Annotated in this window: 103 protein-coding genes and 1 pseudogene (2 of these 104 cut by a window edge); 53 read left to right on the plus strand and 51 right to left on the minus strand. The window is 73.3% G+C overall.

Going from position 1 to position 111,911, the window contains the following annotated elements; genetic code table 11:
- On the minus strand, positions 1-500 hold the 5' portion of the coding sequence (locus tag ABZ861_RS03835; protein WP_361623130.1) for an RNA-binding S4 domain-containing protein. Its footprint begins 55 nt before the window's first position; the window shows 500 of its 555 coding nt (coding positions 1-500); its start codon is at positions 498-500; its stop codon lies off the left edge, out of view.
- Positions 501-600: 100 nt separating this feature from the next.
- On the opposite strand from ABZ861_RS03835, the gene ABZ861_RS03840 reads away from it, so the two are divergent.
- Both ABZ861_RS03840 and ABZ861_RS03845 read left to right on the plus strand, forming a co-directional pair.
- A complete protein-coding gene (locus ABZ861_RS03840) occupies positions 601-1,308 on the plus strand; it encodes a uracil-DNA glycosylase (RefSeq protein WP_361623133.1) in 708 nt (235 codons plus the stop codon).
- Between the two features lie 201 nt (positions 1,309-1,509).
- A complete protein-coding gene (locus tag ABZ861_RS03845) occupies positions 1,510-1,695 on the plus strand; it encodes a hypothetical protein (protein ID WP_361623136.1) in 186 nt (61 codons plus the stop codon).
- Positions 1,696-1,804: 109 nt separating this feature from the next.
- On the opposite strand, the gene ABZ861_RS03850 is transcribed toward ABZ861_RS03845, so the two are convergent.
- Positions 1,805-2,308 carry a hypothetical protein gene (locus ABZ861_RS03850; RefSeq protein ID WP_361623139.1) on the minus strand — a complete coding sequence of 168 codons (504 nt, stop codon included), beginning with the start codon at positions 2,306-2,308 and terminating at the stop codon, positions 1,805-1,807.
- On the minus strand, positions 2,299-3,141 hold the full coding sequence (locus tag ABZ861_RS03855; RefSeq protein WP_361623142.1) for an ATP-binding protein: 843 nt from the start codon (positions 3,139-3,141) through the stop codon (positions 2,299-2,301). The genes ABZ861_RS03850 and ABZ861_RS03855 overlap by 10 nt, the downstream gene beginning before the upstream one ends.
- Before the next feature lie 269 nt (positions 3,142-3,410).
- Here ABZ861_RS03855 and ABZ861_RS03860 point away from each other — a divergent pair, with 269 nt between their 5' ends.
- Both ABZ861_RS03860 and ABZ861_RS03865 read left to right on the plus strand, forming a co-directional pair.
- Positions 3,411-4,271, plus strand: a complete 861-nt coding sequence (locus ABZ861_RS03860) for a helix-turn-helix transcriptional regulator (RefSeq protein WP_361623145.1) — start codon at positions 3,411-3,413, stop codon at positions 4,269-4,271.
- Entirely contained in the window at positions 4,272-4,562 is a 291-nt protein-coding gene (locus ABZ861_RS03865; protein WP_361623148.1) for a DUF397 domain-containing protein, read from the plus strand. It abuts the gene before it with no gap.
- Between the two features lie 233 nt (positions 4,563-4,795).
- Here ABZ861_RS03865 and ABZ861_RS03870 read toward each other — a convergent pair whose 3' ends face one another.
- Positions 4,796-6,283, minus strand: coding sequence for a glutamate synthase subunit beta (locus tag ABZ861_RS03870; protein ID WP_361623151.1), 1,488 nt, complete (start codon positions 6,281-6,283; stop codon positions 4,796-4,798).
- A 203-nt stretch (positions 6,284-6,486) separates the two neighbouring features.
- Here ABZ861_RS03870 and ABZ861_RS03875 point away from each other — a divergent pair, with 203 nt between their 5' ends.
- Positions 6,487-7,119 (plus strand): uridine kinase, encoded by a 633-nt coding sequence (locus ABZ861_RS03875; protein ID WP_361623154.1) that lies wholly within the window; start codon positions 6,487-6,489, stop codon positions 7,117-7,119.
- A 99-nt stretch (positions 7,120-7,218) separates the two neighbouring features.
- Here the strand turns inward: ABZ861_RS03875 and ABZ861_RS03880 are convergent, their stop codons facing one another.
- On the minus strand, positions 7,219-8,346 hold the full coding sequence (locus tag ABZ861_RS03880) for a magnesium and cobalt transport protein CorA (RefSeq protein ID WP_361623157.1): 1,128 nt from the start codon (positions 8,344-8,346) through the stop codon (positions 7,219-7,221).
- 205 nt (positions 8,347-8,551) lie between these two features.
- Between ABZ861_RS03880 and ABZ861_RS03885 the strand changes: the two genes are divergently transcribed.
- Positions 8,552-9,346 (plus strand): methyltransferase domain-containing protein, encoded by a 795-nt coding sequence (locus tag ABZ861_RS03885; RefSeq protein WP_361623160.1) that lies wholly within the window; start codon positions 8,552-8,554, stop codon positions 9,344-9,346.
- A 79-nt stretch (positions 9,347-9,425) separates the two neighbouring features.
- Here the strand turns inward: ABZ861_RS03885 and ABZ861_RS03890 are convergent, their stop codons facing one another.
- Together ABZ861_RS03890 and ABZ861_RS03895 are read right to left on the minus strand one after the other, a co-directional pair.
- A complete protein-coding gene (locus ABZ861_RS03890; RefSeq protein ID WP_361623163.1) occupies positions 9,426-10,343 on the minus strand; it encodes a sugar kinase in 918 nt (305 codons plus the stop codon).
- 185 nt (positions 10,344-10,528) lie between these two features.
- Complete coding sequence (locus ABZ861_RS03895) at positions 10,529-11,434, minus strand: pseudouridine-5'-phosphate glycosidase (RefSeq protein ID WP_361623166.1); 906 nt, start codon at positions 11,432-11,434, stop codon at positions 10,529-10,531.
- A gap of 100 nt (positions 11,435-11,534) precedes the next feature.
- On the opposite strand from ABZ861_RS03895, the gene ABZ861_RS03900 reads away from it, so the two are divergent.
- Positions 11,535-11,963 (plus strand): VOC family protein, encoded by a 429-nt coding sequence (locus ABZ861_RS03900; protein WP_361623169.1) that lies wholly within the window; start codon positions 11,535-11,537, stop codon positions 11,961-11,963.
- Between the two features lie 54 nt (positions 11,964-12,017).
- On the opposite strand, the gene ABZ861_RS03905 is transcribed toward ABZ861_RS03900, so the two are convergent.
- Positions 12,018-12,590 carry a methylated-DNA--[protein]-cysteine S-methyltransferase gene (locus ABZ861_RS03905; RefSeq protein WP_361623172.1) on the minus strand — a complete coding sequence of 191 codons (573 nt, stop codon included), beginning with the start codon at positions 12,588-12,590 and terminating at the stop codon, positions 12,018-12,020.
- A 78-nt stretch (positions 12,591-12,668) separates the two neighbouring features.
- Positions 12,669-13,541 (minus strand): glycerophosphodiester phosphodiesterase family protein, encoded by an 873-nt coding sequence (locus ABZ861_RS03910; RefSeq protein ID WP_361623175.1) that lies wholly within the window; start codon positions 13,539-13,541, stop codon positions 12,669-12,671.
- Positions 13,542-13,816: 275 nt separating this feature from the next.
- Between ABZ861_RS03910 and ABZ861_RS03915 the strand changes: the two genes are divergently transcribed.
- From ABZ861_RS03915 to aroQ, 7 genes are all read left to right on the plus strand, one after another.
- The gene (locus ABZ861_RS03915; RefSeq protein WP_361623178.1) at positions 13,817-14,680 is read left to right on the plus strand and encodes an MHYT domain-containing protein; all 864 of its coding nucleotides are present in this window, start codon (positions 13,817-13,819) and stop codon (positions 14,678-14,680) included.
- 40 nt (positions 14,681-14,720) lie between these two features.
- A complete protein-coding gene (gene uvrB, locus ABZ861_RS03920; protein WP_361623181.1) occupies positions 14,721-16,856 on the plus strand; it encodes an excinuclease ABC subunit UvrB in 2,136 nt (711 codons plus the stop codon).
- Positions 16,857-17,030: 174 nt separating this feature from the next.
- The gene (locus ABZ861_RS03925) at positions 17,031-17,609 is read left to right on the plus strand and encodes a TerD family protein (protein ID WP_361623184.1); all 579 of its coding nucleotides are present in this window, start codon (positions 17,031-17,033) and stop codon (positions 17,607-17,609) included.
- Between the two features lie 69 nt (positions 17,610-17,678).
- Positions 17,679-19,754, plus strand: coding sequence for a TerD family protein (locus ABZ861_RS03930; RefSeq protein ID WP_361623187.1), 2,076 nt, complete (start codon positions 17,679-17,681; stop codon positions 19,752-19,754).
- 264 nt (positions 19,755-20,018) lie between these two features.
- Positions 20,019-21,038 carry a TerC family protein gene (locus ABZ861_RS03935; protein WP_361623190.1) on the plus strand — a complete coding sequence of 340 codons (1,020 nt, stop codon included), beginning with the start codon at positions 20,019-20,021 and terminating at the stop codon, positions 21,036-21,038.
- Positions 21,039-21,188: 150 nt separating this feature from the next.
- The gene (locus ABZ861_RS03940) at positions 21,189-22,289 is read left to right on the plus strand and encodes an ionic transporter y4hA (protein WP_361623193.1); all 1,101 of its coding nucleotides are present in this window, start codon (positions 21,189-21,191) and stop codon (positions 22,287-22,289) included.
- Positions 22,290-22,445: 156 nt separating this feature from the next.
- Positions 22,446-22,919: a type II 3-dehydroquinate dehydratase gene (aroQ, locus tag ABZ861_RS03945; protein ID WP_361623195.1), complete on the plus strand. Its 474-nt coding sequence runs from the start codon at positions 22,446-22,448 to the stop codon at positions 22,917-22,919.
- Positions 22,920-23,163: 244 nt separating this feature from the next.
- Here aroQ and ABZ861_RS03950 read toward each other — a convergent pair whose 3' ends face one another.
- Both ABZ861_RS03950 and ABZ861_RS03955 read right to left on the minus strand, forming a co-directional pair.
- Positions 23,164-23,820 (minus strand): MBL fold metallo-hydrolase, encoded by a 657-nt coding sequence (locus ABZ861_RS03950; protein WP_361623198.1) that lies wholly within the window; start codon positions 23,818-23,820, stop codon positions 23,164-23,166.
- A 46-nt stretch (positions 23,821-23,866) separates the two neighbouring features.
- The gene (locus ABZ861_RS03955) at positions 23,867-24,553 is read right to left on the minus strand and encodes a maleylpyruvate isomerase family mycothiol-dependent enzyme (protein WP_361623201.1); all 687 of its coding nucleotides are present in this window, start codon (positions 24,551-24,553) and stop codon (positions 23,867-23,869) included.
- A 235-nt stretch (positions 24,554-24,788) separates the two neighbouring features.
- Here ABZ861_RS03955 and uvrA point away from each other — a divergent pair, with 235 nt between their 5' ends.
- On the plus strand, positions 24,789-27,809 hold the full coding sequence (gene uvrA / locus ABZ861_RS03960) for an excinuclease ABC subunit UvrA (protein ID WP_361623204.1): 3,021 nt from the start codon (positions 24,789-24,791) through the stop codon (positions 27,807-27,809).
- Between the two features lie 74 nt (positions 27,810-27,883).
- Here the strand turns inward: uvrA and ABZ861_RS03965 are convergent, their stop codons facing one another.
- Positions 27,884-28,795, minus strand: a complete 912-nt coding sequence (locus tag ABZ861_RS03965) for a carbohydrate kinase (protein WP_361623207.1) — start codon at positions 28,793-28,795, stop codon at positions 27,884-27,886.
- On the minus strand, positions 28,792-29,916 hold the full coding sequence (locus ABZ861_RS03970) for a LacI family DNA-binding transcriptional regulator (protein ID WP_361623210.1): 1,125 nt from the start codon (positions 29,914-29,916) through the stop codon (positions 28,792-28,794). The genes ABZ861_RS03965 and ABZ861_RS03970 overlap by 4 nt, the downstream gene beginning before the upstream one ends.
- A gap of 208 nt (positions 29,917-30,124) precedes the next feature.
- Between ABZ861_RS03970 and ABZ861_RS03975 the strand changes: the two genes are divergently transcribed.
- A complete protein-coding gene (locus tag ABZ861_RS03975) occupies positions 30,125-30,553 on the plus strand; it encodes a Rieske (2Fe-2S) protein (protein ID WP_361623213.1) in 429 nt (142 codons plus the stop codon).
- 78 nt (positions 30,554-30,631) lie between these two features.
- Here the strand turns inward: ABZ861_RS03975 and ABZ861_RS03980 are convergent, their stop codons facing one another.
- Positions 30,632-31,651: a hypothetical protein gene (locus ABZ861_RS03980; protein ID WP_361623216.1), complete on the minus strand. Its 1,020-nt coding sequence runs from the start codon at positions 31,649-31,651 to the stop codon at positions 30,632-30,634.
- A gap of 266 nt (positions 31,652-31,917) precedes the next feature.
- Here ABZ861_RS03980 and uvrC point away from each other — a divergent pair, with 266 nt between their 5' ends.
- The 10 genes from uvrC (at position 31,918) to ABZ861_RS04030 (ending at position 43,277) form a co-directional block, all read left to right on the plus strand.
- A complete protein-coding gene (gene uvrC, locus ABZ861_RS03985; RefSeq protein ID WP_361623219.1) occupies positions 31,918-34,143 on the plus strand; it encodes an excinuclease ABC subunit UvrC in 2,226 nt (741 codons plus the stop codon).
- Positions 34,140-35,159 (plus strand): RNase adapter RapZ, encoded by a 1,020-nt coding sequence (gene rapZ / locus ABZ861_RS03990; protein WP_361623222.1) that lies wholly within the window; start codon positions 34,140-34,142, stop codon positions 35,157-35,159. The genes uvrC and rapZ overlap by 4 nt, the downstream gene beginning before the upstream one ends.
- The gene (gene yvcK, locus ABZ861_RS03995) at positions 35,156-36,247 is read left to right on the plus strand and encodes a uridine diphosphate-N-acetylglucosamine-binding protein YvcK (RefSeq protein WP_361623225.1); all 1,092 of its coding nucleotides are present in this window, start codon (positions 35,156-35,158) and stop codon (positions 36,245-36,247) included. Before rapZ ends, yvcK begins: the two co-directional genes overlap by 4 nt.
- On the plus strand, positions 36,238-37,227 hold the full coding sequence (whiA, locus tag ABZ861_RS04000; RefSeq protein WP_361623228.1) for a DNA-binding protein WhiA: 990 nt from the start codon (positions 36,238-36,240) through the stop codon (positions 37,225-37,227). Before yvcK ends, whiA begins: the two co-directional genes overlap by 10 nt.
- 523 nt (positions 37,228-37,750) lie before the next feature.
- The gene (gene gap / locus ABZ861_RS04005) at positions 37,751-38,758 is read left to right on the plus strand and encodes a type I glyceraldehyde-3-phosphate dehydrogenase (RefSeq protein ID WP_361623231.1); all 1,008 of its coding nucleotides are present in this window, start codon (positions 37,751-37,753) and stop codon (positions 38,756-38,758) included.
- A gap of 185 nt (positions 38,759-38,943) precedes the next feature.
- Positions 38,944-40,155, plus strand: coding sequence for a phosphoglycerate kinase (locus ABZ861_RS04010; protein WP_361623234.1), 1,212 nt, complete (start codon positions 38,944-38,946; stop codon positions 40,153-40,155).
- 6 nt (positions 40,156-40,161) lie between these two features.
- Complete coding sequence (tpiA, locus tag ABZ861_RS04015) at positions 40,162-40,938, plus strand: triose-phosphate isomerase (protein WP_361623237.1); 777 nt, start codon at positions 40,162-40,164, stop codon at positions 40,936-40,938.
- Between the two features lie 108 nt (positions 40,939-41,046).
- Entirely contained in the window at positions 41,047-41,283 is a 237-nt protein-coding gene (gene secG / locus ABZ861_RS04020; protein ID WP_361623240.1) for a preprotein translocase subunit SecG, read from the plus strand.
- Positions 41,284-41,500: 217 nt separating this feature from the next.
- On the plus strand, positions 41,501-41,836 hold the full coding sequence (locus ABZ861_RS04025; RefSeq protein WP_003957010.1) for an RNA polymerase-binding protein RbpA: 336 nt from the start codon (positions 41,501-41,503) through the stop codon (positions 41,834-41,836).
- 166 nt (positions 41,837-42,002) lie between these two features.
- The gene (locus ABZ861_RS04030) at positions 42,003-43,277 is read left to right on the plus strand and encodes an MFS transporter (protein ID WP_361623628.1); all 1,275 of its coding nucleotides are present in this window, start codon (positions 42,003-42,005) and stop codon (positions 43,275-43,277) included.
- A gap of 233 nt (positions 43,278-43,510) precedes the next feature.
- Here ABZ861_RS04030 and pgl read toward each other — a convergent pair whose 3' ends face one another.
- Genes pgl through tkt form a run of 5 tightly spaced genes read right to left on the minus strand, consistent with a single transcriptional unit; the run spans position 43,511 to position 50,140 of the window.
- Entirely contained in the window at positions 43,511-44,293 is a 783-nt protein-coding gene (gene pgl, locus ABZ861_RS04035; RefSeq protein WP_361623243.1) for a 6-phosphogluconolactonase, read from the minus strand.
- Positions 44,290-45,345: a glucose-6-phosphate dehydrogenase assembly protein OpcA gene (opcA, locus tag ABZ861_RS04040; protein ID WP_361623246.1), complete on the minus strand. Its 1,056-nt coding sequence runs from the start codon at positions 45,343-45,345 to the stop codon at positions 44,290-44,292. Before opcA ends, pgl begins: the two co-directional genes overlap by 4 nt.
- Complete coding sequence (gene zwf, locus ABZ861_RS04045; RefSeq protein WP_361623249.1) at positions 45,342-46,880, minus strand: glucose-6-phosphate dehydrogenase; 1,539 nt, start codon at positions 46,878-46,880, stop codon at positions 45,342-45,344. Before zwf ends, opcA begins: the two co-directional genes overlap by 4 nt.
- 4 nt (positions 46,881-46,884) lie before the next feature.
- Entirely contained in the window at positions 46,885-48,003 is a 1,119-nt protein-coding gene (tal, locus tag ABZ861_RS04050) for a transaldolase (protein WP_361623252.1), read from the minus strand.
- Positions 48,004-48,037: 34 nt separating this feature from the next.
- Complete coding sequence (gene tkt / locus ABZ861_RS04055; protein WP_361623255.1) at positions 48,038-50,140, minus strand: transketolase; 2,103 nt, start codon at positions 50,138-50,140, stop codon at positions 48,038-48,040.
- 506 nt (positions 50,141-50,646) lie between these two features.
- Here tkt and ABZ861_RS04060 point away from each other — a divergent pair.
- Together ABZ861_RS04060 and ABZ861_RS04065 are read left to right on the plus strand one after the other, a co-directional pair.
- On the plus strand, positions 50,647-51,615 hold the full coding sequence (locus ABZ861_RS04060; RefSeq protein ID WP_361623258.1) for a heme o synthase: 969 nt from the start codon (positions 50,647-50,649) through the stop codon (positions 51,613-51,615).
- 105 nt (positions 51,616-51,720) lie between these two features.
- Positions 51,721-52,053 (plus strand): hypothetical protein, encoded by a 333-nt coding sequence (locus ABZ861_RS04065; RefSeq protein WP_361623261.1) that lies wholly within the window; start codon positions 51,721-51,723, stop codon positions 52,051-52,053.
- Between the two features lie 264 nt (positions 52,054-52,317).
- On the opposite strand, the gene ABZ861_RS04070 is transcribed toward ABZ861_RS04065, so the two are convergent.
- The 4 genes from ABZ861_RS04070 to ABZ861_RS04085 are packed head-to-tail and all read right to left on the minus strand — an operon-like array spanning position 52,318 to position 55,392.
- The gene (locus ABZ861_RS04070; protein ID WP_361623264.1) at positions 52,318-53,331 is read right to left on the minus strand and encodes a COX15/CtaA family protein; all 1,014 of its coding nucleotides are present in this window, start codon (positions 53,329-53,331) and stop codon (positions 52,318-52,320) included.
- Positions 53,332-53,387: 56 nt separating this feature from the next.
- Positions 53,388-54,173, minus strand: coding sequence for an ABC transporter permease (locus tag ABZ861_RS04075; RefSeq protein WP_361623267.1), 786 nt, complete (start codon positions 54,171-54,173; stop codon positions 53,388-53,390).
- Entirely contained in the window at positions 54,170-54,472 is a 303-nt protein-coding gene (locus ABZ861_RS04080) for a hypothetical protein (RefSeq protein ID WP_361623270.1), read from the minus strand. The genes ABZ861_RS04075 and ABZ861_RS04080 overlap by 4 nt, the downstream gene beginning before the upstream one ends.
- Entirely contained in the window at positions 54,469-55,392 is a 924-nt protein-coding gene (locus tag ABZ861_RS04085) for an ABC transporter ATP-binding protein (protein ID WP_361623273.1), read from the minus strand. The genes ABZ861_RS04080 and ABZ861_RS04085 overlap by 4 nt, the downstream gene beginning before the upstream one ends.
- Before the next feature lie 421 nt (positions 55,393-55,813).
- Between ABZ861_RS04085 and ABZ861_RS04090 the strand changes: the two genes are divergently transcribed.
- From ABZ861_RS04090 to dapD, 10 genes are all read left to right on the plus strand, one after another.
- Positions 55,814-56,566 carry an ArsR family transcriptional regulator gene (locus ABZ861_RS04090; protein ID WP_361623276.1) on the plus strand — a complete coding sequence of 251 codons (753 nt, stop codon included), beginning with the start codon at positions 55,814-55,816 and terminating at the stop codon, positions 56,564-56,566.
- A complete protein-coding gene (gene sufB, locus ABZ861_RS04095; RefSeq protein WP_361623279.1) occupies positions 56,563-57,984 on the plus strand; it encodes a Fe-S cluster assembly protein SufB in 1,422 nt (473 codons plus the stop codon). Before ABZ861_RS04090 ends, sufB begins: the two co-directional genes overlap by 4 nt.
- A gap of 59 nt (positions 57,985-58,043) precedes the next feature.
- A complete protein-coding gene (gene sufD / locus ABZ861_RS04100) occupies positions 58,044-59,267 on the plus strand; it encodes a Fe-S cluster assembly protein SufD (protein ID WP_361623282.1) in 1,224 nt (407 codons plus the stop codon).
- Positions 59,264-59,587 (plus strand): non-heme iron oxygenase ferredoxin subunit, encoded by a 324-nt coding sequence (locus tag ABZ861_RS04105; RefSeq protein ID WP_361623285.1) that lies wholly within the window; start codon positions 59,264-59,266, stop codon positions 59,585-59,587. Before sufD ends, ABZ861_RS04105 begins: the two co-directional genes overlap by 4 nt.
- Before the next feature lie 7 nt (positions 59,588-59,594).
- Positions 59,595-60,359 (plus strand): Fe-S cluster assembly ATPase SufC, encoded by a 765-nt coding sequence (gene sufC, locus ABZ861_RS04110; protein ID WP_361623288.1) that lies wholly within the window; start codon positions 59,595-59,597, stop codon positions 60,357-60,359.
- Positions 60,356-61,612: a cysteine desulfurase gene (locus tag ABZ861_RS04115; RefSeq protein ID WP_361623291.1), complete on the plus strand. Its 1,257-nt coding sequence runs from the start codon at positions 60,356-60,358 to the stop codon at positions 61,610-61,612. Before sufC ends, ABZ861_RS04115 begins: the two co-directional genes overlap by 4 nt.
- A 22-nt stretch (positions 61,613-61,634) precedes the next feature.
- Entirely contained in the window at positions 61,635-62,102 is a 468-nt protein-coding gene (gene sufU, locus ABZ861_RS04120; RefSeq protein ID WP_361623294.1) for a Fe-S cluster assembly sulfur transfer protein SufU, read from the plus strand.
- Positions 62,099-62,431 (plus strand): metal-sulfur cluster assembly factor, encoded by a 333-nt coding sequence (locus ABZ861_RS04125; protein WP_361623297.1) that lies wholly within the window; start codon positions 62,099-62,101, stop codon positions 62,429-62,431. The genes sufU and ABZ861_RS04125 overlap by 4 nt, the downstream gene beginning before the upstream one ends.
- A gap of 112 nt (positions 62,432-62,543) precedes the next feature.
- Complete coding sequence (locus ABZ861_RS04130) at positions 62,544-62,864, plus strand: multidrug efflux SMR transporter (RefSeq protein ID WP_361623300.1); 321 nt, start codon at positions 62,544-62,546, stop codon at positions 62,862-62,864.
- Positions 62,865-62,974: 110 nt separating this feature from the next.
- Positions 62,975-63,964 (plus strand): 2,3,4,5-tetrahydropyridine-2,6-dicarboxylate N-succinyltransferase, encoded by a 990-nt coding sequence (dapD, locus tag ABZ861_RS04135; RefSeq protein ID WP_361623303.1) that lies wholly within the window; start codon positions 62,975-62,977, stop codon positions 63,962-63,964.
- A gap of 34 nt (positions 63,965-63,998) precedes the next feature.
- On the opposite strand, the gene ABZ861_RS04140 is transcribed toward dapD, so the two are convergent.
- Entirely contained in the window at positions 63,999-64,502 is a 504-nt protein-coding gene (locus ABZ861_RS04140; RefSeq protein ID WP_361623306.1) for a hypothetical protein, read from the minus strand.
- Positions 64,503-64,911: 409 nt separating this feature from the next.
- Between ABZ861_RS04140 and ABZ861_RS04145 the strand changes: the two genes are divergently transcribed.
- The 4 genes from ABZ861_RS04145 to ABZ861_RS04160 are packed head-to-tail and all read left to right on the plus strand — an operon-like array spanning position 64,912 to position 66,923.
- Positions 64,912-65,061: a hypothetical protein gene (locus tag ABZ861_RS04145; RefSeq protein ID WP_361623309.1), complete on the plus strand. Its 150-nt coding sequence runs from the start codon at positions 64,912-64,914 to the stop codon at positions 65,059-65,061.
- The gene (locus ABZ861_RS04150) at positions 65,058-65,780 is read left to right on the plus strand and encodes a hypothetical protein (protein WP_361623311.1); all 723 of its coding nucleotides are present in this window, start codon (positions 65,058-65,060) and stop codon (positions 65,778-65,780) included. Before ABZ861_RS04145 ends, ABZ861_RS04150 begins: the two co-directional genes overlap by 4 nt.
- Positions 65,781-65,832: 52 nt before the next feature.
- Complete coding sequence (locus ABZ861_RS04155; protein ID WP_361623314.1) at positions 65,833-66,270, plus strand: phage holin family protein; 438 nt, start codon at positions 65,833-65,835, stop codon at positions 66,268-66,270.
- Positions 66,267-66,923 (plus strand): DUF3618 domain-containing protein, encoded by a 657-nt coding sequence (locus ABZ861_RS04160; protein ID WP_361623317.1) that lies wholly within the window; start codon positions 66,267-66,269, stop codon positions 66,921-66,923. Before ABZ861_RS04155 ends, ABZ861_RS04160 begins: the two co-directional genes overlap by 4 nt.
- Positions 66,924-67,473: 550 nt before the next feature.
- On the opposite strand, the gene ABZ861_RS04165 is transcribed toward ABZ861_RS04160, so the two are convergent.
- The gene (locus tag ABZ861_RS04165) at positions 67,474-69,303 is read right to left on the minus strand and encodes an endonuclease/exonuclease/phosphatase family protein (RefSeq protein WP_361623320.1); all 1,830 of its coding nucleotides are present in this window, start codon (positions 69,301-69,303) and stop codon (positions 67,474-67,476) included.
- Between the two features lie 304 nt (positions 69,304-69,607).
- Between ABZ861_RS04165 and ABZ861_RS04170 the strand changes: the two genes are divergently transcribed.
- Both ABZ861_RS04170 and ABZ861_RS04175 read left to right on the plus strand, forming a co-directional pair.
- Positions 69,608-71,098, plus strand: coding sequence for a hypothetical protein (locus ABZ861_RS04170; protein ID WP_361623323.1), 1,491 nt, complete (start codon positions 69,608-69,610; stop codon positions 71,096-71,098).
- A 160-nt stretch (positions 71,099-71,258) separates the two neighbouring features.
- Positions 71,259-71,825: a helix-turn-helix domain-containing protein gene (locus tag ABZ861_RS04175; RefSeq protein WP_361623326.1), complete on the plus strand. Its 567-nt coding sequence runs from the start codon at positions 71,259-71,261 to the stop codon at positions 71,823-71,825.
- 117 nt (positions 71,826-71,942) lie between these two features.
- On the opposite strand, the gene ABZ861_RS04180 is transcribed toward ABZ861_RS04175, so the two are convergent.
- The 7 genes from ABZ861_RS04180 to ABZ861_RS04210 all read right to left on the minus strand — a co-directional run bounded on the left by ABZ861_RS04180 (position 71,943) and on the right by ABZ861_RS04210 (position 79,536).
- Positions 71,943-73,169: a TerD family protein gene (locus tag ABZ861_RS04180; protein ID WP_361623329.1), complete on the minus strand. Its 1,227-nt coding sequence runs from the start codon at positions 73,167-73,169 to the stop codon at positions 71,943-71,945.
- A gap of 190 nt (positions 73,170-73,359) precedes the next feature.
- Positions 73,360-74,349 carry a zinc-dependent alcohol dehydrogenase family protein gene (locus ABZ861_RS04185; protein WP_361623332.1) on the minus strand — a complete coding sequence of 330 codons (990 nt, stop codon included), beginning with the start codon at positions 74,347-74,349 and terminating at the stop codon, positions 73,360-73,362.
- A complete protein-coding gene (locus ABZ861_RS04190; RefSeq protein ID WP_361623335.1) occupies positions 74,346-75,209 on the minus strand; it encodes a carbohydrate ABC transporter permease in 864 nt (287 codons plus the stop codon). The genes ABZ861_RS04185 and ABZ861_RS04190 overlap by 4 nt, the downstream gene beginning before the upstream one ends.
- The gene (locus ABZ861_RS04195) at positions 75,206-76,144 is read right to left on the minus strand and encodes a sugar ABC transporter permease (protein ID WP_361623338.1); all 939 of its coding nucleotides are present in this window, start codon (positions 76,142-76,144) and stop codon (positions 75,206-75,208) included. Before ABZ861_RS04195 ends, ABZ861_RS04190 begins: the two co-directional genes overlap by 4 nt.
- The gene (locus tag ABZ861_RS04200) at positions 76,141-77,514 is read right to left on the minus strand and encodes a sugar ABC transporter substrate-binding protein (RefSeq protein ID WP_361623341.1); all 1,374 of its coding nucleotides are present in this window, start codon (positions 77,512-77,514) and stop codon (positions 76,141-76,143) included. The genes ABZ861_RS04195 and ABZ861_RS04200 overlap by 4 nt, the downstream gene beginning before the upstream one ends.
- 188 nt (positions 77,515-77,702) lie before the next feature.
- Entirely contained in the window at positions 77,703-78,473 is a 771-nt protein-coding gene (locus ABZ861_RS04205; protein WP_361623344.1) for a DeoR/GlpR family DNA-binding transcription regulator, read from the minus strand.
- 253 nt (positions 78,474-78,726) lie between these two features.
- Positions 78,727-79,536, minus strand: coding sequence for an NAD(P)-dependent oxidoreductase (locus ABZ861_RS04210; protein ID WP_361623347.1), 810 nt, complete (start codon positions 79,534-79,536; stop codon positions 78,727-78,729).
- Positions 79,537-79,811: 275 nt separating this feature from the next.
- Between ABZ861_RS04210 and ABZ861_RS04215 the strand changes: the two genes are divergently transcribed.
- Both ABZ861_RS04215 and ABZ861_RS04220 read left to right on the plus strand, forming a co-directional pair.
- The gene (locus ABZ861_RS04215) at positions 79,812-80,762 is read left to right on the plus strand and encodes a 5-dehydro-4-deoxyglucarate dehydratase (RefSeq protein ID WP_361623350.1); all 951 of its coding nucleotides are present in this window, start codon (positions 79,812-79,814) and stop codon (positions 80,760-80,762) included.
- Complete coding sequence (locus tag ABZ861_RS04220) at positions 80,759-81,922, plus strand: hypothetical protein (RefSeq protein WP_361623353.1); 1,164 nt, start codon at positions 80,759-80,761, stop codon at positions 81,920-81,922. Before ABZ861_RS04215 ends, ABZ861_RS04220 begins: the two co-directional genes overlap by 4 nt.
- 127 nt (positions 81,923-82,049) lie before the next feature.
- Here the strand turns inward: ABZ861_RS04220 and ABZ861_RS04225 are convergent, their stop codons facing one another.
- Positions 82,050-82,907, minus strand: a complete 858-nt coding sequence (locus ABZ861_RS04225; protein ID WP_361623356.1) for an alpha/beta hydrolase — start codon at positions 82,905-82,907, stop codon at positions 82,050-82,052.
- Between the two features lie 272 nt (positions 82,908-83,179).
- Here ABZ861_RS04225 and ABZ861_RS04230 point away from each other — a divergent pair, with 272 nt between their 5' ends.
- Positions 83,180-83,983 carry an HAD family acid phosphatase gene (locus ABZ861_RS04230; RefSeq protein WP_361623359.1) on the plus strand — a complete coding sequence of 268 codons (804 nt, stop codon included), beginning with the start codon at positions 83,180-83,182 and terminating at the stop codon, positions 83,981-83,983.
- A 121-nt stretch (positions 83,984-84,104) separates the two neighbouring features.
- Here ABZ861_RS04230 and ABZ861_RS04235 read toward each other — a convergent pair whose 3' ends face one another.
- Entirely contained in the window at positions 84,105-84,578 is a 474-nt protein-coding gene (locus ABZ861_RS04235) for a GNAT family N-acetyltransferase (RefSeq protein WP_361623362.1), read from the minus strand.
- 1 nt (position 84,579) lies between these two features.
- Entirely contained in the window at positions 84,580-85,353 is a 774-nt protein-coding gene (locus ABZ861_RS04240; RefSeq protein WP_361623365.1) for an IclR family transcriptional regulator, read from the minus strand.
- Positions 85,354-85,559: 206 nt separating this feature from the next.
- Between ABZ861_RS04240 and ABZ861_RS04245 the strand changes: the two genes are divergently transcribed.
- Complete coding sequence (locus tag ABZ861_RS04245; protein ID WP_361623368.1) at positions 85,560-87,089, plus strand: aldehyde dehydrogenase (NADP(+)); 1,530 nt, start codon at positions 85,560-85,562, stop codon at positions 87,087-87,089.
- Positions 87,090-87,267: 178 nt separating this feature from the next.
- Here the strand turns inward: ABZ861_RS04245 and ABZ861_RS04250 are convergent, their stop codons facing one another.
- Complete coding sequence (locus tag ABZ861_RS04250) at positions 87,268-88,671, minus strand: MFS transporter (RefSeq protein ID WP_361623371.1); 1,404 nt, start codon at positions 88,669-88,671, stop codon at positions 87,268-87,270.
- A gap of 70 nt (positions 88,672-88,741) precedes the next feature.
- On the opposite strand from ABZ861_RS04250, the gene ABZ861_RS04255 reads away from it, so the two are divergent.
- The 3 genes from ABZ861_RS04255 (at position 88,742) to ABZ861_RS04265 (ending at position 91,942) form a co-directional block, all read left to right on the plus strand.
- Positions 88,742-89,731, plus strand: a complete 990-nt coding sequence (locus ABZ861_RS04255; RefSeq protein WP_361623374.1) for a helix-turn-helix domain-containing protein — start codon at positions 88,742-88,744, stop codon at positions 89,729-89,731.
- Positions 89,732-89,998: 267 nt separating this feature from the next.
- Entirely contained in the window at positions 89,999-90,718 is a 720-nt protein-coding gene (locus ABZ861_RS04260; protein ID WP_361623377.1) for a DsbA family oxidoreductase, read from the plus strand.
- 174 nt (positions 90,719-90,892) lie between these two features.
- Positions 90,893-91,942: an aminotransferase class V-fold PLP-dependent enzyme gene (locus tag ABZ861_RS04265; RefSeq protein WP_361623380.1), complete on the plus strand. Its 1,050-nt coding sequence runs from the start codon at positions 90,893-90,895 to the stop codon at positions 91,940-91,942.
- Between the two features lie 96 nt (positions 91,943-92,038).
- On the opposite strand, the pseudogene ABZ861_RS04270 reads toward ABZ861_RS04265, so the two are convergent.
- The 4 genes and pseudogenes from ABZ861_RS04270 to ectA form a co-directional block, all read right to left on the minus strand.
- Positions 92,039-92,170 (minus strand): annotated as a pseudogene (locus ABZ861_RS04270) (ectoine hydroxylase); the annotation flags it as partial.
- A 7-nt stretch (positions 92,171-92,177) separates the two neighbouring features.
- The gene (locus tag ABZ861_RS04275) at positions 92,178-92,582 is read right to left on the minus strand and encodes an ectoine synthase (protein ID WP_361623383.1); all 405 of its coding nucleotides are present in this window, start codon (positions 92,580-92,582) and stop codon (positions 92,178-92,180) included.
- A gap of 53 nt (positions 92,583-92,635) precedes the next feature.
- Positions 92,636-93,907, minus strand: coding sequence for a diaminobutyrate--2-oxoglutarate transaminase (gene ectB / locus ABZ861_RS04280; RefSeq protein WP_361623386.1), 1,272 nt, complete (start codon positions 93,905-93,907; stop codon positions 92,636-92,638).
- A gap of 101 nt (positions 93,908-94,008) precedes the next feature.
- On the minus strand, positions 94,009-94,548 hold the full coding sequence (gene ectA, locus ABZ861_RS04285) for a diaminobutyrate acetyltransferase (protein ID WP_361623389.1): 540 nt from the start codon (positions 94,546-94,548) through the stop codon (positions 94,009-94,011).
- A 438-nt stretch (positions 94,549-94,986) separates the two neighbouring features.
- On the opposite strand from ectA, the gene ABZ861_RS04290 reads away from it, so the two are divergent.
- The gene (locus ABZ861_RS04290) at positions 94,987-96,084 is read left to right on the plus strand and encodes an amidohydrolase family protein (protein ID WP_361623392.1); all 1,098 of its coding nucleotides are present in this window, start codon (positions 94,987-94,989) and stop codon (positions 96,082-96,084) included.
- 53 nt (positions 96,085-96,137) lie between these two features.
- Here ABZ861_RS04290 and cobC read toward each other — a convergent pair whose 3' ends face one another.
- From cobC to cobM, 6 genes are read right to left on the minus strand one after another with little or no spacing between them, the layout of a single operon-like run.
- The gene (cobC, locus tag ABZ861_RS04295; protein WP_361623395.1) at positions 96,138-97,256 is read right to left on the minus strand and encodes an Rv2231c family pyridoxal phosphate-dependent protein CobC; all 1,119 of its coding nucleotides are present in this window, start codon (positions 97,254-97,256) and stop codon (positions 96,138-96,140) included.
- The gene (locus ABZ861_RS04300; protein ID WP_361623398.1) at positions 97,246-98,184 is read right to left on the minus strand and encodes a sirohydrochlorin chelatase; all 939 of its coding nucleotides are present in this window, start codon (positions 98,182-98,184) and stop codon (positions 97,246-97,248) included. The genes cobC and ABZ861_RS04300 overlap by 11 nt, the downstream gene beginning before the upstream one ends.
- The gene (locus ABZ861_RS04305; RefSeq protein ID WP_361623401.1) at positions 98,181-98,768 is read right to left on the minus strand and encodes a precorrin-8X methylmutase; all 588 of its coding nucleotides are present in this window, start codon (positions 98,766-98,768) and stop codon (positions 98,181-98,183) included. Before ABZ861_RS04305 ends, ABZ861_RS04300 begins: the two co-directional genes overlap by 4 nt.
- On the minus strand, positions 98,765-100,666 hold the full coding sequence (gene cobJ / locus ABZ861_RS04310; protein WP_361623404.1) for a precorrin-3B C(17)-methyltransferase: 1,902 nt from the start codon (positions 100,664-100,666) through the stop codon (positions 98,765-98,767). The genes ABZ861_RS04305 and cobJ overlap by 4 nt, the downstream gene beginning before the upstream one ends.
- Entirely contained in the window at positions 100,663-101,928 is a 1,266-nt protein-coding gene (cbiE, locus tag ABZ861_RS04315) for a precorrin-6y C5,15-methyltransferase (decarboxylating) subunit CbiE (protein ID WP_361623407.1), read from the minus strand. The genes cobJ and cbiE overlap by 4 nt, the downstream gene beginning before the upstream one ends.
- Positions 101,925-102,743: a precorrin-4 C(11)-methyltransferase gene (gene cobM, locus ABZ861_RS04320; RefSeq protein WP_361623410.1), complete on the minus strand. Its 819-nt coding sequence runs from the start codon at positions 102,741-102,743 to the stop codon at positions 101,925-101,927. The genes cbiE and cobM overlap by 4 nt, the downstream gene beginning before the upstream one ends.
- Before the next feature lie 95 nt (positions 102,744-102,838).
- Here cobM and ABZ861_RS04325 point away from each other — a divergent pair, with 95 nt between their 5' ends.
- Positions 102,839-103,570, plus strand: a complete 732-nt coding sequence (locus ABZ861_RS04325) for a ZIP family metal transporter (protein ID WP_361623413.1) — start codon at positions 102,839-102,841, stop codon at positions 103,568-103,570.
- Between the two features lie 179 nt (positions 103,571-103,749).
- On the opposite strand, the gene cobI is transcribed toward ABZ861_RS04325, so the two are convergent.
- The 5 genes from cobI to cobN form a co-directional block, all read right to left on the minus strand.
- Positions 103,750-104,481: a precorrin-2 C(20)-methyltransferase gene (gene cobI, locus ABZ861_RS04330; RefSeq protein WP_361623416.1), complete on the minus strand. Its 732-nt coding sequence runs from the start codon at positions 104,479-104,481 to the stop codon at positions 103,750-103,752.
- A complete protein-coding gene (locus ABZ861_RS04335) occupies positions 104,478-105,944 on the minus strand; it encodes a cobyrinate a,c-diamide synthase (RefSeq protein WP_361623418.1) in 1,467 nt (488 codons plus the stop codon). The genes cobI and ABZ861_RS04335 overlap by 4 nt, the downstream gene beginning before the upstream one ends.
- Positions 105,938-106,537, minus strand: a complete 600-nt coding sequence (cobO, locus tag ABZ861_RS04340) for a cob(I)yrinic acid a,c-diamide adenosyltransferase (RefSeq protein WP_361623420.1) — start codon at positions 106,535-106,537, stop codon at positions 105,938-105,940. The genes ABZ861_RS04335 and cobO overlap by 7 nt, the downstream gene beginning before the upstream one ends.
- A complete protein-coding gene (locus tag ABZ861_RS04345) occupies positions 106,537-108,570 on the minus strand; it encodes a putative cobaltochelatase (protein WP_361623422.1) in 2,034 nt (677 codons plus the stop codon). The genes cobO and ABZ861_RS04345 overlap by 1 nt, the downstream gene beginning before the upstream one ends.
- A gap of 88 nt (positions 108,571-108,658) precedes the next feature.
- A protein-coding gene (cobN, locus tag ABZ861_RS04350; RefSeq protein ID WP_361623425.1) for a cobaltochelatase subunit CobN crosses the window boundary here: on the minus strand, positions 108,659-111,911 show its 3' portion. Its footprint extends 413 nt past the window's final position; only the last 3,253 of its 3,666 coding nucleotides appear in the window; its start codon lies off the right edge, out of view; its stop codon occupies positions 108,659-108,661.

Raw genomic sequence — 111,911 nt, forward strand, 5'->3', positions numbered from 1 at the left:
TCGCGCAGCCGTTCCAGCTCGCGGCGGTCGCGCTTGGTCGGACGGCCGGCGCCCCGGTCACGGAGGCCGATGGGCGCGACCGCCTCGCGGGGCGGGGGCGGCGGCGAATTGTCGACATAGCACTGGACCGCCACCGGAGGGCCGACGCGCTTGCGGATCAGCCGCTTGACGACGACGACCCGCTCGCGGCCCTCGTGCCGTAGGCGCACCTCGTCGCCGACGCGGACGGAGTGGGCGGGCTTCACCCGCTCGCCGTTCACCCGGACATGGCCGCCCTTGCAGGCGGCGGCGCCCACCGAGCGGGTCTTCACCAGCCGCACCGCCCATATCCAGCTATCGGCCCGCACGGTCTCACCGCTCGCCGGACCGGCCGCCTCGGCGGCGGCGACGGCCGCAGCGACCTGGGGATCCACGCCGACCGCGGGCGGCCGCGCGCCGTTGCCCGCGCCGCCGCCCTCGGCAGCGTCCCGGTCGCGGCCCAACTCGTCCTCGGAAGCCATGGACCCGACCCTAGCCCCTCGCACTGACAGCCCACGACGGAAAACCGACCGCGGTGGCACGCGTGGGCGGCGACCGCGCCGGCCCGCCTACCGTAGGCGCATGGACACCAGCGGCCTCGCCGCCCTCGACGAGCGGATCGCGGACTGCCGGGCCTGCCCCCGGCTGGTGGCCTGGCGGGAGGAGACGGCGCGTGCGAAGCGGCCCGCCTTCGCCGACCAGGCCTACTGGGGCCGGCCGGTGCCGGGCTTCGGACCGCCGGACGCACGGCTGCTCATCGTGGGACTCGCCCCGGCCGCGCACGGCGCCAACCGCACCGGCCGCATGTTCACCGGAGACCGCAGCGGCGACGTGCTCTACGAGGCGCTGTACGACCTGGGACTCGCCTCGCAGCCCACCGCCGTCCACGCGGACGACGGCCTGGAGCTGTACGGGGTGCGCATCACCGCGCCCGTGCACTGCGCGCCGCCCGCCAACAAGCCCACCCCGGGGGAGCGGGACGCCTGCCGCCCATGGCTGGTGCGGGAACTGGAACTGCTCCGGCCGACCCTGCGGGCCGCGGTCGCGCTCGGCGCCTTCGGCTGGCAGGCCGCGCTCCCGGCGTTCGGCCAGGCCGGCTGGACGACGCCCCGCCCGCGGCCCGCCTTCGCGCACGGCGCCCGGGTCCTGCTGGGCGACCTCGACCTCTTCGGCTGCTTCCATCCCAGCCAGCGCAACACGTTCACCGGCAGGCTCACCCCCGCGATGCTCCGCGACGTCCTGCGCACGGCGGCCCGGACGGCGGGACTGCCGACTCCCGCTCCTGGCTGACCACCCTCGAACGGTGGACACGAGGTGTACGCGGATTGACGCGGAAGCGGAAGGTGAGCGACGGGTCCGAAAGCGTGAGGTGAAACCTCTGTTCGGCGACGAACTCGTGTCGCGTACGTCTCACTGTCGCCAATAGGCGGCGCCTTCACCCCATGCTTGGCGTTTAGCTCGTACGAGTACAGCACTACAGGGAGGTGGAGGGTGAACGGGCGAACGGTGCTCGAGCGCTTTCCGGCCGGTGGGCCGCGCGGTTCGTGGCCTGCGGAGGAGTTCGCACAGGCGCGGCGCAAGGAGGGCCTGCCCGCCGAGGTCGTGATGGACCTCGCGACGGACATGTTCCTGGTGATCGTCCGCGGTGGCGAGATCAGCGGGGGCGCAGCGGCCTGAGCCGAAGCCGCCCCTCCCTTTCAGAATGACGTGCACACGACTTAAGGGTGACGTGCACACGACGTAGTGCGAGGTGCGGGCTCCCTCCGGAGCGCGCACCTCGAAACTCCTACGCCCTGACCGTAGGGGACCAGGCCGGCGTCGTCCCGGTGACCCGGCACAGCACCAGGTACAAAGGAATCGGCGGAGTATACGGAATCGTACCGTCCGGTCGGTGGAGGAGCGCAGGAGGCGCGGAATCGGGCATGCCGGTGAGCACCGCGCCGGTCGCGTAGTGCGCGGGGGAGGGCCACCGCAGGGCGTAGTCGGAGTCCGACGGCACGATCCACCACCAGTGCGTCTCGTCGGCGTAGACGCAGCCCACACGCGGCAGCCGGGGCATCACCAGGGGGCCGAGCCGCGCGGGGGCGGCCACCGCGTCGAAGCCCAACGGGACCGTCATGCCCTCGGGAAGGGGCAGTCGGCGCGGTGCGTGCGCCGAAGCGGGACCGCCCAGCGCGTCGCCTTCGTCGCGCCGTCTGGATGCGCCGGGCGTGCGCGGCGCGCGCCGCAGGCGTACGAGTGTGTTCAAGCTGAGCACCCGGCCGGAGCCGGAGGCGCCGCTCAGAGCCATACAGTCCCCGTTCCGTGCGGTCCGTGCGCTTCGTCGGCGTCCTGCGGCCCGTGCGGCTCTCGCTGCCCGTGCGGAGGGTGTGCGCGGGGAGGCTCGTGCGGGGCGCGGGCGGCGTGAAGCCGGGGGGCGTCGCGGACGGCTCCGTGTTCGGCGGCGTCCGGATGCTCCGTGCCCCCCGGCCGCGGTTGCGGGATCGGAGCCGTGTGCGGCTTGGGGCGGGCGCCCCAGCCCAGGTCGCCCGACGCCTGACGGTCCGCGCGCGACGCGTCGCCGGCGAACGGGCTCGGCCGCTCGCCGAGGCCGGTCGCGGGCAGGTCGTCGTGCCCCGCTTCCGGACCGGCCTGGTGCGGAACGCCCGCGGTTCGCGGCAGCTCCGCCCACACCACCAGCCCCGGGCCGTCCTGCTGCGCACCCCAGGCGCGGCACATGGCCTCGACGAGGAGCAGGCCCCTGCCGTGCTCCTCCTCGGGGCGCTGCGGCGACGGGTGCGGCTCACCCGGCGCGCAGCCCTCGTCGCGCACGGCTATGCGCACCGAGTCCGCTCCGTCGTGCAGCTCGCACACGATCTGACTGCTCGCGGTGTGCACGACGGCGTTGGTGACCAGCTCCGAGACGACGAGGTCAGCCGTGTCGCAGATGTCCTCGCACACCGACCACGCGCTGAGCCGAGTCCGCGTCAGACGTCTCGCCTGGGCGGGGGAACCCGGATGCGCGGCCAGTTCGAAGCGGAACCGGCGCCCGGCGGCGGTCCCGCCGGGACCCGCTCCCGTGGGGGCGCCGGGGGCGAGGCGATCCACGGTGGCTTCTGTTCCTAAGGGCGGAGGCGGAATCACGCTTGCCACTATCTCCTCGCCGTGAACACTTGGCAAGTAGCACTCTGCAAAATGCAGAGTGCAGTGTGACGCGAAGAAATGCCGTGGCACACTGCTCGCAACAGCACCTCGCGCGGCGCCACTTGGGATCGGTGAGGACCCGTCGGGTCCGCCACCAGGTCTTCGAATGGCGCCGCAGGGCTGTCAGGATTCCTTGGAACCGCGGGGGGTTCCTCGGGTTCGTCGGGACTCCCTGCGCGGAGTCGGGAATTCTCTGGTGGAGGTAGGGCATGAGCGAACCGCGGTCCGCGCCGACCGTCGGGCAGGTCGTGCTCGGTCGGCGCCTGCTCGACCTGCGGGAACGCGCCGGACTCAAGCGCGAGGAAGCCGCCCGCGTCCTCCGTGTCGCACCGGCCACGATCCGCCGCATGGAGATGGCCGAGGTCGCCCTCAAAATCCCCTATCTGCAACTGCTGCTGAGGACCTACGGCGTCCCCGACGACGAGTCCGAGCTGTTCGTGCAACTCGCCGAGGACGCCAACCGGCCGGGATGGTGGCAGCGCTTCCACGACATCCTGCCCGGCTGGTTCTCCATGTACGTCAGCCTCGAAGGCGCCGCCGCGCTCGTCCGCTCCTACGAGCCCCACTTCGTGCCGGGCCTGTTCCAGACCGAGGACTACGCGCGCGGAGTGCTCACCTCGGGCGCCGTCGGCCAGACCAGTCCCGCGGCCATCGAGCGCCATGTCGCGCTGCGCATGGAGCGCCAGAACCTGCTCACCCGCCCCGACGCGCCCAAGATCTGGGCCGTGATGGACGAGACCGCGCTGCGCCGCCCCGTCGGCGGCCCAGAAGTGATGCGCGCTCAGATCGACAAGCTGCTCGACGCCGCGAAGCTGCCCAACGTGACGCTTCAGATCGCCCCGTTCTCCGCGGGGCCGCACCCCGGAACCTACGGGCCCTTCGTGCTGTTCCGCTTCGCCATGCCCGAACTGCCGGACATGGTCTACAGCGAGTACCTGACCGGCGCCGTCTACCTGGACGCGCGCGAAGAGGTGGTGACTTACCTCGAGGTCATGGACCGCATGGCGGCGCAGGCCGCCACAGCACATCGCACGAAGGAGATCCTCCGGGATCTCCGCAAGGAGTTGTGAATGGATCGCATCATGTCCCCGTCCCCGTCGTGGATCCGCGGCGAACGGGCCCGCGGACAGCGGATCTACAACGGCATGCCCGCCAGGGACCTGGGCAGCGAGGGCTGGCGCAAGCCGTGGAGCGGAGGAAACGGCGGCAACTGCCTGGAGGCGATGAAGCTGGCCGACGGCCGGATCGCCGTACGCCAGTCCACCGACCCGGACGGACCCGCGCTCATCTACACCTCCGACGAGATGACCGCCTTCATAGAGGGCGCCAAGGCGGGGGAGGCGGACTTCCTGCTCTCCTGACCGGAACCGGCCGACGCGCTGCCCGGCCCGTTCCCTCGCCCGGCCCGCTCACTTCAGCACCCTCCCTGACCGCCTACGACCTCACCTGATCACCTGCTCACAGCGCGCCGCGCCACCGCGCGGAACCCCGGCTCCGATCCGGCCGGAGACCGACCCCGGCGGACGGTCCCACCGCCCTCCGCGTCCCCTGGCCGCCCGTCGGCGGTGACGAGGCATCGACTCGCCCGCGAGGTCTACGCGGTCATCGGCCGGTCATACGGACCGATCGGCGCCGGCAGCCGGGAACTCCCCGTCAGAAGGCGGTCCACGGCCGCCGCGACCGCCCGGCCCTCCGCGATGGCCCACACGATCAGGGACTGCCCGCGAGCGGCGTCTCCCGCCGCGAACACCCCGGCGACATTGGTCGCGAAGTCCGCGTCCCGCAGCAGCGTGCCACGGGGCGAGAGGCCGAGGCCCAGTTCGTCGATCAGCCCGTCTTCCCGGTCGGGACCGGAGAAACCGAGCGCGAGCAGCACCAGATCGGCCGGGAGCGTCCGCTCGGTGCCGGGCATCGGGCGCCGCGCCGCGTCCACCTCGACCAGGCGCAGCTCGCGCACCCGTCCGTCCGCGTCTCCCGTGAAGCGCAGCGTCGACGCCGCGAACAGCCGCGCGTCGGCGTCCGCGGCGGGCGCGGTGCGCAGCGCCCCGGCCTCCTCGTGGGCGGCCGACAGCCGGTACAGCTTCGGATACGTCGGCCACGGCTCGGCGTCCTCGTCGCGTTCCGCGCCCGGCTGGCTGTAGATGTCGAGCTGGGTCACCGACGCGGCGCCCTCCCGCACCGCGGTGCCCAGGCAGTCGGCGCCGGTGTCGCCCCCGCCGACGATCACCACGTGCCGGTCCGCCGCGGACAACGGCGAGGCCGCGATGTCCCCCTCGCACACCCGGTTGGCCAGCGGCAGGTACTCCATCGCCTGATGGATCCCGGCCAGCTCACGCCCCGGCACGTCCAGTTCGCGCCACGCGGTGGCGCCCGTGGCGATCACGACCGCGTCAAAGCGCCCGCGCAGCTCCGCCGCGTCCACGTCCCGCCCGACCGCCGTGCACGTGCGGAACGCCGTTCCCTCCGCCCGCATCTGCTCCAGCCGCCGGTCGAGACGGTGCTTCTCCATCTTGAACTCGGGGATGCCGTAACGCATCAGCCCGCCCAGCCGGTCGTCCTTCTCGTACACCGCCACCGTGTGCCCGGCCCGGGTGAGCTGCTGGGCCGCGGCGAGCCCGGTCGGTCCTGAGCCGATCACGGCCACGGTCCGCCCGGACAGCCGGTCCGGCGGACGCGGCGGCGCGAACCCCTCCTCCCAGGCCCGGTCGGCGATGGCGCACTCGACGTTCTTGATGGTCACGGCCGGCTGGTTGATCGCCAGCACACACCCCGCCTCGCACGGCGCCGGGCACAGGCGTCCGGTGAACTCGGGGAAGTTGTTGGTGGCGTGCAGCCGGTCGCTCGCCGCACGCCAGTCGTCCCGCGCGACCAGCTCGTTCCAGTCGGGGATCAGATTGCCCAGCGGACAGGCGTCGTGGCAGAACGGGACACCGCAGTCCATGCAGCGGTCGGCCTGCTCGTTGACGATCGGCAGCAGGGCGCCCGGCACGTACACCTCGCGCCAGTCCCCGACCCGCACGGCGACGGGCCGACGCGGCCACTCCCGGCGCGGCGTGGTCAAGAAACCCCTGGGATCGGCCATGGCCGTCTCCCTCGCCTCCGCGCACGCCCACTCGGGCGGCGCTCTTGCGGCCACGATACGACCGTCAGAACGCCCGCGCAGGAGGGTGCCGGGTACCTGTGACGCACTCCTGCGTCGGGGAGCTAAGGGGCGTGACACGCGGGGCTCCTTCCCCGCCGCGCTCGCCGGCGCACCCCCCGCCTGCCGTGACGCATCATGGCTGCGTGCGACTCGAAGCGATCACCTGGGAACGGCTCGGCGACCTCCTGGCCGAGCGGCTGCTCGACCTCGAGCCGGGCGACGGCGGTCCCTGGCCGCGCATCGCCTTCGACGGCGCTCCCGCCGCCCGCCCGGGTGACCTGGCCGAGCGCGTCTCGCAGGCGCTCCGCGTCCGCGGCCGGCCGTCGCTGGTCGTCGGCGCGCAGGGGTTCCTGCGGCCGGCGTCACTCCGGCTGGAGCACGGCCACCGGGACGTGGACTCGTATTACGACGGCTGGCTCGACACGGGCGCGCTCTGGCGCGAGGTCTTCGGCCCGCTGGAGCCCGGCGGGGACGGCCGGGTCCTCCCCGACCTGCGGGACCCGGTCACCGACCGCGCGACCCGCAGCCCCTCGGTGCGCGTGCCGCCCGGCGGTGTGCTGTTGCTCCACGGCCCGCTCCTTCTGCGGCACTGGTTCCCCTTCGATCTGAGCGTCCACGTCCTGCTCACCCCGGGCGCCCTGCGCCGCCGCACGCCGGAGACCGAACACTGGACGCTGCCCGCTTTCGCACGCTACGAGGCCGAGACCGACCCGGCCGGGACGGCGGACGTCCTGGTCCGCGCCGACGACCCGCGCCACCCGGCCTGGCGCGGCTGAGGTCCGCCGGTGCGGGCGGTGGAGTCCCCCTTCACGACCGAGTGCTGCCGCCCCCGACCGCACAGCCCTGACCGCGCGTCCCTGACCGCACGCGCCGCCTCACAGCCAGCCGTTGCGCCGGAAACCGCGGTACAGCGCCAGGCAGGCGACCGAGATGACGCCTATGACCAGGGGATAGCCGAACCGCCAGCGCAACTCGGGCATGTGGTCGAAGTTCATGCCGTACACCCCGCACACCATGGTCGGCACGGCGATCACTGCGGCCCACGCCGTGATCTTGCGCATGTCCTCGTTCTGCGCCACCGTGACCTGCGCCAAGTGCGCCTGGAGGATCGAGTTGAGCATCTCGTCGAAGGCCGCGATCTGCTCCTTGGCCCGCGTCAGGTGGTCCAGCACGTCCCGGAAGTAGGTCTGTATCTCCGCGTCGATCACCTGGACCGGCCGCGTGGCGAGATCCTCCATGGGGCGGCCGAGGGGGGCGACCGCCCGCTTCAGCTCCAGCAGTTCGCGCTTGAGCTGGTAGACGCGACCGGGGTCGGTCCGCGCGCCGTTCTGGGCGAACACGTCCGTCTCCACCTGGTCGATGTCCGCCTGGATCGAGTCGGCGACCGTCAGGTAGTCGTCGACCACTTGGTCCGCGAGCGCGTGCAGGACCGCCGCCGGGCCCTTGGCGAGCTGCCCTGGATCGGCCTCCAGTTCCTCGCGCAGCGGCCCGAGCGAGCCGTGCCGCCCGTGCCGCACCGTGATCACGAAGTCCTGGCCGACGAAGGCCATGATCTCGCCTGTGTTCACCACCTCGCTCGTCGCCGTGAGCTGTTCGTGCTCGACGTAGCAGACCGTCTTGAACACGGCGAACAGCGTTTCGCCGTAGTGCTCCACCTTCGGGCGCTGGTGGGCCTCGATCGCGTCCTCGACCGCCAGCGGGTGCAGAGCGAACAGCTCGGCGATGCCCGCGAACTCCTGGTCCGTCGGCTCGTGCAGGCCCAGCCAGACGAAGCCGTCGCGGGACCTGCGCACCCGCTTCAGGGCCTCCACCAGATCACCGTCGTCCGGCACCCGTACGCCGTCCCTGTATGTGACGCAGTTGACCACCGACGTGCCCAGCGGTGATCGGGCGGGGTGGCTCAGATCGACCCGGCGGCGACGGCGGGCGAGCCGCGCCACTTTGCGAAGACCGCCGACCTTGTCGAGGCCCGCCACCTTTCGCAGATTTCCTGTCATGGACATCTGGATCTCCTCGCGTGGAACTCCCCCGTGAGCGTTGCCCGCTCCGTGCCGCGCCAGTCTGCCAGGTCGGGCTGAGCGGCGGACGGCCCTGTGGGAAGAGGTGATTCCGCTTTGTTCCCGCCTGTGGACGAACCTCTTCTGCCCACCCGTGGACGATCCACCGGCCGCCTTCGCCACGGCGATCGGCGGCTGAGAGGATCGCGGTATGACGCACGGCGAGGGATATCTGCTCGACAATCGCCAGGCCGAGGCGGGTGAGCGCTTCGACGCCTTCACCCGCCTCTTCGACCCGGTGACCTTCCGGCACATGGAGGCGCTCGGGGTGGGGAGCGGATGGCGGTGCTGGGAGGTCGGCGCGGGCGGCACGTCCGTCGTCTCCTGGCTCGCCGCACGGGTCGGGCCCGGCGGCCGGGTCCTCGCCACGGACATCGACACCTCGCGCGTCGCCCCGGCCGACCGGGCGCCGGTGGAAGTGCGCGTGCACGACGTCGGTGCGGAGGAACCGCCGGAGGAGGGCTTCGACCTCGTGCACGCCCGGCTCGTGCTGGTGCACGTCCCGGACCGGGAGAGGGCGTTGCGGTCCATGATCAAGGCTCTGCGCCCCGGCGGACGGCTCCTGCTGGAGGACGCCGACCCCGCGCTCCAGCCGCTGCTCTGCCCCGACGAGCACGGACCGGCCGAGGAACTGGCCAACCGTCTGCGGGGCGGCTTCCGCCGCCTGCTCGCCGACCGGGGCGCCGACCTGTCCTACGGGCGCCGGCTTCCGCGGCTGCTGCGTGAGGCCGGGCTGCGCCAGGTGGAGGCCGACGCCTACTTCCCGGTCACCTCCGCGGCATGCGCAGCCCTGGAGTCCGCCACGGTGCGCCAGATCCGGGATCGGCTGACCGGCGCCGGACTGGCCACCGACGAGGAGATCGACCGCCACCTGGCCAACGTCGCCTCCGGCGCCATGGACCTGACCACCGCCCCGATGATCTCGGCCTGGGCTACCAAGGCGTAAGGGCCAGGGGGTGCACCGGGAACGGTGAACTCGCCTCACGCCTCACGCCTCGCGCCTCATGCCTCGCGTGCAGTCGCCGCTAGGAGACGTCCCGCGGCGGCCTCCCGCCCACGTGGGCGACCGCCAGCGCACCCGCACGGCAGCCCTCGGCCGCCGCCGCCCGCACGTCGCGGCCGCCGAGCAGCGCGGCGAGGAACGCCCCGGTGAACGCGTCTCCGGCGCCCGTCGTGTCCAGGGCCCGCGCGGGCACGGCCGGCACATGGGCGCACACGGCGCCCGAGCGGGCCAGCAGCGCGCCGTCCGTGCCTTGCTTGGCCACCACGAGGGGAACGTGCCGGCTCAGTTTCGCGGCCGCGTCCTCGGGGTCGGGCAGTCCGGTCAGCAGACACAGCTCGTCCCGGCTCGGCAGCAGCACCTCCACCCCCTCGACGAGTGCCAGGAACCGGCGCACGCCCAGCTCGGCGAGGAAACCGGCCGAGGCCGGATCCAGGCTCACCGGCACACCATGCGCGCGGGCCGACGCCAGCGCCGCGGACGTGAACGCCCGGCCCGGCGCAGAGAACAACAGATAACCCGACAGGTGCAGCCGGGCCACCCCGTCGAGCAGCTCCTCCGACCAGTCGCCGGGAGACAGCCGCAGCGAGGCCCCGCTGTCGGTGAGGAAGGTGCGCTCGGCCGCGGCGGCCGTGTCGACCAGGCAGACCACCGTGCCGGTCGGCGCGTCGGGATCGATGATGAGCCGCGGCCGCACGCCCGAGGCCACCAGCTCTCGCTCGTGCCAGTGCGCCGTGTCCGCCCCCACCCGGCCGAGCAGCCGCACCTCCGGCCGTCCCCGGTACGCCGCCGCCCAGCAGGCCACGTTGGCCCCCGCACCACCGGGAACCAGCCGGATCGCTGCGGCGGTATCAGTACCGGACGCCAGCGGTCCGCGATGCCGGGCCACCACATCGGTCACCACGTCCCCGGCCACCAGCAGCGCGCCCCCGGGCGCAGACACGGCACGTGCCGTGTCCCCCGCGCCCTTCGGGCAGCGCCCCTCGCTTTCCGCCCCCTGCCCCGCGCCACCGGTCACCGTGACCGGCCGGTCCTGACTGCGTTCTGCGTGCTGCCCGTGCTGCCCGTGCTGCCCGTGCCGTCCGCGCTGTCCGTGCCGTTGTCCCCCCTCGTCTTCGCCCCGCTTCCTCACATTCGGGTCCAGGCCGTCGCGACGCGCGCCGCCAGCCGTACGTTGCCGCGCACGGCCGCCAGGTTGGCGCGCAGCGAGGCGCCGTCGGTGTGCCGGACCAGGTAGTCCAGCAGGAACGGCGTGACGGCCTGGCCGGTGACCGCCTGCGCCTCGCACGCGTGCAGCGCGTCGGCGAGTACGCGCGCGTGCAACTCGGGATCGAGCTGTTCCGCAGCGGGCACCGGATTGGCGACGATCAGCGCGGACTCGGGACCGCGCAGTGTGCCCTGCGCCGCCATGACCGCAGCCACCTCCTCGGGCGTCCGCAGGGTCCAGTCCACCGGATGACCCGAGTCGGCCAGGTAGAAGCCGGGGAAGCGGTCCGTGCCGTAGCCGGCCACCGCGACGCCCAGCGTCTCCAGCCGCTGAAGGGTGGCGGGCACGTCCAGGATCGACTTCACACCGGCGCACACGACCGTGATCCGAGTGCGGGCCAGCAGCCCCAGATCCGCCGACTCGTCCTGGGCCGCCGTCCACTGCCGGTGCACCCCGCCGAGGCCGCCGGTGGCGAAGACGCGGACGCCCGCCAGCGCGGCCAGCAGCGCCGTCGCCGAGACGGTGGTCGCCCCGCTCGCCCGCGCGGCTACGGCGAGCGGCAGATCCCGGTGGCCCAGCTTGCGGATCCCGTCCTCGCTCGCGATCCGCTCTAGCCGCCCCTTGTCCAGGCCGACGTGCGCGCGGCCGTCCAGCACGGCGATCGTCGCGGGCACGGCGCCCTCCTGCCGGACCGCTTCCTCCAGCTCTAGCGCCACCTGGAGGTTGCTCGGGCGTGGCAGCCCGTGCGCGATGATCGTGGACTCCAGGGCGACCACGGGACGGCGCGCGGCGAGCGCCTCCCGCACCTCGTCGGACACCACCAGCACGAGTCTGCCTCCCGTCTTCTCGCCCCTCCCTCATCTCTGGCGGGCCGCACGGCCGGTCAAACCCTTGCGGGCGCCGCGGCCCCGCACCAGCCTGGGCCGTATGACCGACAACGCCACACGAATCGACCACGTCGTCCTCTGGGTGCGCGATCCCCTCGCCGCCGCGGCCTTCTACGAGCGGACGGCCGGTCTGGAGCCGCTGCGGGTCGCCGAGTTCGCCGAGGGAACGGTCTCCTTCCCCTCGGTCCGGATCAACGACGAGACGATCCTCGACCTCGCCCCCCTCGACCTCGCCCCGCGCATGGACGTCCTCCCGGGGGCGGCGGACAGCGCCGGGCACCCGGTGAACCACGTCTGCCTGTCCCTGCCGGGCGACGCCTTCGACGGCTTGCGGAGTCGACTGGAGGAACACGGCGTGCCGATGTCCGGCGTCTCCCACGGCGCCTCCGGGGCCCGGGGAGACGCCACGCGCAGCTTCTACTTCCGGGACCCGGACGGCAACGTGTTCGAAGCCAGGCACTACGACTGACGCCTCCGGTGCTCCTGCCGACCGGCCCGGTCCGCCTCGCGGAAAGCGACCGCCTCAGAACAGGGGCTGAGGCAGGACCCCCTCCAAAGCGAGCAGCGTGCGCTTGATCTCCCGCCCGCCGCCGAAGCCGCCTATGCCGCCGTCGCTCTCGACGACCCGATGGCAGGGGACCACGACCGGCAGGGGATTGGAGCCCATCGCCGCCCCCACCGCCTGGGCGGCGCCGGGCTGCCCGACCCGGTCGGCGAGGTCGCCGTAGCCCACGACCGTGCCGTAGGGCGCCGCTGAGACGAGTGCGTCCAGGACCCGCCGGTTGAAGCCCAGGGCGTCCGAGAGCAGCGACCAGTCCAGCGGCAGCACGAAGTCGCGGCGCTCACCCGCGAAGTACGCCTCCAGTTGGCGTATCGCCTCCGCCAGCAGCGGTGATCCGGGGGCCTCGACCGGCTCGGCGCCGAGCCGCGATCCCAGCCGGCGCAGCGCCCGGTCGCGCACCGCTTCGGAGGCATGGAACACGACGTTCACCAGGCCGTCGTCCGTGGCGGCCAGCAGCAGGGGGCCGATGGCCGTCTCCGCCACGGCCCACACGACCCGCCGTCCAGTGCCCTCGTCCCGCTCGTGACTGTCCATGCCCCCACCGTACGACTGCCCACTGACAGGCCCGCTGACCTGTGCTTTCGCCCGGCAAAGCGAGCGGGGCGGAGGCGTTCAGGCGTCGTGCAGGGCCGAGCGCACCACGTCCGGCCTGTCGGAGATGATGCCGTCCACGCCGTAACCCGCGAGGCTCCGCGCCCGGCGCCCGTCGTCGACGGTCCAGGCGAACACCCTCATCGGAGCGCCGTGCGGACCCACCAGCGCGTGGACGGTGCTGACATACGCGCGCGACAGCGTGCTGTAGGAGGGGTTGATCAGATCCGCGAAGCGCGCGTACCGGTACAGGTCCGCCATCGCCGGCTGCCCCAGAAGGGCCGTCCTGACGCCGGGTGCGAGGGTGTGCACGGTGCGGACGCTGTCGGCGCTGAAGCTCTGCACGATCAACCGCCGCGCCAGGTGGGCGGGGTCGAGCCAGCCCTCGTGGCCCAGCACCTTCAGGGTCTGGCGTTCGATGCCGGGATACAGCCCGGGATTCTTGATCTCCAGCAGCAGCTTCTCGTGGTTGTGCTCGATCCGCCGCATGTACTGGGCCAGCGTCGGCACGCGCGTGCCCGCGTACGCGGGGGAGTACCAGCCGCCCGCGTCCAGCCGCGCGATCTCCGCGGCGGTGAAGTCCTTCACCTTCCACGGCGCCCGTCCGGGGAACACCCGCTCGACGTCCGTGGTCCGGCGCAGGCTGTCGTCGTGCAGGACGACGAGTTCGCCGTCCTCGGTGCGCTGCACGTCGTTCTCCATCCAGGAGAAGCCCATCGCCGCCGCCTTGTCGATGGCCGGGAGGGTGTTCTCCGGCGCGTAGGCGGCGGCGCCCCGGTGGGCGATGGCCAGGGGCCGCTCACTGCCGCCGGCCGCCCGCACCTCGGAGGTGGGCAGCAACGCCATGGCCCCCAGGAGTGCGGTGGTCGTGGCGGCGACTACGCGCGCGTGCATGCCTGCTCCTCACACTGTCCGTCACTTCAGGTACGAGAGTGACAGCACAGAGTAAGGGTGAAGCCGGGTGCGGGACGGTCATCGACGGGGCTGCTTCACCCGAGCGTGCTCACCGGTGCCGCACATCTGCGTCAAGGTCGTGTGGCTTTGCCGCGAAGTCGTTCGACCTCCCCGGCGGCGGTCATACTCTCTGCGTCACCCCTGACCGTGCGGCCGACCAGGGGCGGGGGCGACTTCGCCGCGATCGGGACCAACCAGGGGAAGGGCAACCGCGCATGCACCACGGCACGGTCGACGGATTCGGCTACGGGCTCGTCACCCCGTTGGCGGCCTACGTCATGGCCTGCCTCGGCGGCGCCCTGGGACTGCGCTGCACCTCGCGTGCCCTGCTCGCCGCCCACTCCTGGCGCCCCGGATGGCTCGCCCTCGGCTCGGCGGCGATCGGCTCCGGCATCTGGACCACGCACTTCGTCGCCATGATCGGTTTCACCGTGCACGGGGCGCCGATCCACTACGACGCCCGGACGACGTTCGCGAGTCTGGCCCTCGCCATCGTCATGGTGGGCGTCGGCGTCTTCATCGTCGGCTACCAGGGGGCCACCGGGTCGGCGCTGTTCACCGGCGGCACCGTGACGGGCCTCGGCGTGGCCTCCATGCACTACCTCGGCATGGCGGGCATGCAGCTCGACGGGACGTTCCAGTACGACACCCTCACCGTCGCCGCGTCCGTCGTCATCGCCGTCGCGGCCGCCACCGCGGCCCTGTGGGCGGCGGGGCAGGTACGCGGGTTCCTCTGGAGCGTCGGCGCGAGCCTGGTGATGGGGCTCGCCGTCAGCGGCATGCACTACACCGGCATGGCCGCCCTCACCGTGCACCTGCACGGCACGCCCAGCGCGAGCGCCCCCGGGCAGTCGCCGGCCTCGCTCCTCGTCCCCCTGCTGATCGGCCCGCTCGTCTTCCTGGTGCTGGCCGGCGCCGTGATCCTGCTCGACCCGCTGATGGTCGCGGGCCGGCGCCACTGGACGCCGGTCGAGCACAAGCCGGGCGTCCCCGCTCCCGAGCCCGCGACCGCCTCCGTCTCCCGCCCGCTGGCCGCCGCGCGGCCGTCACCGGCCCGGCCCGCCGTGCGAAGCCGCTGACCGGAGCCGGTTGTCAGTGGCGGGTCGTACGGTTGAAGACATGCGGCCCGTTTCCCAGATCGAACGCACGGTGGCGCCCCTCGAGGTCGTCAGCCCCTACCAGCCCAGCGGCGACCAGCCGCAGGCCATCACCGAGCTCGCCCGGCGCATCGAGGCAGGCGAGCAGGACGTCGTCCTGCTCGGCGCCACCGGCACCGGAAAGTCGGCCACCACCGCCTGGATGATCGAGAAACTCCAGCGTCCGACGCTGGTGATGGCGCCGAACAAGACCCTCGCGGCCCAGCTCGCCAACGAGTTCCGCGAGCTGCTGCCGAACAACGCCGTCGAGTACTTCGTCTCGTACTACGACTACTACCAGCCCGAGGCCTACGTCCCGCAGTCGGACACCTACATCGAGAAGGACTCCTCGATCAACGAGGAGGTCGAGCGGCTGCGCCACTCCGCGACCAACTCGCTGCTCACCCGCCGCGACGTCGTCGTGGTCGCCTCCGTCTCCTGCATCTACGGCCTCGGCACGCCGCAGGAATACGTCGACCGGATGGTCCCCCTCAAGGTGGGCGACGAGATCGACCGCGACGATCTGCTGCGCCGTTTCGTCGACATCCAGTACACGCGCAACGACATGGCATTCACCCGCGGAACCTTCCGGGTGCGCGGCGACACCATCGAGATCTTCCCGGTCTACGAGGAGCTGGCCGTCCGCATCGAGATGTTCGGCGACGAGATCGAGGCGCTGTCCACCCTGCACCCGCTCACCGGCGAGATCATCAGTGACGACCGGCACCTCTACGTCTTCCCGGCCTCGCACTACATCGCCGGCCCCGAGCGCATGGAGCGCGCGATCAGGGGCATCGAGGAGGAGCTGAAGGAGCGCCTGGCCGAGCTGGAGAAGCAGAGCAAGCTGCTGGAGGCCCAGCGGCTGCGGATGCGCACCACCTACGACATCGAGATGCTCCGCCAGATCGGCGCCTGCTCCGGCGTGGAGAACTACTCGATGCACTTCGACGACCGCGCACGCGGCACCGCGCCCAACACCCTGCTCGACTACTTCCCCGACGACTTCCTGCTCGTCATCGACGAGTCGCATGTGACGGTGCCCCAGATCGGCGCGATGTACGAGGGCGACGCCTCCCGCAAGCGCACCCTGGTGGACCACGGCTTCCGGTTGCCCTCCGCCCTGGACAATCGCCCGCTGAAGTGGGAGGAGTTCCAGAAGCGGGTGGGTCAGACGGTGTACCTGTCGGCCACCCCGGGGACCTACGAGCTGTCGCGTTCGGACGGTCAGGTCGAGCAGATCATCCGTCCCACCGGCCTCGTCGACCCCGAGGTCGTCGTCAAGCCCACCGAGGGCCAGATCGACGACCTGGTCCACGAGATCCGCGCCCGGGTGGAGAAGGACGAGCGCGTCCTGGTCACCACGCTCACCAAGAAGATGGCCGAAGACCTCACGGACTACTTCCTGGAACTGGGCATCCAGGTGCGCTACCTGCACAGCGACGTCGACACCCTGCGCCGTATCGAGCTGCTGCGCGAGCTGCGCTCGGGCGAGTACGACGTGCTGGTCGGCATCAACCTGCTGCGGGAGGGCCTCGACCTGCCCGAGGTGTCCCTGGTCGCGATCCTGGACGCCGACAAGGAGGGCTTCCTGCGCTCGGGCACCTCGCTCATCCAGACCATCGGCCGCGCGGCGCGCAACGTCTCCGGCCAGGTCCACATGTACGCCGACAGGATCACCCCGGCGATGGAGAGGGCCATCGAGGAGACCAACCGCCGCCGGGAGAAGCAGGTCGCCTACAACACGGCGAACGGCATCGACCCCCAGCCGCTGCGCAAGAAGATCAACGACATCGTGGCGCAGATCGCCCGGGAGGACGTCGACACCGAGCAACTGCTCGGCACCGGCTATCGCCAGGGCAAGGACGGCAAGGGCGCCAAGACGCCGGTGCCCTCGCTGGGCGACCAGAAGACCAAGGGCGCCAAGGGCAAGGCCAAGTCCAAGGAGACCGTGCCCACGGACCGCCCCGCCGCCCAGCTCGCCGAGCAGATCGAAGCGATGACGGAGCGGATGCGCGCCGCGGCGACCGAGCTTCAGTTCGAGGTCGCGGCCCGGCTGCGCGACGAGGTCTCCGAGATGAAGAAGGAACTGCGGCAGATGCGGGAAGCGGGCCTGGCCTGACCCCGCGTCGGGCGCCCGCGCGGGGAGCGACGCGGGCGCCCTCGTACGCACTGTGTTGCAAGACCGACACAAAGCACGGCCGGAGGGACGGGGAGGTCGGCGCCTCTGCGTAGGCTGCTGATCAACCGCGTGATGAGCGGCGACCGGGGAGTAGCTGGAGAGGGGAAGCAAGCCGTGACCGTCAACATGACCAAAGGTCAGGCCATCAGCCTGCAGAAGAACGACGGGGGCAGCCTGTCCGCGGTGCGCATGGGTCTCGGCTGGCAGGCGGCGCCCCGCCGCGGACTGTTCGGCTCGCGCACGCGGGAGATAGACCTCGACGCCTCCGCCGTGCTGTTCGCCGACAAGCAGCCGGTCGACGTGGTCTTCTTCCGTCACCTCGTCAGTGACGACGGCTCGGTGCGCCACACCGGCGACAACCTCGTGGGCGGCGCCGGCCAGGGCGGCGACGACGAGGCGGTCCTGGTCGACCTCCAGCGCGTCCCGGTGCACGTCGACAAGATCGTCTTCACCGTGAACTCCTTCTCGGGCCAGACCTTCCAAGAGGTGCAGAACGCGTTCTGCCGCTTGGTCGACGAGACCAACGGCCAGGAACTCGCCCGCTACACCCTGGCCGGCGGCGGCGACTACACCGCCCAGATCATGGCGAAGGTGCACCGCGCGGGGAGCGGCTGGACGATGACGGCACTCGGCGTTCCGGCCAACGGCCGTACCTTCCAGGACTTGATGCCGGCCATCGTCCCGCACCTGTAGGACGCCCCAGGCGGCGACGCAGCGCGTCACGCACCCCGGGGGACGGCTAAGGCATTAGGGGGCAGAGCGATGACGGCCGAGCTGGTGCGGGGGCAGAACCACCCGGTGTCCGAGGTGCGCCTCGCCATCCGGGTCTCGGCCGGCACCCCGGTCGTGGCCGCCGCCACGACCGCCGACGAGCACGGCAGGGTGCGGGGCGCCGAGGGAGTGGCCCACCCCGGCGCTCCTGTCCTGCCCGGCCTGGAGGTCCCCCGGCAGCCGGCCGCCGATCACCGGCTCGCCGTCGACCTGGACGCTCTGCCGGACGCGGTGCACCGCGTCAGCGTGCTGCTCGTCCTGCCCGGCGGGCGCCAGGGACCGTCCCGGTTCGGGGAGACCGCCGCCCCGTTCGTCGCCGTCACCGGCGCGGACGGCGCCGGACTCGTCAGCTACACCCTCACCGGCCTGGACGCCGAGTCGGCCGTAGTGGCCCTGGAGCTGTACCGGAGGCAGGACGCCTGGAAGGTGCGCGCCGTCGGCCAGGGATACGCCGGCGGCCTCGCCGAACTGCTCGCCGACCAGGGGCTGCCCGAAGCCCGTCTCCTGGCGAGCGCCGTCGACGAGGCCGTGGCCCGCGGCCAGGCCCGTGCGGCGGCCGTTCCGCCGCCACGCCCGACGGACGTCGACCGCTCCCGCCAGCTCACCGCGTCCGGCACCGGTCCGGACCAGGCCGTTCCGCAGCCCGCCGCCTCGACCCCCAGCGTGGCCGCGCCCGCCCCAGCGCCGCCGCAGGCCGCCGCTCCGGACGTCGACCCGAGACGACAGTCCGCGCCCCCGGTCCGCGGTCCGGCTCCCAGCGCCCCTGCGGAACTGACATCACAGCCGCAGCCGCAGCCGTCCGTCGGAGGGCCCGTCGACTATGTCCACCCAGGACGGCGCACGGCCGCTCCGCACCCTCCGCCACCGGCCGTGTCCCCGGAACCGCCCGGACAAGCCGCCCAGCCCGCTGAGCCCGCCCAGCCCGCTGAGCCCCCTCAGCCCGTCGCCGGGGACGCGCCCGGCTGGTCCATGGACGAGCGGCTCTACCACCAGATCCAGGGGATGTTCGAGGATCTGGCCCGCACCGCCGCCGCCTACCGCAGCGCCGTCGACTTCGCCGACGCCCGGATGGAGCGGGAACTCGACCAGGCCCTCGCCGACCCGCGCAGCCGGATCGGCGGGCACGGCGACGCCGCTCGGCAGGCCGCGCGAGACCGGCGCGAACGGCTGGTCGACCAAGCCAGAGCGGTCTTCGACCGCGACGTCGCCCAGCTAGTCGCCGAGTCCGAGGTCGTCGAGCCCGCCCTGCCGCCTGCTTACGCGGGCTGGGACAACCCGGTCTGGCATGCATACCGGGCGTCGGAGCAGATCCCGATGGCCGTGCGTCTCGGTGACCTCCATCTGCCCGAGGAACCGTCCCTGCGCATCCCCCTGCTGGTGCGGCTGCCCCTGGAGCGGGGCCTGTGGATCGACAGCGGACGCACGGTGGCGTCAGAAGGGGCGTTCGTCGACGCCGGTGACCTGCGGCGGCTGGCGAGGGAAGCGGCCGTGGCGCACGCCGTCCGGCTGCTGGCGGCGTACCCGGCTGGCGAGTACGCCGTGGACGTGATCGACCCGGCGGGGTCGGCGGCGCAGGCGCTCGCCCCACTGGTGGAGGCGGGCGTCCTCGCCGCGCCGCCCGCGACCGGCGCCGCCGGGATCGCGGACGTGCTCGCCCGGCTCACCCAGCGGGTCGACCTGGTGCAGATGGCGGTGCGCGCCGGTGCGTCCGACGCGCTGCCTCCCGGCGTGGACACCGCCGAGCGGCTGCTGATCGTCAACGACTTCCCGCACGGCTTCGACGACCGCGCCGTGACCCGGCTGCGCTACCTGGCGGACGAGGGACCGGCCGTCGGCGTCCACCTGATGATGGTCGCCGACCGTGAGGAAGCCGTCGCCTACGGCCCGTTGCTCGACTCGCTGTGGCGTTCGCTGCTGCGGCTCACGCCGGTCCCCGACGACCATCTCGCCGATCCCTGGGTCGGGCACGCCTGGACCTACCGGCCGCCGTTGACGCCATCCGGCAGCGGGGTACTCCGACAGGTGCTCGACCGGATGGCGGCGGCCCGGCGCGACGGACGCGGATGACGGCCGACGCCCGCTGCACTCATTGCATCAAGGGTAAGTAAAGTCGTCTGATCAGCATACTTGGCGGCTCTTTTGCCTTTCTCTTTACTCTTCCTTGGTGATTCAGGTACTGTCTTCTCACGGAGGGGAGTACTCCCGTCCACCGCGGCGCACCCGTCATCACGGATCGAACCGGATCCTGGGGCGCCGGCCCGCTCAGGGGCGGAGGAGACCTCCGGCGGCGACGCTGACACAACTGCCCGTGACGTATCTGCCGGAGGCGCAGTGGACGTTTCCCTGACCCTGTGGGTCCTCACCATCGCGGCCCTGGCCGCCCTGATCGCGGTCGACTTCTTCATCGGCCGCAGACCGCACGACGTGTCGATCAAGGAAGCCGCCGTCTGGACCGCGGTCTGGATCGTCCTGGCCTGCCTCTTCGGCCTCGGCCTGTTCGTCTTCGGCGGCGGCCGGCCGGCGGGCGAGTTCTTCGCCGGGTTCATCACCGAGAAGTCGCTGAGCGTCGACAACCTCTTCGTCTTCGTTCTGATCATGGCGAAGTTCGCCGTGCCCTCTCAGTACCAGCAGCGCGTGCTGCTGGTCGGCGTCCTCATAGCCCTCGTCCTGCGGGCCGCGTTCATCGCCGCCGGCGCCGCGATCCTCGCCAACTTCTCCTGGGTGTTCTACCTCTTCGGCGTGTTCCTGATCTGGACCGCCTGGAAGCTCGTCCAGGAGGCCAGGTCCGGCGGGCACGACGAGGAGTACGAGGAGAACAAACTGCTCAAGGCGGTCGAGCGCCGCTTTGGTGTGGCCGACCGGTACCACGGCGTCAAACTGTGGATCCGGCTCAACGGCAAGCGTGTGATGACGCCGATGCTGGTCGTGATGCTCGCCATCGGCACCACCGACGTGCTCTTCGCCCTCGACTCCATCCCCGCGATCTTCGGCCTGACCCAGGACCCGTACATCGTCTTCACCGCCAACGCCTTCGCTCTGATGGGGCTGAGGCAGCTCTACTTCCTGATCGGCGGCCTCCTGAAGAAGCTGGTCCACCTGTCGTACGGCCTGTCGGTGATCCTCGGATTCATCGGCGTCAAGCTGGTGCTGCACGCGCTGCACGAGTCCGGCGTGCACGTCCCGGAGATCAGCATCCCCGTCTCCCTCGGCGTGATCTGCGCGGTCCTCGTCGTCACCACGGTCACGAGCCTGCTCGCCACTCGGAACCAGGACCGACAGGACCAAGACGAGGAGGGGCGCGCACAGCGGGGCGGCCGAGACCGGAGGGCGCGCACCGCTGGACGACCGTGACCGGAAGGACAGCCCATGCCCGACCGCCAGGGGAGAGCCCGACGCCGTCCGGCGGACGCGCACGGCTCTGAGCGCCCTGGCGGGGCGGGAACCGCCGCCCCGCACGCCGATCGGAGTGCGGACGCGGTGGGCCTCTGCGACGATCGCAGCATGATCACGCGGCTCAGGGCGCTCACCGGGGCGTGGACGAGCGCCGTGCCGGTGCTCGCGATCGTTCTCCTGGTCCTCACCTGGGGACGCGGCCTGCCCGTCGCGGTCGTCGTCCTGGTGACCGTCGTGCTCGCCGGCTCGGTCCTGGCCGCCGTGCACCACGCGGAGGTGGTGGCTCATCGTGTCGGTGAACCATTCGGCTCCCTGGTCCTCGCCATCGCCGTGACCGTCATCGAGGTCGCCCTCATCGTCACCCTCATGGCGGACGGCGGCGACAAGAGCGCGACGCTGGCCAGGGACACGGTGTTCGCGGCGGTGATGATCACGTGCAACGGCGTGGTCGGGCTCAGTCTCCTCGTCGGCTCGCTCCGCCACGGCACGGCCGTCTTCAACGCCGAGGGGGCCGGCGCCGCCCTCGCCACGGTGGCGACGCTGGCGACCCTCAGCCTGGTGCTTCCGACGTTCACCACCAGCAAGCCGGGGCCGCAGTTCTCCTCCGTCCAACTGACCTTCGCCGCGCTGTCCTCGCTGATCCTCTACGGCCTGTTCGTGGCCACTCAGACCGTGCGGCACCGGGACTACTTCCTGCCGATCACGCGGCAGGGCGAGGTGATCGCCACAGACCGCCACGCGGAGCGGCCCTCCGCTCGGGCGGCCTGGGCCAGCCTCGCTCTGCTCGCCCTGGCGCTCGTCGGCGTGGTCGGACTGGCGAAAAGCGTGTCGCCGACCATCGAATCCGGGGTCGCCGCGGCCGGGCTGAACCAGGCCGTCGTCGGTGTGATCATCGCGTTGCTGGTGCTGCTGCCCGAGACCATCGCCGCGCTGCGCTCCGCCCGGCGCGACAGAGTGCAGACCAGCCTCAACCTCGCCCTCGGCTCCGCGATGGCCAGCATCGGCCTGACCGTCCCGGCCGTCGCGCTGGCCTCCGTCTGGCTCTCCGGGCCGCTCGTGCTGGGCCTCGGCGCGACCCATATGCTGCTGCTCCTGCTCACGGTGGTCGTCGCCTCCCTGACCGTGGTGCCAGGCCGGGCGACACCGCTCCAGGGCGGCGTCCACCTGGTGATCCTCGCGGCCTACCTGGAACTGGCGCTCAACCCCTGATGAGACAGTCCCAGGGCTCGCACGCGCCGGGCGCCGTGCCCGAGCCCGCCGAGCCCCGGGCCCCGGGCTGGGCAAGGGCTTCCGAAGGGCTGTGATACACCGAGGGACAGCAGCGGGCGTCAGCGGACGGCCGTGACCGAACGGACCGGAGGAACCGTGCCCCGCACCCTGGCCAACGCCCCGATCATGATCCTCAACGGCCCCACCCTGAACCTGCTCGGGCAGCGGCAGCCGAAGATCTACGGCTCGGACACGCTCGCGGACGTCGAGGCCCTGTGTGTGGAGGCGGCGGCCGCGCACGGCGGGACCGTGGACTTCCGGCAGTCCAACCACGAGGGCGAGTTGGTCGACTGGATCCAGGAGGCACGACTGCGCCACTGCGGCATCGTGATCAATCCTGCCGCCTACTCGCACACCTCCGTGGCTCTCCTGGACGCGCTCAACGCCTGCGACGGACTGCCTGTGATGGAGGTGCACATCTCCAACATCCATCAGCGTGAGCCCTTCCGGCACCACTCCTACGTCTCCCAGCGCGCCGACGGAGTCATCGCCGGCTGCGGGGTGCAGGGCTACGCGTTCGCGGTCGAGCGGGTGGCGGCGCTGGCCGCCGCCGGACGCACGGACGCATAGGCGGACTCCCGCGGAGCGCACGGGGCACCGCTGCGGCGGCCTGGGCCGCCGGTCGGGAGTGGGGGAACGAGACCGGCGGCCCGTGCCGCGCAGGAGCCGTCGTCCTGCGCGGGGCCGGCCACCAGTCGACTCCCCGAGCGGTCGCGGGAGAAGCGTGTGCGGACCGTTCGCGCGTGCGGAGAATTCACACGGGGTGTGTCACGTGGGGTGCACGGGTGCGCATGCGCCTCCATTCACCACCCGCTCACCACCCGCGCGCGTGCCACTCCGGCAGGTGGGGGCGCTCGGCGCCGAGCGTGGTGTCGTTTCCGTGTCCGGGGTAGACCCAGGTCTCGTCGGGCAGCGTGTCGAAGATCTTCGTCTCCACGTCGTGGATCAGCCGGGCGAACGCTTTCGCGTCCTTCTGGGTGTTGCCCACGCCCCCGGGGAAGAGGCAGTCCCCGGTGAACACGTGCGGATGCCCGTGCGGGTCGTCGTAGACCAGGGCGATGGAGCCCGGCGTGTGGCCGACGAGGTGGCGCACGGTGAGCTGGACCCGCCCCACGCGGACGGTGTCGCCGTCGTCGACCGGGACGTCGGTCGGCACCGGGATGCCCTCGGCGTCGTCGCGGCCCGCGTAGGTACGCGCGCGCGTGGCCGCCGCCACCTCGGCCAGCGCCTGCCAGTGGTCGGCATGCCGGTGGGTGGTCACGACGGAGGCGATCCCGTCGTCGCCGATCATGCCGAGGAGCGTGTGCGCGTCGTTCGCGGCGTCGATCAAAAGTTGCTCGTCGGTGGTCCGGCAGCGCAGCAGGTAAGCGTTGTTGTCCATCGGGCCGACCGCGATCTTGGTGATCATCAGGTCTTTCAGCTCGTGCACGTCCGCCGGGCCGCCGACCGTCACCTCTCCGCTGTACGTCATGGCCGTCAGCCTAGCGCCGCGGACCGCCGGAGGGCGGTCCGCAGCGCTACAGCGGGGGGAGCGCCGGAAGCGGGCCGCCCTCGGCCTTGAGCGCGGCCCCGTCGCGGCGCCCGGTGAGCCAGCCGAGCAGGTCCGCCGGGGCCCCGGAGACGGTGACGACCGGCGTGTCCGCCTCCTGCCCCGTGCTCCACGCGCGCGTGCCGTCGGTCAGCCGGGTCGCGGGCACGTCGGAGTGGCCGCGGAAGCGCTCCGCGAGGAAGTCGGTCTCCCGCTCGACGAACTCGGCCGGGACGTCCTCCAGCTCGTAGCCGACGCCGAGGTCGACGTGGTGCAGCTCGATCTCCACCCAGCGCCGGAAGGGCAACCGGGAGGCGGAGTCGGTGATCCCGTTGCGCAGCTCTACGGTGCGCGCCCAGTCCGCCGGCGCCGCCGCGGCCTCCCGGAACCGGCTTGCGCTGGCGCGCAGGTCGTCGGCCTGGACGTCGAGCGGGCGCGGGGCGCCGCTCTCGATGTCCGCGTCCCGGGCCTCGGCGGAGGCGTACATGGGGCGCCCCTGGAGAACGTTGACGAGCGCGTCCGCGTTGCGGGAGAGGTGGGTGAGGACATGGCCGCGGGTCCAGCCGGGCAGACGTGACGCGTCGGTCACAGCGTCGTCGTCCAGAGCGGCGACCGCGCGCAGCAGTCGCTCGGTGCCGTCCTGTACAGACACCAGGTCACGCACATGATCCATCATGGCCCCGACCCTAGCCGCCCCACTCCTTCGGGTGAAGACCGGCGGCCGAGACCGGGAATCGAATGTACGTGCTATACGCTCGGCCGCGGCGTCGGGCATGCTGGAGAGCCGGGGATTGTTCACCAACCGGGCGGATCTGCCAATCCCGTCCGGCGTTGTCAGTGGCTCCCCCTAGGCTGAAGAAGCACGGGGGCCCCGCCCCTGTCACTTCTCCTGAAGAAAGGTGCGGACCGGCGTGGCCGACCGTCTCATCGTCCGTGGCGCGCGCGAGCACAACCTGAAGAACGTCTCGCTCGACCTGCCTCGGGACTCGCTCATCGTCTTCACGGGCCTCTCCGGGTCGGGCAAGTCCTCCCTGGCCTTCGACACGATCTTCGCCGAGGGCCAGCGGCGCTACGTGGAGTCGCTCTCCTCCTACGCCCGGCAGTTCCTCGGGCAGATGGACAAACCGGACGTCGACTTCATCGAGGGCCTCTCCCCGGCGGTCTCCATCGACCAGAAGTCGACCTCGCGCAACCCGCGCTCCACGGTCGGCACCATCACCGAGGTCTACGACTACCTGCGCCTGCTGTTCGCCCGCATCGGCAAGCCGCACTGCCCCCAGTGCGGCCGGCCGATCTCCCGCCAGTCGCCGCAGGCCATCGTCGACCGGGTCCTGGAGCTGCCCGAGGGAAGCCGCTTCCAGGTGCTCTCGCCGCTGGTGCGCGAACGCAAGGGCGAGTTCGTCGACCTCTTCGCGGACCTCCAGACCAAGGGCTACTCCCGCGCGCGGGTGGACGGCCAGACCGTCCAGCTCTCCGACCCGCCCACGCTGAAGAAGCAGGAGAAGCACACCATCGAGGTGGTCATCGACCGCCTCACCGTCAAGGACTCCGCCAAGCGCCGCCTGACCGACTCCGTCGAGACCGCGCTCGGCCTGTCCGGCGGCATGGTCGTGCTCGACTTCGTCGACCTCCCCGAGGACGACCCCGAGCGCGAGCGCATGTACTCGGAGCACCTGTACTGCGCCTACGACGACCTGTCCTTCGAGGAGCTGGAGCCGCGCTCCTTCTCCTTCAACTCGCCCTTCGGCGCCTGCCCCGAGTGCACCGGCATCGGCACGCGCATGGAGGTCGACCCGGAGCTGATCGTCCCGGACCCGGACAAGAGCCTCGACGAGGGCGCCATCCAGCCCTGGTCGCACGGGCACACCAAGGACTACTTCGGCCGCCTGGTCGGCGCGCTCGCCGACGCGCTGGGCTTCCGCACCGACATCCCGTTCGCGGGCCTGCCCCAGCGCGCCAAGAAGGCCCTGCTGCACGGCCACAAGACGCAGATCGAGGTCCGCTACCGCAACCGGTACGGACGCGAGCGCGTCTACACCACGCCCTTCGAGGGGGCGGTCCCCTTCGTCAGGCGCCGGCACAGCGAGGCCGAGAGCGACGCCAGCCGCGAGCGCTTCGAGGGCTACATGCGCGAGGTGCCCTGCCCCGGCTGCGAGGGCACGCGGCTGAAGCCGGTCGTGCTCGCCGTCACCGTGATGGACAAGTCCATCGCCGAGGTCTCCGCGATGTCGATCAGCGACTGCGCGGACTTCCTGCGCGAGCTGAAGCTCACCGCCCGCGACAAGAAGATCGCTGAGCGCGTGCTCAAGGAGGTCAACGAGCGGCTGCGGTTCCTGGTCGACGTCGGCCTGGACTACCTCTCGCTGAACCGCGCGGCCGGCACGCTCTCCGGCGGCGAGGCGCAGCGCATCCGCCTGGCCACCCAGATCGGCTCCGGGCTCGTCGGCGTCCTCTACGTCCTCGACGAGCCGTCCATCGGCCTGCACCAGCGCGACAACCACCGGCTGATCGAGACCCTGGTCCGGCTGCGCGACATGGGCAACACGCTCATCGTCGTCGAGCACGACGAGGACACCATCAAGGTCGCCGACTGGATCGTGGACATCGGTCCCGGCGCGGGCGAGCACGGCGGCGACGTCGTGCACAGCGGCTCCTTCAAGGAACTGCTGGCCAACACCGAGTCGCAGACCGGGCAGTACCTCGCGGGCCGGAAGTCGATCCCGCTGCCCGACATCCGCCGCCCGCGCGATCCGGCCCGTCAGATCACGGTGCGCGGCGCCCGCGAGAACAACCTCCAGGACGTCGACGTGTCCTTCCCGCTGGGCGTCTTCACGGCCGTCACCGGCGTGTCCGGCTCCGGCAAGTCCACCCTGGTCAACGACATCCTCTACACGCACCTGGCGCGCGAGCTGAACGGCGCGCGCAGCGTGCCCGGACGGCACACCCGGGTGGACGGCGACGACCTCGTGGACAAGGTCGTGCACGTCGACCAGTCGCCGATCGGCCGCACCCCGCGGTCCAACCCGGCGACGTACACCGGCGTCTTCGACCACGTCCGCAGGCTGTTCGCCGAGACCACCGAGGCGAAGGTCCGCGGCTACCAGCCCGGCCGCTTCTCCTTCAACGTCAAGGGCGGCCGCTGCGAGAACTGCGCGGGCGACGGCACCATCAAGATCGAGATGAACTTCCTGCCGGACGTCTACGTCCCGTGCGAGGTCTGCCACGGCGCCCGGTACAACCGGGAGACCCTGGAGGTCCACTACAAGGGCAAGTCCATCGCCGAGGTGCTGAACATGCCCATCGAGGAGGCCACCGAGTTCTTCGAGGCGGTGCCGGCGATCGCCCGCCATCTGCGGACCCTCAAGGACGTCGGCCTGGGCTACGTCCGCCTCGGCCAGTCCGCGACCACCCTGTCCGGCGGTGAGGCGCAGCGCGTGAAGCTCGCCAGCGAGCTGCAGAAGCGCTCCACCGGCCGCACGGTCTACGTGCTGGACGAGCCGACCACCGGTCTGCACTTCGAGGACATCAGCAAGCTGCTGAAGGTCCTGGGCGGCCTGGTCGAGAAGGGCAACACGGTCATCGTCATCGAGCACAACCTCGATGTGATCAAGACCGCCGACTGGGTCGTCGACATGGGTCCCGAGGGGGGCGCGGGCGGCGGCCTGGTCGTCGCCGAGGGCACCCCCGAGCAGGTGGCCGGCATCCCGGCCAGCCACACCGGCAAGTTCCTGCGCGAGGTCCTGGGCGCCGACCGGATCAGCGACGCGGCGCCGGTGAAGGCGCCGCGCAAGGCCGCCGCCAGGAAGGCCGTGGCCGCCGCGTCCACGACCCGGCGGGCGGCCGTGGCGAAGACGGCGACCGGCACGGCCGAGGCCGCACCCGCCAAGAAGGCCGCACCCGCCAAGAAGGCCGCGCGGGCCCGCAAGTCCTGAGCGGACCGGCGGTCACCGCGCACGGAGCCCCCGCGGGCGATGCCCGCGGGGGCTCCGTGCGCGCCGGACGGCTGTCACGGCTCGCCCGCCTCCGCGGCGTACGGCGGCTCGGCGCCCGCGCGGGAACAGGTGACCGCCGCCGCACGGGCCGCGAACCGCAGCAGCCGCGTCCAGCCCGCCGCGCCGAGACCGGCCAGGTCCTCCGCGCAGAGGGCGTCGCGCTCGGCCAGGCCGTGCAGCAGGGCCGCGGTCACCGTGTCGCCCGCACCGATCGTGTCGACGACGTCGACCTTCTCGCCGGGCACATGGTGCTCCCCGCCGTCCGCGGTGTGGACCGTCAGCCCGTCTCCGCCGTGCGTGACGACGACGGCCGACGGGCCGGCGGCCAGCCAGTCGCGCGGGGAGCCGCCCAGCCACCGCGCGTCCTCCTCGGACAGCTTCAGCAGCGTCACGGAGGGCAGCCAGCCGCGAAAGCGCGCCCGGTAGGCGTCCGGGTCCGGGATCAGCCCCGCCCGGACGTTTGGATCGAGCGCGGTGAACACGCCCTGCGCTGCCGCGGTCCGCATCAGCTCCTCGTAGGCGCTCGCACCTGGCTCCAGCACCAGCGAGCAGGTGCCGAAGGACACCGCGCGCGTGCCCGGCGGAAGTTCGGCGGGCACGGTGAAGAGACGGTCGGCGGTCCCGTCGACGTAGAAGTTGTACGCGGCCGAGCCGTCGTCGCCCACCGTGGCCACCGCCAGGGTGGTCGGCTCGGGGCCGCGCTGGACGCCGGACACGTCCACCCGGGCCCGCCGCAGCCCGTCGAGCAGCGCCTCGCCGAAGGCGTCGCGCGAGACGCGGGAGCAGAAGGCCGTCCGGGCGCCGAGGCGGCCGAGCGCCACGGCCGTGTTGTAGGGGCCGCCGCCGAGCGCCGGCTTGAGGTCCGCCAGGGCGCCCGCGCCCCGCGGTACCAGATCGATCAGGGCCTCACCGGCGACGACGATCACGAGACGGTTCCTTTCTCGGGCCGCGCGGGGCAGCCGCAGGAGGTGCGGTGGACGAAGGAGCAGGGCAGGCGCACGGTACGGGCGGGCCGGTCCGGCGCGGCGAGGCGCTCCAGCAGCAGCCGCACCGCCCGGTCGCCCAGTTCCCTGCCGGGCTGCGCGACCGCGGTCAGCCGCGGCGAGAACAGGTCCGCCCAGTCGAAGTCGTCGAAGCAGCACAGCGCCATGTCCCCTGGCACGGACAGACCGCGGTCCCGCAGCGCGCGCAGCGCTCCGATGGTCATCGCGTTGTTCGCGGTGACCAGGGCGGTGGGCGGCACGGCGAGCGACAGCAGCGCCCCGGCAGCGCGGGCGGCGCCGTCCGCGGAGGAGTCGCCGTGCACCACGAGCCGCTCGTCGTGGGGGAGGCCGGAGGCGGCCAGTCCGAGGCGGTATCCGGTGATCCGCTCGGCGGTCGTGCTCAGGCCGCGCAGGCCGGCGACCAGGCCGATCCGGCGATGGCCGAGGGAGGCCAGATGGGTGACGAGGCCGGCCGTTGGCTCGGCGCTGTCGGCGCACACCTGATCGAACAGGGGCGTCCCGCGGACGTCGGCGTCGGCGGGGGCGTCGGCGGGGGCGTCCGGAGGGGCTTCCGTCGAGGCGCCGGGCGGGCCGTCCGTTCCCGTGGCCGCCCCGGTGCGGACGAGCCGGTCGAGGAACACGGTGGGCACGGCGTGGCGGGCGAGGTAGGCGAGGAGTTCCCGCGGCTCGGCGGACGGCGCGACGATCACCCCGTCCACGCGGCGCTCGTGCAGCAACTGGACCGCCTCGCGCTCGCGCACGGGGTCGTCGTGCGGGTCGGCGATCAGCAGCGCGTAGCCGTGCTCCAGGGCGGACGCCTCGACGCCTTGGAGGATCTCCGTGAAGTACGGGTTGCTGATGGCGGACACGGCCAGTCCGATCGTGCGGGTGCGCGCGGTGACGAGGGAGCGCGCGAGGCCGTTGGGCGTGTAGCCGAGCCGCTCCACGGCGTCGAGCACGGCCTGACGCGTGTGGGGGAGCACGGGGCGCGTGCCGTTCAGCACGTGCGAGACGGTAGCGGTGGAGACGCCGGCGCTGCGCGCCACGTCGGTCATGGTCGCCATCGCGCTCCCCGCTCCCTTCCCGGGCCGCACTGCGCGCAGCCGTCGGCCCGCCGCCGTGTCCGGGGCTCGGACCGTATCCCATCGCGCTACGTCGCGTAAACGTTTGCGTAAGCGCTTACGCCCCCATGGCCGGATGCACCCGCCGCCGGACGGCGGAAGCGCGCTGGGTATCGTCGGCGTGCACAGCCCTGCGAACAGTGGAGTCCCCATGTCCGGCCGTCCCTCCGCGAGCCGCCGTTCGATCCTCCGAGGAGCGGCCCTCACCCCGGTCGCCGGGCTCGGGCTCGCCGCCTGCGGACCGGACGGCGGCGGCGCCTCCGCCCCCGCGACCCCGGCGGCCCCCGTCGACCTGGGCGCGGAGAGCGAGATCCCCCGGGGCGGCGCCAAGCTGTACGCGGACCACCATGTCGTCGTCAGCCGGGACGCGCACGGCGCTCTGAAGGCGTTCAGCACGATCTGCACGCACGCGGGATGCGCGATCAACCGGCTGCGGGACACCACCCTGATCTGCCCCTGTCACGGCAGCGAGTTCGACGCCGCGACCGGCTCGGTGGTGCAGTCCCCGGCCACGCAGCCGCTGGCCGAGCTACCGGTGCGCGCGAAGGGCGGCAGGATCATCGCCGGACCGGGCGCCTGATCCCTGCGTGTCCCAGGGGGTGTCTGCCCCCAAGGTCGCAAGCCTCAATACCGGCAGGCGCTCTCCGGCGGCGACCGGCTACGCCCAGTCCCAGCCGATTCCCACCATGCCCGACCGCACCCGCGGCTCCACCAGGTGGACCGAACGGTGCCGCTCGCTCACCGGCAGTTCTTGGTACCCGCCGCGCGGCGCCGCCGCCGAGTGCTGGGCGAAGCGATGGCAGCGCACCGGCAGAGCGGCGGCCTCGAAGCGCACCTGAAGCGCGTACTGGCCGCCCGCGGAGTCGAACCCGCGGACGTACTCGCGCGATCTCCCCGCCGTCCCGTCCTGGACGCCGTACCGGAAGAGGAACGTGTCCCCGGCCCGCAACGTGGTGTCGAAGAGGAGTTCGGCCACCAGCGTTCCCGACTCGTGATGCCCGCGCACCCGTCCGGTCCGGCAGTTCTCCAGCGCCTGCACGGCCATCCGCTCCGGCACGCAGCCGGGGTCGCCGTGGTGGACGGCGACGAAGCGGTCCACGCCGTCCCGGTGGGCGCGCACGATGTGCTGCGACTCGCGCTCGGCGAGTTCGCCGCGCGCCCCGACCCGTATCCGCTCGTGGTGCCCGAAGGTCTGGAGCCCGCCGTCGAGCGGGGCGTCCAGTTCGGCCAGCAGCGTGCGCAGGGCGTCGGAGGCCCGTAGCAGGGCGCGGTAGGAGCGGGCGGCCGGCCGTCCGGAAGGGCCGCTTCCCACGCTTCCGGTCCCGCCGGTGTGCCCGGCGCCCTCCGCGCCCTCCGCCTCCTCGGCGGCCTCAGCGGCCTCGGCGATCGGGGCCAGCAGGCGGATCAGCGACTCGTCCGGCAGCCGCAGGATCTCCTCCAGCGCCCGCACGGCCCGCAGCGACTCCGGGCGCTGCGGGCGCCGGGCGCCCTGCTGCCAGTAGCTCAGGCTGGTGACGCCGACCTTGACCCCGTAGCGCGACAGATGGTGCTGCACACGCTGGAGCGGCAGTCCGCGGGCGGCGATGGCGGCGCGCAGCGCCACGTGGAAAGGACCGCCCCGCAGGGCCGTGTCCAGTTCCGCGGCGGCGACGTCCACGTGCTGGGTGGCGTGCGGCATGCACGGGCCTTTCTCTGAAGGTGCGGGTGCGCGACGGCTGGTCAGACCGCTCACACGAGGCGCAGGAGGCGCCCCGGCGGCCCCGACTTCCCCCGCATTGAAGCGTGTTGACCAAGTCCGGACAACACCTGGGGCCCGGCGACCGCGCGCTCCTGGCCGAGTCCGCACCCCCCGCCGGCGCCCCGAGCGCTCGGGCCGCGGCCGCCGCCGAGCGGGTTGTCCACAGGCTCGTCGCGGCGTCGGCCCTCGCCAGTAGGGTGTGAGGCATGGCCGACCCCTCCAGCTACCGCCCCAAGCCGGGAGACATCCCGGACACTCCCGGGGTCTACAGGTTCCGCGACGAGCACCGCCGGGTGATCTACGTCGGAAAGGCGAAGAGCCTGCGCCAGCGCCTGGCCAACTACTTCCAGGACCTGGCGAACCTCCACCCCCGCACCCGCAGCATGGTGACCACCGCCGCGTCCGTGGAGTGGACGGTGGTCTCCACCGAGGTCGAGGCCCTGCAACTGGAGTACTCCTGGATCAAGGAGTACGACCCCCGGTTCAACGTCAAGTACCGCGACGACAAGAGCTACCCGTACCTCGCGGTGACGATGAACGAGGAGTTCCCGCGCGTACAGGTCATGCGCGGCCACAAGAAGAAGGGCGTGCGCTACTTCGGCCCGTACGCGCACGCGTGGGCCATCCGCGACACCGTCGACCTGCTGCTGCGCGTCTTCCCCGTGCGCACCTGCTCGGCGGGCGTCTTCAAGAACGCCGCGCGCACCGGCCGCCCCTGTCTCCTCGGCTACATCGGCAAGTGCTCCGCGCCCTGCGTGGGCCGGATCTCGCCCGAGGACCACAGGGATCTGGCCGAGGAGTTCTGCGACTTCACGGCCGGCCGCACCGGCACCTATCTGCGGCGTCTGGAGAGGGAGATGTCCTCGGCCGCCGAGGAGATGGAGTACGAGCGGGCCGGCCGCCTGCGCGACGACATCGGCGCCCTGAAGAAGGCCATGGAGAAGAACGCGGTGGTGCTCGCCGACGCGACCGACGCCGACCTCGTCGCCGTCGCGGAGGACGAGCTGGAGGCCGCCGTGCAGATCTTCCACGTGCGCGGCGGGCGGGTGCGCGGCCAGCGGGGCTGGGTCACCGACAAGGTCGAGGAGATCACCACCGGCGCCCTCGTCGAGCACGCCCTCCAGCAGCTCTACGGCGAGGAGAGCGGGGACGCCGTCCCCCGGGAGGTCCTCGTCCCCGCCCTGCCCGAGCCCGTCGAGCCGGTCCAGCAGTGGCTCACCCAACGCCGCGGCTCGGGCGTGTCGCTGCGCATACCGCAGCGCGGCGACAAGAAGGCGCTCATGGAGACCGTCGAGCGCAACGCCCTTCAGGCCCTCGTCCTGCACAAGACCCGGCGCGCCTCGGACCTGACCACCCGGTCGCGCGCTTTGGAGGAGATCGCCGACGCCCTCGGCCTGGACAGCGCCCCGCTCCGGATCGAGTGCTACGACATCTCCCACCTCCAGGGCGACGACGTGGTGGCCTCCATGGTGGTCTTCGAGGACGGCCTCCAGCGCAAGAGCGAGTACCGGCGCTTCCAGATCAAGGGCTTCGAGGGCCAGGACGACGTCCGGTCCATGCACGAGGTGATCACCCGCCGCTTCCGGCGCTACCTGTCCGAGAAGGAGCGCACCGACGAGTGGAGCGACGGCGTCAACCCCGCTGCCGGGGGGGACCTGAGCGGGGGAGACGCGGAGGGGGGAGTCGCGAGCGGCGCGGATCCGAACGCCGTGAGCCCGAGTGCCGTGAGCCCGAGGGCCGCGGACCTGAACGGCGCCGACCCGAGCGCGGGAGAGCGCCGAAGCGCCGACGGACGGCCGGGCGGCGCGATCGGCGGCGCCCTCACGGAGGACGACGGGCGGCCCAAGCGCTTCGCCTACCCCCCGCAGCTCGTCGTCGTGGACGGCGGCCAGCCGCAGGTCGCCGCGGCCCGGCGGGCCCTTGAGGAGCTGGGCGTCGACGACATCGCCGTGTGCGGTCTGGCCAAGCGCCTGGAGGAGGTGTGGCTGCCTGACGACGACGACCCGGTGATCCTGCCGCGCAGCAGCGAGGGCCTGTACCTGCTCCAGCGCGTCCGCGACGAGGCGCACCGCTTCGCCATTACGTACCAGCGCAGCAAGCGAGCCAAACGGTTCCGCGCCGGCCCCCTGGACGACGTGCCGGGCCTCGGCGACACGCGCAAGCAGGCGCTGATCAAGCATTTCGGCTCGGTGAAAAGGCTGCGGTCCGCCACAATCGACCAGATCAGCGAGGTTCCCGGCATAGGCCGCAAGACGGCCGAGACCATCGCCGTCGCCCTCGCCCAGGCGGCTCCGGCCGCACCCGCCGTCAACACGGCGACGGGAGAGATCATGGAAGACGCGCAGGAGACGGCGCCCGCGGCGACGGCGGGCGCCGCAGGGCAGCCCGCGCCCGCGGGCGCCCCGGAGGAACGACGGGGGCAGGAGACATGACCGAGCACGAGCAGCGGACCGCGGCGCAGCGGGAACAGACGCACCAAGAACAGACGCACCAGGAACCACACGAGGACCAGGCCGCCCAGGCGGCGGTCCGGGAAGACGGAGCTCAGGTGAGTACGGGCATCGACACAGCCGGGGTCCCCGAGGCGGCCATCCCCGAGCTGGTGATCATCTCCGGCATGTCCGGAGCCGGCCGGTCCACGGCCGCCAAGTGTCTGGAGGACCTCGGCTGGTTCGTCGTCGACAACCTGCCGCCCGCGCTGATCCCCACCATGGTGGAGCTGGGCGCCCGATCGCAGGGCAACGTGGCGCGCATCGCGGTCGTCGTCGACGTCCGGGGCCGCCGCTTCTTCGACAACCTGCGCGAGTCCCTGGCGGACCTGGAAGCACGGCACGTCACACGGCGCATCGTCTTCCTGGAGTCCTCCGACGACGCCCTGGTGCGCCGCTTCGAGTCGGTGCGCCGCCCGCACCCCCTCCAGGGCGACGGCCGCATCGTCGACGGCATCGCCGCCGAGCGGGAACTGCTGCGCGAACTGCGCGGCGACGCCGACCTGGTGATCGACACCTCCAGCCTCAACGTGCACGAGCTGCGCGCGAAGATGGACGCCCAGTTCGCCGGCGAGGAGGAGCCGGAGCTGCGGGCCACGGTGATGTCCTTCGGCTTCAAGTACGGGCTGCCCGTCGACGCCGATCTGGTCGCGGACATGCGGTTCCTGCCCAACCCGCACTGGGTCCCCGAGCTGCGCCCGTTCACCGGCGTCAACGAGGAGGTCGCCTCGTACGTCTTCAACCAGCCCGGCGCCAAGGAGTTCCTGGACCGCTACGCCGAGCTGCTGCGGCTCATCGCGGCCGGCTACCGCCGCGAGGGCAAGCGGTACGTCACCATCGCCATCGGCTGCACGGGCGGCAAGCACCGCTCGGTGGCCACGTCGGAGAAGCTCGCCGCACGGCTGGCGGCCGAGGGAGTGGAGACCGTCGTCGTCCACCGGGACATGGGGCGCGAGTGACCGGACGCAGTCCGCGGCTGGGCAAGCTGCGCCGGAGCGTTCCCGAGCCGGCCGCGGACCGGCGGGCGGCGGGACGCGCCGCCAGACCCGCCGAGGCCCGCGGGGCGCGGCCCCGCCGCCGCGGCGCCCAGCCCAAGGTGGTCGCCCTCGGCGGCGGCATGGGCCTGTCCGCGTCGCTCGCCGCCCTGCGCCGGATCACCGGCGACCTCACCGCCGTGGTCACCGTGGCCGACGACGGCGGCTCCAGCGGGCGGCTGCGCGACGAGCTGGGCGTGCTCCCCCCCGGCGACCTGCGCAAGGCGCTGGCCGCGCTGTGCGGCGACGACGACTGGGGCCAGACCTGGGCGCGCGTCATCCAGCACCGCTTCACCTCCCAGGGCGACCTGCACGACCACGCGGTCGGCAACGTGCTGATCGTCGCCCTGTGGGAGCAGCTCGGCGACCATGTGCAGGCTCTGGACCTGGTCGGCAAGCTGCTGGGCGCGCACGGCCGCGTGCTGCCCATGTCGGCGGTGCCCCTGGAGCTTCAGGCCCTGGTCAAGGGGCACGCCCCGGACCGGCCGGAGGACGTCGACACGGTCCGCGGTCAGGCGACGGTCGCGCTCACGACGGGCGAGGTGCAGTCGGTGCATCTCGTGCCGAACGACCCGCCCGCGGTCCCGGAGGCCGTGGCGGCCGTGCTGGACGCGGACTGGGTGGTGCTCGGGCCCGGCTCCTGGTTCTCCTCGGTCATACCGCACCTGCTGGTGCCCGAACTCCTGGACGCGCTGATCGCGACCAAGGCGCGCCGGGTGCTCTCCCTGAACCTCGCGCCGCAGCCGGGAGAAACCGAGGGCTTCTCCCCGCAGCGTCATTTGGAGGTTTTGGGACGACACGCCCCTAAACTCGCCCTGGACGTGGTGCTGGCCGACGAAGCCGCCGCGCCCGACCGCGAAGTCCTCGCCGAGGCCGCCAAGCGGTTCGGCGCCGCGGTCGAGCTGGCGCCGGTGGCCCGGAGGGACGGAACTCCGCGGCATGACCCGGAGCTGCTGGCCGCCGCGTACGACCGTATTTTTCGGATGCATGGAAGGATCGGCCCATGGCGATGACGGCAGCGGTGAAGGACGAGATCTCCCGGCTCCCCGTCACCCGGACCTGCTGCAGGAAGGCGGAGGTCTCGGCCGTCCTGCGGTTCGCCGGCGGCCTCCACCTGGTGAGCGGGCGCATCGTGATCGAGGCGGAACTGGACACCGCGATGGCGGCGCGGCGCCTGAAGCGGGACATCCTGGAGATCTTCGGGCACAGCTCCGAGCTGATCGTGATGGCGCCCGGCGGCCTGCGCCGCGGCTCGCGCTACGTGGTGCGGGTCGTCGCGGGCGGCGACCAGCTCGCCCGCCAGACCGGCCTGGTGGACGGGCGGGGCCGCCCGATCCGCGGCCTCCCGCCGCAGGTGGTCTCGGGGGCCACGTGCGACGCCGAGGCCGCCTGGCGCGGGGCCTTCCTGGCGCACGGCTCGCTGACCGAGCCGGGCCGCTCCTCCTCGCTGGAGGTGACCTGCCCGGGTCCGGAAGCCGCGCTCGCCCTGGTCGGCGCCGCTCGCCGGCTGTCCATCGCCGCCAAGGCCCGCGAGGTGCGCGGAGTGGACCGGGTGGTCGTCCGTGACGGCGACGCCATCGGCGCGCTGTTGACGCGCCTGGGCGCGCACGAGTCCGTGCTCGCCTGGGAGGAGCGGCGGATGCGCCGCGAGGTGCGCGCCACGGCGAACCGGCTGGCCAACTTCGACGACGCCAACCTGCGGCGTTCGGCCCGCGCGGCGGTCGCGGCAGGCGCCCGGGTCCAGCGCGCCCTGGAGATCCTCGCCGACGACGTGCCCGAGCACCTCGCCGCCGCCGGACGCCTGCGCATGGAGCACAAGCAGGCCTCCCTGGAGGAGCTGGGCGCGCTCGCCGACCCGCCGCTGACCAAGGACGCCGTCGCCGGCCGCATCCGCAGGCTGCTGGCCATGGCCGACAAGCGCGCCTCCGACCTGGGCATCCCGGGCACCGAGGCCAACCTCAGCGAGGAACTCGCGGACAACCTCGTGGGCTGACCTACGGGAGCGGAGGGCGCGGAGGCCGCCGCGGGCGGGGCGCGGAGGGCGGCCCGCACGGCGGGACGCCGAGTGCCCCGCCTCCCGCCTCCCGCCTCCCGCCTCCCGCGCTCTTGGCTTTGCCGCGGGCCGCGTCGCGGCGCCTTCTTCGCGCCCCGTGGAGCGGTCACCGCCGACCCCGCCGCGCCGCTCGTTCTCGGCCTCGGACGCCTGCTCTGGGGAGTCCCCTGGACACCTCGGCGCGGGCCGCGTTCGCGGTGCTTCACATCTGAGCCGGGGTGCTCACGAAAGAGTGACCAATGCGGTCAACCCAGGACCACCGAATGTGGCCAAAACGAGTGATTCGGGGTGCTCGGGGCGAGCGGTCCGTACCCCTACCGACGGGTACGGACCGCCGTGCCGTTTCGGGGGCCTCCGAATGTCATCACGGGCGCCTCGGAGGGGTAGGGTCAGCACTGGTCGGGGACATCCCAAACACAGCTCGCCGGCGTCGAAACCGGCGTACCAACGAGGAGATCGGTTCGTGACGATCCGCGTAGGCATCAACGGCTTTGGCCGCATCGGTCGTAACTACTTCCGCGCGCTGCTGGAGCAGGGTGCAGACATCGAGATCGTGGCTGTCAACGACCTGGGTGACACCGCGACCACCGCTCACCTGCTGAAGTACGACACCATCCTCGGGCGCCTCAAGAAAGAGGTCACGCACACCGAGGACACCATCACCGTCGACGGCAGGACGATCAAGGTTCTCTCCGAGCGGAACCCGGCCGACATCCCCTGGGGGGAGCTGGGGGTGGACGTCGTCATCGAGTCCACCGGCATCTTCACCAAGAAGGACGACGCCGCCAAGCACCTGGCCGGCGGGGCCAAGAAGGTGATCATCTCCGCCCCGGCGAAGGACGAGGACGTCACCGTCGTCATGGGCGTCAACCAGGACGTCTACGACCCGGCGAAGGACCACGTCATCTCCAACGCCTCGTGCACCACCAACTGCGTGGCGCCGATGGCGAAGGTGCTCGACGAGAACTTCGGCATCGTCCGGGGCATGATGACCACGGTCCACGCCTACACCAACGACCAGCGCATCCTGGACTTCCCGCACAAGGACCTGCGCCGCGCCCGCGCCGCCGCCGAGAACATCATCCCGACGACGACCGGCGCCGCCAAGGCCACCGCCCTGGTCCTGCCGCAGCTCAAGGGCAAGCTGGACGGCATCGCGATGCGCGTCCCGGTCCCCACCGGCTCGGTCACCGACCTGGTCATCGAGCTGAGCCGCGAGGTCACCAAGGAGGAGCTGAACGCCGCCTTCCAGAAGGCGTCCGAGGGTGAGCTGAAGGGCATCCTCGACTACACCGCCGACCCGATCGTCTCCTCCGACATCGTCGGCTCCCCGGCCTCCTGCACCTTCGACTCCTCCCTGACGATGGTGCAGGAAGGCAAGACCGTGAAGGTCATCGGCTGGTACGACAACGAGTGGGGCTACTCCAACCGCCTCGTCGACCTGACGGTCTTCGTCGGCGACCAGCTCTGATCGACGAAGCAGGCGCTTCGATGTGAGCACAGGGCCCGGACCGCGCGCCGACGCGCGGTCCGGGCCCTGACGCACGTGAAGGGACCGGCCTGGGGCCGGTTGCCGTGCCGGTGCACCACCCCGGCTCACGTGCGGATCGACCAGCCCTCGTACGATCAAGAGCCCCTCCTCAGGAGTCCGATTCCATGAAGACGATCGACGAACTTCTCTCCGAAGGCGTGGACGGAAAGCGGGTCTTCGTCCGCGCCGACCTCAACGTGCCGATGGCCGACGGCGTCATCACCGACGACGGCCGCATCCGCGCCGTGGTCCCCACGGTCAAGGCCCTGTCCGACGCGGGCGCCAAGGTGATCGTGGCCTCGCACCTGGGCCGCCCCAAGGGCGCCCCGGACCCCGCCTACTCGCTGCTGCCCGCCGCCGAACGGCTCGGCGAACTCCTGGGCGCGCCGGTGGCGTTCGCCGACGACACCGTCGGTCCCGCCGCCGAGGCGGCCGTGGACGGCCTGGAACCCGGTCAGGTCGCGGTCATCGAGAACCTGCGCTTCAACCCCGGCGAGACGTCCAAGGACGACGCCGAGCGGGGCGAGTTCGCCGACCGGCTCGCCGCCCTCGCGGACGTCTACGTCGGCGACGGCTTCGGCGCGGTGCACCGCAAGCACGCCTCCGTCTACGACCTCCCGGCCCGGCTGCCGCACTACGCCGGCTACCTCATCGCGAGCGAGGTCGGCGTCCTCAAGCAGCTCACCGAGGACGTCAAGCGCCCCTACGTCGTCGCCCTGGGCGGCGCCAAGGTCTCCGACAAGCTCGCCGTCATCGACGAGTTGCTCGGCAAGGCCGACCGGCTGCTCATCGGCGGCGGCATGGCCTACACGTTCCTCAAGGCCAAGGGCTACGAGATCGGCACGTCCCTCCTTCAGGAGGACCAGATCCCGGCCGTCAAGGAGTACGTCGAGCGGGCCGAGAAGAGCGGCGTCGAGCTGGTGCTGCCGGTCGACGCGGTGGTCTCGCCCGAGTTCCCGGACCTGAAGACCAAGGCGCCGGCGCACCCCACCGTCGTCGCCGCGGACGCGATGCCGGCCGGCCAGGCGGGCCTGGACGTCGGTCCCGAGACGGGCAGGCTGTTCGCCTCGAAGCTCGCCGACGCCGCCACCGTCTTCTGGAACGGCCCGATGGGCGTCTTCGAACACCCCGACTTCGCCGACGGCACCCGCGCGGTCGCCCAGGCCCTGATCGACTCGGACGGCTTCACGGTGGTCGGCGGCGGCGACTCCGCCGCGGCCGTCCGCACGCTCGGTTTCGACGAGAACGCATTCGGCCACATCTCGACCGGCGGCGGCGCCTCCCTCGAATACCTCGAGGGCAAGACGCTCCCCGGCCTCGCCGCACTGGAGGACTGACCCCGCATGACCACTCGCACGCCGCTGATGGCGGGCAACTGGAAGATGAACCTCAACCACCTCGAGGCCATCGCCCACGTCCAGAAGCTCGCCTTCGCCCTGGCCGACAAGGACTACGACGCCGTCGAGGTCGCCGTCCTGCCGCCCTTCACCGACCTGCGCTCCGTGCAGACCCTGGTCGACGGCGACAAGCTCAAGATCAAGTACGGCGCCCAGGACGTCTCGCAGCACGAGTCCGGCGCCTACACCGGCGAGATCTCCGGACCGATGCTGGCCAAGCTCAAGTGCGCCTTCGTGCTCGCCGGCCACTCCGAGCGCCGGCAGTACCACCACGAGACCGACGACGTGGTGAACGCCAAGGTCAAGGCCGCCTACAAGTACGGCCTGACCCCGATCCTGTGCGTCGGCGAGGAACTGGACGTCCGCGAGGCCGGCCGGCACGTCTCCCACACGCTCGCCCAGGTCGAGGGCGGCCTGGAGGGCGTTCCGGCCGAGCAGGCCGAGTCGGTCGTGATCGCCTACGAGCCGGTCTGGGCGATCGGCACCGGCAAGGTCTGCGGCGCCGAGGACGCCGAGGAGGTCTGCGCGGCGATCCGCGGCAAGCTCGCCGAGCTGTACTCCCAGGAGCTGGCCGACCAGGTGCGCATCCAGTACGGCGGCTCGGTGAAGGCGGGCAACATCGCCGAGATCATGGCGCAGGCGGACATCGACGGCGCCCTGGTCGGCGGCGCCTCGCTGGACGCCGAGGAGTTCGTCAAGATCATTCGCTTCGCCGAGCAGTGAGTAGGCGTTAGCGGCGATCCGTCGTACCCTTGCGAGGGCCGGAACAGGCGGCGCGGAACACGCCGCCCGGCCCGTCGTCCATCCGAATCCGAGGAAGTTGGTCCAGCCGTGGTTTTGGGGTTCTCGATCGCCCTGATCGTCTTCAGCCTGCTGCTGATGCTGCTGGTGCTGATGCACAAGGGGAAGGGCGGCGGCCTCTCCGACATGTTCGGCGGCGGCATGCAGTCGTCCGTCGGCGGTTCCTCGGTCGCCGAGCGCAACCTCGACCGCATCACCGTGGTCATCGGCCTGCTCTGGCTCGCGTGCATCATCGTGCTCGGCATCGTGATGAAGTCCAGCGGCTGACGAGCACCCTGCCGGGCGGCGAGGACCGCACATTCCGTACGTAAGCCCCATGGTCGGCGCGCGCCGCGAAGCGCGGCCTATCATGGGGCTTGCGTCTGTGGGCGAGGGTGTAACTCCCGTCACTGGACGCGCGTTGAGCCTTACATAGACTGAGGCGCTCGCAGCGGAGTGGAAGTCCTCCTCGCTTCGCGGCACCATCACGCAGGGAGTTACGACCGTGGCAAGTGGCAACGCGATCCGAGGAAGCCGGGTCGGGGCGGGGCCGATGGGCGAGGCCGAGCGCGGCGAGTCCGCGCCGCGTCTGCGCATCTCCTTCTGGTGCTCCAACGGGCACGAGACGCAGCCCAGCTTCGCCAGCGACGCGCAGGTCCCCGACACCTGGGACTGCCCGCGCTGCGGCTTCCCCGCCGGCCAGGACCGGGACAACCCGCCGGACCCGCCGCGCACCGAGCCCTACAAGACGCATCTCGCCTACGTGCGGGAGCGGCGCAGCGACGCGGACGGCGAGGCGATCCTCGCCGAGGCGCTCGCCAAACTGCGGGGCGAGATCTAGGAGTCGGCGTCCGGCCGGCGCCCGGCGCGGCGCCGGACCCGCTTCCTCTGCCCTCGCGGCCGGCCGCCGCTGACCGGTTGTCAGTGGCGCCCTCTACGGTGTGAGCGTCGGTGCAGTGATGCGTCGACGCGTCGGTGAACCGTGGGAGGGGGCGGCGATGACTGCCATGGCCGAAGCGGCGGACAGCGCCGCGACCGGGGTGCGTCCGAGCTGGCGCGGTGCGTTCGGACGGGTGTGGAGCGCCGCCGTGCTGTCCAGTTTCGGCGACGCGCTGCGCGGGGCCGCGCTGCCGCTGCTCGCCGCCTCGCTGACCCGCGACCCCCTGCTCATCGCCTCCGTCACGGCCTGCGGCTATCTCCCGTGGATCCTCTTCGGCCTGCTCGGCGGCGCCGTCGCCGACCGCGTGGACCAGCGGCGGGCGATGTGGGCGGTGGACGCGCTGCGCGGCCTGCTGGTCGGCGCCTTCGCCGCGGCCGTCGCCCTCGGGCACGCCTCGATCGCCCTGCTGATCGCCCTCGCCGTCGCGCTCACCGCCCTCCAGACCCTCTTCGACAACGCCGCCACAGCGCTGCTGCCCGCCCTGGTGGACCGAGACGCCCTCGGCAGCGCCAACGCCCGGCTGATGACCGGTCAGCGCCTCGCGGGCGGCATGCTCGGCGGACCGGTGCTGCCGCTGCTGCTCGGCCTGGGCGCCGCCGTCCCCTTCGCAGCCGACGCCGTCACCTTCCTGGCCGCCGCCGCCCTGGTCGGCTCGCAGCGCACGCGCGCACCCGAGCGGAAGCCCAGAGCGGCGGGCAGCTCCCTGCGCCGCGAGATCGCCGAGGGCCTGCTCACCCTCGGCCGGGACCGGGCCCTGAGATCCCTGTGCGCCGCCACCGCCTTGTGCAACGTCGGCATGGGCGCCCTCATCGCCACCCTGGTGGTCCTGGTGACCCGGGGCTTGCACGCCGGACCCGGCGGATACGCGGCGGCGACCACCGGCTACACGCTCGGCAGCCTGACCGGGGGAGTGGCGAACCGGGTGATCGTCGACCGGCTGGGCCGCATACGGGCGGTGCTTCTGGCCGGTGCGGTGCAGATCGCCGCGCTGGTCGTGATGGGCACGGTGCGCAGCCTGATCGCGCTGGCGGCGGCGCTGGCCGTCTTCGGACTGATGGGCATGGTGTGGAACGTCAACACCACCACCCTCATGCAGCAGCGCAGCCCCGCCGACCTGCTCGGCCGCGTCAGCGCCGCGTTCCGCACCCTCGCCGTCGCCGGGGCCCCGCTGGGGGCGGTGCTCGGCGGGGCCGTCGCCAGCGCCTGGGGACCGGGCACGCCCGCCCTGCTCACAGCAGCGTTCTTCGTCCTGTCCGTCGCCGCGCTGATACCCGCGTACCGGCGGCACGGGAAGGACGGCGCGTCACCCGGCGGCCTGACGGCGACTCAGGTCGTGCGCTGACCGGACGTCAGGACCGAGTCGGACGGGCCGCCCGTACGCAGCTCGACCCGACGCGATCTCATCCGACTAAGCGCGGCCCGACGCGCCTCGCCCCGATGTCATCCGGCTTGGAGGCAGGCGCTGAACGGTATGACGCGAACGGCATCACGCGAGCGCTGTGTCGACGACGTCAGCGACGTGGGACGGAGGCAGGCCGTGCGGCCCGTCCTCCGTCCCACGTCACCGACCCGGCGCTACGCCGACGCCGGCGGGTACAGCGACCGCGGCAACTGGGAGGCCGCGGTGGTGTCCAGCAGCCACAGGGTGCGGGCGCTTCCCCGGGCGCCCGCCGCCGGGGCCTGGATCTCGCCCGCGTCCGACAGGGCCATCGCCACCGCGTTCGCCTTGTCCTCGCCCGCCGCGAGCAGCCACACCTCGCGGGCGCGGTGGATCGCGGGCAGGGTGAGAGAGATCCGGGTGGGCGGCGGCTTCGGGGAGCCGTGCACGCCGATCACCGTGCGCTCCGTCTCCCGCACCCCCGGATGCTCGGGGAACAGGGAGGCCACGTGCGCGTCCGGGCCGACGCCCAGCATCAGCACGTCGAACGCCGGGACCCCGCCGTGCTCCGCGGGACCGGCCGCGGCGGCCAGTTCCTCGGCGTACGCCTCTGCCGCCGCCTCCACGTCCGAGCCGTACGGGCCGTCCGAGGCGGGCATGGCGTGCACGCGCTCGGGATCCAGGGGCACCGAGTCCAACAGGGCCTCCCGGGCCTGCGTGACGTTGCGCTCCGGGTCGCCCTCCGGCAGGAACCGCTCGTCGCCCCACCACAGGTCCAGACGGCCCCAGTCGATCGCGTCGCGGGCGGGCGCGGCGGCGAGCGCGGCCAGCACGCCGTTGCCGTTGCGCCCGCCGGTCAGCACCACCGATGCCGCCCCCGTGGACGCCTGCGCGTCCACGATCCGAGTGATCAGACGGGCCGCGGCGGCCTGCGCCATCAGCTCCTTGTCCCGGTGCACGACCAGTTGGGGTGCGCTCACTTGGCCGCCGCCTTCCTGGTCGGGGACTTACGGGCCGTCTTGGACGCCGCCCGCTGCGCGGGCGCCTTCGCCGCGTCCTCCTCGGCCGTGGCGACCGCGGCGGGCTGCTCACCGGAGGAGCCGGCGGAGCCGTCCAGGCGGTCGACGCCGAAGCGCAGCGCCGAGGCGTAGGTGTCGTCCGGGTCGAGGCGGCGCAGCTCCTCCGCGATCAGCTCGGTCGTGTCCCGGCGCTTGAGCGCCACCGCCCGCTCCGGCTGCCCCTGGATCGACAGGGTCGCCAGCCGGCCGTCGGCACGGTCCAGCCTGACCGGACCGCAACTGGTGTCCATGCGGACCGCGGTCAGCCCCGGCCCCGCTGACGGCAGTCGCCTGACCGGCACGTGCAGCCGGTCGGCGAGCCACATCGCCAGCAGCTCGCAGCTCGGGTTGGACGTCTCGCCCTCCACCTCGACCGACCGGACCTCGCAGTCCACCTGGTCGAGGGCGGCCGCCAGCATCGAGCGCCAGGGGGTGATCCGGGTCCACGCCAGATCCGTGTCCCCCGGGGTGTAGGCGTCGGCCCGCGCCGCGAGCTCCCGCACCGGCTCCTCGCAGGCGTAGGCGTCGGTGACCCGGCGCTGCGCCAGGGCGCCCAGCGGATCCTCGGCCGGGTCGAGCGGCCCGTTCACCGGCCACCACACGACGACCGGCGCGTCTGGCAGCAGCAGCGGCAGCACCACGGACTGGGCGTGGTCGCACACCTCGCCATACAGCCGCAGCACCGCCGTCTCCCCGGCGCCCGCCTCCGCGCCCACCCGCACCTCGGCGTCGAGCCGCGAGGACGTGCGGTCGCGCAGGGTGCGCGAGACGCGCCGGATGACCACCAGGATGCGCGAGGGGTGCTCGCGGGAGGCGTCGCCGGCCGCCTTCAGGGCATCGTAGGCGTTCTCCTCGTCGGTGACGATGACGAGGGTCAGCACCATGCCGACCGCCGGGGTGCCGATCTCCCGGCGGCCCGCCACCAGCGCCTTGTTGATCTTCGCGGCCGTGGTGTCGGTCAGGTCTATCTTCATGGCCGGCGCCAGCTCCGTCCGTCTCGTGCGAGCATCTCGTCCGCCTCGGCAGGCCCCCACGTCCCGGACGGGTACTGGGCGGGCCTGCCGTGCTCGTCCCAGTAGCCCTCGATCGGGTCGAGGATCTTCCAGGACAGCTCGACTTCCTCGGTGCGGGGGAAGAGGTTGGAGTCGCCGAGCAGCACGTCCAGGATGAGCCGCTCGTACGCCTCCGGGCTGGACTCGGTGAAGGACTCGCCGTAGGCGAAGTCCATCGAGACGTCCCGGATCTCCATCGAGGTGCCCGGCACCTTGGAGCCGAACCGGACCGTGATCCCCTCGTCGGGCTGGACGCGGATCACGATGGCGTTCTCGCCCAGCTCCTCCGTCGCCGTGGCGTCGAAGGGGGAGTGCGGGGCGCGCTGGAAGACCACCGCGATCTCGGTGACCCGGCGGCCCAGCCGCTTGCCGGTGCGCAGGTAGAAGGGGACGCCCGCCCAGCGGCGGTTGTCGATCTCCACCTTCACGGCCGCGTAGGTGTCGGTCTTCGACTTCTTGTCGATGCCCTCTTCCTCGAGGTAGCCGATGACCTTCTCGCCGCCCTGCCACCCGGCCGCGTACTGCCCGCGCACCGTGGAGCCGCCGAGGTCCTCCGGCAGCCGGACCGCGCCGAGCACCTTCTCCTTCTCCGCGGCCAGCGCGTCCGCGCCGAACGAGGCCGGCTCCTCCATGGCCGTCAGGGCCAGCAGTTGCAGGAGGTGGTTCTGGATGACGTCCCGGGCGGCGCCGATGCCGTCGTAGTAGCCGGCCCGGCCGCCGATGCCGATGTCCTCGGCCATCGTGATCTGCACGTGGTCCACGAAGGACCGGTTCCAGACCGGCTCGAACATCGTGTTGGCGAAGCGCAGCGCCAGGATGTTCTGGACGGTCTCCTTGCCCAGGTAGTGGTCGATGCGGAAGACCTGGTCCGGGGCGAACACCTCGTGCACGACCTGGTTCAGCTCCACCGCCGACTCCAGGTCGTGGCCGAACGGCTTCTCGATGACCGCGCGCCGCCAGGAGCCGCCGGTCTGCTCGGCCAGGCGGTGCTTCTTGAGCTGCTGGATGACGACCGGGAACGACTTGGGCGGCACCGACAGGTAGAAGGCGAAGTTGCCGCCCGTGCCCTGCGCCTTGTCCAGTTCCTCTATCGTCGCGCGCAGCCGCTCGAAGGCGTCGTCGTCGTCGAAGCTGCCCTGGACGAACCGCATGCCCTGGCTGAGCTGCTGCCAGACCTCCTCGCGGAACGGGGTGCGGGCGTGCTCCTTGACCGCGTCGTGCACGACCTGGGCGAAGTCCTCGTTCTCCCAGTCGCGCCGGGCGAAGCCGACGAGGGAGAAGCCCGGCGGCAGCAGGCCGCGGTTGGCCAGGTCGTAGACGGCCGGCATCAGCTTCTTACGGGACAGGTCGCCCGTGACCCCGAAGATGACCAGGCCCGACGGCCCCGCGATGCGCGGGAGCCGTCGGTCCGCGGGGTCACGGAGCGGGTTCGCTCCGCTACCGGAATGAGGCGACAAGGTGTCAGCCCTCCGCGGGGGAGAGGCGCTCCAGCTCCGCCTCGGTCGACTTCAGCAGGTCGTTCCAGGAGGACTCGAACTTCTCGACGCCCTCCTCCTCCAGGAGCCGGACCACCTCGTCGTAGGAGATGCCGATGCCCTCCAGCGCGTCCAGGTCGGCGCGGGCCTGCGCGTAGCCGCCGGTCACCGTGTCGCCGGTGATGTCGGCGTGGTCCTCGGACGCCTCCAGGGTGGCCTCCGGCATGGTGTTCACCGTGTTCGGGGCCACCAGCTCCTCGACGTACATGGTGTCCTTGTACGCCTTGTCCTTGACGCCGGTGGACGCCCACAGCGGACGCTGCCGGTTGGCGCCGGCCCGCTCCAGCGCGTTCCAGCGGTCGGAGGAGAAGACCTCCTCGTACGTCTGGTAGGCGAGCCGCGCGTTGGCCAGGGCCGCCTTGCCGCGCAGCGCCTTGGCCGCGTCGGTGCCCATCTCGTCGATGCGGCGGTCGATCTCGGTGTCCACCCGGGACACGAAGAAGGACGCCACCGAGTGGATCTGCGACAGGTCCAGGCCGCGCTCCTTGGCCTTCTCCAGACCGTTCAGGTAGGCGTCCATGACCTTGCGGTAGCGGTCCAGCGAGAAGATCAGGGTGACGTTGACGCTGATGCCGTTGCCGATGGTCTCGGCGATGGCCGGCAGGCCCGCCTCGGTGGCCGGGATCTTGATGAGGGTGTTCGGGCGGTCCACCAGCCAGGCGAGCTGGCGTGCCTCGGCCGCGGTGGCCTTGGCGTTGTGCGCCAGGCGCGGGTCGACCTCGATGGACACCCGGCCGTCCTGGCCGCCGGTGGCGTCGAAGACCGGCCGCAGGATGTCGGCCGCGTCCCGCACGTCCGCGGTGGTGATCATGCGGACGGCCTCTTCGACGGTGACCTTCCGGGCGGCCAGGTCCGAGAGCTGGAGGTCGTAGCCGTCGCCCTGCGAGATCGCCTTCTGGAAGATCGTCGGGTTGGTGGTGACGCCCACGACGTGCTGCTGGTCGATCAGCTCGGCGAGGTTGCCGGACGTGATGCGCTTGCGCGACAGGTCGTCCAGCCAGATCGCGACGCCTTCGTCGGAGAGGCGCTTGAGTGCGTCTGTCATGGAAATTGCATCTCCTACAGGTCGTATACGAGCGTCAGCGCTGGGCGGCGGCGAGGGATTCCCGCGCCTTGGCAGCCACGTTCTCGGCGGTGAAACCGAATTCGCGGAACAGCACCTTGGCGTCGGCGGAGGCGCCGAAGTGCTCCAGGGACACGATGCGTCCGGCCTCCCCGACGTACTTGTGCCAGGACAGCCCGACACCCGCCTCGACCGCCACACGCGCCCGCACGGCCGGGGGCAGGACGCTGTCCCGGTACCCCTGGTCCTGCTCCTCGAACCACTCCAGGCAGGGCATCGACACCACGCGGGTGGGCACGCCGTCGGCCTGGAGCCGTTCGCGCGCCTCCACCGCCACGTGCACCTCGGAACCGGTGGCCATCAGGATCAGCGCCGGCTCGGCGCTCTGCCCGTCGGCGTCCTCGGCCTCGAACAGCGTGTATCCGCCGCGCACCGCGTTCTCGTCGGGCTCGTAGGTCGGCACGCCCTGACGGGTCAGCGCCAGGCCGTGCGGAGCGCCCTTGCCGTACTCCTTGGTCCAGCGGCGCTGGATCTCGGCCCAGACGAGGGCGGTCTCGTTGGCGTCGCCCGGACGGACGACGTTCAGACCCGGGATGGCGCGCAGCGCCGCGAGGTGCTCGACCGGCTGGTGGGTCGGGCCGTCCTCGCCCAGGCCGATGGAGTCGTGCGTCCACACGAACGTCACCGGCAGGTGCATGAGCGCGGACAGCCGCACCGCGTTGCGCATGTAGTCGGAGAACACCAGGAAGGTGCCGCCGTAGACGCGGGTGTTGCCGTGCAGGGTGATGCCGTTCAGCTCCGCGCCCATGGAGTGCTCGCGGATGCCGAAGTGGATGGTGCGGCCGTAGGGGTTCGCCTCCGGCAGCGGGTTGCCCTCGGGGAGGAAGGAGGAGGTCTTGTCGATGGTGGTGTTGTTGGAGCCGGCCAGGTCGGCGGAGCCGCCCCACAGCTCGGGGATGACCTCGCCGAGCGCCTGGAGCACCTTGCCGGAGGCCGCGCGGGTGGCGACCGCCTTGCCCGCCTCGAACACCGGGATCTTCTCGTGCCAGCCGGCCGGCAGCTCGGCCTTGGCGATGCGGTCGTACTCGGCGGCCCGCTCGGGGCTGCCCTCGCGCCAGGCGCGGTAGGACTCGTCCCACTCCGCCTTGGCCCGCCGGCCGCGCTCCAGGGCGCCGCGGGTGTGCTCCAGGACCTCGTCGGAGACCTCGAAGTGCTGCTCGGGGTCGAAGCCCAGGACGCGCTTGGTGGCCGCGACCTCCTCCTCGCCCAGCGCCGAGCCGTGCGCGGCCTCGGTGTTCTGCGCGCTCGGGGCGGGCCAGGCGATGATCGAGCGCATGGCGATGAAGGACGGGCGGTCGGTGACGGCCTTGGCCTTCTGGATCGCGGCGTAGATCGCCTGCGGGTCCAGGTCGCCGTCCTCCTTGGCCTCCACGCGCTGCACGTGCCAGCCGTAGGCCTCGTAGCGCTTGGCGGTGTCCTCGGAGACCGCGGTCTCGGTGTCGCCCTCGATCGAGATGTGGTTGTCGTCCCACAGCAGGATCAGGTTGCCGAGCTTCTGGTGACCGGCCATCGAGGACGCCTCGGACGAGATGCCCTCCTGGAGGCAGCCGTCGCCGGCGATGCAGTAGATGTAGTGGTCGAAGGGCGACTCGCCCTGCGGGGCCTGCGGGTCGAACAGTCCGCGCTCGTAGCGGGCGGCCATGGCCATGCCCACCGCGTTCGCCACGCCCTGGCCCAGCGGTCCGGTCGTGGTCTCCACGCCCACCGTGTGCCCGTACTCCGGGTGGCCGGGGGTCTTCGAGCCCCAGGTGCGGAACGACTTGAGGTCGTCCAGCTCCAGGCCGAAACCGGCCAGGTAGAGCTGGGTGTAGAGGGTCAGGGAGGAGTGGCCGGCGGACAGCACGAAGCGGTCGCGCCCCACCCACTGCGGGTCGGCCGGGTCGTGCCGCATCACCTTCTGGAACAGGGTGTAGGCGGCGGGCGCCAGGCTCATCGCCGTGCCCGGATGGCCGTTTCCGACCTTCTGTACGGCGTCGGCGGCAAGGACGCGCGCGGTGTCCACCGCCCGCTGGTCCAGCTCGTTCCACTCGAGGTCTGTGGTGGTCGGCTTGGTGCTCACCCTGGGTCAGGGCTCCTCTCCACATGTCGGATGCCGGTACACGTGTCCGCATACCGGCTGCCGGCGTTCTCCGCGTCGGCCGGCTTCGTCGAGCCTACCCCCGCAAAGACGTGCCATTTTTCGAGTCATCACAGAGTGCCGGGACTCTTTCAAATCCGCCTCCCGACTGGCCGATCGGCATATTCGGCAACTGAATACGGAGCCGCTCATCCGATCGCTCAATCGAGCCCCGCCGCGCCCGTCGAGAGGATGTTCGCAGGGGCCGTCCGGAGCATTTGGAAGGGGCGTTCGGCGGGATGTCCGCAAGGGCTGCCGGGAGGTCCGTCCGGTCGGGCGCGGTAGGTCGCGGTCGGGCGCGGGCGCCCGCCGGGCCGCCCGCGCCGCCTCGCCGGGGCGGGCGCCAACACGAGACCACCCCCGCGAATGTCCGGGTCTGGGCAACGTCTACAGTGGCGTGGTACGCGCGAGTCTTCACCGTCCGTTTCACGGAACGGGGGCTTGCTGGGATGTCTCTGTCAGGGGTGTGCGTGACGGCCGTCGAATCCCGTCCAGCGGGACTACTCGGTGCAGACCAGAGCCCGAGCCACCGGCCGCCCGGGGCCCGTGTCAAGGCTTTTGTGGCGCTGACCAAGCCGCGGATCATCGAGCTGCTGCTCATCACCACCGTTCCGGTGATGTTCCTGGCCCAGCGGGGCGTCCCCGACCTCACGCTGGTGCTGCTCACCTGCCTGGGCGGCTACCTCTCGGCGGGCGGCGCCAACGCGCTGAACATGTACATCGACCGCGACATCGACGCGCTCATGGACCGCACCTCGCAGCGCCCGCTGGTCACCGGGATGGTCAGCCCACGCGAGTGCCTGGTGTTCGGCGTCTCCCTGGCGGTCGTCTCGACGCTGCTGTTCGGCTTCGCCGTCAACTGGCTGTCGGCGTGGCTGTCGCTCGGCGCGCTCCTCTTCTACGTCGTCGTCTACACGATGATCCTCAAGCGGCGCACCTCGCAGAACATCGTCTGGGGCGGCATCGCCGGCTGCCTGCCGGTGCTCATCGGCTGGTCCTCGGTCACGGACTCGCTGTCCTGGGCGCCCGTCATCCTCTTCCTGGTCATGTTCTTCTGGACGCCGCCGCACTACTGGCCGCTGTCCATGAAGGTCAAGGAGGACTACGCGCGCGTGGGCGTGCCGATGCTGCCGGTCATCGCCTCCAACAAGGTCGTCGCCCGGCAGATCGTGATCTATAGCTGGGTGATGGTCGCCGTCTCGCTGCTGCTGACCCCGCTTGGCTACACCGGCTGGTTCTACACGGTGGTGGCCCTCGCGGCGGGCGGCTTCTGGCTCTGGGAGGCGCACGGCCTCCAGAACCGCGCCAAGGCGGAGGAGACCGGCGTGAAGCTGAAGGAGATGCGCCTGTTCCACTGGTCGATCACCTATGTGTCGATCCTCTTCGTCGCGGTCGCGGTGGACCCCTTCCTGCGCTGACCGCCTCCCGGGCGGGCGAAACCCCTCACCTACGGGCGGGATCGTGGTCAAGGCCACGTACCCCGCCCGTCGCCGTGCGATCACCCCGTCGATAGCATCCTGACCATGGCAGACACGCAGCAGGACGACCCCAAGGCCGAGCGCACGGCGACCCGCCTCGCCCGGCGGATCTCCGCATTCGCCAAGGAGCACGGCGGGGCCGAGGGACAGGTCGCGTACATCGGGGAGCGCGGGGCCCGGATCGTCCTCGTCGGCGAGGACGGCGCCTGGGGCGACGTCGTGGCGCCCACGTACGCCGTCGCCGAGCAGGCCGTGGCCACGTCCGGGATCACCGTCCACGAGGACTTCGACGGCGAGTTCGCCGCCAAGGTGAAGACGGGTCCGTACGAGTGGAGCCGGATGGCCGGGATCCAGCTCGGGGGCCCGCGCAACGCCTGACGGCCGGTTCGCCCGTACGGACCCGCGGCAGGAGGCGGTCCGGCCGCGGGAGCACCGGATGCCCAGGTGGCCGACGTCGCCGCGTGCGAAGGCGGACGGCGGCCGGCCACGGGGGACGTACGGGGCGAGGCGCGCCCGTCGGGCGTGCGGGCTGGAGCGGCGCTGAGGGCTAGGCAGGCGAACGCTGGAGCAGCCCCCGGGGTGAGGGCGGCCCTACGGGCTGGAGCGGCCCTGAGCGCGCCGCTCAGACCGCCCCGACCTGGGTTACGCCTTGGTCAGCTCCGCTGCCTCGCCGGAAAGCGCCGGAAGCCCGTCCGGGGCCGTCTCGGGCCGCTCTCGCAGCGACAGCAGCACCCGCACCACCCCGATCCAGATCAGGCACGCTCCGAGCATGTGCAGGGCGACCAGCGCCTCGGGCAGGTGCGTGAAGTACTGCACGTAACCGATGACGCCCTGGGCGAGCAGGAGCCCGAACAGGGTCCGGGTCCGGCTCAGCGGTCCGCGCGGGGCGTCGACGGCCTTGAGGACGAACCACAGGGCGAACGTCAGCGTCACCACGATCCAGGCCAGCACCGCGTGCAGCTTGGCGACCGTCGCCCAGTCGATCTGGATCCGGGGCACCTCCCGGGTGTCGCCCGCGTGCGGTCCCGCTCCGGTCACCACCGTGCCCACCATGATCAGCAGCGCGCTCGCGGCCACCAGGAACCACACCAGTTGCCGCACCGCCGCGCCGACCAGCGGACGCGGGGCCGCGTCGCCCTCGTGGGTGCGCTGCCACGTCACCGCGGCCACCGTGATCAGCGCCGTGGACAGCAGGAAGTGGCACGCGACGGTGTACGGGTTGAGGCCGACCAGGACGACGATGCCGCCGAGCACCGCGTTGCCCATCACGATCCAGAACTGGGCCCAGCTCAGCCGGGTCAGCTCGCGCCGCCTCGGCTTCTGGGCGCGCGCGGCGACGATCGCCCAGCCGACCGCGGCGCACAGCACGTACGTCAGCATGCGGTTGCCGAACTCGATGGCCCCGTGCACGCCCATCGCCCGCGTGGTGGTCAGCGAGTCGTCGGTGCAGGTGGGCCACGTCGGGCAGCCCAGGCCGGAGCCGGTCAGCCGGACGGCGCCGCCGGTGACGACGATGACCACCGCCATGACGAGCGCGGCGAAGGCGGCCCGCTGGACGGTCCTCGGTCGCGGGGTCCAGCGGGCGGCGATGAAGGCGAGGGGGCTGCGCACGGCGGCCACGGCGTCGGCGCGGTTCAGGTTCGGCACGCGTCCCATCGTAAGACGCCGCTTGTGCATGCTTTCACGAGGGTTCTGGGCGGCGCGGTGCGCTCCTACTCCCAGCGGAAGAACTTCCCGGCCGCGGCCAGTCCCGCGACCGCCCACGCCGCGAGGATGCCCAGGTCTCCCCAGGGCGTTCCGGCGCCGTGCTGGAGCACGGCCCGCAGCCCGTCGGAGAGGGCCGAGACGGGCAGCGCGCCCAGCACGTCCTGGACGCCGGAGGGGAACCTGTCCAGCGGGACGATCACCCCGCCGCCGACCAGCAGCAACAGGAAGACCAGGTTGGCGGCGGCCAGCGTGGCCTCGGCCTTCAGCGTCCCGGCCATCAGCAGGCCGAGCCCGGAGAACGCGGCTGTGCCGAGCGCCAGCAGCAGGAGCACGACCAGCGGGTTGCCGTGCGGCGACCAGCCCAGCGCGAAGGCGATCACCGTCAACAGGGCGACCTGGAGGATCTCGGTGACCAGCACCGACAGCGTCTTGGCGGTCATCAGCCCCCACCGGGGCAGCGGGGAGGCGGCCAGCCGCTTGAGCACGCCGTAGCGGCGTTCGAAGCCGGTGGCGATGGCCTGCCCGGTGAACGCCGTCGACATCACGGCGAGCGCGAGGACGCCGGGGGCGAGGAAGTCCACCGCCCTGCCCGCTCCGGTGTCCACGATGTCCACCGAGCTGAACAGCACCAGCACCAGGGTCGGGATCACCACGGTCAACAGCAGTTGCTCGCCGTTGCGCAGCAGCATCCTGGTCTCCAGCGCCGCCTGCGCCGCGATCATCCGCGGCAGCGGGGCGGCGCCGGGGCGCGGGGCGTACGGACCGGCGGGGGCGCCGGCGGCGGTGCTCATGAGCGCGACTCCTCGGCGGTCGGCCGCGAGGCGCCCGGCACGGGGACGACCGGCGTCGAGCTGACCGGAATCAAGCCGACCGGCGTCGAGCTGACCGGGATCAAGCCGACCGGGATCAATTCGACCGGCGTCGAGCTGACCGGCAGCGGGCCGATCGGCTCCGCGCCGCTCGCGCCCGGACGGCCTGGCGCCGCGCTGCGGCCGCGCCGCGCACCGGCCGCCGCGCCGCGCCGCGCACCGACCGCCGCGCCGCGCCGCGCCGCGACCGCCCGGCCGTTCTCCGTGTGGCCCCGACTCATGAACGCAGCTCCTTGCCGGTGAGTTCCAGGAAGACGTCCTCCAGGGTGCGCCGCTCGACGGAGATCCTGTCCGGCATCACGCCGTGCTGGGCGCACCAGGAGGTGACCGTCGCGAGGAGCTGGGGATCGACCTTGCCGACGATCCGGTACGTCCCCGGCGTCAGCTCCGCGGCGGAGGAGTCCGCGGGCAGCGCCTTGAGCAGCGATCCGACGTCGAGTCCGGGGCGGCCGCTGAAGCGCAGGGTGTTCTCCGCGCCGCCGCGGCACAGCTCCTCGGGCGAGCCCTCGGCGATGACCCGGCCGCCGTCGATGATCGCCACGTGGTCGGAGAGCTGCTCGGCCTCGTCCATGAAGTGCGTGGTGAGGATCACCGACACGCCGTCGGTCCGCAGATCGCGCACCAGGTCCCACGTGGCCCGGCGGGCCTGCGGGTCGAGTCCGGCGGTCGGCTCGTCCAGGAACACGAGTTCGGGCCGCCCGACGACGGCCATGGCGAGGGCGAGCCGCTGTTGCTGGCCGCCGGACAGTCTCCGGTAGCTCGTGCGGCCGCAGCCGCCGAGCCCCAGCCGCTCGATCAGGGCGTCCACGTCGAGCGGATGGGCGTGCAGCCGGGCGACGTGCCGCAGCATCTCCTCGGCCCTGGCGCCCGAGTACACGCCTCCGGACTGGAGCATCACGCCCACCCGGGGCCGCAGCGCGGCGGACTGCCGCACCGGGTCGAGGCCCAGCACGCGCACCGTGCCGGAGTCCGGCGTCCGGTACCCCTCGCAGGTCTCGATCGTGGTCGTCTTGCCGGCGCCGTTGGGGCCGAGCACGGCGGTCACGCCCGCGTGGGCCACCAGGTCGAGGCCGTTCACCGCGGTCTTCGGGCCGTACCGCTTCACGAGGGACTCGACCTGGACCACGGGCTCACTTCGCATGGCTCCCAATAGTAGTTTCGCGCGCTCAGCCGCAGCAGGGCGGGTGCGCGAAGTCCTCCCGACAGGGGGCGCGGCGGCGCGCGCGCCGACGTCCGGCGCGCCGGGCCGTCCCGTCCGCGCCGGGGTGAATCCCACGCGATCCCGCGGGCGGCGCGCGGGGACCCGTTCCGGACGGCCCGTGCGCCGCCGGCGCGCCGCCTACGGACGGGCCCCGCATCCCTGCCTGGGGCGCAGGAGGGCTGGTCGCGGCGGGCGCCGACCCGGTCCGGCGGCGCGCCGCACGGTCCCGCGGCGGGCGCCGCCGCCGTCGCCCCCTGATCGTTTCCGCAGGTCGGATTAGGTTTGCCTAAGTGATGCAGGGCACCGCCCGCCCGGATGACGCCGCTTGTCAGGCCCCAGGGAATTACGCAACAATGGCGTTGTGAAAAACGTCGGCGAGGCTCGGGAGAACCCTGCGGGGGCCCCTCAGGAGGAGCTCGCGGCCGGGATGCGCAGCGACCGTTCCACGCGCAACCGGGTCGCGCGGTCCCTCCTGGACCACGGCCCGTCGACCGTCGCCGAGCTGGCCGGACGGCTGGGGCTGACCCAGGCGGCCGTGCGGCGCCACCTGGACGCGCTGGCCGCCGACGACGTGGTGGCCGCGCGCGAGCAGCGGGTGTACGGAGCGCGCACGCGCGGCCGGCCCGCCAAGGTCTTCGCGCTCACCGACTGCGGCCGGGACGCCTTCGACCAGTCCTACGACGAGCTGGCCGTGGACGCGCTGCGCTGGATCGCCGAGCGCGAGGGCGGCGGGGAGGCGGTCGCCGCCTTCGCGCGGGCCCGGATCGCCGCGCAGGCCAGGGCCTACCGCAGGGCGATCGAGGACGCCGCCCCCGACGAGCGCGCCCAAGCGCTGGCGAAGGCGCTGAGCCTGGACGGGTACGCTGCTGCGGCGCGCAGCGCGCCCCTCCCGCACAAGGGCGAGCAGCTCTGCCAGCACCACTGCCCGGTGGCCCACGTCGCGGAGCAGTTCCCCCAGATCTGCGAGGCGGAGACGGAGATCTTCGCCGAGCTTCTGGGAACCCACGTCCAGCGACTGGCGACCATCGCCCACGGCGACGGCGTCTGCACGACGTTCATCCCACGGATTTCCACTGACGCATCTGCAAGCACGGCCGGGAGGAACCCCGCATGACTCTCCCCACGGAGACTGCCCACCCCGAACTCGAGGGCCTGGGCAAGTACGAATACGGCTGGGCCGACTCCGACGTGGCGGGCGCCTCCGCCCGGCGCGGCCTGGGCGACGACGTCGTCACGGACATCTCCGCGAAGAAGTCCGAGCCGGAGTGGATGACCAAGCTCCGCCTCAAGGGCCTGCGGCTTTTCGAGAAGAAGCCCATGCCCAACTGGGGCTCGGATCTGTCGGGGATCGACTTCGACAACATCAAGTACTTCGTGCGCTCCACCGAGAAGCAGGCGGAGTCCTGGGAGGACCTGCCCGAGGACATCAGGAACACCTACGACAAGCTGGGCATCCCGGAGGCGGAGAAGCAGCGCCTGGTCGCGGGTGTGGCAGCCCAGTACGAGTCGGAGGTCGTCTACCACCAGATCCGCGAGGACCTGGAGGAGCAGGGCGTCATCTTCCTGGACACCGACACCGCCCTCAAGGAGCACCCGGAGCTGTTCAAGGAGTACTTCGGCACGGTGATCCCGGCCGGCGACAACAAGTTCGCCGCGCTGAACACCGCCGTGTGGTCCGGCGGCTCCTTCATCTACGTGCCGAAGGGCGTGCACGTGGAGATCCCGCTCCAGGCCTACTTCCGCATCAACACGGAGAACATGGGCCAGTTCGAGCGGACGCTGATCATCGTCGACGAGGGCGCCTACGTGCACTACGTCGAGGGCTGCACCGCGCCGATCTACAAGTCGGACTCGCTGCACTCCGCGGTCGTCGAGATCATCGTCAAGAAGAACGCCCGCTGCCGCTACACGACCATCCAGAACTGGTCGAACAACGTCTACAACCTGGTCACCAAGCGCGCCGTGGCCTACGAGGGCGCAACCATGGAGTGGGTCGACGGCAACATCGGCTCCAAGGTGACGATGAAGTACCCGGCCGTCTACCTGATGGGCGAGCACGCCAAGGGCGAGACCCTGTCCATCGCCTTCGCCGGCGAGGGCCAGCACCAGGACGCCGGAGCCAAGATGGTCCACATGGCGCCGAACACGTCGTCCAACATCGTTTCCAAGTCCGTGGCGCGCGGCGGCGGCCGCACCTCCTACCGCGGTCTGATCGAGATCGGCGAGGGCGCCGCCGGCTCGAAGTCGAACGTGCTGTGCGACGCGCTGCTCGTCGACACGGTCTCCCGCTCGGACACCTACCCCTACGTGGACGTCCGCGAGGACGACGTGTCCATGGGCCACGAGGCCACGGTCTCCAAGGTCTCCGACGACCAGCTCTTCTACCTGATGAGCCGCGGCCTGTCCGAGGACGAGGCGATGGCGATGATCGTGCGCGGCTTCGTCGAGCCGATCGCCAAGGAGCTGCCCATGGAGTACGCGCTGGAGCTGAACCGGCTGATCGAGCTTCAGATGGAGGGCGCGGTCGGCTGAGGCCGTCCCGCAGTCCCCTCACGCCACCCACGCAACGGAAAGCGAGCACTACGACAGCCATGGCTGAGGCTCATAACTCCCCCGACTCCACGACCGCGCCCGGATCGGGGGCGCCGCTCCCGGTGGGCTCCACCACCGCCGGGTCGATCGCGGTCGCCGCCGAGTCGACCGTCGTCTCGCGCATGAGCGCGCCCCCGTCCTTCGACGTGGCGGACTTCCCCGTGCCGCACGGCCGCGAGGAGGAGTGGCGCTTCACGCCGCTGGAGCGGCTGCGCGGCCTGCACGACGGCACCGCGAAGGCCACCGGCGCCGGCGTGAAGGTCGACGTGCAGGCGCCCGAGGGCGTGCGGGTCCAGGCCGTCGGCCGTGACGACGCGCGGCTCGGCAAGGCGGGCGCCCCGGCGGACCGCGTCGCCGCCCAGGCCTACTCCTCCTTCGAGCAGGCCTCGGTCGTGACCGTCCCCGCGGAGACCGTCCTGACCGAGCCGATCCGCATCGCGGTGCACGGCGAGGGCGGGGTCGCCTACGGCCACCAGGTCATCGAGCTGGGCGCCTTCGCCGAGGCCGTCGTCGTCGTCGACCACACCGGCGACGCGGTGCTCGCCGCCAACGTCGACTACCTGCTGGGCGACGGCGCCAAGCTGACCGTGGTCTCCGTCCAGGACTGGGACGACAAGGCCGTGCACGTCGCCCAGCACAACGCGCTGGTCGGCCGGGACGCCTCCCTCAAGTCGGTCGTCGTCACCTTCGGCGGCGACGTGGTCCGGCTCAACCCGCGCGTGACCTACGCCGGCGCCGGCGGCGAGGCCGAGCTGTTCGGCCTGTACTTCACCGACGAGGGCCAGCACCAGGAGCACCGCCTCCTGGTCACCCACAACGTCCCGCACTGCACGTCGAACGTCGTCTACAAGGGCGCGCTCCAAGGCGAGGCGGCGCACGCGGTGTGGATCGGCGACGTCCTCATCGAGGCCGCGGCCGAGGGCACCGACACCTACGAGATGAACCGCAACCTGGTCCTCACCGACGGCGCCCGGGTCGACTCCGTGCCGAACCTGGAGATCGAGACCGGTGAGATCGTCGGCGCCGGGCACGCCTCCGCCACCGGCCGCTTCGACGACGAGCAGCTCTTCTACCTGATGGCCCGCGGCATCCCGGAGCACGAGGCCCGCCGCCTCGTCGTCCACGGCTTCTTCGCCGAGCTGGTCCAGCAGATCGGCGTCCCCGACATCGAGGAGCGCCTGCTCGCCAAGATCGAGCACGAGCTTCAGGCGGCGGTCGCATGACCGGCGGCTTCGTCCGCGTCTGCGGGCTGAGCGAGCTGGAAGAGGACGTCCCGAAGCGGGTGGAGCTGGACGGCACGCCCGTCTGCCTCGTGCGCACCGAGGGCGAGGTGTTCGCGATCAACGACGTCTGCTCGCACGCGAACGTCTCACTCGCCGAGGGCGAGGTCGACGACTGCCACATCGAGTGCTGGCTGCACGGCTCGAGCTTCGACCTCCGCTCCGGCAAGCCCGACAGCCCGCCGGCGACGCGCCCCGTACCCGTTTACCCCGTACAGATCGAAGGGGACGACGTGCTCGTCTCCCTCTCCCAGGAGTCCTGAGGCACCCATGGCAACGCTTGAAATCCGAGACCTGCACGTCACCGTCGAGGCCGACAACGCCACGAAGGAGATCCTCAAGGGCGTCGACCTCACCGTGAAGCAGGGCGAGACGCACGCCATCATGGGCCCCAACGGCTCGGGCAAGTCCACGCTCGCCTACTCGCTCGCGGGTCACCCGAAGTACACGATCACCAGCGGCACCGTGCTGCTCGACGGCGAGGACGTCCTGGAGATGTCCGTCGACGAGCGCGCCCGCGCGGGCCTGTTCCTGGCGATGCAGTACCCGGTCGAGGTCCCCGGCGTCTCGGTCTCCAACTTCCTGCGCACCTCCGCGACCGCCATCCGCGGCGAGGCCCCCAAGCTGCGCACCTGGGTCAAGGAGGTCAAGGAGGCCATGCAGCGCCTCAACATGGACCCCTCCTTCGCCGAGCGCAACGTCAACGAGGGCTTCTCCGGCGGTGAGAAGAAGCGGCACGAGATCCTCCAGCTCGAACTGCTCAAGCCGAAGTTCGCCGTCCTCGACGAGACCGACTCCGGCCTCGACGTCGACGCGCTGCGCGTCGTCTCCGAGGGCGTCAACCGGGTCCGCGAGACCGGCGAGGTCGGCACCCTGCTGATCACGCACTACACGCGCATCCTGCGCTACATCAAGCCCGACCACGTGCACGTGTTCGCCGGCGGCCGCATCGTCGAGTCCGGCGGCCCGGAGCTGGCGGACAAGCTGGAGAACGAGGGCTACGAGTCCTATGCGAAGGGAGGCGCGTCCGCGTGACCCAGATGCCGGGCCTCCTCGACACCGAAGCGCTCCGCAAGGACTTCCCCATCCTGGACCGCACCGTCCACGACGGGCGCAAGCTCGTCTACCTCGACAACGCGGCGACCTCGCAGACTCCTCGCCAGGTGATCGACGTCCTGGACGAGTACTACGAGCGGCACAACGCCAACGTCCACCGCGGCGTGCACGTGCTCGCCGAGGAGGCCACGGCGCTGTACGAGGGCGCGCGCGACAAGGTCGCGTCCTTCATCAACGCGCCCAGCCGCGACGAGGTGATCTTCACCAAGAACGCCTCGGAGTCGCTGAACCTCGTGGCGAACATGCTGGGCTGGGCCGACGAGCCCTACCGGGTGGACCACGAGACCGAGATCGTCATCACGGAGATGGAGCACCACTCCAACATCGTGCCGTGGCAGCTTCTCGCGCAGCGCACGGGCGCGAAGCTGAAGTGGTTCGGCCTGACCGAGGACGGCCGTCTCGACCTGTCGAACATCGACGAGGTCATCACGGAGAAGACGAAGATCGTCTCCTTCGTGCTGGTGTCCAACATCCTCGGCACCGTCAACCCGGTCGACGCGATCGTCCGGCGGGCCCAGGAGGTCGGCGCGCTGGTCTGCGTCGACGCCTCCCAGGCGGCGCCCCACATGCCGCTGGACGTCCAGGCGCTCCAGGCGGACTTCGTGGCCTTCACCGGTCACAAGATGTGCGGCCCGACCGGCATCGGCGTCCTGTGGGGCCGCCAGGAGCTGCTGGAGGACCTGCCTCCGTTCCTCGGCGGCGGCGAGATGATCGAGACGGTGTCGATGCACTCCTCGACCTACGCCCCCGCCCCGCACAAGTTCGAGGCGGGCACCCCGCCGATCGCGCAGGCGGTCGGTCTGGGCGCGGCGGTCGACTACCTGAACTCGATCGGCATGGACAAGATCCTCGCCCACGAGCACGCGCTCACCGAGTACGCGGTGAAGCGGCTGGCGGAGGTTCCCGACCTGCGGATCATCGGCCCGACCACGGCCGAGGACCGCGGCGCGGCGATCTCCTTCACGCTCGGCGACATCCACCCGCACGACGTGGGCCAGGTCCTCGACGAGCAGGGCATCGCCGTCCGCGTGGGCCACCACTGCGCCCGCCCGGTGTGCCTGCGCTACGGAATTCCCGCGACCACGCGAGCGTCGTTCTATCTGTACTCCACGCCGGCCGAGATCGACGCCTTGGTCGACGGCCTGGAGCACGTACGGAACTTCTTCGGCTGACGGGACGGGACGAGCGAATCGCATGAAGCTGGACTCCATGTACCAGGAGGTCATCCTGGACCACTACAAGCACCCGCACGGGCGTGGTCTCCGGGACGGCGACGCCGAGGTGCACCATGTGAACCCGACGTGCGGCGACGAGATCACGCTTCGCGTGAAGTACGACGGCACGACGATCGAGGACGTCTCGTACGAGGGCCAGGGCTGCTCGATCAGCCAGGCGTCGGCCTCCGTGCTCAACGAACTCCTCGTCGGCAAGCAGCTCGCTGAGGCGCAGAAGATCCAGGAGACCTTCCTGGAGCTGATGCAGTCCAAGGGCCAGATCGAGCCCGACGACGCGATGGAGGACGTCCTGGAGGACGCGGTGGCGTTCGCCGGGGTGTCCAAGTACCCGGCCCGGGTGAAGTGCGCCCTGCTGAGCTGGATGGCCTGGAAGGACGCGACGGCCCAGGCGCTGGACGGCGCCGACGCCGAAAGGAAGACCGCATGAGCGAGACCGTGGAGATGAAGCCGGCCTCGGAGGAAGAACTCCGTGAGGCCCTGATGGACGTCGTCGACCCCGAACTGGGCATCGACGTCGTCAACCTGGGCCTGATCTACGGCATCCACGTCGACGACGCGAACATCGCCACCGTCGACATGACCCTGACGTCGGCGGCCTGCCCGCTCACCGACGTCATCGAGGACCAGGCCAAGTCCGCCACGGACGGTCTGGTCAACGAGCTGCGCATCAACTGGGTCTGGATGCCGCCGTGGGGCCCGGACAAGATCACCGACGAGGGCCGCGAGCAACTGCGCGCGCTCGGCTTCAACGTCTGAGACCCGGCCGGCCGGTCACCGGTGACAGGAGGACGGCGGCGCCCGCGGGGGCGCCGCCGTCCTCCTGCGTCTCCTCCCTGCGCGCCCCGGCCGCCGGGTAGGTTCGACCCCCATGGGATACCTGCTGCTGTCCGGGGCCATCGCCGCCGAGGTCGCCGGGACCACCGCCCTGAAGTACAGCGACGGCTTCAGCAGGCTCGGCCCGTCGCTGACGACGGTCCTCGGCTACCTGCTCTCCTTCGCGCTGCTGGCCCAGACGCTGAAGTCGCTCTCCCTCGGCGCCGCCTACGCGATCTGGTCGGGTGTGGGCACCGCCGCCGTCGCCGCGATCGGGTGCGCGTTCCTGGGGGAGGGGATGTCCCTGACCAAGGCCGCGGGCCTGGTGCTGATCATCCTCGGCGTGGCGGTGCTGAGCCTGGACGGCGCCCACTGAGGCGGCGGCCGGCCGGCTTCCGGGCTGAGCGCGGACGGCGCCCACGCAGGGGCGGCCGGGCCCCGGGCATCGGTTCGCCCGTGTCAGCCCCCTCACGTTAGGTTTTGCCCATGACCGACACGACTGCTCCCCGCACCACCGGCGCCGTGGCCGCCGGACTCGCCACGATCGCCGCCGACGGCGCCGTCCTCGACACCTGGTTCCCCGCTCCCGAGCTGACGGACCAGCCCGGACCGGCGGGAACCGAGCGGCTGTCCGCCGAGCGGGCCGTCGAACTGCTCGGCCAGGGCGCGGCCAAGGCGGTCGGCCCGGACGCCCGGCGCGGCGTCGAGGTGGTCGCGGTCCGCACGGTCATCGCCTCGCTCGACGAGAAGCCGATCGACGCGCACGACGTCTACCTGCGTCTGCACCTGCTCTCGCACCGCCTGGTCCGGCCGCACGGGCTGAGCCTGGACGGCGTCTTCGGCTTCCTCGCCAACGTCGCCTGGACCTCGCTCGGCCCGGTCGCCGTCGACGACGTCGAGACGGCGCGGCTCAACGCGCGCGCCGAGGGCCTGCACCTGTCGGTGACGTCCGTCGACAAGTTCCCCCGCATGACGGACTACGTGGCGCCGAAGGGCGTCCGCATCGCCGACGCCGACCGGGTCCGGCTCGGCGCGCACCTCGCCGAGGGCACCACCGTGATGCACGAGGGCTTCGTCAACTTCAACGCGGGCACCCTGGGCGTCTCCATGGTCGAGGGCCGCATCTCCGCGGGCGTCGTGATCGGCGACGGCTCGGACATCGGCGGCGGCGCCTCCACGATGGGCACGCTGTCCGGCGGCGGCAACGTGATCATCTCCGTCGGCGAGCGCTGCCTGATCGGCGCCGAGGCGGGCGTCGGCATCGCCCTCGGCGACGAGTGCGTGGTCGAGGCCGGCCTCTACGTCACCGCGGGCACCCGCGTCACGATGCCCGACGGCCAGATCGTCAAGGCCCGCGAGCTGTCGGGCGCCTCGAACATCCTCTTCCGCCGCAACTCGATCACCGGCGCGGTCGAGGCCCGCCCGAACAACGCGGTCTGGGACGGACTGAACGAGATCCTGCACAGCCACAACTGAGCGTCCGCGGAGGCGAGTCGCCCGGATGCGCTTCTTACGGACGAGTGGCGGCGGCGAAGCGGGCGAGGGTCGCGAAGTCCGTCTCGCGCAGGCCGAGGCGCGGGTCGACGTGGTGCAGCAGGGCGGGCGCGGGGTGCGCGGCGCCGACGTACGCCGTGTCCGCCGGGCTCTGCTCGTCGTCCACCCAGGCGAAGGGGCGCCCGGCGGCGTACTCCACGATCGCCTCGGTCTTCCAGTGCACCCCGTCCGGGCGGCTCGCGAACAGGCCCGCGCCGAAGTCGACGTACGGCAGCTCCGGCAGGCCGACGACCGGGCCGATCCAGCGGTTCGCGGCGTCCATCCAGGTCGTGGCCCAGCACAGCTCGCAGCCGAGGTCCAGCAGCGCCGGGCCGTGCGAGGGGTTCAGCCAGACCCGCAGCGGCCGGCCCGGCTCCAGGGCGACCCGGATCGTCGTGTATCCCTCGGGGCGCCGCTCGGGGCGTGCCGCCCACGGGTTGAGCGGGCCGTCGACGTCCAGGAACAGCAGCGGGCGGCTCACGAGGCCAGCCTACGGCTCAGCGGCCGGGCGCGGCGGCCGCGAACCGCTCGCGGCCGCGCCCTGCGGCTTCCGGCCGCGTCTCCAGCGTCGAATGCCGCTGGGGCAGTGCTCAGTTGGTGTGGTCGCGACGGCTGAGCACCCGTCACGCGCCGTCTCCGGTCACTGCCCCAGGCGGTGGGCGCCGTCGAGGTGGGGCGTATCGCCGTCGGCGGCGGGGAACGGTATGGGCGTAGCGCATACGCGCGTGGGTCCCGCCGGTCTGAAGAGATTCTTACGGTGAGCGCCGGTGTGGATAAGCAACGCTTGACCGATGAGACGCCGAGTGAGCAGTGCCCTGTGTCCGACTCGTCCGGGATGCGTCACCATGGGCAGGAGTGACCGACGGGCAGTTCACCTCATGGGAGGCGTCATGAAGCTCGGCAAGGCACTGGCCAGCGGATTCGCGGAGGAGCGGAAGCGGGAGCGGCCGCAGGCCGTGGAGCGGCAGGCCGAACGTTCCGAAGAGGTCCCGGAGCCGCGGGCCGCCGCCGCGCCGGAAGAGGTTCCGGCCGCCCGATGAGACTGCGGCTGCCGGTGGAGCGCCCGGCGGAGCCGCCGACCGGATACAAGATCGCCCACCCGGTGCTGTCGCAGGACGGCGCCCGGGTCGCCTTCGCCGGGGTGTCGCTCGGCGGTGCGCTGCCCTACGGCGTCCTCGCCGACGCGGCCTGCGTCTACGGTCGGCGGCACCGGCCGCCCGCACGGCTGTGCGACTGCGGCTTCCACTGCGTGCACGACCGGGCGGCGGCCGAGGCGCTGCGGTGCCCGGCCGAGCACCGCACCGCCGTGCTGCTGGAGGTCTCGGTCCTGGGCGCCTATCTCCGCTTCGAGCGCGGCTTCCGCTACGGCCGCCAGCGGGTGCGCGCGATGGCGGTCGGCCCGTGCCGATGCGGGGCGCCCGCCGCCGCCCTCGCGGACGCGGGCGAGGGCAGGCCCGGTTGGCGGGTCCTGGCCGCCGCGTGCACGGGCTGCGTGCACGGCCGCGCCTCCCTCACCCTCCCGGGCTTCGCCCGGCTCGCCGGAGACGGGCTGCGCGTCGCGGCCGACGCCGGCCTCGGCGGACGCGGCGGCCCCGGCGCCCCCGAGGCGGACGGGACTGCGGCGGCGGCTGGTCCCGGCGGGCTCGGTGTGCCCGAACTCGCCGCGGAGGCGGCCCTGTTGCAGGCGCGGCTCGACTGGTTCCAGACCCAGCTCGCCCGGCTCGGCGAGCACGGGACCGGACAGGCGGGCCAGGGGTAGCGGCGGCGCCCCGGGGTACCCGGTCGGTCTGGACCGAGAGGAGGCGGGACACGTGACCGGGACCATCGATGCCAGGCCGGTTCGCGAGCAGCAGCGCCCTGGAGGCGACCACTCGGTGGGCGAGCTGGTCCACCAGGCGACCGAACAGCTCTCCCTGCTCGCCCGCCAGGAAGTGGCTCTCGCCAAGGAGGAGCTGACGGCCAAGGGCCGGCGCATGGGGCGCGGCGGAGGCATGCTGGGCGCCGCGGGCGCCGTCGCCTACGTCGGGCTGTTCGCGCTCGCCGGCACGGCCGCCGCCGCACTCTCCCTGGTGCTGCCCGTGTGGGCCGCGGCGCTCATCGTGACGGCCGCGCTGTTCGCGATCGCCGCCGTGCTCGCCCTCACCGGCCGCGCCCAGTTGCGCCGCGTGGGACCGCCCACACCGCAGCGGACGTTCGGCAGCGTGAGGGCGGACGTCGAGGAGATCAAGGAAAGGGCTCACCACCGATGACGGACAGAACGCAGGGGGCGGACGGCGGATCGGCACACGGTGTCGGCGCCAAGGGTCCCGACGAGCTGCGGGAGCAGATCGAGCAGACCAGGAACCGGCTCGGCGACACCGTGGAGGAGCTGGCGGCCAAGGCCGACGTCAAGGGGCGGGCCAGAGCGCGCGCCGCCGATCTGCGGGACAAGGCCGGCGCGATGACGGTCCAGCTTCGCAGCAGCGCCTCGCAGGCCGGGCACCGGGCCCAGGAGAAGGCGGCCCGCGCGGGCCACCGGGCGCAGGAGCGCGCCACCCGAGCCGGTCACCGGGCCCAGGAGAAGGCCGTCACCGCAGGGCACACCGCCCAGGAGGGCGCGAGCAGGGCGGGGCACGCCGCTCAGGACGGCGTGAGCAAGGCAGGGCACGCCGCTCAAGACAGCGTGAGTAAGGCAGGGCACGCCGCTCAGGGCGGGGTGAGCAAGGCGGGGCACGCGGTGCAGGACCGCACGGAGCGGGTGGGCGCGGCGGCCGGACGGGCCGGACGCAGCCTGCCGCGTTCGTTGGGCGAGGCCGTCCAGGCGTGCAAGCGTCATCCGCGCCCGCTGCTGATCGCGGCCGCGAGCACCGCGGCCGCGATCACCGCCGCGGTGCTGGTGCGCCGGCGCCGCGAGTGCCGCTGAGGCGGCGCGTCCGGCCATACGGTACGGAGCCGCCCGCACCCTCGGGGTGCGGGCGGCTCCGCCTGTCCGCCGGGACACCGCATCCGCCCCCGCCCCCGCCCTCGTCAGCCCGTTCGGCGGTCAGGGCCTCCGGCCGGCATTCGGGCTGGCGCGGGGCCCGTAGGTCGTGGGCGCGGAGGCTGTGAGCAGGCGCCTGCGATGGCCTGCGCGCCGCCGCCGCGTCTTGCTCTTGCGGCCGCCGGATCGCCCGACAGCCGAATTCCCCCTCGGCCTCCTCGGCCCCCTCGGACCGAGGAGCGGCGCGGGGCCCGGCTCTGAAGTCGGCCGCCCCGGGGCGCCGCGGCCCTCCGCGGCCGCCCCGGCTCCGGGCGTGCGGCTCCGGGCGTGCGGCCCCGGGCGTGCGGCCCCGGGCGGGCGGCCCCGGGCGTGCGGCCCCCGGGCGTGCGGCCCCGGCCGCCCCAGCCCCGGCCGCCCCAGCCCCGGGCGAGCCGCGCGGGACGAATGGCGCGCGGCCGGACGGATGCCTCCATCCGGCCCCGCCGTCCGCGTGCTACGGGCGGAAGCGCAGCACCTGCGGGTCGTGGTCGCTGATCTGGTCGTGGAACTCCGAGTTGACGTGCACGCTGTCGTAGTCGAAGTCGCCGTGGCGGATCGAGGGGCTGATCAGGATCTGGTCGAGAACCTGCTCGTTGCCCTGGTAGTCGTAGGTGAACCGCTCGCTCTTGGGCAGCGACTTGATCGCCGACCACAGCTCGCCGTCGCCTTCCATGATCTTCGCGGTGTCGGAGAACTCGAAGTCGTTCATGTCGCCGAGCGCGATCACCTCCGCGTTCCGCTGGACCGCGAGGATGTTCTTGACGAACGAGTTCACCTCCGTCGCCTGGAGGTGGCGCTCGGTCTCCGAGCTGCGCGTCGGCGGCTGGTACTGCGAGGTCAGCCCCTGGTCGCCGCCCTTGGAGGCGAAGTGGTTGGCGATCACGAAGACGGTGCGGCCGTGGAAGACGAACTCGCCGGCCAGCGGCTTGCGGCTGGACTTCCAGGCGTCGCTGGCGGGGTCGATCCGGCCGGGGGACGCGGTCAGCGCCGCCTTGCCGTTCACCTTGGCGACGCCGACGGCGGTGGTGGAGTCGCCGCCGGGGCGGTCGGTGAAGGAGACCCGCTCGGGGTTGAACAGGAACACCTGGCGGATGTTGCCGCCCGGCTCGCCGCCGTCCTGGTCGTTGACCGGGTTGATCGAACGCCAGTCGTACTTCGGGCCGCCCGCAGCGACGATCGCGTCGATCAGCTTGGTCACCGTCTGGCTCGCGTCCACGACGCCGTCGTCGGTGGCGCCGTCGTCGTCCTGGATCTCCTCCAGGGACACGACGTCGGGCGAGCGCAGGTTGTTCACGATCGCGGAGGCGTGGGCGGCGAAGGTGGAGTCCGACGGGTCCAGGTTCTCCACGTTGTACGTGGCCACCGCCAGCTCGCCCGGACCCTGCGGGCGGGTGCTCTCGCGCTGGAGGCCGGCGCTCTCCAGCGTGCCGAGGCGGCCGGCCACCAGGGTGTAGCCGCCGAACTGGTTGTAGTCCAGCGGGCCGGAGGTGGTCCCGGCGAGGGTGTCGCCCACGTTCGCGGCCGGGAAGTCGGCGGAGGCGCCCAGCGACTGTATCTGGAGCCTGCCGGTGTTCTGCGCGGTGTAGGAGCCGTACAGCGTGCCGCCGCGGCTGCTGCGGTGCTCGTGCAGCTTCACCGTCACCCACAGTTCGGCGTACGGGTCGGTGCCGGTGACCACGCGGGCGTCGGAGACCTGGACGTTCATGCCCTCCAGGGACTCGTAGTAGTCCAGGGCGTACTGCGTGGGCTGGAGGGGCAGGCCGTTGATCGAGCCGTTCGCGGCGGGATCGCCGGCCGGGGTGTAGGCGTCCGGCACCGAGCGCGCGTTCACGACCACGGGGGCCGGGACCGGGTTGCCGCTGGAGACGGTGGTGACGGCGGGCTTGGTGATCTCCGTGACCGACTGCCCGCCGGAGGAGGCGCCGCCCGGCACGTACTCGGAGACCGTGCCGGTGACGGTGACCGAGTCGCCGACGGCGGCCTGGGGGGCGGAACTGGTGAAGACGAAGACGCCCTCGCTGGTGGCCGGGTCGTCGTCCGGGGTCGGGTCCTGCATCCAGAAGCCCTTGGACGAGCCGTAGGCGCGCACGCCGGTGACGATCCCGGGCACGTCCGTGACCGTCTTGCCCGCGTACGGGGATATCCGGGTCGTGCCCTGGACGTCATGGATGCGCACGGTGTCCGCGTGGGCGGCTGTGGGCAGGACGATGAGCTGGACGGCCGCCGTGGAACAGGCGGCGGCGACGGTCAGCGCGGCGAGACGCGCGGAAGACTTGCTCGGCAACGGAAGATCCCTCCGGGGACGGGACAGGCGGCGGAACGAGGGTGCACAGGACGGGGTGGAGCGCGCGGTGCGGGTGGGACCGCGGGTGGGACCGGTGGGGCGGTGACGACGCGCGTAGAAGCGGGCGAACGTCCGCCCCCCGACTTTCTACGCGCGTCAATCTCCTTCCCGGCCGGGGGAGTTGTCAAGGTTTCGGCCGTGTACGGGGGCTGACGGGGAGATGAACCGGGCGGCATGGGTGGAAACCCGTCTAGGCTGAGCAGTTGAGTCGTTCAAGGCGTTCAGGCCCGAGGAGAACCAGCCGATGTCAGACAGGTCCCCGTTGCCGCCGGTGCGGCTGGCGTCCGAGCCGCAGCTCGCCCGGGACGCCCTCGCCGCCCCGCTGCTCGCGCGCGCGGCCCGGCTCGCCCGCTGGGTCGGTCCCGGCACCCGGGTGGACGCGGGCGGCGCCCTGCTGGAGGAGCAACTACCCTCCGCTGCCGAGGCGTTGGAGCTGACCGGGGACGACGCGGCGGCGCTGGCGAGCGAGGCGTGGCGGATCGCCGTCGACACCGGCCTGGTGGAGGTCGCCGACGAGGCGGAGGGCGCCGTGGCGGCCGGCGCCGAGCTGCGGCTGCTCACCGGCGGCTCGCCGCACGACGTGCTCGCGGTCTGGCTGACGGCGCTGGACGCGGTCCTGGCCGACGCGAGCGTGCCCGACCTGGACGGTCTGATGGACGCCATGGACGCGACCGGCGCGGCCAGCGCGGTGGACCTCTCCTCGCTCGACTGGGATCCCCAGGCCGAGGCGGAGTTCCTGGAGGGCGTGCTCGGCAACCTCTACCTGCTCAGCGTGGGCGAGGACGCACCCGCGGGCGGCCCGGTGCCGCTGCCCGCGCTGGCCGCCTCCATGATCGTGCCCAGCGATCTGGGCGAGCCCACCAACGACATGCTGGAGCAGGTCTCCGACGCGATGATGCGGCTGGACGACCAGTTCCGCCTGCTGGAGCCGGTGGGGCTGGTCGAGTACCGGCCGGTGGACGAGGCGCTGCTGGTCGACGCGGGGGAGCCCGGCGAGAGTGCCGCAGAGCCCGGCGAGGCCGCCGCCGAGCCGCCGGCGCCGGGAGCGGCGGAGGCGCCGGAGGACCTGGACGTCGCCCGGTACGGCATGGTGCGGCTCACGCCGCTCGGCCTCTACGGCATGCGGGCCCGGCTGCTGGACGCCGGCCAGGCGGCCCCGGCCCTCGGCGACCTCACGGACAAGGGGGCGGACGCGCTGCTCGACGGCACGGCCGCCTATCCGCCCGCCGCCACGCACGCCGAGACCGAGCAGTGGCTGGCCCACCGCGAACCGCTGACCGCCGCCCGCGAGTTGCTCGCCGCGGCGCGCGGCGCGGACGCCGGGGCCCCGCTGCGGCGGCTGCGCTGCCAGCAGGCCCTGTCCCTGGTGGGCGCCGCGGCCGAACCGGCGCTGCGCGAGGTGCTCGACGACCCCGAGCTGGGCGGCCTGGCCCGGGTCTGGCTCAGCGAGCGGGGCCTGGCGGACGTGCCCCCGCCCTCCCAGGACCTGATCTTCTGGCTCACCATCGACACCGTGGCGGCCCAGTTGGCCGCGGAGGGCGACTCCGAGGAACTGCACGCCCTCGTGCAGGGGCTCGCGGACCAGCACAGCGGCTTCTTCGCGGCCGCCTGGCGCGTCGACCACCCGCAGACCGCCGACGTGCTGGAGGCGGTGGGCCGGCTGCACCCCGACAAGCGCATCGCCAAGGAGGCGCGCAAGGCCGCGTTCAAGGCGCGCTCCGAGCGGCAGGACTGACGGGGCGTCACCGTAGGGGGAAGGGTGCGGGCGGGGTGCGCGCACCGGTCCGGGACAGGCGGGGCTGAAGCGGGAGAACAGGCGGGCTGACCGGGGAGTGTCCTCGTTTCGCGTCCGGACAGAATCCGGGGATGGTCACCGGCTCGTGAGGAGTATCGGCATGACGCAGGCCAGGCCCATGCGCGCGGACGCCCGGCGCAACTACGAGCGGCTGCTGAAGGCCGCGGAACGGGCCTTCGCCGAGCACGGGGAGAACGCGTCGCTGGACGACATCGCCAAGCGGGCCGGTGTCGGCTCCGGGACGCTGTACCGGCACTTCCCGAACCGGCAGGCGCTGCTGGAGGCGGCCTACGTCGACCGGATCGAGGCTCTCGCCGCGCGGGCGGACACGCTGTCCCGGCGCCGTCCGGCGGGCGAGGCGCTGACGCAGTGGCTGGAGGAGCTGTGCCTCGTCTCCCTCCAGGTGCGCGGACTCAGGGCGCTGCTCGGTTCCGCCGTGGCGGACGGGGGCGCGGCGGCGGTCACGGTGTGCGGGACGTCGATCAAGGGCGCCGCGACCCGCCTGGTGGAGGCGGCGCAGCGGGAGGGCGCCCTGCGCGGCGACGTGGAGCCCGTCGAGGTGCTGCGGCTGGCCCACGGAGTGGCGACCGCCTCGGAGCTGGCCGACGGGGAGGCCGCCCGCATCCGCCGGTATCTCACCCTGCTGATGCAGGGGTTGGGCGGCTAGGGCACTCGGAGGCGCCGTTGCGGCCGAAGGCGTCCCCAGCCGCAGCGGCTCTCCCGGCCGCGGCGGCGCCCCTCGGCGCCCTCGCGGCCGGGGCGCCCCTTGGCGCCGCTCCGCCCGCTACAGCGCTTCGGCGCCCGGCTTCACCATGTTGCGCACGGTGCGCGCCTTGACGAAGTCGCCCATCGCCGTCATGTCCCACTCCCCGGAGTACTGCCGGATGAGCTTGGCCATCAGCACGCCGGTCTGCGCCTCGGCGTGGGTGAGGTCGAAGCGGACCAGCTCCTCGCCGGTCGCGGCGTCCAGCAGGCGGCAGTATGCCTTGGCGACCTCGGTGAACTTCTGGCCGGAGAAGGAGTTCACGGTGAAGACCAGGCCGGTGACCTCCTGGGGGAGGGCGCCGAGGTCGACGACGATCTCCTCGTCGTCGCCCGCGCCCTCGCCGGTGAGGTTGTCGCCGGAGTGCCGCACCGCGCCGTTCAGGATGGACAGCTTGCCGAAGTAGCAACTGTCGACGTGGTCGCGCTGCGGGCCGTAGGCGATGACGGAGGCGTCCAGGTCGATGTCCGCGCCGCGGAACGCCGGCTCCCAGCCGAGGCCCATCTTCACGCGGGACAGCAGCGGGCGGCCGCCCTTGACCAGGGACACGGTCTGGTTCTTCTGGAGGCTGACCCGGCCCTTGTCCAGGTTGATCTTCCCGGCGCCCGGGGCTGCGGGCGCCGGGGCCGGGGGAGCGGGCGGCGTGACCGGGGCCTGCGCGGCGGGCTGCGGCGGGGCCGCGGGCGGCGCCGCGGCGGGCTGTGGCGCGGCGGCGGCCTGCGGGGCGCCCGGCTGCTGCGGGGCGGCAGTCGCCGGCTCCTCCACCGTCACCCCGAAGTCGGTCGCGATGCCCGCGAGGCCGTTCGCATAGCCCTGGCCGACCGCTCGGGCCTTCCACTGGCCGCCCCGCCGGTAGATCTCCATGACCACCAGGGCCGTCTCGGCGCCCAGCCGGGGCGGTGTGAACGTGGCCAGCACCGCGTCGTCGCCCGCGTCGCGGAGGGTGGCCGTGGGCTCGATGCCCTGGAACGTCTGCCCGGCGGCGTCCGGGCTCGCGGTGACGACGATCCGCTCGACGTCCGGCGGCACGGCGGCGGTGTCCACGGTGATCGCGTCCGGCGCGGCGCCGCCGCCCGAGCGGTAGGCCACGCCCGGCGCCGACGGCTGGTTGTAGAAGACGAAGTCGGCGTCGGAGCGCACCTTGCCGTCGGCGGTGAGCAGCAGGCCCGAGACGTCCAGCCGCACCGGGGCGGCGACGTCCACCGCCACGCGCACGGCGGTCAAGGGGATGTTCGAGCCAGGCGTCATAGCTGTCATACAGGGGGTAACGCACAAGGGCGCTTTACCGTTCCCTTACCCGCCGAACGGGTGAGGCGCCGCCGGACGGCTCCGACGGCCCCCCACCCCGTTCACTCCTTCACCCTGCCGCGCCAGCCGCCAGCCGCCAGCCGCCAGCGGCCGACCGCCAGCCGCCGACCGCGAGCCGTCAGCCGTCGGGCTACGGCACCACCAGGATCTTCCGGCCCACGCCCGCCGCGAACTGGTCCAGCGCGCGCGGGTACTCCTCCAGCGGCAGCCGGTCGCTGATGAAGACCTCGGGGTCCAGCACGCCGTTCGCGAACAGCTCCGCCGCCCGCTCGTAGCTGTGCAGCACCGCCATCGACCCGGTGATGGTGATCTCCTGGTTGTAGATGCGGTACGGGTCGATCGTCACGCGGGTCGCGTAGTCGGCCACGCCGAACTGAAGGAACGTTCCCGCCTTGGCCACCCGCTCCAGGCCGTCCTGGATCGCCGCGCCGTTGCCTGTGGCGTCGATCACGAGGTCCCAGCCCTGCGGCCGGTCCAGCTCGTCGGCGTTCACGGCGGCCGCCGACACGCCCAGCTTGCGCGCGGTCTCCAGGCGGGCCGGGTTCAGGTCGACCACGTCGACGCTCGCCGCGCCGGTGCGCTTGGCCAGCTCCAGCATCATCAGGCCCATGGTGCCCGAGCCGTAGACGAGGACGTGCGCGCCGAGACGGGACTGGAGCACGTCGTAGCCGCGCACCGCGCAGGACAGCGGCTCCACCAGGGCCGCGTCCTGGGTGCGCACGTGCTCGGGCAGCTTCACGCAGTTGGCGACCGGCGCCACGGCGTACTGGGCCGCGCCGCCCGCCGTGGTCACGCCGATCGCGGCCCAGCGCTCGCAGAGGTTGTTGTGGCCGTTCCGGCAGTGCCGGCACTCGTAGCAGTACAGGGAGGGGTCCACCGCCACCTGGTCGCCGACCGTCGCCTCGGTGACCTGGGCGCCGACGGCGACCACCTCGCCCGCGAACTCGTGCCCCGGTGTGATCGGCAGCTCGGGCGCGAACTCGCCCTGGAGGATGTGCAGGTCGGTGCCGCACAGACCGCAGGCGGCGACCTCCACGACGACGTCACGCGGTCCGGGCGTCGGGTCCGGGACCTCGGTGACGACGGCGCGGCCCACGGCCTCGATGACGGCGGCCTTCATTTCACGGCTCCCAACGACAGGCCCTGGACGAGTTTGTCCTGGGCGGCGAACCCCGCGGCGAGCACCGGCAGGGAGACGACGAGCGACGCGGCGCACACCTTGGCCAGGAACAGGCCCTGACTGGTGATGAAGCCGGTCAGGAACACGGGGGCGGTCTCGGCGACCACACCCGTGAGCACCCGGGCGAACAGCAGTTCGTTCCAACTGAAGATGAAGCAGATCAGGGCCGTCGCGGCGATCCCCGGCAGGGCGATGGGCGCGACCACCCGGGCCAGGATCGTGGGCAGGCGCGCGCCGTCGACCCGGGCGGCCTCGATCACCGCGACCGGCACCTCGGCGAGGAAGGACTGCATCATCCACACCGCGATCGGCAGGTTCATGGAGGTGTAGAGCACGACCAGGAGCCAGATGTCGTCCAGCATCCCGGCGTTCTTGGCGAAGAGGTAGATCGGCAGCAGGCCCGCCACCGCCGGCAGCATCTTGGTGGACAGGAAGAAGAACAGCACGTCCGTCCACTTGCGCACCGGCCGGATGGACAGCGCGTACGCCGCCGGAAGCGCCAGCAGCAGGACGAGCGCCGTCGAGACGGTCGACGCCACCGTGGAGTTGACCAGCGCCGGCCAGGGGCTGGCGCCGCCGCCGACGCCGAAGAAGTCGCGGTACCCGTCCAGGGTGAGCGAGGCGGCCAGGGACGGCGGGTTGGTCGCCGCGTCCGCCTCCGAGTGGAACGAGGTCAGCGCCATCCAGGCGATGGGCAGGAAGAAGACGACGCCGGCCAGCCAGGCCACCAGGCCCAGGCCCGCTCCCCGCCTGCGCGGGGCTCGTACGGTCGTGGCGCTCGCTGCGCTCGCGGCACTCATGCGCCGGACACCTCCTCGCGGAACAGGGACGACACCACGCGCAGGGCGAAGGTGGCGATGACGATGGAGCCGATGACCACCAGGACGCCCGCCGCCGAGGCGAGGCCGTTCTCGTGGGCCTGGTAGAAGCTCTGGTAGACGGTGTAGGGGAGGTTGGCGGTGCCCAGTCCGCCGGAGGTGAGGGTGAACACCGCGTCGAAGTTCTGCACGATGTAAATGGAGCCGAGCAGAGCGCCCAGTTCCAGGTAGCGGCGCAGGTGCGGCAGCGTGAGGTGGACGAAGACCTGCCAGTCGCTCGCCCCGTCCACCCGGGCGGCCTCGATCTGCTGCTGGTCCCGGCTCTGGAGCCCGGCCAGCAGGATCAGCATCATGAAGGGCGTCCACTGCCACACCAGGGAGGCTTCGACCGCCAGGAGCGGGGTGTGGGAGATCCAGTCCGGCTGCGGCCCGCCCACGAGGTGCAGCAGGCCGTTGATCAGACCGTACTCCGGGTTGTACAGGACGTGCTTCCACAGCAGGGCGGCGGCGACCGGGACCACCAGGAACGGGGCGATCAGCAGCGTGCGCACCGCGCCCCGGCCGGGGAAGCGGCGGTCCAGCAGCAGCGCGAGCGCCAGCCCCAGGACCAGGCTGACCAGCACCACGGCCACGGTCAGGAGCACGGTCGTCCACACCGATTGGCGCAGGTCGGCGTCGGTGAGCACCTGCCGGTAGTTGTCGATTCCGGCGAAGCGGCGGGCCTTGGGGTAGAGGGCGTTCCAGTCGAAGAGGGAGATCACCAGCGTGGCCACGAACGGGAGCTGGGTCACGGCGATCATGAAGACGAGGGCGGGCAGCAGCGGGGCGCGGGTGGCCCAGGCGCGCAGCCGGGCCGAGGGCGGGCGGGCGCCTCGCGCGGCGGCGGAGGCCAGGGGGGCCGTGGTCGTGGCGGTCATCGTCCCTCGTACTCCTTGGAGATCTTCGAGGCGAGGTGCTGGGACTTCTTCAGGGCCGCGTCGACGGACTGGCGTCCGGCGATGGCCGCGCTGATCTCCTGGGAGACCTTGGTGCCGAGGTCGGTGAACTCGGGGATGCCGACGAACTGGATGCCGGGCGCGGGCCGCGGCTGCACGCCGGGGTCGTTCGGCCGGGCGCTCTCGATGGCGCGCCTCGTCGTCTCCTGGAAGGCGGCGGCCTCCTCGCGGTAGGCGGGGTCGGCGTACGTGGAGGCGCGTTTGCCGGCCGGCACGTCCGACCAGCCCACCTGCTCGCCGACCAGGTGCTCGTACTCCTTGCTCGACGCCCAGGAGACGAACTTCCACGCCTTGTCGGGGTTGCGGGACGTCTGCTGGATGCCCCAGGCCCAGGTGTAGAGCCAGCCGGAGGAGGCCGTGCGGTCCACGGGCGCGGGGGCGTAGCCGATCTTGCCGCGGACGGGGGAGCCCTTGGCCTCCAGCAGGCCGGCCGCGGACGTGGCGTCGTACCACATGGCGACCTTGCTCTGGGTCATGTCGTTCAGGCACTCGGCGAAACCGGACTGGGCGGCGCCGGACTCGCCGTGGCGGCGGACCAGGTCGACATAGAACTTCGTCGCCTTCTCGAACTCCGGGGAGTCCAGGCGCGCCGTCCAGTCCTTGTCGAACCAGGTGCCGCCGAAGGTGTTCACCACAGTGGTCAGCGGCGCCATCAGCTCGCCCCAGCCGGGCAGTCCGCGCAGGCAGACGCCCTTCATCCCGGGCCGGGCGCCGTCCGCCCTCGCGGCGAGGTCGGCGACCTGCTGCCAGGTGGGGCGGGCGGGCATCGTCAGGCCCTTCGCGGCGAACACGTCCTTGCGGTACATCAGGAAGGACGACTCGCCGTAGAAGGGCTCGCCGTAGAGCTTTCCGTCGTCGCCGGTGAGCGACTGGCGCATCGGCGCCAGCACGTCCCGCTGGTCGAAGGACGGGTCCTTGGCGACGTAGGAGTCCACCGGGTGCAGCCAGCCGTTGCGGGCGTAGATCGGTATCTCGTAGTTGGAGAGCGTCGCGACGTCGTACTGGCCCGCCTGGTTGGCGAAGTCCTGGCTGATCTTGTCGCGGACGTCGTTCTCCGGCAGCACGGTGAAGTTCACCTTGATGCCGGTCTCTTTGGTGAAGTGCGCGGCGGTGAGTTTCTGCAACGTCACCATCTGCGGGTTGTTGACCATCAGGACGTTGACGGCGTCGCCGCCGGACCCCGCTCCGCCGGCGCCGACCCAGCAGCCGGAGAGCAGCGGGGCGAGCAGCGTCCCTACGGCGGTCAAGGCGAGCTTCGCTCGCGGCGGCCTCCGTCGGCTCTGGGTTCGCATGGATCGCTCCTGGACGTAGGAAAAGGGGAGGTGATGACGGGATGGGCGAGGGGACAGCGAGGTGGGGAACTGAGGGGCGCGGACGGTGCGGACACGGACACAGGCGGACACGAATGGACGCGCATACAGACGCGAACGGACAAAGAGGGACAGGGGCGAGATCTACGGGGGTGAGGCGCGCCGCCGGTTCAGACCCGCACGACCTGCGGTCCCAGCAGGGCGTAACGGTGGGCCTCGGCGGCGGGGAGCAGGGTGCTGGTCACGATCGCCTCCAACGTGCCGACCTCGGCGAACCGGCAGAAGCTGACCGCGCCGAACTTCGTGTGCGCCCCCGCGAAGACGGTGCGCCGCGCGGCGCGCATCGCCTGGGCCTTGACCTCGCTGACCGCAGGGTCGGGCGTGGTCAGGCCGTGTTCGCGGGAGATGCCGTTGGCGCCGATGTAGGCGAGGTCGAGGACGAACCCGGCGAGCATCTTCGTCGTCCAGTGGTCCACGGTGGCCAGGGTGCCCGCCCGGACCCGGCCGCCGAGCAGCAGCACCGAGACGCTCTCCGCCTCGGCGAGGGCGCCCGCGACCGGCAGCGAGGCGGTGACCACGGTCAGCGGCCGGTCCCTTGACAGCGACTCGGCGATGAGCTGCGGGGTGAAGCCCTCGTCGACGAAGACCGTCTCGGCGTCCCCGAGCAGGTCGGCCGCCGCGGCGGCGATCCGGCGCTTCTCGGGCACGTGGCTGGTGGCCCGGAAGGCGAGCGTCGTCTCGAAGCCGGCGCTCTCCACCGGATAGGCCCCGCCGTGGGTGCGGCGGACCAGGCCGTGGTCCTCCAGGGCGCGCAGGTCCCGGCGCACGGTCTCCTTGGCGACGCCCAGCGCGACGGCGAGTGCGGTGACGTCCACCTGGCCGTCGCCGCGGGCGACCCGCACGATCTCCCGCTGCCGTTCCTCCGCCGTGCGCACGCCCATGACCGGCACCTGCCTCCCTGAAGGTCGCCCGTTCGGGCCCGGTGGGGCCCTGGGGGAAAGTTCTACAGCGGGTGCGCGGTGCTGACCAGGTCTGTTAAGGGTCCGATAATGCCCGGGTGTGCCCGTTCGCCCGGGGCGGCGCCCGGCGCGGACCTGCGCGGCCGCGCCGGAGGGGGTGGGATCGGGCGCCGCCGCTGCCCGAACACGCCCGCCCGCGCGCCCGTTCCGCGCCCGACCGCCGCCCGGACCGGTCTCAGTACGGCCAGAGCGGCGGGTCGGTCACGAACGAGCCGCCCAGGCGGGCCTGGGCCTCGTCGGTCGGGTCCGGCTCGCCGTGTGCGGCGAGCAGGGCGGGGGCGTAGACCTCGGCGTCGTCCTGGGGCTCGTAGCCGAGCGCCCGCGCGCTCGTCAGGTCCCACCACAGGCGGGTGTTGGCGGACGAGCCGTAGACGACGGTGTGGCCGACGCGCTCGGCGGTCAGGGCCGCGTGGAAGAGGCGGGCGCAGTCGGCGGGGCTCAGCCACAGCGAGAGCATCCGCACGTCGACCGGCGCCGGACAGCAGGAGCCGATGCGCACCGAGACGGTCTCCAGCCCGTGCCGGTCCCAGTAGAGCTGGGCCAGATCCTCACCGAAGCACTTCGACAGGCCGTAGAAGGTGTCGGGGCGGTGCGGGGCGCCGACCGGGATGAGCGGGGCGCCGTCCCGGGGGACGGGGGTGTGTCCGACCGCGTGGTTGGAGGAGGCGAAGACGATCCGGCGGACGCCCTCCTCGCGCGCCGCCTCGTAGAGGTGGAAGGCGCCCGCGATGTTGGCCGCGAGGATCTTCTCGAACGGGGCCTCCAGGGCGATGCCCGCCAGATGGATCACCGCGTCCACGCCCCGGACCGCCTCGCGCAGGGCCGCGCGGTCCGCGAGATCCGCGGTGATCGCGTCCGGCTCGCCCTCGACGGGCCGCATGTCCAGCAGGCGCAGCGTGTGTCCGTACCCGGGCAGCAGGTCGCGCAGCATGGCGCCGACGCCGCCGGCCGCGCCGGTGAGCAGAACGGTGCGGGGAGCGGGCATCCTCGGTCTCCTTGCCTCGGGCGGCGGTCGCGCCGTGAACGCCCTGGCCGCGGGCCGCGGTCGCACTCGTGGTCGTCGTTCACATGAGGGGAAGCCCCGACACGCTAGGGATCACCGGCGTACTACGTCAACCGCATGGCCCGGCCGCGTCACGGGGGACGGCCCGGCGCCGTCGTCCGGCACCCTTGACCGGCGGCGAAGCGGCCCCTAGCGTGGGCGAGTTCACACATGTGGACAGCGATCAGAGACGTGAGTGCCTGCCCCTGGGAGAGCCCGTGCCGTCCGCCCCCCTCGCCGATCGCCTCAGCGCCCCGAGCGGGCCGCTGTTCTTCCCCGTCACCCCCTTCGCGCCCGGCGGCGGCCTCGCCCTCGACGTCTACGGCGCCCATGTGGGCGGCGGCGTCGAAGCGGGCGCCGCGGCCGTCTTCGCCTGCTGCGGCACGGGGGAGTTCCCGGCGCTCACCCCCGAGGAGTTCGAGGCGTGCGTCCGGGCGGCCGTCCGGGCGGCCGCCGGGCGCGTACCGGTCGTGGCGGGCGCCGGATACGGCACCGCCCTCGCCGTGCGCTACGCCCGGATCGCGGAGGCCGCCGGCGCGGACGGCCTGCTCGTGCTGCCGCCGTACCTCGTCGCGGCCGGCCAGCGGGGGCTGCTGCTCCACTACCGCGAGGTGGCCGGCGCGACCTCGCTGCCCGTGATCGTCTACCAGCGCGACAACGCCGTCCTCACCCCGGCCACGGCCGTCGAACTGGCCCGCGCCGACGGGATCGTCGGCCTCAAGGACGGCGTGGGCGACCTCGACCTCATGCAGCGGATCGTCAGCGCCGTGCGCGCCGAGTCGCCCGGCGGCCTCCTGTACTTCAACGGCCTGCCCACCGCCGAGCTGACCCAGCTCGCGTACCGCGGCGTCGGCGTGCCGCTCTACTCCTCCGCCGTGTTCTGCTTCGCCCCCGAGATCGCCCTCGCCTTCCACCGGGCGCTGCGCGAGGGCGACGACGCCGCCGCGCACCGGCTCCTGGACGGCTTCTACCGCCCGTTCGGCGAACTGCGCGCCCAAGGCGCGGGATACGCCGTCTCCCTGGTCAAGGCCGGGGTGCGGCTGCGCGGACTGGACGTGGGGGAGGTGCGCCCGCCGCTGCACGAGCCGGCCGGGGAGCACCTGGAGCGGCTCGCCCGGCTCATCGAGCACGGCGTCGCCCTGCTGGAGCGGGACGGCGGCCCGGCGTGAAGGCGGCGGCGTTCCTCTACCCCTGGGACGTGAACGGCGACCCGGAGGCGCCGGGCCGCGTCGCCGCGCTCGGGGTGCGCCAGGCGACCCTCGCCTCCGCCTACCACTCCACCCGCGCCCTGACGCCGCGCCACCCGCGCCACCGCGTGGTCACCGCCTGGCACTCCGCGGTGCTCTACCCGCCGGGCGCCCACTGGGAGGGCCGCGCCCTGCGGCCCCGCCCGGCCGGGGACTGGGCGCCCGGAGACGCCTGGGGCGAGGCCGCCGCGGCCCTGGCCGGCGCCGGACTCGACGTGCACTCCTGGGTGGTGCTGGCGCACAACTCCGGCCTGGGCGCCGACCGTCCGGACGCCTGCGTGGTCAACGCCTACGGCGACCGCTACCCGTGGGCGCCCTGCGTCGCCCAGCCCGCCACCCGCGCCTACCTGGCCGCCCTGGCCGCCGAGGCGGCCGTACGGCCCGGCGCGAGCGGAACCGAACTGGAGTCCCTCGGCTGGTACGGGCTCGCCCATCTGCACGCCCACGACAAGATCGCCGGAGTCGCCCTCGCGGACGCCGGGCACTATCTGATGTCCCTGTGCTTCTGCCCCGCCTGCGAGGCGGGCTACGGCGCGCGCGGAGCGGACCCCCGCGAGCTGGCCGCCGCCGTGCGCGCCGCCCTGGCGCCGGTGTGGCGCGGAGCGCCCTCGGGCGGCGGCTGGGCCGGAGTGCGGCGGCTGCTCGGCGGCGACCGAGCCGCCCGCACGCGCGCCTGGCGCGACGAGACGGCCCGCACGCTCCAGGAGACGGTGGTCGCGGCCGTGCGCGCGGCGGCGCCCGCGGGCTTCCGGGTGCTGCTGCACGCCGACCCCGTCTCCTACCACTGCGGCGCCGACGCCGGAGTGGATCCCGCGCACATCCTGTCCGTCGCGGACGGCGTGGTGGTGCCCTGCACGGGCGGCGCGGGCCTGCTCGCCCCGTTCGCGGAGCAGGGCCGCGCGGACGCCGTGCTGGCCGCCAACCTCACCGTCGTCTCCGGCCTCGGCGGCCGTCCGCACGCGCTGGCCCGAGACGCCGCCCTCGCCCGGGACCTCGGCGCCGCCGAACTGCGCCTCTACCACGCCGGTCTGGCCTCCGACGAGGATCTCGCCGCGGTGCGCGCGGCCCTCGCGCACCTCTGAGCTGGGGCGCCGGCGCTGTGGCCGGAGGGGTTCGCCGGAAGCCGCCGGAAGCCGCCAGACGCCGGAAGCCGCCGGACGCCGGAAGCCGCCGGAAGCCGCCGGGCAGACGGGACTCTCGCAACACGCCCTAGCTCTGCATGGAGTCCTTGGCGGCCTGGACGATCAGGTCCTCGACCTCCTGGGGATGGGAGACGGGGGCGACGTGCGACGAGTCGATCTCCACCGTCTTGCGGGCGTGCGCCCGCTTCGCCTCGAACCGCTCCAGGCCGGGGTCGATGGACCGGTCCTGCCGGCTGACCAGCGCGTAGACGGGCTTGTCGTGCCACGCGACCTTAGTGAGCTTGTCCGTGAACGCGTTCAGGGCGAGGGGGCGCTGACTGGCCGCCAGCACGTCGGTCTTCTGCACGGGCAGATCCTGGGCGAAGGCCCGGTGCACCTTGTCGGCCCGGACGTACACGTCCGTTCCGCTCGTGCCGTCGCCGTTGCGGAAGGGCACCTTCTTGAGCGCCTTCGTCAGCTCGGCCGGCGGGAACTTCGCGGTGAGGGTGGTGAACGACTCCCCGACGTCCGGCATCAGCGCGTTGATGTACACCAGCGCCTTGACCTGGGCGTTCCCGACGGCGGCCTGGGAGATGACCTCGCCGCCGTAGGAGTGGCCGGCCAGGATGACAGGCCCCTTGACGCTCTTGAGCAGGCTCGCGAGGTAGGTCGAGTCCTGGGGGATGCCGCGCAGCGGGTTGGCCGCCGCGATGACCTTGTAGCCGTTCCTCTGGAGCCGCTCCACCACACCGCTCCAACTGGACGCGTCGGTGAAGGCGCCGTGCACGAGCACCACGGTCGGCAGCTTGGGGTCGGGGTCGCCCCCCGGACCGTCGGCCTGGGCGGCCACCGCCGCCAGCGCGGAGACGGTCGCGGACGCGGCTAGAACGGCCGCACCCCAGCGAGAGGCGCGGAAGCGGCGCTGTGACGTGCCGGATATGCGCATGGCACTCCTTCGAGTGAAGGGCGTCGGGCGACCGGGTGAGGGCCGCCGTGCGACGCCGGGGATCCCAGCCTTGAACGCGCCCCTCACGTTCGCCCTCACGGGCGGGGCAATCGGGTGAACCGCGCCGCGGCCGCGGGGCGGGCGCGAGGACGTGGCGGCGCGGTCTCGCGCCCACGTGTATCGATCGGATAACGCCGTACCCGCCGCGGCCGCAATGCGCGTAGACAGTCCGTGACCTGGCGCACCCGCCACCCATCAGATCCGGAGATCCCATGCGGAAGTCCCTCAGAGCGGCCGCCGCGGCCGCCGCCTGCGCCGTCGCCGCCGGCGCGCTCTACGGCGCCGGCGCCGCCACCGCCGGCCAGTCCACGGCCGATTCCACGCACGAGCCCTACAACATCGGGCTGCTGACCAAGGACATCGACGCCTACTACGGCGCCGCGCTGGACGCCGACGGCGTCTACCAGGCGTCCCGGTACAGCCCGTACGCCCAGGATCTCGCGCACATCGACGCCGCCGCCAAGCGATACATCGACAAGGTGGCCGACCGGACGCACCACGGCAGGCGCGGGGACAGGAAGCCCGCGGTCGTCTTCGACGTCGACGACACGCTGCTGCTGAGCCTGGACTACGAGAAGAAGAACAACTTCGGCTATGACAGCGCCACTTGGGCGGCCTACGTCAACAAGGCCGACCGCCCGGAGGTCTTCGGCAGCCCCGCGCTCGTGCGGTACGCCGCGAAGAAGGGCCTCGCGGTCTTCTACAACTCCGGTCTGAGCGAGGCGCAGCGCACCGCCGCCGTGCAGAACCTCAAGAAGGTCGGCGCCGACGTGAACCTCGACGCCGGGCACATGTTCCTCAAGGACACCGCCAACCCGCCCGCCTACCTGAGCGCTTGCGCGGCGCCGGGCGCCTGGAAGTGCACCACGGTCCAGTACAAGTCCGGCACCCGCAAGCACATCGAGTCCCTCGGGTACGACATCGTCGCGAACTTCGGCGACCAGTACTCCGACCTGGACGGCGGCTACGCCGACCGCGCCTACAAGCTGCCGAACCCGACGTACTTCGTCAACTAGGACGAGGACCGGACCGGTCGGGGGGCGGGCGCGGCGCGGCGGCGCCGGGCCCGCCCCCGCGCGGTCCGCGGGCCCCGGCCCGGCGGCGCACGGCGGTGTCCGGCCGAGCGAGCGCCGTGTATCAGTCCCGCAGGATCAGGACCATCTCGTCGATCTCCTCGCCGCGCGCCTCGGCGTACCCGCGGACCGACTCCGCCTGCTCGAAGCCGCACTTGCCCAGCACCCGCAGCGAGCCCGCGTTGTCCGCCGCGGCCCGCGCGTACAGCGGACGCTCGGGCGCCTCGGCCAGCAGGGCGCGCAGCGCCGCGGTGGCGACGCCCCGCCCCCACAGGGAGCGGTCCACCCAGTAGGTGACCTCGCGCTCGCCCGGCTCGCCGTACACCGCGGCGCTGCCGGCCACGTCGCCGTCGGCCAGGATCGTGCGCAGCACGACGGGGGAGTCGCGCAGCTTCGCCCAGTGCGCGTCGAAGGCGGCGCGGTCGGCGGGGTCCCTCGGGACGAAGGCGGCCATCCACAGCGACGCGGGGTCGTTGAGGTGCCGGAAGAACACCGGCAGGTCGCTGTCGTGCACAGCGCGCAGCGTCACATGCGTCATTTCAGAGCCTCCGGGCGGCAAGCGTCAGCCGGTCGCGGGCGTCGAAGAGGGCGTCCCGCACCGTATGCTCGTGCGCGGGCGTCAGACGCGCCACCGGGATGGAGCAACTGATCGCGTCCCGGGCCGGGTCGCGGTACGGGATCGCCACCCCGAAGCAGCGCAGCCCCAGGGTGTTCTCCTCGCGGTCCACGGCGAAGCCCTGCTCGCGGATCCGGCGCAGCTCGGCGATCAGCTTCTCGCGGTCGGTGACGGTGTGCTCGGTCAGCGCGGGCAGCGTCTCGGGCAGCAGCGCGCGCACCTGCTCGTCGGTGCGGGTGCTCAGCAGCGCCTTGCCGAGCGAGGTGGTGTGGGCGGGCAGCCGGCGGCCGACCCGGGCGAAGGGGCGCAGGTAGTGCTGCGACTGACGGGTGGCCAGGTAGACGACGTCGGCGCCGTCCAGCCGGGCGAGGTGGATCGTCTCGGTGGTGTCGTCGGCGAGGCGGTCCAGGGTCGGGCGGGCCGCCGCCGCCATCTCGTCGCCGTCCAGGTAGGAGGCGCCGACGAGCAGGGCGCGCACGCCGATGCCGTACCGCGTGCCCGTCGCGTCGGTCTCCACCCAGCCCCGCTCGACCAGCGTGCGCAGCAGCATGTAGAGGCTGGACTTGGGGTAGCCGACGGCCTCCTGGACCTCGGCCAGCGCGTGCATGCCGGGCCGGCTCGCGAAGTACTCCAGCAACTCCACGGTCCGCACCGCGGACTTGACCGGCGCCCCGCCGCCCGCGTCGTCTGCCGGCATCGCCCTCAACCCCTCCGTGGGACGAGAAGTGCGCACGTACGCACAGAGGTTACGCGGGTGCGCGAGGAGATATAGTCTCCGGCAGCGCATTCATCACCAGAGACAGCGTTCAGTATATCGAACGGCTCGGTGGGCGACCCACCGGTCCGCGCGGTCCGCGTACAGCGGCAGGACAGGTCCGGTCAGGACATCGGGAGGGACCCGCGGTGGCAGCAGAACCCGTCTGGAGCGTCGACCCCCGCACCGGGAGGCAGCGGGCCCAGGTCGCGACCGAGGCCACGGCCCGGGAGGTCGACGAGGCCGTCCGCGCCGCGCACCGCACGCGCGGCGCGCTGGCCGACCGCGCCGTCCGGGCCGCCTTCCTGCGCGCCGCCGCCGACCGGCTGGAGGCGGACCGGGACCGGCTCGTCGAGACCGCCGACGCCGAGAGCGCGCTCGGGCCGCCCCGGCTGACCGGCGAACTGGCCCGGACCTGCTACCAGTTGAGGGCCTTCGCGGACGTCGTCGACGAGGGCGCCTTCCTCGACGTGGTCATCGACCACCCCGACGACAGCGCCGTCCCGCCCGTCCCGGACCTGCGCCGCTACAAGGTCCCGCTCGGCGTCGTCGCCGTCTACTCCGCCTCCAACTTCCCCTTCGCCTTCTCCGTCGCGGGCGGCGACACCGCGAGCGCGCTGGCCGCCGGCTGCCCGGTCGTCGTCAAGGCCCACCCCGACCACCCGGAGCTGTCCGAACGGGTCGCCGGGGCGGTGCGCCGGGCCGCCGCCGACCACGGCGTCCCCGAGGGGGTGCTCGGTCTCGTGCACGGCTTCGCGGCGGGCGTCGAGCTGGTCGAACACCCGCTGGTCGCCGCCGCCGGCTTCACCGGCTCGGTGCGCGGCGGCCGGGCCCTGTTCGACGCGGCGGCGGCCCGCCCGGCGCCGATCCCCTTCCACGGCGAACTGGGCTCGCTGAACCCGGTGGTGGTGACCGAGGAGGCGGCGCGCGAGCGCGGGGAGGCGATCGGCGCCGGCCTGGCCGGGTCCATGACCCTGGGCGCCGGGCAGTTCTGCGTCAAGCCGGGCCTGGTGCTCGTCCCGTCCGGTCCGGCGGGCGACGGCCTGGTCGACGCCCTCGCGGACGCCGTCGGCGCCGCCGCCCCCGGCGTCCTGCTCGACCTCCGGATGCGCGACGCCTTCCTCGCCGGGGCGGCCGAGCGCGCCGCGCTGCCGGACGTGGAGTCGCCGCTGGCCCCCGGCGCGGGCGAGGAGCGCGCGGTGCGCGCGGGCTTCCTGACCGTCCCGGCGAAGCGGCTGACCGGCGAGGGCGCGCACGATCTGCTCCTGGAGGAGTGCTTCGGGCCGGTCACGGTGGTGGCCCGCTACACCGGCGAGGACGAGGTCACGGCGGTGCTGTCCCGGCTGCCGGGCAACCTCACCGCGACCGCGCACCTGTCCGAGGGAGAGGCGGCGGGCGAGGGCGGCGGCGCCGCGCTCCTGGCCGCGCTGACCCCGCTCGCCGGACGCGTGGTCGTCGACGGCTGGCCGACCGGCGTCGCGGTGGCCCCGGCCCAGCACCACGGCGGCCCCTACCCGGCCACCACCTCGACGTCCACCTCGGTGGGCGGCACGGCGATCGAACGGTGGATGCGGCCGGTGGCGTACCAGAACGCCCCCGAGGCCCTGCTGCCGCCCGAACTGCGCGACGACAACCCGCTGGGCCTGCCCCGCCGCTACGACGGCCGCCTCGAACGCTGACCGGCGACGGGGCCCTCGCCCGGCCCCGGAGGCGGCATCCCGGAGCCCGGCTACGACGCACCCGGCCCCAGGGAGTGGCATCCCGGGTTCCGGCCACTACGTACCCTGGCCCTAGAGGCGGCATCCAAGGGCCCGGCTACGGCGCACCCCGCCCCCGCAGGCGGCGTCCCGGTCCCGCCTAGGACCCACCCCGCCCCCGCCGGTCGGTGAAGCACAGCAGCCATGTCACCGCCAGCAGCGCCGCGCCGATCCCCAGGCACCGTCGCATCCCCGCTGCGAAGTCGCCTGCGACCAGCGTCCCGAAGACGGCGATCCCCAGTCCGGCCGCCGTCTGCCGGGCCGCGTTCAGCACCCCGGCCGCCAGTCCCGCCCGCTCGGCGGGCACGGCGTCCATCATCGCGGCGGTCAGCGGCGGCACCGTCAGCGCGCAGCCCAGCGCCAGCGGCACGAGCAGCACGGCCACCACAGGCGGCGGCGTCCCCGCGCCGACGCACAGCAGCAGGCACAGGCCGGCCACCGCCAGCGGCTGGCCCACCAGCATCGGCAGCCGGGGGCCGTAGCGGCCCGCGAGCTTGCCGGCCACCACGTTCGTCACCGCGATCAGCCCCGTCATCGGCAGGAACGCCAGCCCGGCGGCCAGCGCGCCAAGGCCCTGCACCTGCTGGAAGAAGAGCGAGAAGACGAACACCATGCTGTAGAAGGCCACGCTGACCGCCGCGCCGGTCGCCACCGAGGCGACCACCGTCCGGTCGCGGAACAGACCGAGCGGGACCACGGGATGCGCGCTGCGCGCCTCGATCCGGAGGAAGGCGGCGCACGCGACGACGGCCGCCGCGAAGGCGGCCCGGCCCGCCGCGCCGCCCTCGATCACCGCGAACGTCAGGGCGGTCAGGCCGAGCACCGCGGCCGCCTGGCCGGGCAGGTCCAGCGGCGCGGGGCGGCCCTGCGACCGCGGGGCCCGCACCAGCAGCGCCAGGATCACCGCTCCCACCGGCACGTTGACGAAGAAGATCGCGCGCCAGTCCAGGGCCGAGATGAGCAGACCGCCCGCCACCGGCCCGAGCGCCACCGCGGCCGAACCGCCCGCCGCCCAGGCGGCCACCGACCGGGACCGCCGCGCGGGATCCGGATACGCCTGCCGCACCAGGGCCAGCGAGGCGGGCAGCACGACCGCCGCCGCCACGCCCTGCACCGCACGGGCGCAGATCAGCGCGGGCAGTCCGGGCGCCAGGGCGCAGGCCACCGAGGAGAGGGTGAACACCGCGGCGCCGAGCGCGTAGGCGCGGCTCGCCCCGACCCGGTCCGAGAAGGCCCCGGTGGACAGCATCAGCGCGGCGAACGGCAGCGTGTAGGCGTCCACCGCCCATTGCAGGCCGGACATCCCGGCCCCGAGGTCGGCGCCGATCGCGGGCAGCGCCACGTTCACCACGGACGTGTCCAGGGTGATCAACGCGAAGCCGAGGAGGGCGGCGGCGAGCGTGAGCGCGGGCGAGGGGGCGGCGGCCCCGTTCGGTCTCCGCGGTCTCAACCGGGCTCTCAGGGCAGTGGGTTGAGTGCTGCTCAGAGTCTGGTTCGTCGTCATACGGCCATGCTGCGGATCTCCGCCGTCGTACAGTAGTGGCCCGAATGCCATGCGTCCGGAGGTTCTGGCCATGCCCCTGTCCCCGCACCGCGTCGCCGTCATCGCCCCCTCGCCCGTGTCGATGTTCAACCTGGCCATCCCCGAGATGCTGTTCGGAAAGGTCGAGACCGACGGCGGGCCGGGCTACGAGGTGCTGGTCTGCGCGGCCGAACCGGGCCCGGTGCCCACCAGCGGCGGCCTCGACCTCCATGTGCGGCACGGTCTGGAGGCCGTGCGGGAGGCGGACACGGTGATCGTCGCGGGCACCGGCGAGCCCTACGACCCCGAACCCCGGATCGTGGCCGCCGTCCGCGAGGCGGCCGCCGCAGGCAAGCGCATCGCCGCCCTGTGCACCGGCGCCTTCCAACTCGCCGAGGCGGGGCTGCTGCACGGCCGCCGGGCCACCACGTACTGGGCCCACGCCGAGGAGATGCGCAGGCGCTACCCGCAGGTCGACCTCCGGGGCGACGTGCTCTACGTCCAGGACGGCCCGTACGTCACGTCCTCCGGCTACGCGGCCGGCATCGACCTGTGCCTGCACCTCGTGCGCACCGACTACGGCGCCGCCGTCGCCAACGAGGTCGCCCGCCGGGCCCTGGTCGCCCCGGTCCGGCCCGGCGGACAGACCCAGTTCGCGCACACCCCGCTGCCGCCCGAGCGCGGCGCCGTCTGCGCCGACACCCGCGGCTGGGCCATGCGCAACCTCGACAAGCCCCTCACGCTCACCGACCTGGCGCGGCACGCGGGCGTCAGCGTGCGCACCCTCACCCGCCGCTTCCACGCCGAGAGCGGGGTCAGCCCCTTGCAGTGGCTGCTCCACCAGCGCGTGGAACGGGCCAGAGAGCTGCTGGAGACCACCGCCCTGCCCATGGACCAGGTGGCCCGCGCCTGCGGGCTCGGCACCGCCGACTCGCTCCGCGCCCACGTGGTGCGCGGCACCGGGCTGACGCCGAGCGCGTACCGCAGCCAGTTCAGCCGGCTCCCGGCCGCCGTCGCACGGCCCGACTCCCGCGCGGCGTGACCGGGGACGGGTCTGGCCGCGGACCGGTTCGGCCGCCGGTCCGGTCTGGTCCGGCGGCGGTCCGGTCTGGCCGCGGTCCGGCCCGGCCGCGGCCCGGCGGCGGTCCGGTCTGGACGCGGTCTGGCGGCGGTCCGGCCCGGCGGCGGTCCGTCGTACGCGGCGGGCGCATCCGGCCGCGGGGAATGAACCACGCTTATTGAAGGTTCACGTACCCGGCGGAGGGCGCCTGTCCTCCCCGTCCGGTACGAGTGGAAGAGAACCGAGAGCATGCGCGTCGAGATCTGGTCGGACATCGCCTGTCCCTGGTGCTACGTGGGAAAGGCGCGCTTCGAGAAGGCGCTGGCGGGTTTCGCGCACCGTGACGCGGTCGAGGTGGTGCACCGCTCCTTCGAGCTGGACCCGAACCGGGCCGAGGACGACGTCGAGCCCGTGCTCACCCTGCTCACCCGCAGGTACGGGATGAGCCAGGAGCAGGCGGAGGCGGGCGAGGACCGGCTCGGCGCGCAGGCCGCCGCCGAGGGCCTGGACTACCGCGCCCGCGGCCGCGACCACGGCAGCACCTTCGCCATGCACCGGCTGCTGCACTTCGCCAAGGAGCAGGGCCGCCAGAGCGAGCTGCTGGACGCGCTGTACCGGGCGAACTTCGCCGAGGACCGGTCGGTGTACGCCGAGGGCGCCGAGCGCCTGGTGGAACTGGCCGCCGCGGCGGGCCTGGACGCCGGGGCCGCCCGCGCGGTGCTCGCCGACCCGGACGCCTACGCCGACGCGGTGCGCGCCGACGAACGCGAGGCCGCCGAGCTGGGCGCCACCGGCGTGCCGTTCTTCGTCCTCGACCGCGCCTACGGCGTCTCCGGCGCCCAGCCCGTCGAGGTCTTCGCCCAGGCGCTGGAGCAGGCGTGGGGGGAGCGCGCCCCGCTGCTGCGGCCGGTCGGCCAGGACGAGGCCCAGGCCTGCGGCCCGGACGGCTGCGCCGTGCCGCAGAACTGAGCGGCGCGCCGAACGCGCGGCTCAGCGTGAGGGGGCGCGCCTCGGCGCGCACGAGTCGGCCGTCCGCGCCGGGCGCGGACTCAGGACGCGAGCCACCGGGCGCCGGACGACGCGCGCCGCGCGTCCAGGCGTGTGTGATGGACTTCGGTGGCGCCGGGCCGCACAGTGGGCCCCATGGAGACCTTCGAGACTCTCGTCCGCGCCGAGTTCGCTCCGAAGAACACCTACCTGAACACCGCGTCCTTCGGGCTGCTGCCCGCGCGTGCCGTGGCGGCGCTGCGCACCGCGGTCGAGGCGGCCGCGGCAGGGCAGCCCACCGACATGTCCGCCGACGTGGAGGCGGCCCGCGCCTGCTTCGCCCGGCTGCTGCGGGTCCCGGACCGCCGGGTCGCGGCGGGCGGCTCGGTCGCCGTCTACAGCGGCCTGATCGCCGCCTCGCTGCCCGCAGGCGCCGAAGTCGTCACCGCGGAGTGCGACTTCAGCTCCGTGGTGAACCCCTTCCACGTCCGCGGCGACCTGAAGGTGCGCAGCGTGCCGCTGGAGCGGATGGCCGAGGCGGTGCGCCCCGGCACGGCCCTGGTCGCGGTCAGCGCCGCGCAGTCGGCGGACGGCCGCGTCGCCGACCTGGACGCCGTCGGGGCGGCGGCCCGCGCGCACGGGGCGCGCACCTACGTCGACGCCTCGCAGGCGGCCGGCTGGCTGGACCTCGGCGCGGGCGACCACGACTACCTCTCCGCCGTCGCCTTCAAGTGGCTGCTGTGCCCGCGGGGCATGGCCTTCCTCGTCGTCCCGGAGGACCTCGGCGGCCTCACCCCGCTGTTCGCCGGCTGGGTGGCCGGGGAGCGGCCCTGGGAGAGCACGTACGGCCCGGTCGCGGAACTCGCCCGCAGCGCACGCCGGTTCGACGAAAGCCCGGCGCTCTTCTCCTACGCGGGCGGTCGCCGCTCGCTGGAACTCGTCGAGGAACTGGGCGTGGACGCCGTCCGCGCGCACGACGTCGCCCTCGCCGACCGGTTCCGCGCCGGACTGCTCTCGCTGGGCCACGAGCCTCTGCCCGCTCCCGGCTCACCGATCGTGTCCGTGCCCGGACTGGACGACAGGCAGGCCGAGTTGAGCGCCGCGGGCGTCGAGGTGTCCGCCCGCGCGGGCAGTCTGCGGGCCGCCTTCCACCTGTACAACACGGAGGCGGACGCCGACCGGCTGCTGGACGTGCTGGCCGGCTGAGCCCGCCGCCCGGACACCGCACGGCCGGGGCCCCCGCACGCGGACGCGCGCAGGGGCCCCGGCCGTGCGGTCGGCGGGTCACTTCACCGGCGCCTAGAGGTCGGCGACGGCGATCGGGCCGGGCGTGGCCGGTGAGCCCCAGACGACCGGGTCCGGGCGCGGAGCGGTCGCCTCGGCGGCGCCGCGCGTGGGGCAGAGGCCGGTGACGGTGTGCGCGGGGGCGGTCATGGACGCCTCACACCTCCTCGGGCTCGGTGAGCAGCGGGTAGACGCCGTTCTCGTCGTGGTCCTCCCGGCCGGTGACGGGCGGGTTGAACACGCAGAGGCAGCGGAAGTCCTCCTTGACGCGCAGCGTGTGCCGCTCGTGCCCGTTCAGGAGGTACATGGTGCCGGGCGTGATCGTGTACGTCTCGCCGGTCTCGCGGTCGGTCAGCTCGGCCTCGCCCTCGACGCAGACGACGGCCTCGATGTGGTGGGCGTACCACATGGACGTCTCGGTGCCCGCGTAGAGGATCGTCTCGTGCAGGGAGAAGCCGACCTTCTCCTTGGCGAGGACGATGCGCTTGCTCTCCCAGGTGCCGGACGCCGCCTTGACGTGCCGGTCGGTGCCTTCGATCTCCTTGAACGAACGGACGATCACGGTGGTGCGTGCCTCCTCGCGAATCGGTGACGGCGGTGGGGTCGAGGCGCCGGTCAGGCGGTCTCGCGGACCGCGCGGGCCAGGACGCTCATGCCCTCGTCCAGCTCCTCGGGGGTGACGGTCAGGGCCGGCAGCAGCTTAACCACCTCGCTCTCGGGCCCGGAGGTCTCCACGAGCAGACCCAGTTCGAAGGCGCGGCGGGCGATCCGATTGGCGCGGTCCTTGGCGTGGAACTCAAGGCCCCACACCAGGCCCCGGCCCCGGTACTCCCTGACGTCGGCGAGGTTCTCCTCGGTGATGGAGACGAGCCACTGCTCGACCTGCTCGCCGCGGGCGCGGGTCTGCTTCTCCATCGCCGCGCCGTCGGTCCAGTACGCCTCCAGGGCGGCGGTGGCGGTGACGAACGCCGGGTTGTTGCCGCGGAAGGTGCCGTTGTGCTCGCCCGGCTCCCAGACGTCCAGCTCGGGGCGGAACAGGCACAGCGACATCGGCAGTCCGTAGCCGCTGATGGACTTGGACACGGTGACGACGTCCGGCACGATGCCCGCCTCCTCGAAGGAGAAGAAGGCGCCGGTGCGGCCGCAGCCCATCTGGATGTCGTCGACGATGAGCAGCATGTCCTGCCGCTCGCACAGCTCCTTGAGGGCGCGCAGCCACTCGGGCCGTGCGACGTTGACGCCGCCCTCGCCCTGCACCGTCTCCACGATCACGGCGGCCGGCTTGTTCAGGCCGGAGCCCTGGTCCAGCAGCAGCCGCTCGAACCACAGGAAGTCCGGGACCGTGCCGTCGAAGTAGTCGTCGAACGGCATGGGCGTGCCGTGCACCAGCGGGATGCCGGCGCCGGCCCGCTTGAAGGCGTTGCCGGTCACCGCGAGGGAGCCCAGCGACATGCCGTGGAAGGCGTTGGTGAACGACACGACAGCCTCGCGCCCCTTCACCTTCCGCGCCAGCTTCAACGCCGACTCCACGGCGTTGGTGCCGGTCGGGCCCGGGAACATCACCTTGTAGGGCAGATCGCGCGGGCGCAGCAGCAGGTTCTGGAAGGTCTCCAGGAACCGGCGCTTGGCGACCGTGGACATGTCCAGTCCGTGGGTGATGCCGTCGCGTTCCAGATAGTCGATCAGCGCCCTTTTGAGCACGGGGTTGTTGTGGCCGTAGTTGAGCGACCCGGCGCCCGCGAAGAAGTCGAGGTACTCATGGCCGTCCTCGTCGTACAGGCGGCTGCCCTGCGCGCGGTCGAAGACGGTGGGCCAGCCGCGGCAGTAGCTGCGCACCTCGGACTCGACGGTCTCGAAGACGCTCAGGTCGGGCTGGGTGATGGTCACGACGAATCGCTCCTCGGGGTGGGGGAGGGGAGGGAGTGAGGCCGGGGAAAGCCGGAGAGGGCCGGGCGGCGCGGGGGGCGCGGCGCGCTTCGGCATTCGGCTCAGAAGTGGAGGGGGCCGATGCGGTGCAGCACCTCGGGGTCGTGCGGCCCGTCCGGGAAGTGCTCGGTCGCGAACAGCACCTCGCGCTCGACCTCGGCGCCGTGGCGGGCGGCGAAGGAGGCGAACATGCGCTCCGAGGCGGTGTTGCCCGGGGTGACGGTGGTCTCCAGGGCCGTCAGTCCGCTCTCGGCGGCGACGCGGGCGGCCAGCGCGTCCAGCAGCCGGCCGGCCAGGCCGCGGCCGTGCTGGCCGGCGTCCACGGCGACCTGCCACACGAGGAGGGTCTGCGGGCGGTCCGGCCGCACGTATCCGGTCACGAACCCGACGGGCTCGCCGTCGGCGCCGCGCGCCACGACGGAGGTCGCGGCGAAGTCACGGCACCACAGCAGGTAGCTGTAGGAGGAGTTCAGATCCAGCGTTCCCGAGTCCTTGGCCAGCCGCCACAACGCGGCGCCGTCGCCGACTGCGGGACGGTCGATGGTCACGGAATCCAGTTCTTCCGAGAGGTCGGTACGCAGGTCTGCTTGTGCGGCGGTCATGTGGAACGAACTTACCGGGCTGAATTCGAAAATGCATCGCCCGATTCCTTTACGCGAAGGGCGGTCCTGTGTTATCGCGCGAGCGTGCGGTCGCGCGAGTCGGGACGGAATGTACCGTTTTCACAGCGAATCACTGGACAGAAAGAGGAGATCTGTGGAGTGCGCCACAGCGACGTAACCTGTTGGGAACCTCGCGGAATTATGTGACGTAATGCCGTCGGGGCACGGGTTTGCCGCCCGGAAAACAGGGCAGACGCCGTGTGAAAGATATCTGAGCATTAATTCCTGGAATTGTTCTCACTTTCTCGTCCCGGTCATTCGCTCAATATCCGCACCTCGCTTCCCGGCGGCCGCCGGACTGTCCCGGGCCGGGCGGGCTGATCCCGGGGATCGCGCGGGCCGTTCGCCGCCGTCGGTCACCGCACTAGGGTGCGGTACATGAGCGATCAGGCGGTGCTGCACGTGAAGGGGCGGGTGCTCGTCGGCCCGCGGGAGGACCAGGTCCGCGACGAACTGTGGGTGGTCGGGGGCCGGATCGCCTACGAGCGCCCGGCGGGCGCGCGGGACGTGCGGACCGTCGAGGGCTGGGCGCTGCCCGGTCTGGTCGACGCCCACTGCCACGTCGGCCTCGACGCGCACGGCCCGGTCCCCGACGACGTCTCCGAGAAGCAGGCGCTCACCGACCGGGACGCCGGAACCCTGCTCGTCCGCGACGCCGGATCGCCCTCCGACACCCGCTGGATCGACGACCGCGAGGACCTGCCGAAGATCATCCGGGCGGGCCGGCACATCGCCCGCACCCGCCGCTACATCCGCGGCTACGCCCACGAGATCGAGCCCGCGGACCTGGTCGCCTACGTCGCCCGGGAGGCCCGGCGCGGCGACGGATGGGTCAAGCTGGTCGGCGACTGGATCGACCGCGACCTCGGCGACCTGTCGGCCTGCTGGCCGCGCGAGGCCGCCGAGGCGGCCATCGCACAGGCCCACCGGCTGGGCGCCCGCGTCACCGCGCACTGTTTCGCCGAGGACGCGCTGCGCGACCTGGTGGAGGCGGGCATCGACTGCGTCGAGCACGCCACGGGCCTCACCCAGGACCTGATCCCGCTGTTCGCCGAACGCGGCGTCGCGATCGTCCCCACCCTGGTCAACATCGCCACCTTCCCGCGGCTCGCCGCGGGCGGCGAGACCCGTTTCCCGCGCTGGTCGGCGCACATGCGCAGGCTCCACGAGCGTCGCTACGACACCGTGCGCGCCGCCTACGACGCCGGCATCCCCGTCTACGTCGGCACCGACGCCGGAGGCTCGCTCCCGCACGGCCTGGTCGCCGCGGAGGTCGCGGAACTGGTCACGGCCGGCATCCCGCCGCTGGAGGCCCTGTCCGCGACGGCCTGGGCCGCCCGTTCCTGGCTCGGCCGCCCCGGCCTGGACGAGGGCGCCCCGGCCGACCTGGTGGTCTACGAACAGGACCCCCGAGCCGACGTACGCGTCCTCGCGGCCCCACGCCGAGTGATCCTGAACGGCCGGGTCACGAGCTGACGGGACGGGGGGCGTGAAACGGCGTCGCCTGGGCGGGTGAGGGCCGTCGAGACTTAAGGGCACCGCCCCGCGGCCCCTAGTACGTCCCCCAGCGCCTCCAGGAACCCGTCCGTCACCTCGCGGGACCGGACCGCCACTCGCAGCCACTCCTCGTCCAGGCCCGGGAACGTGTCGCCGCGGCGTACCGCGTAGCCCAGCTCCCGCAGTCGGCGCCGCACCCTCGCCGCGCCGGGGATCCGGACCAGGACGAAGGGAGCGGCGGCCGGGCCGGTCGCGTGTACTCCGTGTGCGGCGAGCGCGGCGAGCGCGGCGAGTCCGGCGACCAGGTGGGAGCGGTCCGCCGCGGTCTGCCGGGCGGCCGCCTCGGCCTCCGCCAGCGCCCGCGGTTCCACGCACGCCGCCGCGGCGGCCAGCGCCGGGGCGGACACCGGCCACAGCGGCTGCGCCCGGGACAGCGCGGCGATCGTCGCCCGGTCGGCCAGCGCGTAGCCGATCCGCAGCCCGGCCAGCCCCCAGGTCTTGGTCAGGCTGCGCAGCACCACGAGTCCGGGCACGTCCGTCCGCCCGGCCAGCGCCTGCCGTTCGCCCGGCGCCGCGTCCATGAACGCCTCGTCCACGACCAGCACCCGTCCGGGCCGGGCGAGCGCGGCGAGGGCGCCGGCCGGATGCAGCACGGAGGTCGGATTCGTCGGGTTGCCGACCACCACCAGGTCCGCGTCCTCGGGGACGGCCGCCGGATCGAGCCGGAAGCCGTCCTCCGCCCGCAGCAGCACCCGCCCGACGTCGTGCCCCGCCGCCCGCAGCGCTGCCTCCGGCTCCGTGAACTGCGGATGCACCACGACCGGTCGGCGGACCTCCAGCGCCCGCGCCAGCAGCACGAACGCCTCCGCCGCCCCGGCCGTCAGCAGCACCCGCTCCACCGGCAGCCCGTGCCGCGCGGCCACCGCCGCCCGCGCGGCCCGTCCGTCGGGGTAGGCCGCGAGCGAGCCCAGCGAGTCGGCGATCCGCTCCCGCAGCCAGGCGGGCGGGGCGCCCGCGCGGACGTTCACGGCCAGGTCGACCAGCGCTGAGCCGTCGTCCCGTACCTCCGCGTCGCCGTGGTGGCGCAGATCGTGGCCGTGGCGGCTCAGGTCACGGCCGCCGGGCGCGGGCGCGGCGTCCTCAGTGCGCATGCGCGTGGGCGGGGCCGCCGTGGGAGTGGCCCCCATGCCCATGGGCGCCGTCGTGGGCGCCGTCGTCGTCCGGATGGAAGTGCGGCTGCTGCGGCTGCCCCACCTTGTCCTCAAAGCCGGGCAGCGCGACGCGGTAGACGCAGGTGTCGCAGTTCATGCGCAGATCGCCCTCGACCGCCTCCCGGTACCGCTCCAGCACCAGGTCCAGCAGTTCCGGCGCCGGCCCGATCACGTCCGCCGAGCGCACCTCCGTCTCAGGGTGCGCGGCGGCCCACTCCTCGGTCTGCCGCCGCACCCGGTCCGGCAGCACGCCGGTGAACAGGAAGTACGGCAGCACGACGATCCGCCGCGCGCCGAGCCGCGCGCATCGCTCCAGGCCGCTGGGCACGTCCGGCGCCGCCAGCGACACGAACGCGGTCTCCACGCCCGCGTAGCCGCGCCCCTCCCACAGCAGCCGCGCCGCCCGGAACACCTCGGCGTTGGCGTCCGGGTCCGTCGAGCCGCGCCCGACCAGCAGCACGGTCACCTCCGACCGGTCCCCGTCCGCGCCCTCCAGCGCCTCGTCCAGCCGCCGCTCCAGCACCCGCAGCAGCGCGGGATGCGGGCCGAGCGGACGACCGTAGGCGTATGTCAGACCCGGGCGCCGCTCCTTCTCGCGGGCCAGCGCCGCCGGTATGTCCCCCTTGGCGTGCCCGGCGGAGACCAGCATCAGCGGCACCGCCGCGAACCGGCGCACCCCGCGTTCCACCAACTCGGCCACCGCCTCGCCCAGCGGCGGCGGCGACAGCTCGATGAACCCGCCGGCCACCGTCAGGTCCGGGCGGCGGCGTCCCACCTCCCGGACGAAGGCGCGGAACGCCTCGGCTCCGGCATCGTCCCGGGTGCCGTGGCCGGCGATGAGCAGGGCGGGCGGCGTCGGGCTGGTCACAGGTGCTCCTCGGATGAAGTGGGGTGGTACAGCAGGGCGTTGAGCGCGGCGGCGGCGACAGCCGAGCCGCCCTTCTCGGACACGTTGCTCACGGCGGGCAGCCCGCTCTCCCGCAGCGCCGCCTTGGACTCGGCCGCGCCGACGAACCCGACGGGCAGCCCGATGACGAGCGCGGGGGAGGCGTCCAGGACGAGCAGTTCCTCCAGGGCGGTCGGCGCGCACCCGATCACCCACAGAGCGCCGGGGCCCACCTGCTCGTAGGCGAGCCGGACGGCGTGCGCCGAACGCGTCAGACCCGGACCGGAGCGGGCCTCGCGCAGGCGGCAGACGGTCTCGCGCCGGGTGATCCCGGCGGCCACCATCTCCACGTCCGCGACCACCGGCGCCCCGGCGTGCAGCGCCGCGTGCGCCTGGATCAGCTCCTCCTCGGCCAGGACGAGGTCGTCGGCGTAGCCGAGGTCGGCGCTGGAGTGGATCACGCGCTCCACCACCGCCCGGGTCAGCGGGGCCAGCCGGGAGGTGTCCAGGCGAGCCCGCAGCCGCCGGAAGGACTCCTCCTCGATGGGATGGACCACTCGCCTCATCGCGCGCCCTCCCGCCGCTCGTCCCGCCCGGCGGCCGTGGGCTCGCCCCCTAGGGGGCCCGTGTGCGCGTCCCGTATGGCGGGACGGCGTTCGCCCCCTGCGGCGCCTGTGCGCTCGTCCCGTACGGCGGGAGGGCGTCCCCCTACGGCGCCTGTGCGCTCGCCCCCTACGGCGGCCGTCCGCTCGTCCCCCGCGGCGCCCGTGCGGCCGTCCTGCCAGCGGTAGCCGCGTGGTGTGACCATGCGGCCGGCGACCTCGCGGGTGGCGGTGTTGCCGACGGTCACGACCGTCATCATGTCGACCGTCTCCGGGTCCAGGGCGGCCAGCGTGGTCAGCAGGCTGGACTCGTCGGGCCGCGAGGCGTTGCGCACCACGCCGACCGGCGTCGCGGGCGCCCGGCGCCCGGCGAGGACGCCCAGCGCCTTGGGGAGCTGCCAGTCCCGGCCCCGGGAACGGGGGTTGTAGAACGTCACGACCAGATCGGCGTCGGCCGCCGCCCGCACCCGCCGCTCGATGACCTCCCACGGCGTGTGCAGGTCGGAGAGGCTGATCGACACGTGGTCGTGGCCGAGCGGCGCGCCGAGCAGCGCCCCGGCCGCGAGCGCCGCCGTGACGCCGGGCACGCCGACCACGTCGATGTCGTCCGACGCCTCGGCGAGCGCGGGGGAGGCCATGGCGTACACCCCGGCGTCCCCGCTGCCGATCAGGGCGACCGCGTGTCCCCGCCGGGCCTCGGCGACGGCCGTGCGGGCCCGCTCCTCTTCGGCGCCGAGGCCGGACTCCAGGATCCGGACGCCGGGGCGCAGCAGGTCGCGGATCTGGTCGACGTACTGGTCGAGCCCCACCAGCACGGAGGCGCGGCGCAGTTCGGCGCGGGCGCGCGGGGTCAGCAGGTCCCGGGCGCCCGGCCCGAGTCCGACGAGCGCGAGCCGCCCGCGTGCGGGCCGCCGGACGACCGCGCAGGTGGCCATCGCGGGGCGGCCGTCCGCCCGCCGCGACTTCCGCTTGGGCACGAGCAGGTCGCCGCCTCCGACGAGCGCGGCGGCCTCGGCGACCGACGGGGTGCCCACCGCGTCGAGCGGCGCCTGCGAGGGATGGGGCGTCTCGACGGCCGCCAGCTCCCGGGCGGAATAGGTCACCAGGGGGACGCCCAGCCGCGCCGCCGCCTCGACGACGCCGGGCTCCCCGGCCTTGGCGTCGACGGTGGCGAGCGCGGCGAGACTGCGCGCGGACAGCCCGGCCTCCCGCAGCGCCTCCTCGACCAGCCCCAGCACCTCCGCCGCCGGCGCGCCCCGGGAGGCGCCGACCCCGGCGACCAGCGACGGCGGCCGCAGGATCACCTCCCCCTGGCCCGGCGCCGCAGCCCGATCGGTCACCCGGACCGTGTACGCCGCCGCGGTCCCCGGCGCCGCGACCGGCAGCGCGGGCAGCGGCCACGGCACGTCGGCGGCGAGGGCCACCGGATCGCCGTCAAGCAGCGCCCGGGACACCCCGGCCACGTCCCCCTCCACCGGCAGCCCGAGCGTGTCGAGGCCGGCCATCCCCACGGCGTCCGTCGCCGTCGTCACCACCGGCTCCGCGCCGAGCAGGGCGCCGACCTCGCGGGCGAGCGCGTTGGCCCCGCCGCCGTGCCCGCCGGCCAGCGCCACCGCGTACCGGCCGCCCTCGTCCACGCACACCACGCCCGGATCGGACGCCTTGTCGTCCAGCAGCGGCGCGATCAGCCGGACCACCGCCCCGGTGGCCAGGAAGCACACCAGCCGCTCGCACTCGGCGAAGGCGGCCCGCACGGCGTCGCCGACGGGCCCGTCGTACACCCGGGTCCGCTCCGGCCACGCGGCCGCCAGCCGGTCCCGCGCCGCCGCGCCCGCCGCGGTGGCGGAGATGAGGCCGATCACTGGTCGACTCCTTCGTATCTGACTTCTCTGGCTTCTCTGGTCGCCGGGGGCCGCACGCCCCACAGCAGGAAAACGGGATTGGCCGCCGCGAGCCGGGTCACGTCCCCGGGCAGCGGGGCGAGCCGGGACGACTGGAGCAGCACGCCGTCGCAGGCGAGACCGGCCGCGCTGAGCGCCCGGCGCACCCGCGGAACCCGGTCCAGCGCCGCGACGGCGACGACCACGGCCCGCCGGGCCCGCCGCGCGCAGGCGTCCACGACGGCGGGCAGGTCGCGGCCGCCGCCGCCGACGAACACCGCGTCCGGGTCGTCGCCGAGGCCGGCCAGCGCGCCGGGCGCCGTGCCCCGCACCACCGTCACGTCGACGCCGTGCGCGGCGGCGTTGGCGCGGACGCGGTCGGCGCCGTCCGGCGTCTTCTCGACCGCGACGACCGCCGCGCCGAGCCGCGCGCACTCCACGGCCACCGACCCGGACCCGGCGCCCACGTCCCACACCAGGTCGCCCAGCCGCGGACCGAGCCGGGCCAGGGCCAGCGCCCGCACCTCGAACTTGGTGATCATCGAGTCGCGGTGCGCGAACGCGTCCTCCGCCAGCGCCCAGCCCGCCGGCCCCGCCGGGGGCCCGGCTGCCGTCCGCATGGCGCCCAGCGCCCGCGCCGGGTCCAGGCACAGCACCACGTTCACCGCCGTGCCCCAGTCGCGGGCGGCGGCCTCGGCGGGCGTGACCCGTTCCACGCGCTCCCCTCCGGGCGCCCCCAGCGCGGAGGCGACGACCAGCACCCGGTCGCCGGAGGCGCCGGCCAGGGCCGCGCCCAGTTCGGCGGGACCGGCGCCGGGGCCGGTCAGCACGGCGACCTTCGGCCGGGCCCGGCAGACGTTGACGGCCGTCCGCAGCGCCCTCCCGTGCGCGCTGACCACCACGGCGTCGTCCCAGGGCAGCCCGACCCGGGCGAAGGCGGCGGCGACGGAGGAGACGCCCGGCCGGACGTCCAGCCGCTGCGGCCCGAACCGCTCGGACAGCGCCCGCACGATCCCGAAGAACCCCGGGTCGCCCGAGGCCAGCACGACGGCCCGCCGCTCCTCGGCCAGGCACCGCGCGAGGGCGTCCAGGGCGGGCGCCAGCGGCCCCAGCACGATCCGCTCGGCGGTCTCGGGCAGCCGGGCCGCCTCCAGGTGACGCCGTCCGCCCACGACCAGCGCGGCGTCCGCCACCGCCGCCGCGTCGTACGCCGCTCCCGTGCCCGTGCCGACCACCGTGATCACGTGCGCGCACCTCGCGCGCGCAGGGCCTTGCGGGCCTCCGGGTCGGCCTTGCGGTAGCCGTGGAAGTGGCCGGGGTGGTAGAGGTGCGAGCGCGTGCCGTGCGCGTCGAGCGCCGGGCCCACCAGGAACAGCGTGTGCTTCCAGAGCTTGTGCTCCTTGACCGTCTCCTCCAGCGTGCCCACCGTGCAGCGCACGATCAGCTCCTCGGGCCAGGTCGCCTGGTAGGCGACGACGACCGGCGTGGACGTCGGGTAGCCGCCCTCCAGCAGCTCGCGCACCACCTGCCCGCTGCGAGCCGCCGACAGGAAGATCGCCATGGTGGCGCCGTGCCGGGCGAACGCGCGCAGCTCCTCGCCCGGCGGCATCGGCGTCTTGCCGCCGCCGAGCCGGGTCAGCACCACCGACTGCGCGACCTCCGGGACGGTCAGCTCGCGCCGCGCGAGCGCGGCGACGGCGGAGAACGCGGACACCCCGGGCACCACCTCCGTCTCGACGCCCAGCGCCGCGCACCGGTCGAGCTGCTCCTGGGTGCCGCCCCACAGGGCCGGGTCGCCGGAGTGGACGCGGGCCACCCGCAGCCCTTGGGCGCGGGCCCGCTCGTAGACGGCGACGACGTCCTCCAGGGACAGGGCGGCCGAGTCCAGGATCTCCGCGTCCGCGCGGGCGTGCTCCAGGATCTCGGCCTGCACCAGGCTGGCCGCCCAGATCACGACGTCGGCCTCGGCGATGGCGCGCGCGGCGCGGAACGTCAGCAGGTCGGCGGCGCCGGGGCCGGCGCCGACGAAGGTCACCTTGCCGGCGGGGGCATCGGCCATGGGGTCGGGTCCTCTCGTACGGAATGTCACGATGTGCGGGGGTGGAACGGTGGCCGGATGTGCGCGAAGAGGGGTTGATCGGATAGCAAGGGCACATGGCGGTCTTTGTCGCGCTCGGCGCGTTCCTGATGACGCTGGCCGGCGGCTGGACGGCGCAGCGGGTGACCGACCGCCGCCATCTGGTCCTCGGACTGGCCGGCGGCCTCATGCTGGGCGTGGTCGGCCTGGACCTGCTGCCCGAGGCGCTGCGCTCGGCGGGCCGCGAGGTGTTCGGCGTGCCGGCGGCCCTGCTGCTGTTCGTGGGCGGCTTCCTCCTCGCCCATCTGGTGGAACGGCTGCTCGCCGCCCGGCAGGCCGCGCACGGCGGCGACGAGCACGACCGGCACCGCGCGCCCGAGGTGGGCCTGACCGCGGCGGCCGCGATGGTCGGCCACAGCGCCATGGACGGCGTGGCCATCGGCGCGGCCTTCCAGGTGGGCGGCGGCATGGGGACGGCGGTCGCGCTCGCCGTCATCGCCCACGACTTCGCGGACGGCTTCAACACCTTCACCCTCACCAGCCTCTACGGCAACGCCCGGCGCAAGGCGGTGGCGATGCTGGTGGCGGACGCGCTGGCGCCGGTCGTGGGCGCGGCCTCGACCGCGTACGTCGCCATCCCGGAATGGTTCCTCGGCGGCTATCTCGGCCTGTTCGGCGGCGTGCTGCTGTACCTCGCCGCGGCCGAGATCCTGCCCGAGGCCCACCACGAGCACCCGGCCCGCTCGACGCTGCTGTTCACGGTCGCCGGTGTGCTGTTCGTCTGGCTGGTGGTGGGGCTGGCGGTCTGAGCCCGCCCAGGCGCCGGGCGCCGTGTGGGCGCCGACCGCTGTCCGGGCGCCGGGCGTCGTGCGGGCGCCGACCGCCGTCCGGGTGCCGACCACCGCCTGGCCGTCGGCCGCCGTCCGGGTGCCAACCGCTGCCCAGCCGTCGGCCGCTGTGCGGCGAGCGCTAGGCGCCGTGCGGCGGCTCACAGCTTGCCGCCCCGGCCGCCCTCGCGCGGCGCGGGCGCGATCAGGGTCGACAGGTACGGCTGCGCCGTCCCGTCCAGCTCGGCGGCGGGCCGGATCGACTCCTCCGCCAGCCCCAGCGCCGACCCCCACACCGCGTCCCGCAGTCGCCCGCTGTCGCGCAGCGCCTCGACCACCTCCCGCGCCTGCCGCCCGAACTTGTAGGCGACGACCGTCCCCGGCCCGTTCAGCGCGTCCTTGAGCACCCCGGCCCCGGCGGTGACCGGGACCAGCACCAGCGGTTCCGTCCCCTCGGCGAGCACCGCCCCCGAGCGCGCCGCCAGGTCCTGCATCGCGGTGATGCCGGGCACGGTCTCCACCACGGTCTCGGGCGCCAGCCCGGCGACGGTCTGCGCGAGGTACGTGAACGTCGAGTAGACGTTGGGGTCGCCGATGGTGGCGAAGGCCACGGCGCGGTGCGCGCTCAGCAGGGCGGCGACCCGGCGGCCCGCGGCGTCCCACGCGGCCTCGCGCCGGGCCCGGTCCGCGCGCTCGTTCAGCGCGAACACCACCCGGACGACCTTCTCGGCGGGCACGTAGTGCAGCACGGTCGCCTCCGCGCGCCCGCGCTCCCCGCCGTCCATCACCGGCACCACGACGACGTCGGCCGCGCGCAGCGCGTCGACGCCCTTGACGGTGACCAGCTCCGGATCGCCCGGACCGACCCCCACCCCGATCAGCCTGCTGCTCATGACGTCTGGCACCTCTCCACGAACCGACCGGCGGCACCGGGCGCGCCGGCCCAGTGGGTGTGCAGGAAACTCGCGTGCACGTTGCCCTGTACGAATCCCTCAAGGCGCCGCTCGGGACCGCGCACGCCCCAGGCGGGCGCGGTCCGAAGCGGCGGCCCCGTTCCCGCGCCCGGCTCGACGGCCGTCCGGTGGAACTCGTGGCCCCGCATCCGCTCCCCGGCGCCCGCGAGCACGCTGTCGCCCACCGCCACGGCGTCCCGGTAGCCCAGCGTCAGCCGCGGCGTCATCCGCGCGGAGGCGTCCAGCACGGCGCACATCGGCCTGCCGTCCAGCTCCCGGCACAGGTACAGCAGCCCGGCGCACTCGGCGGCGACCGGGGCGCCGGCGGCCGCGAGGGCGCCGACGGCCGCGCGCAACGGCTCGTTGGCGGACAGCTCGGCGGCGTAGACCTCGGGGAACCCGCCGCCGACGACCAGCCCGGCCGTGCCCTCGGGCAGCCGCTCGTCCCGCAGCGGATCGAAGGGGACGACCTCGGCGCCGGCGGCGGCCAGCAGCTCGGCGTGCTCCGCGTAGGAGAAGGTGAACGCGGACCCCCCGGCGACGGCGATCCTCGGCGCGCGGGCACGGGCACGGGCGCGTGCACCGGCACCGGCATGGGCATGGGCACCGGCACTGGCGTGAGCGCCCGGCGCCGGGGCGGGCGCGGGCCGCGGCGCCGCGGCGGCCAGCGCCGTCGCCGGGTCCCAGGCCGGGTCCGGCAGCGGTCCGGCGCCGCGCGCCAGGGCTGCCAGCGCCGGGACGTCACAGCCGGCCTCCACGCGCGCCGCCATCTCCGCGACCGCCTCCACGGCCGCCGCCCGCCGCTCGGCGACCGGCACCAGGCCCAGGTGCCGCGACGGCACGCCGATCTGCGGCGCCCGCCGCAGCACGCCCAGCACCGGGATCCCCGTCGACTCCAGCGCCTCGCGCAGCAGCGCCTCGTGCCGGTCGGAGGCCACCTTGTTCAGGATCACGCCCCCGATGCGCACCTGCGGGTCCCAGGTCGCGAACCCGTGCACGAGGGCCGCCGCCGACCGGGACTGCGCCGAGGCGTCCACCACCAGCACCACCGGCGCCCGCAGCAGCTTCGCCGCCTGCGCCGTGGACGCCAGCTCGCCCTCCCCGGCGGCCCCGTCGAACAGCCCCATCACGCCTTCGACGACGGCGATGTCGCACCCGCGCGCCCCGTGCAGGAACAGCGGCGCGATCAGGGCGGGCCCGCACAGGTAGGCGTCCAGGTTGCGTCCCGTGCGGCCGGTGGCCAGCGCGTGGTAGCCGGGGTCGATGTAGTCCGGCCCGACCTTGTGCGGGGACACGGCGAGCCCCCGCCCGGCCAGGGCGGCCATCAGGCCGGTGGCGACGGTGGTCTTGCCGCTGCCCGACGCGGGCGCGGCGACGACCAGCCGGGGGACCGCGGTCACCACTCGACGCCCCTCTGGCCCTTCTGCCCGGCGTCCATCGGATGCTTGACCTTCGTCATGTCGGTGACCAGGTCGGCGGCGGCGATCAGCGGCGCCGGGGCGTTCCGCCCGGTGATCACCACGTGCTGGGTCCCCGGCCGGTCGCGCAGCGTCCGCACGACCTCGTCGGCGTCGATCCAGCCCCAGTGCATCGGGTACGCGAACTCGTCGAGCACGTACAGCCGGTACGTCTCGGCGGCCAGGTCCCGCTTGACCTGCTCCCAGCCCTCGCGGGCCTTGGCCTCGTTGTCCGTCTGCGCGTCCCGCTGCACCCAGGACCAGCCCTCGCCCATCTTGTGCCAGGTCACGGCGCCGCCCTCGCCGGAGTCGCCGAGCACCCGCAGCGCCCGCTCCTCGCCGACCCGCCACTTGGCGGACTTCACGAACTGGAACACCCCGATCGGCCAGCCCTGGTTCCAGGCGCGCAGCGCCAGTCCGAAGGCGGCGGTGGACTTGCCCTTCCCGGCGCCGGTGTGCACCACGACCAGAGGCCGGTTGCGCCGCTGACGGGTCGTCAGACCGTCGTCGGGCACGCTGTCCGGCTGTCCCTGCGGCATCAGGCGGCCCTCCTCGTCGTCCCGCGCACGTCCCTGACCAGCCCGGCGAGCGAGTCGGCCCGCAGCTCGTCCAGCGTGACCGCCGCGCCGCCCAGCTCGTCCGCGAGGCGCCCGGCCAGCCCCAGCCGCACCGGACCCGTCTCGCAGTCCACCACCGCCGAGGCGGTCCCGTCGGCCGCGAACAGCCGCGCCGCCCGCCCCGCCTGCGCCACCGGTTCAGGGCCGCCGGTCGCCCGGCCGTCCGTCACCACCACCAGCAGCGGGCGCCGCGCGGGATCGCGCAGCCGTTCCACCCGCAGCACCTCGTGCGCCCGCAGCAGCCCCGCGGCCAGCGGGGTGCGGCCGCCCGTGGGCAGCGACTCCAGGCGGGCCGCCGCCGCGTCCACCGACGAGGTCGGCGGCAGCGCCACCTCGGCCGCCGAGCCCCGGAAGGTCACCAGCCCCACCTTGTCGCGCCGCTGGTAGGCGTCCAGCAGCAGCGACAGCACGGCGCCCTTCACGGCGCTCATCCGCTGCCGCGCCGCCATCGACCCGGAGGCGTCCACGACGAAGAGGACGAGGTTGGACTCGCGGCCCTCGCGGGTGGCCTGGCGCAGATCGTCGCCCCGTAGCACGAGGCCCGGCCCCGACCGGCCCCGTGCCCGCTGGTGCGGCGCGGCGGCCCGGACGGTCGCCGCCAGGTGCAGCTTCGTCAGCGTCCCCCGGGGGCGGCGCGAGCCGGTGGTGCGGCCGTGCTCGGTGCGGGCGCGCGAGCGCCGCCCGGCCGCGCCGTCCCCGAGTCCGGGCACGCTCAGCACCTTCGTGCGGAACGGCGCCGCGGCCCGTGTCGGCGCCTGCTCGCCCCCTCCGCCGCCGGCGGGACGCGGCTCGCCGTCCTCCCCGGCCTCGGGGCGGGCGGCGGCGTCACCGCCTCCGGGTCCCCCGTCCGGGGCCGGCTGCCCGCCGCCTCCGCTCGGCCCGTCCGGGCCGTCGTCAGGATCGCGGCCGGGATCGCGGTCGGGGCCGGGGTCCTCGTCGTCCTGCCCGGCGGACTGCTCCAGGGTCTCGTCGAGCCTGTCCTCGTCCAGGCCCGGCGCGTCGAAGGGGTTGCGCCGCCTGCGGTGCGGCAGCGCGAGCAGCGCCGCCCGCCGCACGTCCTCGGCCAGCACCTCGGTCCGCCCGGCCCACGCGGCCAGCGCGGTCGCGGTGCGCGCCATCACGATGTCGGCCCGCATGCCGTCCACCTCGAACGCCGCGCAGGTCGCCGCGATCTGCCGCAGCGCCGCGTCCCCGAGCCGCACGGACGGCAGCGACTCCCGGGCCGCCGCGATGCGTCGCCGTACGGCGGCCTCCTCGTCCGCCCAGCGCGCCGTGAAGGCGGCCGGGTCGTCGTCGTAGGCGAGCCTGCGCCGTACGACCTCCACCCGGTGCTCGGGCTCGCGGGAGGCGGCGACCTCGACGGTCAGGCCGAACCGGTCCAGGAGCTGCGGCCGCAGCTCGCCCTCCTCGGGGTTCATGGTGCCGACGAGCAGGAAGCGCGCCGCGTGCCGCACGGAGACGCCCTCGCGCTCGACGTACGAGGCGCCCATCGCGGCGGCGTCCAGCAGCAGATCGACCAGGTGGTCGTGCAGCAGGTTGACCTCGTCGACGTAGAGGACGCCCCGGTGCGCGTCGGCCAGCAGGCCCGGCTCGAACGCCTTGACGCCCTCCGCGAGCGCCCGCTCGATGTCCAGGGCGCCGACCAGCCGGTCCTCGGAGGCGCCGACGGGCAGCTCGACCATGCGGGCCGGGCGGGCGCCGCCCGCGCCCGGCTCGTGCGGCCCGTCCGGGCAGCCGGGGTCGGGCGCCGCCGGGTCGCAGGAGAACCGGCAGCCGGGGACGACGGGCACTTCGGGCAGCAGCGCCGACAGGGCGCGCACGGCGGTGCTCTTCGCGGTGCCCTTCTCGCCGCGGACCAGCACCCCGCCGACGGCGGGCGACACGGCGTTCAGCAGCAGCGCGAGCCGCAGGTCGTCCTGGCCGACCACGGCCGTGAAGGGATAGGGCGCGCTCATGCCTCGATCACTCCTTCGAGTGGCTGTCGCGGGACGGGGCCCGGGGAGCGCCGGACGGCGCCGGAGGGTTCGGGGAGGCCGTTGAAGCTCACGCGTCCCCCTCCAGATCGCCTTCGAGCGCGAGGTAGGTCGCCCGGAGCCTCTCCAGGGTGTCCGCGTCCGGCGCCGCCCACAGCCCCCGGTCCGCGGCCTCCAGCAGGCGCTCGGTGACGCCGCGCAGCGCCCACGGGTTGGACTTCTTCATGAAGTCCCGGTTCTCCGGCGAGAAGACGTACTCGGCGGCGAGCTTCTCGTACATCCAGTCGTCCACCACGCCCGCCGTGGCGTCGTAGCCGAACAGGTAGTCCACGGTCGCGGCCATCTCGAAGGCGCCCTTGTAGCCGTGCCGGCGCATCGCGGCCATCCAGCGCGGGTTGACCACCCGGGCCCGGAAGACGCGGTGCGTCTCCTCGCCCAGCGTGCGCGTGCGCACCTGGTCGGGGACTGCCGAGTCGCCCACGTACGCCTCGGGGTTGGCGCCGGTCAGGTGCCGCACCATGGCGACCATGCCGCCGTGGTACTGGAAGTAGTCGTCCGCGTCGTGGATGTCGTGCTCGCGGGTGTCGACGTTCTTCGCGGCCACCGCGATCCGCCGGAACGCCGTCTCCATGTCGCCGCGCGCGGCGCGCCCGTCCAGGCCGCGCCCGTAGGCGTAGCCGCCCCACACCGCGTACACCTCGGCGAGGTCGGCGTCGGAGCGCCAGTTGCGGGCGTCGATCAGCGGCAGCAGGCCCGCGCCGTAGGCCCCCGGCTTGGAGCCGAAGACGCGGGCGGTGGCCCGCCGCCGGTCGCCGTGCTCGGCGGTGTCCTCGTCGGCGTGGGCGCGCACGAAGTTCCGCTCGGCGGGCTCGTCCAGCTCCGCGACAGCCCGCACCGCGTCGTCGATCAGCCCCACCACGTGCGGGAACGCGTCGCGGAAGAAGCCCGAGATGCGGACGGTCACATCGATGCGCGGCCGGTCCAGCTCCTCCAGCGGGACCACCGCGAAGCCGGTCACCCGGCGCGAGGCGTCGTCCCACACCGGGCGGCAGCCCAGCAGCGCCAGGATCTCGGCGATGTCGTCGCCCTGGGTGCGCATCGCGGAGGTGCCCCACACCGTCAGGCCGACGGACTCCGGGTAGCCGCCGGTGTCCTGGAGGTAGCGGGCCACCAGCGAGTCGGCCAGCGACTGCCCGACCTCCCAACTCAGCCTGGACGGGATGGCCTTGGGGTCGACCGAGTAGAAATTCCGGCCGGTCGGCAGCACGTTGACCAGACCGCGGGTGGGCGAGCCGGACGGTCCGGCGGGCACGTAACCGCCGTTCAGCGCCCGCAGGATATGCCCGATCTCGTCCGTCGTCCGGGCCAGCCGCGGCACGACCTCGGTGCACGCGAACTCCAGCACGGCCACCGCCTCGGGCGGTTCGGCGCCGACCGCCTCGCGGACCAGCGGCGCGCATCCGGCGGCCGCCCAGCCGCGCTCCTCCATCGCCTCGGCGATCCGCCGGCAGAGCCGCTCCAGCAGGTCGATCGCGTCGGCGCCGGTCCGCGCCGGGCCGTCCACCAGGTCCGTCAGCTCCGCCGGAAGCTTCACCGGGGCGCCCGGCTCGGCCAGCAACTCCTTCTCCACCAGCCCGAAATGGGCCGCCAGCGAGGCCCGCAGGCCCGGCAGGGCGTTCGCCTGCCCGCCCCACACCTGCGCCGCCCGGAGCACCGCGAGGACCAGGTTCACGCGCGCTCCGCCGACCGGGCCGCCGCCCAGGATGTGCAGGCCGTCGCGGATCTGCACGTCCTTGATCTCGCACAGATAGCCGTCGACGTGCAGGACGAACTCGTCGAACGCCTCGTCGCCCGGCTGCTCGTCCACGTGCAGGTCGTGGTGCAGCTCGGCCGCCTTGACCAGCGTCCAGATCTGCGCCCGCACCGCCGGCGCCTTCACCGGGTCCAGGTCGGAGACGAGCGCGTACTCGTCGAGGAGCTGCTCCAGCTTGGCCAGGTCGCCGTAGGTGTCCGCGCGGGCCATCGGCGGCACCAGGTGGTCGACGACGGTGGCGTGCCCGCGCCGCTTGGCCTGGGTGCCCTCGCCGGGGTCGTTGACGATGAACGGGTAGACCAGGGGGAGGTCGCCGAGGACCGCGTCCGGGGCGCAGCCGCCGCTCAGGCCCAGGCCCTTGCCCGGCAGCCACTCCATCGTGCCGTGCTTGCCCATGTGCACGATCGCGTCGGCGCCGAAGCCCCCTTCCGCGGCCGCGGTCTCCAGCCACCGGTAGGCCGCCATGTAGTGGTGCGAGGGCGGCATGGCGGGGTCGTGGTAGATCGCGATCGGGTTCTCGCCGAAGCCGCGCGGCGGCTGGATCATCACCACCGCGTTGCCGAACTGGAGGGAGGCGAGCACGATGTCGTCGCCGTCGACGTACAGCGAGCCCGGCGGCTCGCCCCACGCCTCGGTCATCGCCTCCCGCAGCCCCGGGTCCAGCCGCTCGAACCACGCCCGGTAGTCGGCCAGCGGCACCCGGGCGGGCGCGGCGGCGAGCTGATCCTCCGTCAGCCACTCCACGTCGTGCCCGCCGGCCTCGATCAGCCGGTGGATCAGCGCGTCGCCGTCGTCCGGGTAGCCGGTCACCGCGTACCCGGCGCCGCGCAGCGCGTCCAGCACCCGCACCGCGGAGGCGGGAGTGTCCAGGCCGACCGCGTTGCCCACCCGCGCGTGCTTGGTCGGGTACGCGGTGAAGACCAGCGCGACCCTCTTGTCCGCGGCGGCCTTGTGCCTCAACCGCGCGTGCCGTACGGCGATCCCGGCGACCCGCGCGGCCCGCCCGGGGTCGGCGACGTACACCGGCACGTCGTCGGGGCCCTGCTCCTTGAAGGAGAACGGGACGGTGATCAGACGGCCGTCGAACTCGGGGATGGCGACCTGCATCGCCGCGTCCATGGGGGACAGGGCGGCGTCGGAGGCGTCCCAGGCGGCCCGCGAGGAGGTCAGGCACAGCCCCTGGAGGACCGGGACGTCCAGCTCGGCCAGCGCCCCGACGTCCCACGCCTCCTCGTCGCCGCCCGCCGACGCCTGCGAGGCGTGCGTGCCCCCGGCCGCCAGGACGGTGGCCACCAGCGCGTCGGCCCGGCCCAGGATCGCGTACAGCTCCGGATCGGCGCCGCGCAGCGAACCGCAGTACACCGGCAGCGCGTTGGCGCCCCGGGCCTCGATCGCGTCGCACAGGACGTCCACGAAGGCCGTGTTGCCGCTCAGCTCGTGGGCGCGGTAGAAGAGCACGCCGACGGTCGGGCGGCCGTCCGCGAACGCCCGCTCCCCGTGCACGCCGAAC

The sequence above is a fragment of the Streptomyces sp. NPDC046985 genome, assembly GCF_040644415.1.
Taxonomy (GTDB): domain Bacteria; phylum Actinomycetota; class Actinomycetes; order Streptomycetales; family Streptomycetaceae; genus Streptomyces.

What these genes read in the sequence shown, in the direction of transcription:
- ABZ861_RS03840 (WP_361623133.1), top strand. Translation starts at nt 601, where the DNA reads ATGGACACCAGCGGCCTCGCCGCCCTCGACGAGCGGATCGCGGACTGC.
- ABZ861_RS03850 (WP_361623139.1), bottom strand. Translation starts at nt 2,308, where the DNA reads ATGGCTCTGAGCGGCGCCTCCGGCTCCGGCCGGGTGCTCAGCTTGAAC.
- ABZ861_RS03860 (WP_361623145.1), top strand. Translation starts at nt 3,411, where the DNA reads ATGAGCGAACCGCGGTCCGCGCCGACCGTCGGGCAGGTCGTGCTCGGT.
- ABZ861_RS03865 (WP_361623148.1), top strand. Translation starts at nt 4,272, where the DNA reads ATGGATCGCATCATGTCCCCGTCCCCGTCGTGGATCCGCGGCGAACGG.
- ABZ861_RS03870 (WP_361623151.1), bottom strand. Translation starts at nt 6,283, where the DNA reads ATGGCCGATCCCAGGGGTTTCTTGACCACGCCGCGCCGGGAGTGGCCG.
- ABZ861_RS03880 (WP_361623157.1), bottom strand. Translation starts at nt 8,346, where the DNA reads ATGTCCATGACAGGAAATCTGCGAAAGGTGGCGGGCCTCGACAAGGTC.
- ABZ861_RS03885 (WP_361623160.1), top strand. Translation starts at nt 8,552, where the DNA reads ATGACGCACGGCGAGGGATATCTGCTCGACAATCGCCAGGCCGAGGCG.
- ABZ861_RS03900 (WP_361623169.1), top strand. Translation starts at nt 11,535, where the DNA reads ATGACCGACAACGCCACACGAATCGACCACGTCGTCCTCTGGGTGCGC.
- ABZ861_RS03905 (WP_361623172.1), bottom strand. Translation starts at nt 12,590, where the DNA reads ATGGACAGTCACGAGCGGGACGAGGGCACTGGACGGCGGGTCGTGTGG.
- ABZ861_RS03910 (WP_361623175.1), bottom strand. Translation starts at nt 13,541, where the DNA reads ATGCACGCGCGCGTAGTCGCCGCCACGACCACCGCACTCCTGGGGGCC.
- ABZ861_RS03915 (WP_361623178.1), top strand. Translation starts at nt 13,817, where the DNA reads ATGCACCACGGCACGGTCGACGGATTCGGCTACGGGCTCGTCACCCCG.
- uvrB (WP_361623181.1), top strand. Translation starts at nt 14,721, where the DNA reads ATGCGGCCCGTTTCCCAGATCGAACGCACGGTGGCGCCCCTCGAGGTC.
- ABZ861_RS03930 (WP_361623187.1), top strand. Translation starts at nt 17,679, where the DNA reads ATGACGGCCGAGCTGGTGCGGGGGCAGAACCACCCGGTGTCCGAGGTG.
- ABZ861_RS03940 (WP_361623193.1), top strand. Translation starts at nt 21,189, where the DNA reads ATGATCACGCGGCTCAGGGCGCTCACCGGGGCGTGGACGAGCGCCGTG.
- ABZ861_RS03950 (WP_361623198.1), bottom strand. Translation starts at nt 23,820, where the DNA reads ATGACGTACAGCGGAGAGGTGACGGTCGGCGGCCCGGCGGACGTGCAC.
- ABZ861_RS03955 (WP_361623201.1), bottom strand. Translation starts at nt 24,553, where the DNA reads ATGATGGATCATGTGCGTGACCTGGTGTCTGTACAGGACGGCACCGAG.
- ABZ861_RS03970 (WP_361623210.1), bottom strand. Translation starts at nt 29,916, where the DNA reads ATGGCGACCATGACCGACGTGGCGCGCAGCGCCGGCGTCTCCACCGCT.
- ABZ861_RS03975 (WP_361623213.1), top strand. Translation starts at nt 30,125, where the DNA reads ATGTCCGGCCGTCCCTCCGCGAGCCGCCGTTCGATCCTCCGAGGAGCG.
- ABZ861_RS03980 (WP_361623216.1), bottom strand. Translation starts at nt 31,651, where the DNA reads ATGCCGCACGCCACCCAGCACGTGGACGTCGCCGCCGCGGAACTGGAC.
- uvrC (WP_361623219.1), top strand. Translation starts at nt 31,918, where the DNA reads ATGGCCGACCCCTCCAGCTACCGCCCCAAGCCGGGAGACATCCCGGAC.
- rapZ (WP_361623222.1), top strand. Translation starts at nt 34,140, where the DNA reads ATGACCGAGCACGAGCAGCGGACCGCGGCGCAGCGGGAACAGACGCAC.
- whiA (WP_361623228.1), top strand. Translation starts at nt 36,238, where the DNA reads ATGGCGATGACGGCAGCGGTGAAGGACGAGATCTCCCGGCTCCCCGTC.
- ABZ861_RS04010 (WP_361623234.1), top strand. Translation starts at nt 38,944, where the DNA reads ATGAAGACGATCGACGAACTTCTCTCCGAAGGCGTGGACGGAAAGCGG.
- tpiA (WP_361623237.1), top strand. Translation starts at nt 40,162, where the DNA reads ATGACCACTCGCACGCCGCTGATGGCGGGCAACTGGAAGATGAACCTC.
- ABZ861_RS04030 (WP_361623628.1), top strand. Translation starts at nt 42,003, where the DNA reads ATGGCCGAAGCGGCGGACAGCGCCGCGACCGGGGTGCGTCCGAGCTGG.
- opcA (WP_361623246.1), bottom strand. Translation starts at nt 45,345, where the DNA reads ATGAAGATAGACCTGACCGACACCACGGCCGCGAAGATCAACAAGGCG.
- tal (WP_361623252.1), bottom strand. Translation starts at nt 48,003, where the DNA reads ATGACAGACGCACTCAAGCGCCTCTCCGACGAAGGCGTCGCGATCTGG.
- ABZ861_RS04060 (WP_361623258.1), top strand. Translation starts at nt 50,647, where the DNA reads ATGTCTCTGTCAGGGGTGTGCGTGACGGCCGTCGAATCCCGTCCAGCG.
- ABZ861_RS04065 (WP_361623261.1), top strand. Translation starts at nt 51,721, where the DNA reads ATGGCAGACACGCAGCAGGACGACCCCAAGGCCGAGCGCACGGCGACC.
- ABZ861_RS04070 (WP_361623264.1), bottom strand. Translation starts at nt 53,331, where the DNA reads ATGGGACGCGTGCCGAACCTGAACCGCGCCGACGCCGTGGCCGCCGTG.
- ABZ861_RS04075 (WP_361623267.1), bottom strand. Translation starts at nt 54,173, where the DNA reads ATGAGCACCGCCGCCGGCGCCCCCGCCGGTCCGTACGCCCCGCGCCCC.
- ABZ861_RS04080 (WP_361623270.1), bottom strand. Translation starts at nt 54,472, where the DNA reads ATGAGTCGGGGCCACACGGAGAACGGCCGGGCGGTCGCGGCGCGGCGC.
- ABZ861_RS04085 (WP_361623273.1), bottom strand. Translation starts at nt 55,392, where the DNA reads ATGCGAAGTGAGCCCGTGGTCCAGGTCGAGTCCCTCGTGAAGCGGTAC.
- sufB (WP_361623279.1), top strand. Translation starts at nt 56,563, where the DNA reads ATGACTCTCCCCACGGAGACTGCCCACCCCGAACTCGAGGGCCTGGGC.
- sufD (WP_361623282.1), top strand. Translation starts at nt 58,044, where the DNA reads ATGGCTGAGGCTCATAACTCCCCCGACTCCACGACCGCGCCCGGATCG.
- ABZ861_RS04105 (WP_361623285.1), top strand. Translation starts at nt 59,264, where the DNA reads ATGACCGGCGGCTTCGTCCGCGTCTGCGGGCTGAGCGAGCTGGAAGAG.
- sufC (WP_361623288.1), top strand. Translation starts at nt 59,595, where the DNA reads ATGGCAACGCTTGAAATCCGAGACCTGCACGTCACCGTCGAGGCCGAC.
- sufU (WP_361623294.1), top strand. Translation starts at nt 61,635, where the DNA reads ATGAAGCTGGACTCCATGTACCAGGAGGTCATCCTGGACCACTACAAG.
- ABZ861_RS04125 (WP_361623297.1), top strand. Translation starts at nt 62,099, where the DNA reads ATGAGCGAGACCGTGGAGATGAAGCCGGCCTCGGAGGAAGAACTCCGT.
- ABZ861_RS04130 (WP_361623300.1), top strand. Translation starts at nt 62,544, where the DNA reads ATGGGATACCTGCTGCTGTCCGGGGCCATCGCCGCCGAGGTCGCCGGG.
- dapD (WP_361623303.1), top strand. Translation starts at nt 62,975, where the DNA reads ATGACCGACACGACTGCTCCCCGCACCACCGGCGCCGTGGCCGCCGGA.
- ABZ861_RS04145 (WP_361623309.1), top strand. Translation starts at nt 64,912, where the DNA reads ATGAAGCTCGGCAAGGCACTGGCCAGCGGATTCGCGGAGGAGCGGAAG.
- ABZ861_RS04150 (WP_361623311.1), top strand. Translation starts at nt 65,058, where the DNA reads ATGAGACTGCGGCTGCCGGTGGAGCGCCCGGCGGAGCCGCCGACCGGA.
- ABZ861_RS04160 (WP_361623317.1), top strand. Translation starts at nt 66,267, where the DNA reads ATGACGGACAGAACGCAGGGGGCGGACGGCGGATCGGCACACGGTGTC.
- ABZ861_RS04170 (WP_361623323.1), top strand. Translation starts at nt 69,608, where the DNA reads ATGTCAGACAGGTCCCCGTTGCCGCCGGTGCGGCTGGCGTCCGAGCCG.
- ABZ861_RS04175 (WP_361623326.1), top strand. Translation starts at nt 71,259, where the DNA reads ATGACGCAGGCCAGGCCCATGCGCGCGGACGCCCGGCGCAACTACGAG.
- ABZ861_RS04180 (WP_361623329.1), bottom strand. Translation starts at nt 73,169, where the DNA reads ATGACGCCTGGCTCGAACATCCCCTTGACCGCCGTGCGCGTGGCGGTG.
- ABZ861_RS04185 (WP_361623332.1), bottom strand. Translation starts at nt 74,349, where the DNA reads ATGAAGGCCGCCGTCATCGAGGCCGTGGGCCGCGCCGTCGTCACCGAG.
- ABZ861_RS04190 (WP_361623335.1), bottom strand. Translation starts at nt 75,209, where the DNA reads ATGAGTGCCGCGAGCGCAGCGAGCGCCACGACCGTACGAGCCCCGCGC.
- ABZ861_RS04195 (WP_361623338.1), bottom strand. Translation starts at nt 76,144, where the DNA reads ATGACCGCCACGACCACGGCCCCCCTGGCCTCCGCCGCCGCGCGAGGC.
- ABZ861_RS04200 (WP_361623341.1), bottom strand. Translation starts at nt 77,514, where the DNA reads ATGCGAACCCAGAGCCGACGGAGGCCGCCGCGAGCGAAGCTCGCCTTG.
- ABZ861_RS04205 (WP_361623344.1), bottom strand. Translation starts at nt 78,473, where the DNA reads ATGGGCGTGCGCACGGCGGAGGAACGGCAGCGGGAGATCGTGCGGGTC.
- ABZ861_RS04210 (WP_361623347.1), bottom strand. Translation starts at nt 79,536, where the DNA reads ATGCCCGCTCCCCGCACCGTTCTGCTCACCGGCGCGGCCGGCGGCGTC.
- ABZ861_RS04225 (WP_361623356.1), bottom strand. Translation starts at nt 82,907, where the DNA reads ATGCGCATATCCGGCACGTCACAGCGCCGCTTCCGCGCCTCTCGCTGG.
- ABZ861_RS04230 (WP_361623359.1), top strand. Translation starts at nt 83,180, where the DNA reads ATGCGGAAGTCCCTCAGAGCGGCCGCCGCGGCCGCCGCCTGCGCCGTC.
- ABZ861_RS04235 (WP_361623362.1), bottom strand. Translation starts at nt 84,578, where the DNA reads ATGACGCATGTGACGCTGCGCGCTGTGCACGACAGCGACCTGCCGGTG.
- ABZ861_RS04240 (WP_361623365.1), bottom strand. Translation starts at nt 85,353, where the DNA reads ATGCCGGCAGACGACGCGGGCGGCGGGGCGCCGGTCAAGTCCGCGGTG.
- ABZ861_RS04250 (WP_361623371.1), bottom strand. Translation starts at nt 88,671, where the DNA reads ATGACGACGAACCAGACTCTGAGCAGCACTCAACCCACTGCCCTGAGA.
- ABZ861_RS04255 (WP_361623374.1), top strand. Translation starts at nt 88,742, where the DNA reads ATGCCCCTGTCCCCGCACCGCGTCGCCGTCATCGCCCCCTCGCCCGTG.
- ABZ861_RS04260 (WP_361623377.1), top strand. Translation starts at nt 89,999, where the DNA reads ATGCGCGTCGAGATCTGGTCGGACATCGCCTGTCCCTGGTGCTACGTG.
- ABZ861_RS04265 (WP_361623380.1), top strand. Translation starts at nt 90,893, where the DNA reads ATGGAGACCTTCGAGACTCTCGTCCGCGCCGAGTTCGCTCCGAAGAAC.
- ectA (WP_361623389.1), bottom strand. Translation starts at nt 94,548, where the DNA reads ATGACCGCCGCACAAGCAGACCTGCGTACCGACCTCTCGGAAGAACTG.
- ABZ861_RS04290 (WP_361623392.1), top strand. Translation starts at nt 94,987, where the DNA reads ATGAGCGATCAGGCGGTGCTGCACGTGAAGGGGCGGGTGCTCGTCGGC.
- cobC (WP_361623395.1), bottom strand. Translation starts at nt 97,256, where the DNA reads ATGCGCACTGAGGACGCCGCGCCCGCGCCCGGCGGCCGTGACCTGAGC.
- ABZ861_RS04305 (WP_361623401.1), bottom strand. Translation starts at nt 98,768, where the DNA reads ATGAGGCGAGTGGTCCATCCCATCGAGGAGGAGTCCTTCCGGCGGCTG.
- cobM (WP_361623410.1), bottom strand. Translation starts at nt 102,743, where the DNA reads ATGGCCGATGCCCCCGCCGGCAAGGTGACCTTCGTCGGCGCCGGCCCC.
- ABZ861_RS04325 (WP_361623413.1), top strand. Translation starts at nt 102,839, where the DNA reads ATGGCGGTCTTTGTCGCGCTCGGCGCGTTCCTGATGACGCTGGCCGGC.
- cobI (WP_361623416.1), bottom strand. Translation starts at nt 104,481, where the DNA reads ATGAGCAGCAGGCTGATCGGGGTGGGGGTCGGTCCGGGCGATCCGGAG.
- cobO (WP_361623420.1), bottom strand. Translation starts at nt 106,537, where the DNA reads ATGCCGCAGGGACAGCCGGACAGCGTGCCCGACGACGGTCTGACGACC.
- ABZ861_RS04345 (WP_361623422.1), bottom strand. Translation starts at nt 108,570, where the DNA reads ATGAGCGCGCCCTATCCCTTCACGGCCGTGGTCGGCCAGGACGACCTG.